At 71.6% G+C, this 115,343-nt stretch carries 93 protein-coding genes and 4 tRNA genes (1 of these 97 running past the window's edge); 26 read left to right on the forward strand and 71 right to left on the reverse strand.

What is annotated here, in order from left to right; genetic code table 11:
• Positions 1–14 precede the first annotated feature (14 nt).
• The 6 genes from QC283_RS00755 (at position 15) to QC283_RS00780 (ending at position 5,277) form a co-directional block, all read left to right on the forward strand.
• Entirely contained in the window at positions 15–1,361 is a 1,347-nt protein-coding gene (locus tag QC283_RS00755; protein ID WP_279559318.1) for a GH1 family beta-glucosidase, read from the forward strand.
• A 278-nt stretch (positions 1,362–1,639) separates the two neighbouring features.
• A complete protein-coding gene (locus QC283_RS00760; protein WP_279559319.1) occupies positions 1,640–2,719 on the forward strand; it encodes a PhoH family protein in 1,080 nt (359 codons plus the stop codon).
• 12 nt (positions 2,720–2,731) lie between these two features.
• Positions 2,732–3,229 carry an rRNA maturation RNase YbeY gene (gene ybeY / locus QC283_RS00765; RefSeq protein WP_279559320.1) on the forward strand — a complete coding sequence of 166 codons (498 nt, stop codon included), beginning with the start codon at positions 2,732–2,734 and terminating at the stop codon, positions 3,227–3,229.
• Positions 3,226–4,530, forward strand: a complete 1,305-nt coding sequence (locus QC283_RS00770) for a hemolysin family protein (protein ID WP_279559321.1) — start codon at positions 3,226–3,228, stop codon at positions 4,528–4,530. Before ybeY ends, QC283_RS00770 begins: the two co-directional genes overlap by 4 nt.
• On the forward strand, positions 4,527–4,886 hold the full coding sequence (locus tag QC283_RS00775; protein WP_279559322.1) for an MmcQ/YjbR family DNA-binding protein: 360 nt from the start codon (positions 4,527–4,529) through the stop codon (positions 4,884–4,886). Before QC283_RS00770 ends, QC283_RS00775 begins: the two co-directional genes overlap by 4 nt.
• Before the next feature lie 37 nt (positions 4,887–4,923).
• Positions 4,924–5,277 carry a cytidine deaminase gene (locus QC283_RS00780; protein WP_279559323.1) on the forward strand — a complete coding sequence of 118 codons (354 nt, stop codon included), beginning with the start codon at positions 4,924–4,926 and terminating at the stop codon, positions 5,275–5,277.
• A gap of 57 nt (positions 5,278–5,334) precedes the next feature.
• Here the strand turns inward: QC283_RS00780 and QC283_RS00785 are convergent, their stop codons facing one another.
• Positions 5,335–5,901: a hypothetical protein gene (locus tag QC283_RS00785; protein WP_279559324.1), complete on the reverse strand. Its 567-nt coding sequence runs from the start codon at positions 5,899–5,901 to the stop codon at positions 5,335–5,337.
• A 134-nt stretch (positions 5,902–6,035) separates the two neighbouring features.
• On the opposite strand from QC283_RS00785, the gene era reads away from it, so the two are divergent.
• Positions 6,036–6,989, forward strand: a complete 954-nt coding sequence (gene era, locus QC283_RS00790; protein WP_279559325.1) for a GTPase Era — start codon at positions 6,036–6,038, stop codon at positions 6,987–6,989.
• 70 nt (positions 6,990–7,059) lie between these two features.
• Here the strand turns inward: era and QC283_RS00795 are convergent, their stop codons facing one another.
• From QC283_RS00795 to QC283_RS00825, 7 genes are all read right to left on the reverse strand, one after another.
• Positions 7,060–8,193: a carbohydrate kinase family protein gene (locus QC283_RS00795; RefSeq protein ID WP_279559757.1), complete on the reverse strand. Its 1,134-nt coding sequence runs from the start codon at positions 8,191–8,193 to the stop codon at positions 7,060–7,062.
• Between the two features lie 212 nt (positions 8,194–8,405).
• Positions 8,406–9,701 (reverse strand): glucarate dehydratase family protein, encoded by a 1,296-nt coding sequence (locus tag QC283_RS00800; RefSeq protein ID WP_279559326.1) that lies wholly within the window; start codon positions 9,699–9,701, stop codon positions 8,406–8,408.
• Positions 9,702–9,994: 293 nt separating this feature from the next.
• Positions 9,995–10,993: an adenosine deaminase gene (locus QC283_RS00805; protein ID WP_279559327.1), complete on the reverse strand. Its 999-nt coding sequence runs from the start codon at positions 10,991–10,993 to the stop codon at positions 9,995–9,997.
• A gap of 20 nt (positions 10,994–11,013) precedes the next feature.
• Complete coding sequence (locus QC283_RS00810) at positions 11,014–11,919, reverse strand: ribonuclease Z (RefSeq protein ID WP_279559328.1); 906 nt, start codon at positions 11,917–11,919, stop codon at positions 11,014–11,016.
• Between the two features lie 7 nt (positions 11,920–11,926).
• Complete coding sequence (locus QC283_RS00815) at positions 11,927–12,280, reverse strand: histidine triad nucleotide-binding protein (protein ID WP_279559329.1); 354 nt, start codon at positions 12,278–12,280, stop codon at positions 11,927–11,929.
• Between the two features lie 112 nt (positions 12,281–12,392).
• Positions 12,393–15,626 carry a S41 family peptidase gene (locus tag QC283_RS00820; protein ID WP_279559330.1) on the reverse strand — a complete coding sequence of 1,078 codons (3,234 nt, stop codon included), beginning with the start codon at positions 15,624–15,626 and terminating at the stop codon, positions 12,393–12,395.
• An 80-nt stretch (positions 15,627–15,706) separates the two neighbouring features.
• Positions 15,707–16,234, reverse strand: coding sequence for a hypothetical protein (locus tag QC283_RS00825; RefSeq protein ID WP_279559331.1), 528 nt, complete (start codon positions 16,232–16,234; stop codon positions 15,707–15,709).
• A gap of 71 nt (positions 16,235–16,305) precedes the next feature.
• Here QC283_RS00825 and QC283_RS00830 point away from each other — a divergent pair, with 71 nt between their 5' ends.
• A complete protein-coding gene (locus QC283_RS00830) occupies positions 16,306–16,662 on the forward strand; it encodes a hypothetical protein (RefSeq protein ID WP_279559332.1) in 357 nt (118 codons plus the stop codon).
• Between the two features lie 30 nt (positions 16,663–16,692).
• Here the strand turns inward: QC283_RS00830 and QC283_RS00835 are convergent, their stop codons facing one another.
• From QC283_RS00835 to hrcA, 4 genes are all read right to left on the reverse strand, one after another.
• Positions 16,693–17,442 carry a 16S rRNA (uracil(1498)-N(3))-methyltransferase gene (locus QC283_RS00835; protein WP_279559333.1) on the reverse strand — a complete coding sequence of 250 codons (750 nt, stop codon included), beginning with the start codon at positions 17,440–17,442 and terminating at the stop codon, positions 16,693–16,695.
• Positions 17,439–18,533 carry a nitronate monooxygenase gene (locus QC283_RS00840; protein WP_279559334.1) on the reverse strand — a complete coding sequence of 365 codons (1,095 nt, stop codon included), beginning with the start codon at positions 18,531–18,533 and terminating at the stop codon, positions 17,439–17,441. The genes QC283_RS00835 and QC283_RS00840 overlap by 4 nt, the downstream gene beginning before the upstream one ends.
• A 291-nt stretch (positions 18,534–18,824) precedes the next feature.
• Positions 18,825–19,961 carry a molecular chaperone DnaJ gene (dnaJ, locus tag QC283_RS00845; RefSeq protein ID WP_279559335.1) on the reverse strand — a complete coding sequence of 379 codons (1,137 nt, stop codon included), beginning with the start codon at positions 19,959–19,961 and terminating at the stop codon, positions 18,825–18,827.
• Positions 19,962–20,978, reverse strand: coding sequence for a heat-inducible transcriptional repressor HrcA (gene hrcA / locus QC283_RS00850; RefSeq protein WP_279559336.1), 1,017 nt, complete (start codon positions 20,976–20,978; stop codon positions 19,962–19,964).
• A gap of 183 nt (positions 20,979–21,161) precedes the next feature.
• Between hrcA and QC283_RS00855 the strand changes: the two genes are divergently transcribed.
• On the forward strand, positions 21,162–21,905 hold the full coding sequence (locus tag QC283_RS00855; protein ID WP_279559337.1) for an MBL fold metallo-hydrolase: 744 nt from the start codon (positions 21,162–21,164) through the stop codon (positions 21,903–21,905).
• Between the two features lie 67 nt (positions 21,906–21,972).
• On the forward strand, positions 21,973–22,788 hold the full coding sequence (locus tag QC283_RS00860; RefSeq protein ID WP_279559338.1) for a DUF3097 domain-containing protein: 816 nt from the start codon (positions 21,973–21,975) through the stop codon (positions 22,786–22,788).
• On the opposite strand, the gene QC283_RS00865 is transcribed toward QC283_RS00860, so the two are convergent.
• The 5 genes from QC283_RS00865 to lepA form a co-directional block, all read right to left on the reverse strand.
• On the reverse strand, positions 22,766–23,344 hold the full coding sequence (locus tag QC283_RS00865) for a Uma2 family endonuclease (protein ID WP_279559339.1): 579 nt from the start codon (positions 23,342–23,344) through the stop codon (positions 22,766–22,768). The genes QC283_RS00860 and QC283_RS00865 overlap by 23 nt on opposite strands.
• A gap of 100 nt (positions 23,345–23,444) precedes the next feature.
• The gene (gene hemW, locus QC283_RS00870) at positions 23,445–24,677 is read right to left on the reverse strand and encodes a radical SAM family heme chaperone HemW (RefSeq protein WP_279559340.1); all 1,233 of its coding nucleotides are present in this window, start codon (positions 24,675–24,677) and stop codon (positions 23,445–23,447) included.
• Positions 24,678–24,704: 27 nt separating this feature from the next.
• Positions 24,705–26,993: a SpoIIE family protein phosphatase gene (locus QC283_RS00875; RefSeq protein ID WP_279559341.1), complete on the reverse strand. Its 2,289-nt coding sequence runs from the start codon at positions 26,991–26,993 to the stop codon at positions 24,705–24,707.
• Between the two features lie 229 nt (positions 26,994–27,222).
• Positions 27,223–29,100 (reverse strand): AMP-dependent synthetase/ligase, encoded by a 1,878-nt coding sequence (locus QC283_RS00880; RefSeq protein WP_279559342.1) that lies wholly within the window; start codon positions 29,098–29,100, stop codon positions 27,223–27,225.
• Positions 29,101–29,446: 346 nt separating this feature from the next.
• Positions 29,447–31,315, reverse strand: coding sequence for a translation elongation factor 4 (gene lepA / locus QC283_RS00885; protein WP_279559343.1), 1,869 nt, complete (start codon positions 31,313–31,315; stop codon positions 29,447–29,449).
• Between the two features lie 438 nt (positions 31,316–31,753).
• Between lepA and rpsT the strand changes: the two genes are divergently transcribed.
• Positions 31,754–32,020, forward strand: coding sequence for a 30S ribosomal protein S20 (gene rpsT / locus QC283_RS00890; protein ID WP_279559344.1), 267 nt, complete (start codon positions 31,754–31,756; stop codon positions 32,018–32,020).
• 271 nt (positions 32,021–32,291) lie between these two features.
• On the opposite strand, the gene holA is transcribed toward rpsT, so the two are convergent.
• From holA to leuS, 8 genes are all read right to left on the reverse strand, one after another.
• Positions 32,292–33,281: a DNA polymerase III subunit delta gene (gene holA / locus QC283_RS00895; RefSeq protein WP_279559345.1), complete on the reverse strand. Its 990-nt coding sequence runs from the start codon at positions 33,279–33,281 to the stop codon at positions 32,292–32,294.
• 172 nt (positions 33,282–33,453) lie between these two features.
• The gene (locus QC283_RS00900) at positions 33,454–33,699 is read right to left on the reverse strand and encodes a hypothetical protein (RefSeq protein WP_279559346.1); all 246 of its coding nucleotides are present in this window, start codon (positions 33,697–33,699) and stop codon (positions 33,454–33,456) included.
• 53 nt (positions 33,700–33,752) lie between these two features.
• On the reverse strand, positions 33,753–34,634 hold the full coding sequence (locus QC283_RS00905) for a YceI family protein (RefSeq protein WP_279559758.1): 882 nt from the start codon (positions 34,632–34,634) through the stop codon (positions 33,753–33,755).
• Between the two features lie 238 nt (positions 34,635–34,872).
• A complete protein-coding gene (locus tag QC283_RS00910; protein WP_279559347.1) occupies positions 34,873–37,584 on the reverse strand; it encodes a ComEC/Rec2 family competence protein in 2,712 nt (903 codons plus the stop codon).
• The gene (locus tag QC283_RS00915) at positions 37,581–38,786 is read right to left on the reverse strand and encodes a ComEA family DNA-binding protein (protein WP_279559348.1); all 1,206 of its coding nucleotides are present in this window, start codon (positions 38,784–38,786) and stop codon (positions 37,581–37,583) included. Before QC283_RS00915 ends, QC283_RS00910 begins: the two co-directional genes overlap by 4 nt.
• A 111-nt stretch (positions 38,787–38,897) precedes the next feature.
• Complete coding sequence (locus tag QC283_RS00920) at positions 38,898–39,743, reverse strand: DegV family protein (RefSeq protein WP_279559349.1); 846 nt, start codon at positions 39,741–39,743, stop codon at positions 38,898–38,900.
• Between the two features lie 73 nt (positions 39,744–39,816).
• Positions 39,817–40,614, reverse strand: coding sequence for a hypothetical protein (locus tag QC283_RS00925; RefSeq protein ID WP_279559350.1), 798 nt, complete (start codon positions 40,612–40,614; stop codon positions 39,817–39,819).
• Positions 40,615–40,908: 294 nt separating this feature from the next.
• A complete protein-coding gene (gene leuS / locus QC283_RS00930) occupies positions 40,909–43,809 on the reverse strand; it encodes a leucine--tRNA ligase (protein WP_279559351.1) in 2,901 nt (966 codons plus the stop codon).
• A gap of 510 nt (positions 43,810–44,319) precedes the next feature.
• Here leuS and QC283_RS00935 point away from each other — a divergent pair.
• Positions 44,320–45,588: a cytochrome b/b6 domain-containing protein gene (locus tag QC283_RS00935; protein WP_279559352.1), complete on the forward strand. Its 1,269-nt coding sequence runs from the start codon at positions 44,320–44,322 to the stop codon at positions 45,586–45,588.
• 320 nt (positions 45,589–45,908) lie between these two features.
• Complete coding sequence (locus tag QC283_RS00940; RefSeq protein WP_279559353.1) at positions 45,909–47,522, forward strand: NADH-quinone oxidoreductase subunit NuoF family protein; 1,614 nt, start codon at positions 45,909–45,911, stop codon at positions 47,520–47,522.
• Between the two features lie 87 nt (positions 47,523–47,609).
• Here the strand turns inward: QC283_RS00940 and QC283_RS00945 are convergent.
• The 10 genes from QC283_RS00945 to QC283_RS00990 all read right to left on the reverse strand — a co-directional run bounded on the left by QC283_RS00945 (position 47,610) and on the right by QC283_RS00990 (position 52,911).
• A tRNA-Ala gene (locus tag QC283_RS00945) sits at positions 47,610–47,682 on the reverse strand.
• A gap of 111 nt (positions 47,683–47,793) precedes the next feature.
• Positions 47,794–48,027, reverse strand: coding sequence for a hypothetical protein (locus QC283_RS00950; protein ID WP_003976229.1), 234 nt, complete (start codon positions 48,025–48,027; stop codon positions 47,794–47,796).
• 3 nt (positions 48,028–48,030) lie between these two features.
• Entirely contained in the window at positions 48,031–48,204 is a 174-nt protein-coding gene (locus tag QC283_RS00955) for a hypothetical protein (RefSeq protein WP_279559354.1), read from the reverse strand.
• Between the two features lie 201 nt (positions 48,205–48,405).
• A tRNA-Ala gene (locus tag QC283_RS00960) sits at positions 48,406–48,478 on the reverse strand.
• Between the two features lie 120 nt (positions 48,479–48,598).
• Positions 48,599–49,270, reverse strand: a complete 672-nt coding sequence (locus QC283_RS00965) for a histidine phosphatase family protein (protein ID WP_279559355.1) — start codon at positions 49,268–49,270, stop codon at positions 48,599–48,601.
• A complete protein-coding gene (gene rsfS / locus QC283_RS00970) occupies positions 49,267–49,713 on the reverse strand; it encodes a ribosome silencing factor (protein WP_279559356.1) in 447 nt (148 codons plus the stop codon). The genes QC283_RS00965 and rsfS overlap by 4 nt, the downstream gene beginning before the upstream one ends.
• 128 nt (positions 49,714–49,841) lie before the next feature.
• On the reverse strand, positions 49,842–51,662 hold the full coding sequence (locus tag QC283_RS00975) for an LCP family protein (RefSeq protein WP_279559357.1): 1,821 nt from the start codon (positions 51,660–51,662) through the stop codon (positions 49,842–49,844).
• Positions 51,663–51,678: 16 nt separating this feature from the next.
• On the reverse strand, positions 51,679–52,401 hold the full coding sequence (gene nadD / locus QC283_RS00980; protein WP_279559358.1) for a nicotinate-nucleotide adenylyltransferase: 723 nt from the start codon (positions 52,399–52,401) through the stop codon (positions 51,679–51,681).
• Positions 52,402–52,459: 58 nt separating this feature from the next.
• A complete protein-coding gene (locus QC283_RS00985; RefSeq protein WP_279559359.1) occupies positions 52,460–52,627 on the reverse strand; it encodes a hypothetical protein in 168 nt (55 codons plus the stop codon).
• A gap of 122 nt (positions 52,628–52,749) precedes the next feature.
• Entirely contained in the window at positions 52,750–52,911 is a 162-nt protein-coding gene (locus tag QC283_RS00990; protein WP_279559360.1) for a hypothetical protein, read from the reverse strand.
• Positions 52,912–53,053: 142 nt separating this feature from the next.
• Between QC283_RS00990 and QC283_RS00995 the strand changes: the two genes are divergently transcribed.
• Complete coding sequence (locus QC283_RS00995; protein ID WP_279559361.1) at positions 53,054–54,196, forward strand: M48 family metallopeptidase; 1,143 nt, start codon at positions 53,054–53,056, stop codon at positions 54,194–54,196.
• Positions 54,197–54,316: 120 nt separating this feature from the next.
• On the opposite strand, the gene QC283_RS01000 is transcribed toward QC283_RS00995, so the two are convergent.
• The 5 genes from QC283_RS01000 to proB all read right to left on the reverse strand — a co-directional run bounded on the left by QC283_RS01000 (position 54,317) and on the right by proB (position 59,414).
• Positions 54,317–55,390, reverse strand: coding sequence for an SCO2583 family membrane protein (locus QC283_RS01000; protein ID WP_279559362.1), 1,074 nt, complete (start codon positions 55,388–55,390; stop codon positions 54,317–54,319).
• Between the two features lie 85 nt (positions 55,391–55,475).
• Entirely contained in the window at positions 55,476–56,051 is a 576-nt protein-coding gene (locus QC283_RS01005; RefSeq protein WP_279559363.1) for an SCO2584 family spore wall biosynthesis protein, read from the reverse strand.
• A gap of 153 nt (positions 56,052–56,204) precedes the next feature.
• Positions 56,205–57,491, reverse strand: a complete 1,287-nt coding sequence (locus QC283_RS01010; protein ID WP_279559364.1) for a glutamate-5-semialdehyde dehydrogenase — start codon at positions 57,489–57,491, stop codon at positions 56,205–56,207.
• A gap of 107 nt (positions 57,492–57,598) precedes the next feature.
• Entirely contained in the window at positions 57,599–58,174 is a 576-nt protein-coding gene (locus tag QC283_RS01015; protein WP_279559365.1) for a hypothetical protein, read from the reverse strand.
• Between the two features lie 115 nt (positions 58,175–58,289).
• Positions 58,290–59,414, reverse strand: a complete 1,125-nt coding sequence (proB, locus tag QC283_RS01020) for a glutamate 5-kinase (protein WP_279559366.1) — start codon at positions 59,412–59,414, stop codon at positions 58,290–58,292.
• A 422-nt stretch (positions 59,415–59,836) separates the two neighbouring features.
• Between proB and QC283_RS01025 the strand changes: the two genes are divergently transcribed.
• Entirely contained in the window at positions 59,837–61,882 is a 2,046-nt protein-coding gene (locus QC283_RS01025) for a hypothetical protein (protein ID WP_279559367.1), read from the forward strand.
• A gap of 106 nt (positions 61,883–61,988) precedes the next feature.
• Here the strand turns inward: QC283_RS01025 and galE are convergent, their stop codons facing one another.
• Entirely contained in the window at positions 61,989–62,960 is a 972-nt protein-coding gene (galE, locus tag QC283_RS01030; protein ID WP_279559368.1) for a UDP-glucose 4-epimerase GalE, read from the reverse strand.
• Positions 62,961–63,292: 332 nt separating this feature from the next.
• On the opposite strand from galE, the gene QC283_RS01035 reads away from it, so the two are divergent.
• From QC283_RS01035 to QC283_RS01050, 4 genes are all read left to right on the forward strand, one after another.
• The gene (locus tag QC283_RS01035; RefSeq protein WP_279559369.1) at positions 63,293–65,539 is read left to right on the forward strand and encodes a bifunctional glycosyltransferase/CDP-glycerol:glycerophosphate glycerophosphotransferase; all 2,247 of its coding nucleotides are present in this window, start codon (positions 63,293–63,295) and stop codon (positions 65,537–65,539) included.
• 19 nt (positions 65,540–65,558) lie between these two features.
• Positions 65,559–68,435, forward strand: a complete 2,877-nt coding sequence (locus QC283_RS01040; RefSeq protein ID WP_279559370.1) for a bifunctional glycosyltransferase/CDP-glycerol:glycerophosphate glycerophosphotransferase — start codon at positions 65,559–65,561, stop codon at positions 68,433–68,435.
• Positions 68,432–69,577 (forward strand): glycosyltransferase family 4 protein, encoded by a 1,146-nt coding sequence (locus QC283_RS01045; RefSeq protein ID WP_279559371.1) that lies wholly within the window; start codon positions 68,432–68,434, stop codon positions 69,575–69,577. The genes QC283_RS01040 and QC283_RS01045 overlap by 4 nt, the downstream gene beginning before the upstream one ends.
• Before the next feature lie 171 nt (positions 69,578–69,748).
• On the forward strand, positions 69,749–70,978 hold the full coding sequence (locus tag QC283_RS01050; protein ID WP_279559372.1) for an acyltransferase family protein: 1,230 nt from the start codon (positions 69,749–69,751) through the stop codon (positions 70,976–70,978).
• A 217-nt stretch (positions 70,979–71,195) separates the two neighbouring features.
• Here the strand turns inward: QC283_RS01050 and obgE are convergent, their stop codons facing one another.
• The 19 genes from obgE to QC283_RS01145 all read right to left on the reverse strand — a co-directional run bounded on the left by obgE (position 71,196) and on the right by QC283_RS01145 (position 96,910).
• Positions 71,196–72,632 (reverse strand): GTPase ObgE, encoded by a 1,437-nt coding sequence (gene obgE / locus QC283_RS01055; RefSeq protein WP_279559373.1) that lies wholly within the window; start codon positions 72,630–72,632, stop codon positions 71,196–71,198.
• A gap of 117 nt (positions 72,633–72,749) precedes the next feature.
• Positions 72,750–73,004 carry a 50S ribosomal protein L27 gene (rpmA, locus tag QC283_RS01060; RefSeq protein ID WP_003976205.1) on the reverse strand — a complete coding sequence of 85 codons (255 nt, stop codon included), beginning with the start codon at positions 73,002–73,004 and terminating at the stop codon, positions 72,750–72,752.
• A gap of 14 nt (positions 73,005–73,018) precedes the next feature.
• Entirely contained in the window at positions 73,019–73,339 is a 321-nt protein-coding gene (gene rplU, locus QC283_RS01065) for a 50S ribosomal protein L21 (RefSeq protein WP_007449531.1), read from the reverse strand.
• Positions 73,340–73,573: 234 nt separating this feature from the next.
• Complete coding sequence (locus QC283_RS01070; RefSeq protein WP_279559374.1) at positions 73,574–74,635, reverse strand: iron-containing alcohol dehydrogenase family protein; 1,062 nt, start codon at positions 74,633–74,635, stop codon at positions 73,574–73,576.
• 157 nt (positions 74,636–74,792) lie between these two features.
• Positions 74,793–79,058, reverse strand: coding sequence for an Rne/Rng family ribonuclease (locus tag QC283_RS01075; protein ID WP_279559375.1), 4,266 nt, complete (start codon positions 79,056–79,058; stop codon positions 74,793–74,795).
• Positions 79,059–79,332: 274 nt separating this feature from the next.
• The gene (locus QC283_RS01080; RefSeq protein WP_279559376.1) at positions 79,333–80,109 is read right to left on the reverse strand and encodes a TIGR03936 family radical SAM-associated protein; all 777 of its coding nucleotides are present in this window, start codon (positions 80,107–80,109) and stop codon (positions 79,333–79,335) included.
• Positions 80,110–80,157: 48 nt separating this feature from the next.
• The gene (locus QC283_RS01085) at positions 80,158–81,243 is read right to left on the reverse strand and encodes a hypothetical protein (RefSeq protein WP_279559377.1); all 1,086 of its coding nucleotides are present in this window, start codon (positions 81,241–81,243) and stop codon (positions 80,158–80,160) included.
• A 133-nt stretch (positions 81,244–81,376) separates the two neighbouring features.
• Entirely contained in the window at positions 81,377–81,685 is a 309-nt protein-coding gene (locus QC283_RS01090) for a hypothetical protein (RefSeq protein WP_279559378.1), read from the reverse strand.
• The gene (locus QC283_RS01095; RefSeq protein WP_279559379.1) at positions 81,660–82,235 is read right to left on the reverse strand and encodes an RNA polymerase sigma factor; all 576 of its coding nucleotides are present in this window, start codon (positions 82,233–82,235) and stop codon (positions 81,660–81,662) included. Before QC283_RS01095 ends, QC283_RS01090 begins: the two co-directional genes overlap by 26 nt.
• Positions 82,236–82,527: 292 nt before the next feature.
• Positions 82,528–84,495 carry a TIGR03960 family B12-binding radical SAM protein gene (locus QC283_RS01100; protein ID WP_279559380.1) on the reverse strand — a complete coding sequence of 656 codons (1,968 nt, stop codon included), beginning with the start codon at positions 84,493–84,495 and terminating at the stop codon, positions 82,528–82,530.
• 102 nt (positions 84,496–84,597) lie between these two features.
• A complete protein-coding gene (rodA, locus tag QC283_RS01105; protein WP_279559381.1) occupies positions 84,598–85,797 on the reverse strand; it encodes a rod shape-determining protein RodA in 1,200 nt (399 codons plus the stop codon).
• The gene (gene mrdA, locus QC283_RS01110) at positions 85,794–88,148 is read right to left on the reverse strand and encodes a penicillin-binding protein 2 (RefSeq protein ID WP_279559382.1); all 2,355 of its coding nucleotides are present in this window, start codon (positions 88,146–88,148) and stop codon (positions 85,794–85,796) included. Before mrdA ends, rodA begins: the two co-directional genes overlap by 4 nt.
• Positions 88,149–88,328: 180 nt before the next feature.
• Positions 88,329–89,000 carry a rod shape-determining protein MreD gene (gene mreD / locus QC283_RS01115; protein ID WP_279559383.1) on the reverse strand — a complete coding sequence of 224 codons (672 nt, stop codon included), beginning with the start codon at positions 88,998–89,000 and terminating at the stop codon, positions 88,329–88,331.
• 13 nt (positions 89,001–89,013) lie between these two features.
• Positions 89,014–90,024, reverse strand: coding sequence for a rod shape-determining protein MreC (gene mreC, locus QC283_RS01120; RefSeq protein WP_279559384.1), 1,011 nt, complete (start codon positions 90,022–90,024; stop codon positions 89,014–89,016).
• A 287-nt stretch (positions 90,025–90,311) separates the two neighbouring features.
• Complete coding sequence (locus QC283_RS01125; protein ID WP_087809356.1) at positions 90,312–91,331, reverse strand: rod shape-determining protein; 1,020 nt, start codon at positions 91,329–91,331, stop codon at positions 90,312–90,314.
• A gap of 319 nt (positions 91,332–91,650) precedes the next feature.
• A complete protein-coding gene (gene ndk, locus QC283_RS01130) occupies positions 91,651–92,064 on the reverse strand; it encodes a nucleoside-diphosphate kinase (RefSeq protein ID WP_164251073.1) in 414 nt (137 codons plus the stop codon).
• 137 nt (positions 92,065–92,201) lie between these two features.
• Entirely contained in the window at positions 92,202–92,558 is a 357-nt protein-coding gene (locus tag QC283_RS01135) for a DUF4233 domain-containing protein (RefSeq protein WP_279559385.1), read from the reverse strand.
• A 5-nt stretch (positions 92,559–92,563) separates the two neighbouring features.
• Positions 92,564–94,087 carry a bifunctional tetrahydrofolate synthase/dihydrofolate synthase gene (gene folC / locus QC283_RS01140; RefSeq protein WP_279559386.1) on the reverse strand — a complete coding sequence of 508 codons (1,524 nt, stop codon included), beginning with the start codon at positions 94,085–94,087 and terminating at the stop codon, positions 92,564–92,566.
• A gap of 198 nt (positions 94,088–94,285) precedes the next feature.
• The gene (locus QC283_RS01145) at positions 94,286–96,910 is read right to left on the reverse strand and encodes a valine--tRNA ligase (protein WP_279559387.1); all 2,625 of its coding nucleotides are present in this window, start codon (positions 96,908–96,910) and stop codon (positions 94,286–94,288) included.
• Positions 96,911–97,047: 137 nt separating this feature from the next.
• Here QC283_RS01145 and QC283_RS01150 point away from each other — a divergent pair, with 137 nt between their 5' ends.
• The gene (locus QC283_RS01150; protein WP_279559388.1) at positions 97,048–98,037 is read left to right on the forward strand and encodes a hypothetical protein; all 990 of its coding nucleotides are present in this window, start codon (positions 97,048–97,050) and stop codon (positions 98,035–98,037) included.
• Positions 98,038–98,109: 72 nt separating this feature from the next.
• Here the strand turns inward: QC283_RS01150 and clpX are convergent, their stop codons facing one another.
• The 5 genes from clpX to QC283_RS01175 all read right to left on the reverse strand — a co-directional run bounded on the left by clpX (position 98,110) and on the right by QC283_RS01175 (position 103,359).
• Positions 98,110–99,396, reverse strand: coding sequence for an ATP-dependent Clp protease ATP-binding subunit ClpX (gene clpX / locus QC283_RS01155; RefSeq protein WP_279559389.1), 1,287 nt, complete (start codon positions 99,394–99,396; stop codon positions 98,110–98,112).
• Positions 99,397–99,577: 181 nt separating this feature from the next.
• Complete coding sequence (locus QC283_RS01160) at positions 99,578–100,258, reverse strand: ATP-dependent Clp protease proteolytic subunit (protein WP_279559390.1); 681 nt, start codon at positions 100,256–100,258, stop codon at positions 99,578–99,580.
• A 125-nt stretch (positions 100,259–100,383) separates the two neighbouring features.
• Positions 100,384–100,989 (reverse strand): ATP-dependent Clp protease proteolytic subunit, encoded by a 606-nt coding sequence (locus tag QC283_RS01165; protein WP_031040345.1) that lies wholly within the window; start codon positions 100,987–100,989, stop codon positions 100,384–100,386.
• A 498-nt stretch (positions 100,990–101,487) separates the two neighbouring features.
• A complete protein-coding gene (gene tig, locus QC283_RS01170) occupies positions 101,488–102,912 on the reverse strand; it encodes a trigger factor (RefSeq protein WP_279559391.1) in 1,425 nt (474 codons plus the stop codon).
• Between the two features lie 370 nt (positions 102,913–103,282).
• Positions 103,283–103,359 (reverse strand) — tRNA-Pro (locus tag QC283_RS01175).
• Positions 103,360–103,521: 162 nt separating this feature from the next.
• Between QC283_RS01175 and QC283_RS01180 the strand changes: the two genes are divergently transcribed.
• Positions 103,522–103,592 (forward strand) — tRNA-Gly (locus QC283_RS01180).
• A gap of 62 nt (positions 103,593–103,654) precedes the next feature.
• Here QC283_RS01180 and QC283_RS01185 read toward each other — a convergent pair.
• On the reverse strand, positions 103,655–103,849 hold the full coding sequence (locus QC283_RS01185; RefSeq protein ID WP_279559392.1) for a hypothetical protein: 195 nt from the start codon (positions 103,847–103,849) through the stop codon (positions 103,655–103,657).
• Between the two features lie 664 nt (positions 103,850–104,513).
• Between QC283_RS01185 and QC283_RS01190 the strand changes: the two genes are divergently transcribed.
• On the forward strand, positions 104,514–105,728 hold the full coding sequence (locus QC283_RS01190) for an acyltransferase family protein (RefSeq protein WP_279559393.1): 1,215 nt from the start codon (positions 104,514–104,516) through the stop codon (positions 105,726–105,728).
• 37 nt (positions 105,729–105,765) lie between these two features.
• Here QC283_RS01190 and QC283_RS01195 read toward each other — a convergent pair whose 3' ends face one another.
• Together QC283_RS01195 and QC283_RS01200 are read right to left on the reverse strand one after the other, a co-directional pair.
• Positions 105,766–106,203: an HD domain-containing protein gene (locus QC283_RS01195; RefSeq protein ID WP_279559759.1), complete on the reverse strand. Its 438-nt coding sequence runs from the start codon at positions 106,201–106,203 to the stop codon at positions 105,766–105,768.
• Positions 106,204–106,345: 142 nt separating this feature from the next.
• Positions 106,346–107,533, reverse strand: coding sequence for a PP2C family protein-serine/threonine phosphatase (locus QC283_RS01200; protein WP_279559394.1), 1,188 nt, complete (start codon positions 107,531–107,533; stop codon positions 106,346–106,348).
• Positions 107,534–107,703: 170 nt separating this feature from the next.
• Between QC283_RS01200 and QC283_RS01205 the strand changes: the two genes are divergently transcribed.
• Positions 107,704–108,966 carry a GNAT family N-acetyltransferase gene (locus QC283_RS01205; RefSeq protein WP_443032529.1) on the forward strand — a complete coding sequence of 421 codons (1,263 nt, stop codon included), beginning with the start codon at positions 107,704–107,706 and terminating at the stop codon, positions 108,964–108,966.
• A 217-nt stretch (positions 108,967–109,183) separates the two neighbouring features.
• Here the strand turns inward: QC283_RS01205 and QC283_RS01210 are convergent, their stop codons facing one another.
• Both QC283_RS01210 and QC283_RS01215 read right to left on the reverse strand, forming a co-directional pair.
• Entirely contained in the window at positions 109,184–109,999 is an 816-nt protein-coding gene (locus QC283_RS01210) for an Fpg/Nei family DNA glycosylase (protein ID WP_279559395.1), read from the reverse strand.
• A 141-nt stretch (positions 110,000–110,140) separates the two neighbouring features.
• Entirely contained in the window at positions 110,141–110,626 is a 486-nt protein-coding gene (locus QC283_RS01215) for a ribose-5-phosphate isomerase (protein WP_279559396.1), read from the reverse strand.
• Positions 110,627–110,831: 205 nt separating this feature from the next.
• Here QC283_RS01215 and QC283_RS01220 point away from each other — a divergent pair, with 205 nt between their 5' ends.
• Complete coding sequence (locus tag QC283_RS01220) at positions 110,832–112,304, forward strand: amino acid permease (protein ID WP_279559397.1); 1,473 nt, start codon at positions 110,832–110,834, stop codon at positions 112,302–112,304.
• A 102-nt stretch (positions 112,305–112,406) separates the two neighbouring features.
• On the opposite strand, the gene QC283_RS01225 is transcribed toward QC283_RS01220, so the two are convergent.
• Positions 112,407–112,988 (reverse strand): biotin transporter BioY, encoded by a 582-nt coding sequence (locus QC283_RS01225; protein WP_279559398.1) that lies wholly within the window; start codon positions 112,986–112,988, stop codon positions 112,407–112,409.
• Between the two features lie 330 nt (positions 112,989–113,318).
• On the opposite strand from QC283_RS01225, the gene QC283_RS01230 reads away from it, so the two are divergent.
• Positions 113,319–114,701, forward strand: a complete 1,383-nt coding sequence (locus tag QC283_RS01230; protein ID WP_279559399.1) for an amino acid permease — start codon at positions 113,319–113,321, stop codon at positions 114,699–114,701.
• A gap of 189 nt (positions 114,702–114,890) precedes the next feature.
• Positions 114,891–115,343, forward strand: the 5' portion of a protein-coding gene (locus QC283_RS01235; RefSeq protein ID WP_279559400.1) for a superoxide dismutase. 189 nt of this gene lie beyond the right edge of the window; only the first 453 of its 642 coding nucleotides appear in the window; its start codon is at positions 114,891–114,893; the stop codon falls past the right edge of the window.

Here is a 115,343-nt window from a genome sequence, read left to right on the forward strand (position 1 = left end):
CGGATGATCCGCGCATGGCGACTGACCCGAGCGCGGCCGACCGGGGCACGGTGACGCACCCGGTACCCCGGTTCCCGGACGGCTTCCTGTGGGGCGTGTCCACCTCGGCGCACCAGATCGAGGGCGCGGCCGGGCTGCGGAAGCCGTCCGTGTGGGACGTCTTCGCGTCCGAGCCGGGACGGATCAAGGACGGCTCGACGGCGGCGGTGGCCTGCGACCACTACCACCGCTACCCCGAGGACGTGGCACTCCTGGCGGGCCTGGGCGTGGACGCGTACCGCTTCTCGGTCTCCTGGCCGCGGGTGGACTCCCCCGGCGGCCTCGGCTTCTACGACCGCCTGGTCGACGAGTTGTGCGCGGCGGGCGTCCGACCGGTGCCGACCCTCTTCCACTGGGACCTGCCGGCGGACCTGGACTGGCTGGACCGGGACACGGCGTCGCGTTTCGCCGAGTACGTGTCGGTGGTCGCGGACCGGCTCGGCGACCGCGTCGGCAAGTGGATCACCCTCAACGAGCCCGCCGAGCACACCCTGCTGGGCCACGCCGTCGGCGCGCACGCCCCCGGCCGGAAGCTGCTGTTCGACGCCCTGCCGGCGGCCCACCACCAACTGCTCGCCCACGGCCTGGCGGTACGGGCCCTGCGGGCGTGCGGCGCCACGGACATCGGAATCGCCAACTCGCACGGGCCGACCTGGCCGGCCTCCGACGACCCGGCCGACCGGGAGGCGGCGGACTTCTACGACCTCCTCCTGAACCGGCTGTTCTCCGACCCCCTGCTGACCGGGCGGTATCCGGACGGCATCGGTGAGCTGATGCCGGGAGGCTCCAGGCGGGCCGACGCCGACCTGGAGGTCATCGCCGAGCCGCTGGACTGGTACGGCGTGAACTACTACGCGCCGGCCCGGGTGGGCGCCCCGCTGGGCACGGAGACCGAGTCCGCGGGTGTGACGCTCCCGGCGGGACTGCCCTTCTCGGTGCGCGAGATCGAGGGGCAGCCGCTGACCGACTTCGGCTGGCCCGTCGTCCCCGAGGGCCTGACTGAGCTGCTCACGGGCCTGCGCGACCGCTACGGCGACCGGCTCCCGCCGATCGTCATCACCGAGAACGGCTGCTCCTACGAGGGGCTCGACGACCGGGACCGCATCGCCTACCTCGACGGACACGTCCGCGCCATGCACCGGGCGGTGGAGGCGGGTGTGGACGTGCGCGGCTACTTCGTGTGGTCGCTGCTGGACAACTTCGAGTGGGCCGAGGGGTACGCGCGCCGGTTCGGGCTGGTGCACGTCGACTTCGAGACGCACCGGCGCACACCCAAGGCGTCGTACGACTGGTTCCGGGACGTGATCCGCGCGCAACGGTGAGTAGCGGCAGGGCGGACGGGAGTGCCGGGCGAGCGCGCGGTGAGTGCCGGGCGGGCAGGCGTGAGCGGCCGGGCGAGTGGGCGGTGAGCGCCGGTCCGACCAGTACCGTGACGCCGGTCCGACCGGTACGGCGGGCGCCGGCCGGTCCCGCGGTGCGCATCGGTCGGATAAAAGGTCTCGGCGCTGTCGGCGGGGAGTCGTACGCTGGAGGCAGCAGACCACACCCGTCACGCGGCGCACGCCGCAGAGGAGGATGTGCAGGCCTAGAGCGCCGGCCCATGACTCAGACACCCTCAGCTCACACCCCCGCGCGGGGACAGGCGAGAGCACAGTTCACCGTCCCCGCCCAGCACCCCATGGTGACGGTGCTGGGATCAGGCGACTCCCTGTTGCGCGTGATCGAGAAGGCCTTCCCGGCGGCCGACATCCACGTCCGGGGAAACGAGATCAGCGCGGTCGGCGACACCCATGACGTCGCCCTCATACAGCGCGTGTTCGACGAGATGATGCTGGTGCTCCGCACGGGGCAGCCGATGACGGAGGACGCAGTGGAACGCTCGATCGCCATGCTCAAGGCGAGCGAGAACGGGGAGAGCGACGGCCAGGAGACCCCGGCCGAGGTGCTCACGCAGAACATCCTGTCCTCGCGCGGCCGCACGATCCGCCCCAAGACGCTGAACCAGAAGCGGTACGTCGACGCGATCGACAAGCACACCATCGTCTTCGGCATCGGCCCCGCGGGCACCGGCAAGACCTATCTGGCGATGGCCAAGGCGGTGCAGGCCCTGCAGTCCAAGCAGGTCAACCGCATCATCCTGACCCGCCCCGCGGTCGAGGCCGGCGAGCGGCTCGGCTTCCTGCCGGGCACGCTCTACGAGAAGATCGACCCGTACCTGCGCCCGCTGTACGACGCGCTGCACGACATGCTCGACCCGGACTCGATCCCGCGGCTGATGGCGGCGGGGACGATCGAGGTCGCGCCGCTGGCGTACATGCGCGGCCGCACGCTCAACGACGCGTTCATCATCCTGGACGAGGCGCAGAACACCAGCCCCGAGCAGATGAAGATGTTCCTGACCCGCCTCGGCTTCGAGTCGAAGATCGTGATCACGGGTGACGTGACGCAGGTCGACCTGCCCGGCGGGACGAAGTCCGGTCTGCGGCAGGTGCAGGAGATCCTGGAGGGCCTGGACGACGTCCATTTCTCCCGGCTGTCGTCCCAGGACGTCGTCCGGCACAAGCTGGTGGGCCGTATCGTCGACGCGTACGAGCAGTACGACAGCAGGAACGGCACCGAGAACGGCGGCCACAACGGCGGCCGTACACCGCGAAACGGTGCCAAAACCAAGGGGAAGTAGACCAGCACGACCATGTCGATCGACGTCAACAACGAGTCCGGAACCGAGGTCGACGAGCAGGCGATCCTCGACATCGCCCGCTACGCGCTCGCGCGCATGCGCATCCACCCGCTCTCCGAGCTCTCGGTGATCGTCGTGGACACCGACGCCATGGAGCAGCTCCACATCCAGTGGATGGACCTGCCGGGTCCGACGGATGTCATGTCCTTCCCGATGGACGAGCTGCGTCCGCCGGCCAAGGACGAGGAGGAGCCGCCGCAGGGGCTGCTCGGCGACATCGTGCTCTGCCCGGAGGTCGCCGCCAAACAGGGCACCGAGGCGCCGACGCGGCACTCCATGGACGAGGAGCTCCAGCTGCTCACCGTCCACGGGGTGCTGCACCTGCTCGGCTACGACCACGAGGAGCCGGACGAGAAGGCCGAGATGTTCGGTCTGCAGGCCGCCATCGTGGACGGCTGGCGTGCGGAGAAGGGCCTGACCGGCCCGTCCCCGGCCCCGACCGTCTCATGAGCCTCCCGCTAATCGCCGGCGCGGTCACCCTGGTCGTGATCGCCTGGCTCGCCGCGTGCGCGGAGGCGGGACTCGCGAGGGTCTCCACCTTCCGCGCGGAGGAGGCCGTACGGTCCGGACGGCGCGGCGCCGGGAAGCTCGCCCAGGTCGCGGCCGACCCGACGCGCTATCTCAACGTGGCGCTGCTGGTCCGCGTGGCCTGCGAGATGGCCGCCGCCGCGCTTGTCACGTACGCCTGTCTGAAGCAGTTCGACGGCACCGGCGAGGCGCTGGTGATCGCCATCGCGGTCATGGTGCTCGTCTCGTACGTCGCCGTCGGGGTGTCCCCGCGCACCATCGGACGCCAGCACCCGCTGAACACCGCGACGGCGGCGGCGTACGTCCTGGTGCCGCTGGACCGGATCATGGGCCCGATCCCGTCGCTGCTCATCCTCATCGGCAACGCCCTCACCCCGGGCAAGGGCTTCCGCCGCGGCCCCTTCGCCTCCGAGGCGGAACTGCGGGCGCTGGTCGACTACGCCGAGAAGGAGTCCCTGATCGAGGCCGAGGAGCGCCGCATGGTGCACTCGGTGTTCGAGCTGGGTGACACGCTGGTGCGGGAGGTCATGGTCCCGCGGACCGACCTCGTCGTCATCGAGCGCTACAAGACCATCCGCCAGGCGCTCACCCTCGCCCTGCGCTCGGGCTTCTCGCGGATCCCGGTCACCGGGGACAGCGAGGACGACATCGTCGGCATCGTGTACCTGAAGGACCTGGTCCGCCGGACGCACATCAGCCGGGAGGCGGAGAGCGACCTGGTCTCCACGGCGATGCGGCCGGCGTCCTTCGTGCCCGACACCAAGAACGCCGGTGACCTGCTGCGCGAGATGCAGAAGGAGCGCAACCACGTCGCCGTCGTGATCGACGAGTACGGCGGCACGGCCGGCATCGTCACCATCGAGGACATCCTGGAGGAGATCGTCGGCGAGATCACCGACGAGTACGACCGGGAGCTCCCGCCCGTCGAGGAACTGGGCGGGGACCGCTTCCGGGTCACCGCCCGCCTCGACATCGGCGACCTGGGCGAGCTGCACGGCCTGGAGGAGTTCGACGACGAGGACGTGGAGACGGTGGGCGGCCTGCTGGCGAAGGCCCTCGGCCGGGTGCCGATCCCCGGTGCCTCGTCGGTCGTGGAGCTGCCCGACGGCCGCGAGCTGCGGCTGACGGCGGAGACCGCGGCGGGCCGCCGGAACAAGATCGTGACGGTGCTGGTGGAGCCGGTGGACGCGGAGAGCCGCGCCAAGGAGGCCTCGTCGTCATGACCCCTGGGGAACTGCGCGACTTCTGTCTGTCCTTCAACGCCGCGGTGGAGGACTTCCCCTTCGGCCCCGAGACCTCGGTCTTCAAGGTGCTGGGGAAGATGTTCGCGCTGTCCTCGCTGGACGGGCGCCCGCTCACGGTCAACCTGAAGTGCGCCCCGGACGACGCGATCCGGCTGCGCGCCGACCAACCGGGGCTGATCGTCCCCGGCTGGCACATGAACAAGCGGCACTGGAACACGGTCACCGTGGACGGCGGGCTCCCGGACCGTGTCGTCAGGGAGCTGGTCGAGGACTCGTACGACCTGGTCGTCGCCGGACTGCCGCGCGCCGAGCGGCTCCGCCTCGACCGTCCCTGAGGGCCGGGCGGGCCGTGGTGCTACGTATGCTCACCTCATGACCGAGACTCCCGCCCTCGATCCCGAGGACCGCAAGATCGTCACCCTGGCCCGCTCGGCCCGGGCCCGCAACGGCGTCCCCGAGGGCGCCGCCGTACGCGACGAGACCGGCCGCACGTACGTCGCCGGCACGGTCGCCCTGGACTCCCTGAAACTCAGCGCGCTGCGCACGGCGGTGGCGATGGCGGTCGCCTCCGGCGCGACGTCGCTGGAGGCGGCGGCGGTGGTGACCGGCGCGGACTCGGCGTCGGACGAGGACCGGGCGGCGGTCCGGGACCTGGGCGGTCCGGAGACGCCGGTGTTGGTCGCCGGACCGGACGGCGTGGTGCGGGGGACGGTCAGCGCGGGCTGACGGCACTTACCGGGCCCGGCACGGTGGACCCGACCGCCGGCCGGTTCCCGGAATCGGTCAGTCCACCGTGTCGTGACCGGGCCCATGCCCCGGACCGGCGAACCGTTGGTAGGCGAGGGCCCACACGTCGGTCTGGCGGCGCAGCCGCCGTAGCACCGGCAGCGGATCCTCGGCCCAGCCCTCGAGCAGCGAGTCGGAAGACGCCTGACAGGACCGTTCGAAGTCCACGGCTCCCGCGGCACCCTCCCGTCCGGCCTCCAGGAAGCCGACGGTCTCGATGGCGCGCGCGGCCGTCTCGGCACGGGACATGACGGTCTCGTCGTGGTACAGCCGCACCAGGGCCGCGGTGGCCAGGTCCCGGTAACCGGTGAGGAACTCCGCGGGCAGCGGCAGTGCCGACGCCCGCTCCCACAGCTCGATGTTCGCCTGCTGGGCGTCCTGGCCCACGCCTGGGTGCGGGGCGGAACCGCGCAGGTGCCGCCAGGCGGCCCTGGCGCCTGCGTCCACGCGGTAGTACAGGGACCGGAGGCGGTCGGACGGGCACGCGCCGAACACCGCGCCGCCGATCCGGAGCACCACCGACGCGTCGCGGGCCAGGTCGGCACCGTGAACCGAACGCTGCACGTGTGTCTCCTCCCGGACAGCCGCTGGTGCGCGCGGCAGAGGAAGCCTAGACGCCGGCTCCCCGCCGCCCTGCCGTCGGCCCCGACCGCGGAGGTGGTACGGCGGGGCTCCGGGGATCAGGGACAATGGGCGCCATGAGCGTTCGTACCCAGTCATCCGAAGAGTCGGCCGAAGCTGTCCACAGGGCCGGTTTCGCCTGCTTCGTGGGCCGCCCCAACGCGGGCAAGTCCACCCTCACGAACGCTCTGGTCGGGCAGAAGGTGGCGATCACCTCGAACCGTCCGCAGACGACCCGGCACACCGTGCGGGGCATCGTGCACCGCCCGGAGGCGCAGCTGATCCTGGTGGACACCCCGGGGCTGCACAAACCGCGCACACTGCTGGGCGAGCGGCTCAACGACGTCGTGCGGACGACGTGGGCCGAGGTGGACGTCATCGGTTTCTGCCTGCCGGCGAACGAGAAGCTGGGCCCCGGTGACCGCTTCATCGCCAAGGAGCTGGCCGGGATCAAGAAGACCCCGAAGGTCGCGATCGTCACCAAGACCGACCTGGTGGACTCCAAGACCCTGGCCGAGCAGCTGATCGCGATCGACCAGCTCGGCCAGGAGCTGGGCATCACCTGGGCGGAGATCGTCCCGGTGTCGGCCACCGGGAACCAGCAGGTGGACCTGCTCGCGGACCTGCTGACCCCGCTGCTGCCCGAGGGCCCCGCGCTCTACCCCGAGGGCGACCTGACCGACGAGCCCGAGCAGGTGATGGTCGCCGAGCTGATCCGGGAGGCCGCGCTGGAAGGCGTACGGGACGAGCTGCCGCACTCCATCGCGGTGGTCGTCGAGGAGATGCTCCCGCGCGAGGACCGCCCCGCCGACAAGCCGCTCCTGGACATCCACGCCAACGTCTACATCGAGCGCCCCAGCCAGAAGGGCATCATTATCGGCCCCAAGGGCAAGCGTCTGAAGGACGTCGGCATCAAGTCCCGCAAGCAGATCGAGGCGCTGCTCGGCACGCCGGTCTTCCTGGACCTGCACGTGAAGGTCGCCAAGGACTGGCAGCGCGACCCGAAGCAGCTGCGGCGGCTCGGGTTCTGATCCTTCCCGGCAGCCGCCCCGGCGGTCTCCCCAGCGGTCTTCTCGGCGGTCTTCTCGGCAGCGTGGCCACTCAGGCCGGGCGGCGGAAGCCGATGGTCGGGACCGCGCGGCGCTGGGGCCAGGAGCCGGGCAGGTCGTCCGGGAGCAGGTCCGCCAGGAAGGCGTAGCGGCGCAGGGCCGTCGGGTCCTGGCCCCGGACCGACTGGACCTTGCGCCACCAGGTGGCGATCTCGCACCAGCCGGGCGCCGACAGGGAGCCGCCGAACTCCTGGACGGAGAGCGCGGCGGTCAGACCGGCGAAGGCGAGACGGTCGGCCAGCGGCCAGCCGGCCAGGGTGCCGGTGACGAAGCCGGCCACGAAGACGTCCCCGGCGCCGGTCGGGTCCAGGGCCGCCACCTCGATGGCCGGGACCTCGGCGCTCTCCCCCGTACGCCGGTCCACCGCGTACGCGCCGTCGGCGCCGAGGGTGACCACGGCGAGCGGCACGTGCTCGGTCAGGGCGTGCGCGGCGGCGCGGGGGCAGGTGGCGCCCGTGTAGCGCATGGCCTCCGCCGCGTTCGGCAGGAAGGCCTCGCAGTGCGCGAGGTCGGGCAGCCCGGCCAGGTCCCAGGCGCCGGTGTCGTCCCAGCCGACGTCGGCGAAGACGCGGGTGCCGCGTGCGGCGGCCTGGGCGATCCAGGGGGCGCGGACGCCAGGTGTGAGGGAGGCGACGGCGGCTCGCGCGCGGGGCGGGCAGTCGGGGGACGGTTCCTCCGGCGGCGGCTCGTGGCCGTGGGAGACCATGGTGCGCTCCCCCTCGTACGCCATCGAGACCGTCACCGGCGAGTGCCAGCCGGGCACGGTGCGCGAGGGGGTCAGGTCGATGCCCTCGCCCTGTGCGAGGGCGTCCCAGCAGTAGTCGCCGTAGTGGTCGTCGCCGAAGGCCGCCGCCAGCGAGGTGCGCATGCCGAGCCGGGCCAGCGCGGTCGCCATGTTCGCCACGCCGCCCGGGCTGGAGCCCATCCCGCGGGCCCAGGACTCGGTGCCGCGCACCGGGGCGGAGTCGAGCCCGGTGAAGATGACGTCGAGGAAGACGGTGCCGGTCAGATACACGTCCCAGGGCGGGTCCTGGGGCGAGCGCAGGGCGGCGAGGGGATCGACCTGGGGGTGGTGGTTCGGCGCCTCGTCCGGGACGTGGCGGTGCGATCTCCCGGCGGCCGGCATGACGGGCATGACGGGCATGGCGGGCATGGCGGACGCGGTGGACGCGGTGGACGCGGTGGACGCGGTGGACGCGGTGGACGCGGTGGACGCGGTGGAGGCTGTCACGGTGCGCTCCCTGGCATGGTGCGGACCCCGCCAGTGTGCACCACGTCACCGACAACGCGGCGGCGTCCGGGCCGGTGGCGCCGCCCGGCCCGGTGCGGTACGGCCGGTCACCAGCGCGGGACGGAAGGGGTCACCCATCCTGGGTCGGCCACCCGCATCGCCGCCGCGTCGTCGCGGTCCCGGAGCGTGCCGTCGTCGTCCAGCCAGCGCTGGTGCAGGAACGCCAGCCGTTCGCGGTCGAGTTCGACGCCGAGGCCGGGCGCGTCGGAGACCGTGATCTCGCCGCCGTCGAAGGTGAGCCGTTCGGTGAGCACGTCCTCGGACTGCCAGGGGTAGTGGGAGTCGCAGGCGTGGTGGAGGTCCGGGACGGTGGCCGCCACGTGGGTCATGGCGGCGAGGCTGATGCCCAGGTGGGTGTTGGAGTGCATGGAGACCCCGACGCCGAAGGTGCGGCAGACGGCGGCGAGTTGCTGGGTGTTGCGCAGCCCGCCCCAGTAGTGGTGGTCCGAGAGAACGACCTGCACGGCGCCCTTGGTGAACGCCTCCTGGATCTCCGCGAACGTCGTCACGCACATGTTGGTCGCCAGCGGCACCCCGGTCCTCGCGGCGACCTCGGCCATGGCCGGGGTGCCAAGCGCGGGATCCTCCAGGTACTCCAGGACGTCCCCGAGTTCCGCGGCCACCTTCAGCGAGGTCTCCACGGACCAGGCACCGTTGGGGTCGAGACGCAGGGGGTGTCCGGGGAAGGCATCGGCGAGGGCCTTGACGGCGGCGATCTCCTCCTCGGGCGGGAAGACGCCGCCCTTGAGCTTGAACGAGGTGAAGCCGTACCGCTCGGTGAAGGCGCGGGCCTGTGCGACGACTCCGGCCGGGTCGACGGCGGCGCCCCAGTCGTCCTTCTCGCTCGCCACGCCCTCGGGGTGGTCGGCCCACTTGTAGAAGAGGTACGCGCTGTACTCCACGGTGTCGCGCACCTTGCCGCCCAGCAGCGCGTGCACGGGCAGGCCGAGCGCCTTGCCGAGGGCGTCGAGGCAGGCGACCTCGAAGCCGGAGACGACGGACAGACGCAGCTTGTCGGCGGTCTGGACGCCGCGCAGCCCGCCGACGTCCACCTGTCCCAGGACCCGTGAGGCGTCGACGGCGACCTCGTCGGCGAGGAGGAACAGGGCGCCCAGGTCACTGACCTGGCGGCCGACGAGTTTCCCGGCGAAGGGGCGGGCCAGTTCGAGGTACTTGGCGTCGCCGTACGTCTCGCCGAGGCCGGTGATCCCGTCGGCGGTCTCCACCTCCACGATCAGGCGGGGGGTGTACGGCTGGTGGACGCCCTGCGTGTTGAGCAGGGGCGGGTCGGCCACCAGGATCGGCGTGAGGCGCACGGCGGCGATGGTGAGGTCGCGGGTCACGGGGCGGCTCCTACGGGGTCGGGTCCGGCCGTGGTCAGCGGGCGGTATCGAGACCCACGCCCCTCACCCTGTCTCCGCACCTGTCTGCGTACCTGCCTGCATACCTGTCTGCGTATGTGGATGTCATCCACGTACAGAGATGGAGGTTAGACAGGCGGACTGAAGGCGTCAATGGCGCGCCCCCCCCCTCGCGACCCGGCGCGGCCCTCTCGCGACCCGGCGGGGCCCCGCGCCACACGGCGGGACCCCGGCAGGCCGCGGCCACACCGGGGTCCGGAACGGGACGGGACGGGTCACGCGGAGGGGAACTCGTACGCCTCCACCTCTGCGAGGTAACGGGCCCGCAGTTCCTCGTCGTCCTCCAGGAAGGAGGCGAGGAAGGAGTTGCGGGCCAGCTCCCGCAGCCGCTCCTCGGTGAGGCCGAGGGACTGGCGTACGGCGTCGAAGTTGTCGCCCGCGTAGCCGCCGAAGTAGGCCGGGTCGTCGGAGTTGACCGTGCAGAGCAGGCCCGCGTCGAGCATGGCGGGCAGCGGGTGGTCGGCGAGGGTGTCGACCGTGCGCAGCCGGACGTTGGACAGCGGGCACACGGTCAGCGGGATACGCTCGCGCACCAGCCGCTCGACCAGCGCCGGGTCCTCCACCGAGCGCAGGCCGTGGTCGATCCGCTCGACTCCCAAGATGTCCAGGGCCTCGGTGACGTACTCCGGCGGCCCCTCCTCGCCCGCGTGCGCGACCCGGCGCAGCCCGAGGGCGGCGGCGGCCTCGTACACCTCGCGGAACTTCACCGGCGGGTGGCCGACCTCGGCCGAGTCCAGGCCTACGCCGGTGATGCGGTCGAGGTGGGGCTTCGCCGCGTCGAGGGTCGCCAGCGCCGACTCGGCGGACTCGTCGCGCAGGAAGCACATGATCAGGCGGGTGGAGACACCGTGGTTCTCCCGGCTGCTGCCGAGCGCCCGCCACAGGCCCTCCACGACCGTGCCCATCTCCACGCCCCGGGCGAGGTGCGCCTGCGGGTCGAAGAAGATCTCCGCGTGCCGCACCCCCTGGGCGGCGGCGCGGGCGAGGTAGGCGTTCGCCAGGTCCTCGAAGTCCCGCTCGGTGCGCAGGACGGCCATGAGCTCGTAGTACAGGTTCAGGAAGGACTGGAGGTCCTCGAACCGGTACGCCTCGCGCAGCGCGTCCGTGTCCGCGTACGGGAGGGACACGCCGTTGCGGGCGGCCAACTCGAAGGCGAGCTCGGGCTCCAGGGTGCCTTCGATGTGGAGGTGCAGTTCAGCTTTGGGCAAGGACATCAGAGAATCGTACGACCGTTTTACCGGCGTTTCGGAACCGGGACTCTCAGTAGGTCGTGGGCCACGGTCAGCTCACCTTCGTAGCCGGCCGCCCGGGCCTGCCGCTCGAACTCCCCGGGGTCCGGGTAGCGCTGGCTGAAGTGGGTCAGGACCAGGTGCCGTACGCCCGCGTCCCGGGCGGCCCGGGCGGCCTGGCCGGCGGTGAGGTGGCCGTGGTCGGTGGCGAGCGCCTCGTCCTCGTCGAGGAACGTGGACTCGATGACCAGCAGGTCGCAGCCCTCGGCGAGCGTGTGCACGCCGTCGCACAGCCGGGTGTCCATGACGAACGCGAACCGCTGGCCGCGCCGGATCTCGCTGACCTCGTCGAGCGGGACCCCGTTCAGCGAGCCCTCGCGCTGGATGCGGCCGACGTCGGGGCCCTTGATGCCGTGCGCGGCGAGGCGTTCGGGCAGCATGCGGCGGCCGTCGGGCTCGGTGAGGCGGTAGCCGTAGGACTCGACGGGGTGGGAGAGCCGGTGGGCGTCGAGGGTGTAGGCGGGGGTGACGGCGAGGACGCCGTCGGTGGCGACCGGGGCCTCGGTCAGGGCGACCGTCTCGCGGTAGGCGGTGGCGTACCGCAGGCGGTCGAAGAAACGCCTGCCGGAGAGCGGGTAGTGGGCGGTGACCTCGTGCGGGACCCGGTCGAGGTTGATCCGCTGGATGACGCCCGCGAGGCCCAGGCTGTGGTCACCGTGGAAGTGCGTGACGCAGATCCGGTTCAGGTCGTGGGCGGCGACCCCGGCGCGCAGCATCTGCCGCTGTGTGCCCTCGCCGGGGTCGAACAGGATGCCCTCGCCGTCCCAGCGCAGCAGGTAGCCGTTGTGGTTGCGGTGCCGGGTCGGGACCTGGCTGGCGGTGCCGAGGACGACCAGTTCGCGTACGGACACGGGATGCCTATCCGGGGGGCCATTCGAGGCCGCGGCCGCCGAGGACGTGGGCGTGGGTGTGCCAGACGGTCTGACCCGCGCCGGTGCCGGTGTTGAAGATGGTGCGGTAGCTGTCCAGCTTCTCCTGGTCCGCGACCGCCTGGGTCTCGCGCAGGACGTCCGCGGCGAGTTCCGGGGCGCCGGCGGCGAGGGCGGCGGCGTCCCGGTAGTGCGCCTTGGGAATCACCAGGACATGGGTGGGCGCCTGGGGGTTTATGTCCCGGAAGGCGACGGTCGTCTCGGTCTCGCGGACGATCGTCGCGGGGATCTGACCTGCGACGATCTTGCAGAACAGACAGTCGTCCTGTGGTTCCCCCGTCATGGGGTCCTCCTCACGCCGGTGATCTTCTACGGCATCGTATCCGCCGGGCCGTGAGGCGGTCGGGCCGTGGGCCGCCCTCGCCCGCCGGTTGCGGCTACGGCTACGGCTACGGCTACGGCAGGCTCGGCGGCGTCTTCGCCGGGGTCTCCTCCAGTGCCGCCAGTGCCAGCCTGATCGCCTCGTCCAGCTGGGGGTCGCGGCCCGCCGCGTGGTCCTGGGGGCGTTGGGGGACCTCGACGTCGGGGTCGACTCCGTGGTTCTCCACGCCCCAGCCGTGGCCCTCCAGCCAGAAGGCGTACTTGGGCTGGGTGATCAGCGTCCCGTCGACCAGCCGGTAGCGGCTGTCGATGCCGATGACGCCGCCCCAGGTGCGGGTGCCGACGACGGGGCCGATGCCGAGCGCCTTGATCGCGGCGTTGACGATGTCGCCGTCGGAGCCGGAGAACTCGTTGGCGACGGCGACGACCGGCCCCCGGGGCGCGTCCAGCGGGTAGCTGGCGGGCCGCATGCCGCGCGGCAGGTCCCAGCCGACGATGCGCCGGGCCAGCTTCTCGACGACCAGCTGGGAGGTGTGGCCGCCGCGGTTCTCGCGGACGTCGACGACCAGGCCCTCCCGGGTCACCTCGACGCGCAGGTCCCGGTGGAGCTGGGCCCAGCCGGCGCCGACCATGTCGGGCACGTGCAGATAGCCGAGCCGGCCGCCGGACTTCTCGTGGACGTAGGCGCGGCGGTCGGCGACCCAGGCGTGGTAGCGCAGGGGCTCCTCGTCGGCGAGGGGGACGACGACGGCGTGCCGCGGTTCGCCGCCTCCGGCCGGGGAGATGGTCAGCTCGACGGGCTTGCCCGCCGTCCCGACCAGCAGCGGGCCGGGCCCGGTGACCGGGTCGACGGACTGTCCGGCGACCGCGACGATCGCGTCGCCGGCGCGCACGGCGACGCCGGGCGCGGCGAGCGGGGAACGGGCGTCGGGGTCGGAGGTCTCCGAGGGCAGGACGCGGTCGATGCGCCAGGCGCCGTCCTCGTGGCGGGAGAGGTCGGCGCCGAGCAGGCCCTGCCGGGCGCCGGAGCCGTGGCCGCCGCGCGGGGTGACGTAGGCGTGCGAGGTGCCCAGTTCGCCGTGCACCTCCCACAGGAGGTCGACCAGGTCGTCGTGGGTGGCGAGGCGGTCGAGGACGGGCCGGTAGCGGTCGAGGACGCCGTCCCAGTCGACGCCGTTCATGTCGGGCCGCCAGAAGTTGTCCCGCATGACGCGGCCGGTCTCGTCGTACATCTGCCGCCACTCGGCGACCGGGTCGACGGTCTGCCGCACGCGGCTGAGGTCGACGGTGATGTTGGTGTCGCTGTCCTCGTCGCCCGAGGCCCGCCGGTCGCTGGGCACGACCTTGAGGCGCCCGTCGGCCCACAGCAGCACCCGCTTGCCGTCGCCGCTGACCTCGAAGTGGTCGGCGTCGGCCGCGAGGTGCTCGACGCGCTGCTGGGCGAGGTCGTAGCGCTCCAGCTCGGTGTGCGGGTCGGGGGCGTCCGGGGTGGCGCGGGAGGCGCCGAGGACGCCGGTCACCGGGTGCCGCAGCCACAGGACGCCGTCCTTGGCGGCGCGCAGCCGGGAGTAGCGGGCGGCCTCGACCGGGAAGGGCACGATGCGGTCGGCGAGGCCCTCGACGTCGATCCGGGTGGTCGGGGTGCCCTCGCTGTCGGGGGTCTCGTCCCGGTCGGGGGTCTCGAAGGGGCGTCCGTGGCGCTGCGGGCCGAAGGGCGACGGGGTGGTCGCGGCCAGCGTGATCAGGTACGGGCGGGCGCCCTCGACGAAGGCCAGGTCGAAGACGTGCTCGTCGTAGACCGGGTCGAAGGAGCGGGTGGAGAGGAAGGCGAGGTGCTTGCCGTCCAGGGTGAAGGCCGGGGAGTAGTCCTTGAAGCGCAGCGGGGTCGCCTCGCTCACCGACAGGTCGGTGGTGCCCGCGAGCTTGAGCTGGCGCAGCGGGCTGGGGCCGGGGTGGGACCAGGCGAGCCAGGCGGAGTCGGGTGAGAAGGCCAGCCCGGAGGCGTCGCCGTCCTCGCTGCGGTCGACCTCGCGGACCTCGCCGGTCTCCCGCTCGACGAGCAGGACGCGGCCGTCGTGCGAGGCGACGGCGGCGCGGCTGCCGTCGGGGGCCATGGCGAGTCCCAGCACGCGGCCGAGCTGTCCGGCGGCGAGGCGGCGCGCGGTGGCACCGGGCGCGAGTCCGGTGGCGGGCGCGAACTCCAGGGCGTCGTCGCCCTCGGCGTCCGTCACCCACACCACCCACTCCTCGCCGTCGGCGCGGAAGGTGCGCGGCAGCCGGGTGCGGACGCCGGGCTGCGCGGCCAGCGCGCGGGCCGGTCCGGAGCGGTGGGTGATCCAGTGCACGCCGCCGCGTACGGCGACGGCGCTGCCCCGCGCGGTGTGGTCGGGTGACGCGGAGCCGAACCAGCGGGCGGCGTTGACCGGGTACGTCTGGAGGTCCACGCGTGTGCCGCCGACGCGGATGTCGAGCCGGCGCGGCTCGGCCGCCTCCAGGTCGTCCAGCGTCCACAGTTCACCGGCGCTGGAGTAGACGACGCGGGTGCCGTCGGTGGCGGCGTGCCGGGCGTAGAAACCTCCCCCACTCTCGGCTCCGCTCGAGCGGGAGGTGCCCCCAAGGGGGGTGTGCCGGCGCAGGTCGGAGCCGTCGGCGAGGGAGGAGTACAGGGCGCCGGTGCCCTCGTGGTCGGAGAGGAACGCGATGCGGTCGCCGACCCAGAAGGGGTACTCGATGTTGCCGTCGAGGTCGGCGTGGAGTCGTACGAACTCGCCGTCGTCCTCGGCGTCGATCCACAGCTTGCCCGCCGTGCCGCCCCGGTAGCGCTTCCACCAGGCGGCCTCGCGGCCCATCGGGGCGGACAGCAGCACGGTGCGCGGCCCGTACGCGACGTCGCCGACGGGCCCGTACGGCAGGGTGGTGGCCGGTCCGCCGTCGAGCGGGACGGCGCGGGCCCAGCTGCGGCGCAGGCTGGCCTGTCCGTAGCTGCTGAGGGCGAGGACCTGGCCCTCGGGGGTCCAGCCGCGTACCTGGGTCTTCAGGCTGCCCCAGTGGGTGAGGCGCTTGGCGGGGCCGCCGTCGGCGGAGGCGATGTGCACCTCGGGGGCGCCGTCGCGGGTGGAGGTCCAGGCGACCGTGGTGCCGTCGGGCGAGATGCGGGGGTGGTTGACCGGCACGTTGTCGGCGCTGACCCGCCAGGCCCGGCCGCCGTCGAGCGGGGCGAGCCACACGTCGTCCTCGGCGGTGAAGGCGACCAACTCGCCGTGCGGGTGCGGAAAGCGGAGGTAGGCAGGCGCTGCGGGCTGTGTCACCCCCTCACCCTATGCAGGGGTGGGGCCCGCCGACAGAGGTTCGGATCACATACCGGCCACCGGGCCGCCGGGCCCCGGGGCTATTTGCCCTCGACCGGTCGGCAGTGCGGGTCGTCCGGGCACCAGATGGTGCGGGTGACGGTCACCGTGGGCCCCGGCTGCTGCTGGGAGGGCCGGTTCGCGGGCGGGGCGCTCGTGGTGTCGCAGTTGCCCAGCCCCTTGACGCGGAACCACTCCTCGCCGTCCACCTTCGCGGTGAGGTCGCCGCGCACACAGGCGCCGTTGACGACCCGGGTCACCTCGCCGTCGACGGTGATGTCCTTCCCGTCGTCGGTCTCCCCCTCGCAGTCGACGGAGGCGACGGTGTCCTCGCCGGCCGAGGCGGTGGCACCGCCGTCACCTCCGTCGTCGCCGACGGAAGCGGTGCAGGTGATCCACCGCACGTCCGCCTTCTGCCGCTCCAGTTCGCGGGTCACGGTCTGGTCGGTCGTGAACGCCACCGACGCGGAACTGAGTCCGCCCGGGTCGCACGCGACGACACCGCCGACGGCGACCACCGAGCCGACGACCACCGGAGCCACACGCCGAATCCGCCTCAATGCCCCCATGGAGGGCAGCCTGCCACCGCTCCGGGGCCCGCGGTAGAGCGCATACGGCCACTCCTCACTACCGTTGGGTCATGAGCGACGGACGGCGGTTGAGAAGGCTCGTCGTGGACGAGGCGGCCACGTACGTGTGGTCGGTACGTCACCGGCACAGCGTCACGGGCTCCTGCGCGGAGGTCCTCACCCTGGCCCGGGACGGGACGAGGACCCGGCTGCTGTTCCAGAGCGGCGAGGGACGGTTCGTCCCCGACGGCTTCCTGCACTCGGGCTGCGTGGCTGTGGGGCACGCGTCGCTCAACCTGCACGAACCCGGTGTCGTACGGGGCTTCGTGGACGAGGCGGCCCGGCGCGGGCTGCTCGACCGGTCCGCGGACCTGGACGGCTGGGAACTGTTCCACGCGGTCACCGCGGCCCGCGCGGCGGACGGCTGAACGGTGCGGTCAGGGGCGGCGGCCGTCGCCTCAGGACCAGCGGCCGGTGCGGGCCAGGAGCACCGCCGTCGCCGCGGTGCCGGCCGTGGAGGTGCGCAGGACGCTGCGCCCCAGGCGGTAGGGTTTCGCGCCGGCCTCGACGAAGAGGGCCAACTCCTCGGGGGAGACGCCGCCTTCGGGGCCGACGACCAGCACGATGTCACCGGTGGCGGGGAGTTCGGCGGCGGCCAGCGGCTCGTCGCCGCTCTCGTGGAGTACGGCGGCGAAGTCGGCGTCGGCCAGAAGTGAGGCAACCCGCTTGCTCGTCGCCGCGTCCGCGACGTCGGGGAAGCGGACCCGGCGGGACTGCTTGCCGGCCTCCCGGGCCGTCGCCCGCCACTTGCCGAGCGCCTTCAGGCCGCGGTCACCCTTCCACTGGGTGATGCAACGGGACGCCGCCCACGGCACGATCGCGTCGACACCGACCTCGGTCATCGTCTCGACGGCCAGCTCACCGCGGTCGCCCTTGGGCAGGGCCTGGACGACGGTGATACGGGGCCGCTCCTCGGGCTCCTCGCGCACGCCGTCCACGACGGTGACGACGAGACGGTCCTTGCCCTCGGCGGTCCTCACCACGCCCTCGGCCCAGTGCCCGCGTCCGTCGGTGAGGACGACGTCCTCGCCGGTGCGCAGCCGCTTCACGGAGACGGCGTGCCGTCCCTCGGGGCCGTCGAGGACGTACTCGCCGCCGGGCAGGTCCCCCGGCTGGAGGGAGTCGACCACGAACACCGGTGCCGTCATCGGCCCGTACCTCCCGTCGCGAAACCCGACAACCCCGACAACGCTGTCCCCGCGGCGGCGAGTTCGGCCGCCAGCACCTCCACCAGCTGACCGGCGGGAAGCTCCCGGGCCATCCGGTGGCCCTGTCCCGCCCACAGCGCCATGCCCTGCGCGTCTCCCGCCCTCGCCGCCGCCTTGCGCAGCGGGGAGGTGAGGTGGTGGACCTCCGGGTAGGCGGCGGGGGCGTAGGGGCCGTGCTCGCGCAGGAAGCGGTTGACCAGGCCGCGGGCGGGGCGGCCGGAGAAGGCGCGGGTCAGTTCGGTGCGGACGAACAGCGGGTTGGTCAGCGCCTGCTTGTGCAGGGCGTGCGCGCCGGACTCGGGGGTGGCGAGGAAGGCGGTGCCGAGCTGGGCCGCGCTCGCGCCGGCCGCGAGGACCGCGGCGATCTGACCGCCGCGCATGATGCCGCCCGCCGCGACGATCGGCAGGCTCACCGCCTCCCGGACCTGGGCGACCAGTGACAGCAGTCCGGTGCCGGCGCGATCCGTCTCCGGGTTGTCCCGGTGGGTGCCCTGGTGCCCGCCGGCCTCGACGCCCTGCGCGATCACCGCGTCGGCGCCGGACAGCTCCACGGCCCGGGCCTCGTCCACGGTGGTCGCGGCGACCAGGGCGAAGGTGCCGACCCGGTGCAGGGAGTCGACGACCTCGCGGCTCGGGACGCCGAAGTGGAACGACACCACCGGCACCGGGTTGTCCAGCAGCACCGCGAGCTTGGTGTCGTAGCCGTCGTCCCGGCCGCACTCGGGATCACCGAGCTCCGTCTCGTACCAGGCGGCCTCACCGGCCAGCTGGTGGGCGTAGACACCGACGGCGGAGGGGTCGGCCGACTCCGGCTGCGGCATGAAGAGGTTGACGCCGAAAGGGCGGGCGGTCAGTCCCCGCAGCTGCTTGATCTCCTGGTACATCCCGTCCGCGGTCTTGTACCCGGCGGCCAGGAATCCCAGCCCGCCCGCCTCGCAGACCGCGGCGGCGAGCCGCGGCACGGAGACGCCGCCCGCCATGGGCGCCTGCACGATCGGGTAGGGGAAGAGATCGGTCAGTGCGGAGGACATGACCGCATGGTGTCACGTCCCGTGGACGCGTCCGAATCCGGGCTTCCGTTGGCATACGCCAGGAGCATCCCCGCCACCGAACCGGCCCATACCCACCGGAAAGCCCCTGGCGCGGTCCTCGCCAGGGGCTTTCGGGAAGCGGGTGTCAGCGCCCGTTGAACGCGTCCTTCAACCGCGAGAACAGCCCTTGCTGCCCAGGCTGACTGCGCTCACCCGGGGGACGACCCCCGGACCCCCGGCAGACCCCTCAGGCGCCCCGCCGACAGACGAGGCCCCCTGACGGCCACCCCGTCAGCGCCCGTTGAACGCGTCCTTCAACCGCGAGAACAAACCCTGCTGCCCAGGCTGGAACTGCCCCTGCGGACGCTCCTCGCCGCGCAGTTTGGCCAGCTCGCGGAGCAGGCGTTCCTGCTCCGGGTCGAGCTTGCTCGGGGTCAGGACCTCGACGTGGACGATGAGGTCGCCCCGGCCGCCGCCGCGCAGGTGGGTGACGCCACGGCCGTGCAGCGGGACCGACTGGCCGGACTGGGTGCCCGGGCGGATGTCGATCTCCTCCATGCCGTCGAGCGTCTCCAGCGGCACCTTCGTGCCCAGGGCCGCCGCCGTCATCGGGATGGTGACCGTGCAGTGCAGGTCGTCGCCGCGGCGCTGGAAGGTCGAGTGGGGCAGTTCGTGGATCTCGACGTACAGGTCACCGGCGGGGCCGCCGCCGGGGCCGACCTCGCCCTCGCCCGCGAGCTGGATCCGGGTGCCGTTGTCGACACCGGCCGGGATCTTCACGGTCAGGGTGCGCCGGGAGCGGACCCGGCCGTCGCCCGCGCACTCGGGGCAGGGGGTCGGGACCACGGTGCCGAAGCCCTGGCACTGCGGGCAGGGGCGGGAGGTCATGACCTGGCCCAGGAAGGACCGCGTGACCTGCGACACCTCACCGCGGCCTCGGCACATGTCGCACGTCTGGGCACTGGTGCCCGGGGCGGCGCCCTCACCGTTGCAGGTGTTGCAGACGACCGCGGTGTCGACCTGGATGTCCTTGGTCGTACCGAAGGCCGCCTCGTCCAGCTCGACCTCGATGCGGATCATCGCGTCCTGGCCGCGGCGGGTGCGCGAGCGCGGCCCGCGCTGCGACGCCGTACCGAAGAACGCGTCCATGATGTCCGAGAAGTTCCCGAAGCCACCCGCGCCGAAGCCGCCCGCGCCACCGCCGCCGGCCTGCGAGAGGGGGTCACCGCCGAGGTCGTAGACCTGCTTCTTCTGCGGGTCCGACAACACCTCGTACGCGGCGTTGATCTCCTTGAACCGCTCCTGGGTCTTCGGATCGGGGTTGACGTCCGGGTGCAGCTCGCGGGCGAGCCTCCGGAACGCCTTCTTGATCTCGTCCTGGGACGCGTCGCGGCGTACGCCGAGTACGGCGTAGTAGTCCGTGGCCACCTACGACTCCGCCAGGATCTGTCCGACGTACCGTGCCACTGCGCGTACCGCTCCCATCGTTCCCGGGTAGTCCATGCGGGTCGGTCCGACCACGCCGAGCTTGGCAACCGCCTCGCCGCCCGAACCGTAGCCCACCGACACGACGGACGTTGAGTTGAGTCCCTCGTGGGCGTTCTCATGACCGATCCGTACGGTCACGCCCGGATCCTTCGCCTCGCCGAGCAGCTTGAGGAGCACGACCTGCTCCTCCAGCGCCTCGAGGACGGGTCGGATCACCAAGGGGAAGTCGTGCCCGAAGCGGGTCAGATTGGCGGTGCCGCCGATCATCAACCGCTCCTCGTTCTCCTCGACCAGCGTCTCCAGGAGAGTGGAGAGCACGGTGGAGACCGTACCCCGGTCCTCGGCCTCGAAGGCCTCCGCCAGATCCTCCACCAGGCTCGGCACGTCCGAGAAGCGGCGCCCGGCGACCCGGCTGTTGAGCCGCGCGCGCAGGTCCGCCAGGGACGCCTCGCCGAACGGCGCCGGGCAGTCGACCATCCGCTGCTCGACCCGGCCGGTGTCCGTGATCAGCACCAGCATCAGCCGCGCGGGCGCCAGGGAGAGCAACTCCACATGCCGCACGGTCGAGCGGGTCAGCGACGGATACTGCACGACGGCGACCTGCCGGGTCAGCTGCGCGAGCAGCCGCACCGTGCGGGCCACCACGTCGTCGAGGTCGACGGCGCCCTCCAGGAAGTTCTGGATGGCACGCCGCTCGGGCGCGGTCATCGGCTTGACGCCGGCCAGCTTGTCGACGAAGAGCCGGTAGCCCTTGTCGGTCGGGATGCGCCCGGCGCTGGTGTGCGGCTGGGCGATGAACCCCTCGTCCTCCAGGGCCGCCATGTCGTTGCGCACGGTGGCCGGGGAGACGCCGAGGTTGTGCCGCTCGGTCAGGGCCTTGGAGCCCACCGGCTCCTCGGTGCCGACGTAGTCCTGGACGATGGCGCGCAGCACCTCGAGCCTGCGTTCACTGAGCACTCGCGCACACCTCCAGAATGTCGTCGTCGCCCGGCGTCTTGCCTGTCCCACTGTCCGCCCTGGCACTCACGGTGCACGAGTGCCAGACTTCCCCGGCCCAGTGTACGGCCGTGGGGTACGCCCCCGGCAAGGCCGGGGCACGCCCGCCGTGCGCGGAGGTCCCGCACCGCTAGCGTCGTCGCCGTGACGGTGACTTGGGAGGACCTGGGATGGGAGCGGCTGACGGCGGGGGTGGGGCGGCGCCGGCTGCCGGTGTGGGACTGCACGGCGGGGCTGGTCGTCGGCTCGGACGCGGCACTGATGGTCGACGCGGGGTCGAGTCTCGGTGAGGGCGCCCGGTTGCGCGCGGGGGCGCGGGAACTCGCCGGTCACCATGTGACACATCTCGCGCTGACGCACCCGCACTTCGACCACGTTTTCGGCGCGGCGGCGTTCGCGGGTCCCCGGGGCGCGGAGGTCTACGGCGCGGTGGGGACGGACGCGGTGTTCGCGCGGGGCGGACAGGGGCGGGAGGCGCTCCGCTCGGACGCGGTGGCGGAGGGGCTGGACGCGCGGGCGGCGCGGGAGGCGGCCGACGCTCTCGTCCGCGTCGGCCACGAGGTCCGCGGCGAGTGCACGCTCGACCTGGGCGGCGGCCGGCGGGTCCTGCTCGCCGACGTGGGCCCGGGGCACACCGCCCACGATCTCGCGGTGCTGGTGCCGGGCGACCCGGCGGTCGTCTTCTGCGGTGACCTGGTCGAGGAGTCGGGGGAGCCGCAGGCGGGCCCGGACGCCGTACCGGCACGCTGGCCGGCCGCGCTGGACCGGCTGCTGGACCTGGGCGGCGAGGACGCACTGTACGTTCCCGGTCACGGAGCGGTGGTGGACGCGGGCTTCGTGCGGGCTCAACGGGACGCGCTGGCTGCCCGGTTCGGCGTGTCGCGCTGACCATGACGGGCCCGGTTCAGCGTGTCGTACCGATCACGACGCGCCCGCTTCTCGTATCGTCATCAGAATGCGCCAGTACTCCGCCGACCTGACCCCTCCGTGGAAGAAGCCGCAGCCGGTTCCGGAGGTCCCGGCCGATCCCGGCCTGGTGGTCGAGGAGCCCGGCACCGGTTTCTGCGGCGCGGTGATCGGCTGCGAGGCGGGCACGGTGACCCTGGAGGACCGCTTCGGCAAGCACCGGGTGTTCCCGATGGAGCCGCGCGGCTTCCTGCTGGAGGGGCGGGTGGTGACGCTGGTCCGACCCTCCTCCTCCGGTCCGGCACGACCCTCCCGTACGGCGTCCGGGTCGGTCGCCGTCCCCGGCGCACGCGCGCGGGTCGCGCGCGCCGGGCGCATCTACGTCGAGGGGCGGCACGACGCCGAGCTGGTCGAGAAGGTGTGGGGCGACGACCTGCGCATCGAGGGTGTCGTCGTGGAGTACCTGGGGGGTGTCGACGACCTGCCGTCGATCGTGGACGACTTCGCGCCGGGTCCGGACGCGCGGCTCGGGGTCCTGGTGGACCACCTGGTGCCGGGTTCGAAGGAGTGGCGGATCGCGGAGGCGGTGACGAGCGAGCACGCGCTGGTCGTGGGGCACCCGTACATCGACATCTGGGAGGCGGTGAAGCCATCGTCCCTGGGGGTTCCCGGCTGGCCGCGGGTGCCGCGCGGCCAGGACTGGAAGACCGGGGTGTGCCGGGCGCTGGGGTGGCCGTCGGAGAACACGGGCGCGGTGTGGCAGGCGATCCTGGCGCGGGTGGGGTCTTACAAGGACCTGGAGCCGCAGCTGCTGGGGCGGGTGGAGGAGCTGATCGATTTCGTCACGGGCGGTGATGGGGCTTGACGCCCTTGTAGGTGCCGAACGTGGTGGTGTCCAGTTCGACGCCCAACTGTTCCAGCGGCAGTGACGCCCCGAACTGAGTGACCCGCTGCACCTGATAGTCGGCCTGCTCGCCCCGTCCGGCCGGCTCCGAGTACAGAACGCACTGGGCCATGATCGGGTCGATGATCAGGTAAGCGGGCACTTCACCGGCGGCGTAGATCAGGCGTTTGACGCCATAGTCCCGGTCCACGCTGGTCTTCGAGACCACTTCCACGACCAACGTGATCACCTGGGACGGCAGAAGACGCCCTGAGTCCGGGCCAACACCCACCTCCATGACGACCAAGTCGGGGACAGGCTCGCTGGCCTCATCGACAACATCGACGTCCTGAGTCTGGAGCCGCTCCCATCGCCGGTGCGGAATCTGGTCCATCAGAGAAGTGACGATCCGGTTGTGCACCAGATCAGGGCTGGCCATCATCACGATTTCCCCCCGGAGTAGCTCCACCTTGAGCCCCTCGGGTGGTTCGAACCCCGCGAAGAACTCCGCGACTCCACGTTCGTCCACAGCTGTCATCTCCGTGGCCCTCCACATCCGCCGCGTACTGTCGGCGGCAGCCTACGAATCAGGTTAGGGGCCGAACCTCCGATCCGCACCGATCCACTCACCCGAGTGATCAGTCCACCAGGTCCCGCACCACCGCGTCCGCCAGCAACCGCCCGCGCAGCGTCAGCACCGCGCGCCCGGCCTCGTAGGGCCCTTCCTGCAGCAGCCCCTCGCGCAGCGCCCGGCGCGACGCCGTGAGCCCCGCCTCCCTCAGCAGCGACAGCGGGACGCCTTCCCTCAGGCGCAGCTCCAGCAGGATGCGCTCGACGCGCCGGTCCTCGTCCGTGAGGATCTCGCGTCCGGCGCCCGGTGACTTCCCGGCCGCCAGCGCTCCCGCGTACGCCCCCGGATGCTTCACGTTCCACCAGCGCACCCCGCCCACGTGGCTGTGCGCGCCCGGTCCCGCGCCCCACCAGTCGGCGCCGCGCCAGTACAGCTCGTTGTGCAGGCAGCGACCCGCGTCGGAGGTGGCCCAGTTCGACACCTCGTACCAGTCGAAGCCCGCCGCCGACAGCGTCTCCTCGGTGATCAGGTACCGGTCGGCGTGGACGTCGTCGTCGGTCATGGGGACCTCGCCGCGCCGGATGCGGCGGGCCAGCTGGGTGCCCTCCTCGACGATCAGCGCGTACGCGGAGACATGGTCGGGGCCGGCGCCGAGGGCCGCGTCGAGGGAGGCGCGCCAGTCGTCGTCGCTCTCGCCGGGGGTGCCGTAGATCAGGTCGAGGTTGACGTGGTCGAAGCCGGCCGCGCGGGCCTCGGCGACGCAGGCCTCGGGGCGGCCCGGGGTGTGGTTGCGGTCGAGCACCTTCAGGACGTGCTGCTTCGCGCTCTGCATACCGAAGGAGATCCGGTTGAAGCCGCCCTCGCGGAGGGTGGCGAGGTAGGCCGGGTCGACGGACTCCGGGTTGGCCTCCGTCGTGATCTCCGCGTCCGCCGCGAGGCCGAACTCGTCGCGGATCGCGTGCAGCATACGCACCAGGTCGCCGGCGGCCAGCAGGGTGGGCGTACCGCCGCCGACGAAGACCGTGCGGACCTCGCGGGGGTCGTCGCCGAGCACCTTGCGGGCCAGGCGGACCTCGTCGACGAGCGTCTCGGCGTAGTTGTCCCGGGAGGCGAGGACGCCACCGGTGCCGCGCAGCTCGGTCGCGGTGTACGTGTTGAAGTCGCAGTAGCCGCAGCGGGTCGCGCAGTACGGCACGTGCAGGTAGAAGCCGAGGGGGCGGTCGGCGGCGCCGGCGAGCGCGGACGCCGGGAGGGCGCCGTCGGCGGGGACGGGTTCGCCGTCGAGGAGTGCGGAGGGCATGCGTTCCATTGTCCCGTACGGCCGTGGTTACTCGGCCTGGAGCACCAGCAGGGCCAGATCGTCCTCCGGGGGCCGGGGCCCGAACTCGTGCACCAGCCGCCTGATCCGTTCGGCGACCAGCCCGGCGTCCAGCCCCGCGCATCCGGCGAGCGCGGCGGCGAGGCCGTCCCCGTCGTCGAGCTGCCGGGAGCCGCTGCGCCGCTCGGTGACCCCGTCCGTGACGCAGAGCAGGGTGTCGCCGGACCGCAGCTCGAAGGTCTCGCTGGTGTACGTCGCGTCCTCGACGACCCCGAGCAGGGTCTGCGGCCGCGCCACCGCGCGCACCGTGCCGTCGGGGCCCAGGAGCAGCGGCAGCGGGTGCCCGGCGGAGGCGAGGGTGCAGCGGACACCGCCGTCGAACGGGACCAGTTCGCCGTAGAGCATGGACAGGAAGCGGGTCTGCGGTCCGTCGCCCGGGGCAACCGGAGGTCCGACGGCGACCAGGGCGCGGGCGGCGGCGTCCGCGGCCTCGGTGGCGTCGTCGAGGAGGAGCTGGTTGAGTCGGTCGAGGACATCGGGGACCTCGTACTCCTCGCGGGCCAGCAGCCGCAGCCAGGGCCGGGCGAGGCCGATGACGACGGCGGCCTCCGGGCCCTTGCCCTGGACGTCGCCGACGGCGAAGCACCAGCGGCCCTCGCCGGCCGGGAAGAGGTCGTAGAAGTCGCCGCTGGGGCCGCCCTTGTCGCACGGTTCGTAGACGAGGGCGCTGCGTACGCCGGGGATCTCGGCGACGGCGCCCGGCAGCAGGCCGCGCTGGAGGACGGCGCTGATGGTGGCCTGCCGGGCGTACTGGCGGGCGGCGCCGATGGCGAGCGCCACCCGGCGGCTGAGGTCCTCGACGAGGCCGGTGATCTCGTCGGGGAAGCCGGCGGGTCCGGCCCGCCCGATGACCAGGGTGCCCAGCGGCCGGCCGCCGGCGACCAGGCGGTAGGCGAGCGCGGTGCCCCGCGCGGCGTCCGGGCCGAGCACCTCGGCGGGCCAGGGGTGGGCAACGGGGCCGGAACGCCACGGGTCGCGCGGGCGGGGCGGGTCCTTCTCAAGGGCCCGGCGCAGTTCCTCGAAGTGGCTCTCGCCGGCGTGCCAGACGCGGGCCAGGCGGGTCCCCACGGACGCGCCCGGGTCGTCGCTCCAGGCCGCCCGGCCCAGGGACTCGTCCTCCAGCCACACGCCGCACCAGTCGGCGAGCCGCGGCACGATCAGCTGGCCGGTGAGGGAGGCGACCAGGTCCTCGTCGAGCTGCCCGGCCAGGAGGTCGGAGGCCTCGGCGAGGAAGGACAGGGCGCCACGGCCCAGCCACTCCCGGTCGCGCACGCCGCGCCCCCGGCCGGTCCCGGGGGTGCCGTCCCGCCAGTCCGGCCAGTCCGGCCAGTCCGGAGGGTCCGAGCGGTCGGGGCCGTTCCCGCGGTCGGGGGCTTCTCGGCGGTCGGGGGCTTCTCGGCGGTCGGGGGACGGGTCGTGGCTGAGTGCCTCGTCGCGGCGGAGAGCCTCGTCGCGGCGGAGAGCCTCGTCGTGGCGGAAGGTTCCGTCGTCGCGGAAGGCTTCCTCGTACCCGGGCTCAGGCTCTCCCCCCACGCGGCCAGGGCCTGCCCCGCGCCCGGGACCCGTCGGAGCGCCCTCGGGGCGTCCCAGGCCGCCGGGAACCCCCAGGTCCGGATCGCCGTGGGCCTCGGGCCCGCACCACCCTCCGGGCCCCTCCCCCGGTGGGTCCACGGCCGGAGACTCGGTGCGCCGCGGGCCTCGGCCCCCGGCGTACGCCTCGATCTGCTCGGCGACCTCGGCGCCCGCGGCCGGCAGCCGCGCCCACACCGTCTTGGCGCCCGGGCGGTATGTGATGCCCCAGGCCTCCGAAAGCGCGGCGACGAGCCGCAGGCCGCGTCCGTACTCCGGGAGCTCGTGCGGTGTCTCGTCGTCGCCGCCCCTCGGTGCGCGGGAGGGGTGGTGGTCCGTGGCCTCGACGACGAGGGTGCCCGTCTCCTCCAGCCGGCAGACCACCTCGACGTCGGTGCCCGCGTGCACGACGGCGTTGGTGACCAGCTCGCTGACGACCACCAGCGCGTCGGCGGCGAGATGCCCGGTCAGCCGTTCCGTACCGGGCAGACCGAGCGCGGCCCAGTCGGCGAGCGCGGCCCGCACCATCTCGCGGGCCGCGCCCGGCGCCAGAGAGCTTCCGAGCAGGGTCACGTGCGCCCGCGCGCACTCCTGGGCGGATGCGTCAGCGGCGTGCGCGAGCACGCCGGCGCGGGAGACGGTCTCCCGTTGCGTCGGAATGACCCCCATGGACGGCTCCCCGGGCAGTTCGTGCGAATACTTCGCAGTCGATGCCGACAGAGTGACAGACCGACCCCGCCCATAAGCGCGGAGTTACCGAAGTGGGCCGCCACGAGTGAGAACCGTGCTAGGCGAACGTTCGAAGACGGCCGCAAGACGGACACTTCCGGGCATCGGCCGGGCGGACAACGACGTCCGCCCCCGTTCCGCGCGTCGCGCGGGCCGTGCCCCGCCCCCGCTACGCCTCCCGCGAGCCGTCGTACATCTCCTCGATCAGGTGCTTGTACTCCCGCTCCACGACCGGTCGCTTCAGTTTCAGGCTCGGGGTGATCTCCCCGTGCTCGACGTCGAGGTCACGCGGCAGCAGGCGGAACTTCTTGATGGTCTGCCAGCGCTGGAGGCCCTCGTTGAGCTGCTTGACGTAGCCGTCGACCATCTCGACGGTCGCGGGCGCCGCGACGATCTCCGCGTACGGCCTGCCCTCCAGGCCGTTCTCCTTCGCCCACGGAGTGAGCGCGATCTCGTCCAGGGCGATGAGCGCGGTGCAGAAGTTCCGGTCGGCGCCGTGCACCAGGATGTTGGAGACGTAGGGGCACACCGCCTTGAACTGGCCCTCGACCTCGGCGGGCGCGATGTACTTGCCGCCCGACGTCTTTATGAGGTCCTTCTTGCGGTCCGTGATGCGCAGGTAGCCGTCGGGCGAGAGCTCGCCGATGTCGCCGGTGTGGAACCAGCCGTCCGACTCCAGGACCTCGGCGGTCTTCTCGGGCAGCTTGTGGTAGCCCTCCATGATGCCGGGGCCGCGCAGCAGGATCTCGCCGTCGTCGGCGATGCGCACCTCGGTGCCGGGCAGCGGCTTGCCGACCGTGCCGGTGCGGTAGGCCTCGCCGGGGTTGACGAAGGAGGCGGCGGAGGACTCCGTGAGGCCGTAGCCCTCCAGGATGTGGATGCCGGCGCCGGCGAAGAAGTAGCCGATGTCGGGGGCGAGGGCCGCCGAACCGGAGACGCAGGCACGCAGGCGGCCGCCGAAGGCCTCGCGGATCTTGGCATAGACGAGCTTGTCGGCGATGCCGTGCTTGGTGGAGAGGCCGAAGGGGGCGCTGGCGGTGCCGGTGCGCTTGAAGTTGTCCTGGGTGACCTTGGCGTACTCGCGGGCGACGCCGGCGGCCCACTGGAAGATCTTGTACTTGGCTCCGCCGCCCGCCCGGGCCTTGGCGGCGACGCCGTTGTAGACCTTCTCGAAGATGCGCGGCACGGCCGCCATGTAGGTCGGCCGGACGACCGGCAGGTTGTCGATGATCTTGTCGACCCGGCCGTCGACGGCGGTGACGTGACCGACCTCGATCTGGCCGGAGGTCAGCACCTTGCCGAAGACGTGCGCGAGCGGCAGCCACAGGTACTGCACGTCGTCGCCGGTGACCAGGCCGGTCGCGGCGATCGCCTTGGCCATGTACGACCAGCAGTCGTGCGGGAGACGGACGCCCTTGGGCCGGCCGGTGGTGCCGGAGGTGTAGATGAGGGTGGCGAGCTGGTCCTTGGTGAGCGCGCCGACGCGCTCCTTGATCAGCTCCGGCTCCTTCTCCAGGCGGGCCGCGCCGAGGGCCTCCAGCGCGCCGAGCGTGAGGACCCAGTCCTCGGTGGTGTCGGCGCCGGTCGCGTCGATCACCACGACGTGGGTGAGGTCGGGCAGCTCCGCCTTCTTCTCCCTGGCCTTGGCCAGCTGTGCGGCGTCCTCCGCGATCAGCACCCGGCTCTCGGAGTCGGAGAGGATGTACGCGGACTCCTCGGTGTTGGTCTGCGGGTAGACGGTGGTCGTCGCCGCGCCCGCGCACATGATGCCGAGGTCGGCGAGGATCCACTCCAGCCGCGTGGACGAGGCCAGTGCCACGCGCTGCTGCGGCCGGATGCCCAGCTCGATCAGGCCGGCCGCGATCGCGTGGACCCGCTCGGACGCCTGCGCCCAGGTCAGCGACTTCCAGTCGTCCGGGCCCTCGCCCGAGGCCGACGGCACCGGGTAGCGGTAGGCCTCGGCGTCCGGCGTGGCCGTCACCCGTTCCAGGAAGAGTCCCGCCACGGAGGGCGGACGGTTCTCGATCAGTGTCTGTGTGTCGCTCACGACATCCTCCGTGGGCCCGCGACGGTGCGGCCTGCTCGATGCGGCCGGATCAGGTGCGGCTGGTTCAAGTGTGACCGGTTCGCAAGTGACCGGTTCAGGTGCGGCTGGGGTCAGGTGTGGCTGGATCGCTCTCGGGCGGTTGTTCAGGCGTTGTTTAACTCGCGAGTAACTAGCGAGCAGGCATCAGAGTAAAGGGCGACCGGCCTGTGCGTAAGTCTCCGCGCCCTGCCACTTCGTACGGAGGCCCACCCGTGACATGGGAAGGGGCCCGCCGCGCTTTCGCACGGCGGGCCCCTTCGTGTCCGTTTCGCCGGGTGGGCGAAAGGCGCCGCGAGGACGGTCGCGGCTACTTCTTGGCCTTGCCCGACCCCGCGTTGTCATCACTGGACAGGACCGCGATGAAGGCCTCCTGCGGAACCTCCACGGAACCCACCATCTTCATCCGCTTCTTGCCTTCCTTCTGCTTCTCCAGCAGCTTCCGCTTACGGGAGATGTCACCGCCGTAGCACTTGGCGAGGACGTCCTTGCGGATGGCGCGGATGGTCTCGCGGGCGATCACCCGGGAGCCGATGGCGGCCTGGATGGGCACCTCGAAGGCCTGGCGCGGGATCAGCTCGCGCAGCTTGGCGACGAGCCGCACGCCGTACGCGTACGCCGCGTCCTTGTGCGTGATCGCCGAGAAGGCGTCCACCTTGTCGCCGTGCAGCAGGATGTCGACCTTGACCAGGCTGGAGGTCTGCTCGCCGGTGGGCTCGTAGTCCAGCGACGCGTAACCGCGCGTCTTCGACTTCAACTGGTCGAAGAAGTCGAAGACGATCTCCGCGAGCGGGAGGGTGTAGCGGATCTCCACCCGGTCCTCGGAGAGGTAGTCCATGCCGAGCAGGGTGCCGCGCCGGGTCTGGCACAGCTCCATGATCGCGCCGATGAACTCGGTCGGCGCCAGGATGGTGGCGCGCACGACCGGCTCGTACACCGCGTCGATCTTGCCCTCGGGGAACTCGCTCGGGTTGGTGACGGTGTGCTCGACGCCGTCCTCCATGATCACGCGGTAGACCACGTTGGGCGCGGTGGCGATCAGGTCGAGGCCGAACTCGCGCTCCAGCCGCTCGCGGATCACGTCGAGGTGCAGCAGGCCCAGGAAACCGACGCGGAAGCCGAAGCCGAGGGCCGCGGAGGTCTCCGGCTCGTAGACCAGGGCGGCGTCGTTGAGCAGGAGCTTGTCCAGCGCGTCGCGCAGCAGGGGGTAGTCCGAGCCGTCCAGCGGATACAGACCGGAGAAGACCATGGGCCTGGGGTCCTTGTAGCCGCCGAGCGCCTCCTCGGCACCCTTGTGCATGCTGGTGACGGTGTCACCGACCTTGGACTGGCGGACGTCCTTCACACCGGTGATCAGATAGCCCACCTCGCCGACGCCGAGGCCGTCGGCGGAGAGCATCTCCGGCGAGTTGGTGCCGATCTCCAGCAGCTCGTGCGTGGCGCCGGTGGACATCATCCGGATCCGCTCGCGCCTGTTGAGCTGGCCGTCGATGACACGGACGTACGTCACGACACCCCGGTAGGAGTCGTAGACGGAGTCGAAGATCATCGCGCGGGCGGGGGCGTCCTTGACGCCGACCGGCGCCGGGACCTCGGCGACGACCTTGTCCAGCAGCGCCTCGACCCCGAGGCCGGTCTTGGCGGAGACCTTGAGCACGTCGGCGGGGTCGCAGCCGATCAGGTTGGCGAGTTCCTCGGCGAACTTCTCGGGCTGCGCGGCCGGCAGGTCGATCTTGTTCAGCACGGGGATGATCGTGAGGTCGTTCTCCATCGCCAGGTAGAGGTTGGCGAGGGTCTGGGCCTCGATGCCCTGGGCGGCGTCGACGAGGAGGATGGTGCCCTCGCACGCGGCCAGCGACCGCGAGACCTCGTAGGTGAAGTCGACGTGCCCCGGCGTGTCGATCATGTTGAGGATGTGCGTACTGCTCTTGTCGTGGGTGGGGGCCCACGGCAATCGCACCGCCTGGGACTTGATCGTGATGCCGCGCTCGCGCTCGATGTCCATGCGGTCGAGGTACTGGGCGCGCATCTGCCGCTGCTCCACCACACCGGTCAGCTGGAGCATCCGGTCGGCGAGCGTGGACTTGCCGTGGTCGATGTGCGCGATGATGCAGAAGTTGCGGATCAGCGCCGGGTCGGTACGGCTCGGCTCGGGCACATGGCTGGGGATCGCGGGCACGCAGGGTCCTGATTCTTGAGGCGTCCGCAGTGTCTGCGGTCTCGGGTCGGATCGATACGTAGCTTCCATCGTCCCACGGGTGGGGAGCTGGGATGGGTTTGGGACGGGTTGAGGGCGGGGGAGCCCGGAATCGGGGCGGGACACCGGTCCGGGGCGGGACACCGGTCCGGGCCCGGTCCGGGGGGGGGTGGGGCCGGTCCGGGGCGGGGCCAGTCCAGGGCGGGGCCGGGGTCAGGCCGGGATCGGGACGGGATCGGGCGGATCAGGCCGGGACCAGGCCGGGATTCGACCGTGACTCGGCCGGGATTGGGCCGCTCGACGGGCCGCTGGTAGTGTGGGGGGCTGTGTCTCTTGCCCTCTCAGCACGAGACGCTCCTTCAAGAAATCATCGGCACGGGACCCTCGCGGCCTCGTGCCTGAACCTGCAAAGGCTCATTCGTGGCGAACATCAAGTCCCAGATCAAGCGGAACAAGACCAACGAGAAGGCCCGGCTGCGCAACAAGGCCGTCAAGTCCTCTCTGAAGACCGCGGTCCGCAAGGCCCGTGAGGCCGCTGCCGCGGGTGACGTGGAGAAGGCCACCGAGTACCAGCGCCTTGCCGCGCGTCAGCTCGACAAGGCCGTCTCCAAGGGCGTCATCCACAAGAACCAGGCCGCCAACAAGAAGTCGGCGCTGTCGCAGAAGGTCGGCGCTCTCAAGGGCTGAACCACTTATCTGGTCTGATCGCCGGAAGGACCCAGGGCGGGCCCTCTCTCATCCGCTCCCGTCCGGCACCCAAGGATCCATGCGCGACCTGCGTTCGCCACGCGGGCATGGATCCCCCGAGCTTGATCCGAAGGCCCCGGTGGCCGTCCTTCCCCAGGACGGACGCCGGGGCCTTCGGTCTGCCCGGCCGCTGTCCGTCCTGGGTACCGCTTCCGGTCGTGTCGGGGCATGTGGTGCGGCTGACCGCCCTGTGCGGCGCTGCCGCTCGCGCCTACGCCCGCCCTCGCGAACGCGCCGCCCGGGCGATGATCACCACGGCCTTCTCCAGGGCGTACTCGGGATCCTCGCCGGCGCCCTTCACCCCGGCGTCCGCCTCGGCCACCGCGCGCAGGGCCACGGAGACGCCGTCCGGTGTCCAGCCGCGCATCTGCTGCCGTACGCGGTCGATCTTCCACGGCGGCATCCCCAGCTCGCGGGCGAGGTCGGCGGGGCGTCCGCCACGGGCGGAGGACAGCTTGCCGATCGCCCGCACGCCCTGTGCCAGCGCGCTGGTGATCAGCACCGGTGCCACTCCGGTCGACAGCGACCAGCGCAGCGCCTCCAGTGCCTCCGCCGCGCGTCCCTCGACCGCCCGGTCGGCGACCGTGAAGCTGGAGGCCTCGGCCCGTCCGGTGTAGTACTGCCCGACGACCGCCTCGTCGATCGTGCCCTCGATGTCCGCGGTCAGCTGGGACACCGCGGAGGCCAGCTCGCGCAGGTCGCTGCCGATCGAGTCGACCAGCGCCTGGCACGCCTCGGGGGTGGCCGACCGCCCGGCGGTACGGAACTCCGTCCGTACGAAGGCCAGTCGGTCGGCGGGCTTCGTCATCTTCGGGCACGCCACCTCGCGCGCGCCCGCCTTGCGGGCGGCGTCCAGCAGACCCTTGCCCTTCGCGCCGCCCGCGTGCAGCAGGACGAGGGTGATCTCCTCGGCGGGTGCGCCGAGGTAGGCCTTCACGTCCTTGACCGTGTCGGCGGACAGGTCCTGCGCGTTGCGTACGACCACGACCTTGCGCTCGGCGAAGAGCGAGGGGCTGGTGAGCTCGGCGAGCGTGCCGGGCTGCAGCTGGTCGGGGGTCAGGTCGCGTACGTCCGTGTCGGCGTCGGCGGCCTTCGCGGCGGCCACCACCTCCTGCACGGCACGGTCGAGCAGGAGGTCCTCCTGGCCCACGGCAAGGGTCACCGGGGCGAGAGGGTCGTCATTCGCAGTCTTCCTGGCCATCGCGACAAGCATCGCACGCACCGCTGACAACGGGCCCCGCCCCGCGTCCCGGCAGAGCCGGAAGGTGTCGTCCGAACCAGGCCGGCTCCGTGGAACGGCGCCCCGCCCGCCCTGCCCTCGGAGCCGAGCGGGGTCCGCCCCCGCGCCCCCGGAAGGGTCCGGACGACACCTCCTACGGCTCCTCGCGCCAGCCTTCCCACTCCCCGGCGAACTCGTCGAGCTCGCCGGGGTCCAGCCGTTCCTTCTCGTCGCGCAGGACGACGAGCCACTGGGCGTCCTCGGCGTCGTCCTCGCCGGCCAGGGCGTCACGGACGAGTCGGGGTTCCTCGTCGAGTCCGAACCGCTCCCCGAGCGCCTGGGCCACCTCCTGGGCGGCATCGCGGTCGGGCAGCACCAGCACATGTCTCACGTCACTCACGGGAGCCATTGTCGGGCACCGCGCGGCAACCGGACCGCCAGGCCGGTGTCGGGTCAGCTCTTGGGCACGATCTGGATGTCGAGGTCGATCCTGATGCTGGGGCCGACCACGGCGATGCCGCGCGCCAGCATCGTCTGCCAGCTCACCGTGAAGTCGTCGCGGTGCAGTTCGGTGGTGGCGCGGCAGGCGGCCCGGGCCTCGCCCTCCATCCCGTTGCCGAGGCCGAGGTACTCGGCGTCCAGGGTGACCGTGCGCGTCACACCGTGCAGCGACAGCGCCCCCGTGACGGCCCACCGGTTGCCGCCCCGGTGCGTGAACCGGTCGCTGTAGAACTCCAGGGTCGGAAACCGCTGCACGTCCAGGAAGTCCCCCGACCGCAGGTGGTCGTCGCGCATCTTCACGTTGGTGTCGATGGATGCCGCGTCGATCACCACGTGCATCGCCGACTGTTCCATGTCGTCGGCGATCCGCACGGCGCCCGCGAAGGAGTTGAACCGGCCGTGGATCCGGGCCAGCCCGATGTGCCGGGCGGTGAACGCGATCGACGAGTGCGCCGGCTCGATCTCCCAGTCGCCCGGTGTGGGCAGCTCCGGGGGCTGGGCCACCTGCAGGGTCACGTCGCCGAGTGAGGCCAGCGTGTCCTCCATGACGGTCGCGGACGCCCGGTACGGCGTGTAGCCCTCGGCGGACACCGCGAGCCGGTACTCCCCCGTGGGCACCGTCGCCACGAACGAGCCGAAGGGATCCGTCCCGCCGCTGACCACCTTGCGGCCCATGGCGTCGCTCACCGTGAACTCCGCGTTGGGCACCGGCTCGTTGACGGGGTCGAGGACCCGGCAGCTCAGCACTCCCGCGTCCGGCGGGGTCCGCACCGCCGCCAGGGGACCCGTCCGTTGCATCCGCTTCGTTCGGCTTCCCAGCCAGCGGCCGATCATCTGCGACACCCTCTGCACGACTTGAGAAACTAGTTGACGAAGAAACATTCGATCACTGATGAGGCTTTCGAGGCAACACAGGACCACATCACGGGAAACCGGCGCATGTGCTGGGAGTACGCACGAGTAGCCCCCTGTCGCCCGAATTGGCCGCTCCGGGCGGAATTTCTGACAGCCAGCGCCGGGTCGCCCCACCGTCACCACCGCGCCGCCCCACGGTGCGGGAGGAATCACGCCCTCAGTCCCCCGCCACCCGCAACGCCCCACCCGTGCCGGTCACCGCCAGGGCGCCGTCCCGGTCCGTCCGCAGCACCATCGCCCCTTCGGCGCGCAGCGCCTCGACGGTGCCGGGGGCGGGGTGGCCGTAGGTGTTGTCCTCTCCGCAGCTGATGAGGGCCAGCCGTGGGGACACCTTCCGCATGAGGCCGGGGTCCTGGTGGGCGGAACCGTGATGGGCCACCTTCAGCACGTCGACCCCTTCCAGCGCCGCTGCCGCCGGTGATCGTGCCAGCTCCTGCTGGGCCGGGGGCTCCAGGTCCCCGAGCAGCAGCAGGCGCAGTCCCGCCGTCCGCACCAGAAGCGTGACGCTGGCGTCGTTGGGTCCTTCCGTGCTTGTCGGCGGGCCCGGCACCATGCCCGCCTGCGCGCCCGGCACCGTGGACGACGTCGGTGGGCCCGGCGGTGGCCACACCACCTGCCAGGACAGTGGGCCGGACCGCCGTCGCTCCCCGGCGGCGGCGTGCCGCAGGGGAATCCGCCGTGCCGCCGCCTGTCTGCGGACGGACTCGGCCTGGTCCTCGGGTTCCTCGAGGGCGGTCGTCTCGATCGCCCCCACCGAACGTCCCCGCAGCACCCCGGACAGCCCCGCCACATGGTCGGCGTGGAAGTGGGTCAGCACCACGAGCGGGACGCGGGTGATGCCGAGCGAGCGCAGACAGTGGTCCACCAGCGCCGGGTCGGGCCCGGCGTCCACGACCACGCCCGCGCCCTCCCCCGCCGCGAGCACCATGGCGTCGCCCTGCCCCACGTCGCACATCACCATCCGCCAGTCCGGCGGAGGCCACCCGGTGACCACCCGGGCCAGCGGCGGCGGACGCACCACCGCGAGCACCAGCAGCACCGCGCAGACTCCACACCACCAGGGGTGTCTCAGCAACCGCCGGCCGACGAGCAGCACGCCCACCGTGACCAGGGCGAGCAGCGCCGCCCCGGTCCAGCTGCCCGGCCAGTCCACTCCCGCGCCGGGCAGCGCGGCGCCGGTGCGGGCGATTCCCGCGATCCACTCGGCCGGCCAGCCTCCGCACCAGGCCAGTCCCTCGGCCACCGGCATCGCCACCGGTGCCGCCGCCAGCGCGGCGAAGCCCAGCACCGTGGCCGGCGCGACCGCGAACTCCGTGAGCAGATTGCACGGCACTCCCACCAGACTCACCCGCGCCGAGAGCACTGCGACGACCGGCGCGCACAGGGCCTGCGCGGCACTCGCGGCGGCCAGCGCCTCGGCGAGCCGGGGCGGCACCCGGTGCCGGCGCAATGCCGTGCTCCACCGTGGAGCGAGCGTCAGCAGCGCCCCCGTGGCCAGCACGGAGAGCAGGAAGCCGTAGCTGCGGGCCAGCCACGGGTCGTACAGCACCAGCAGCAGTACGGCCGTCGCCAGCGCCGGGAGCAGCGATCTGCGGCGTCCGGTGGCCAGGGCGAGCAGGGCGACGGACCCGCAGGCGGCCGCCCGCAGCACGCTCGGGTCGGGCCGGCACACGACGACGAAGCCGAGGGCGAGCGCTCCGCCGAGCAGCGCGGTCGTCCGCAGCGAGAGACCGAGACCGGGTGCCAGCCCTCGGCGTTCGCTGCGCTGGGCCAGTCCGGGGGGCCCGAGCAACAGGGCGAGCACGATCGTGAAGTTGGCACCGGAGACGGCCAGGGTGTGCGCGAGGTCGGTCTCCTTGAAGGCCTCTTCCAGCTCCGGTGTGACGCGCGAGGTGTCCCCGACGACCAACCCCGGCAGCAGCGCCCGCGCGTCCGCCGGCAGTCCGTCGGTGGCCTCCCGCAGCCCGGCCCGCAGCCGCCCGGCCAGCCGCTGCGCGCCCGACGGCTCGGCCACCACCTTCGGTGGCTCCCGACCGCCCTGTACCCGCAGCACGGCCGCGATCCGGTCCCCGCTCGTCCTCGGGGGCGCCGTCCGGGCGGTGACGCCGAGCCGTGTGGTCGGCAGCAGTCCCAGCCAGCGCGCGGCGCCGGGCCCGGCTCCGGAGAGCCGCGAGTCCCCCGGTGAGCGGCCGAAGGCGCGGCTCGGGTCCTGTTCGTTCACGTCGACGAGCAGCAGCACCGGCGTCCGAGTGGTCGCGGCCGCCCCGTCCTTCCCGGTCACCCGTCGGACGTCGGCCTCGATCACCACCGTGGGCGCGACGGCACGGTTGCCCCGGACGCGGGGCCGGGTGAGGCGGGGGTCGGCGGTGACCTCCACTTCCGCGGTGACGGTGGCGTACTGCCGCGCCAGCGCGGGCACGGGCCCACGATGAAGGTCCGCGCCGTGCAGCGCGGCCGAGGTGGCGGAGGCGGCGACGCAGAGGAGCAGAGCGGCGACCGCGACGTGGGGCCGCCCGCGCGCCGTACGCCGTCCGCGCGCCGGCCTCAGCAGCAGTACCCCGGCCAGGACAAGGCTGCCGGTGACGAGGCCCACTGCCCAGTCGGCCGGTGCGTCCAGCACCAGCGCCGCCGTCGCCCAGGCCGCGAGCGCGGGCGGGACCAGCCGCAGATCCGTAGGCTCGTCCTGCCGGGGATGGGCCGCGCCGAGCCGGTGCCCGGAAGCGGCGTGCACGGCCGCGCGCGGGGGCGCCGTCCGGTCGGAGGGCTCCCTGGACGGATCGGAGGGCTCCCCGGGCAGACCGGAGGGCTCCCCGGGCGGACTGTGCCGTCTCGTCCCGGTGCTCGGGTTCGTGCTCGCGTCCGTACTCATGGCCGCACGAGGTTTCGCAGGTCGGCGAAGCGGCGTTCCCCGATGCCGGTCACCTCGCGCAACTCGTCCACCGAGCGGAAACCCCCGTGCTGGGTGCGGTAGTCGATGATGTGCCGGGCCAGCACGGGACCGACGCCCGGCAGCGTGTCGAGCTGATCGGCGGTCGCCGTGTTCAGAGAGACCGGTGCCGCGGGTGCGGCTCCCGCCGCTGGGCCGCCCGGTCCGGCGGGGGCGGTGCCGCCGGGCCCGGACCCCGTGGCCGGCGTGGAGGCACCGACGATCACCTGCTCGCCGTCCACCAGGAAGCGCGCCTGGTTCAGCCCGTCGGTCTTGGTGCCGGACCGCACTCCCCCGGCGGCACGCAGGGCGTCCGCGACACGTGAACCGGTCGGGAGGCGGTGGATCCCGGGCTTTCGGACCTTGCCGCCGACGTCCACCACGATCTCGGCCCCGGCTGTGGCCGTGCCCTTGGCCGTGCCCGTGGCCGTGCCCGTGGGCGCGCCGGTCGCGGGATCTCCTGCGGCCGCCTCGCCCTCTCGCTCCTCGCCGTACGCCGCCGCTTCCCGCACCAACTCGGGTGCCGCCACCGGCTGGGTGCGGCCGGTCCAGAAGTGCTGCGCGGCGAAGACCGCCGCGACGACGAGCAGTACCGTGAGCGCGGCCACGCTGCGCCGCTCCAGCCCGCACCGTGTCTGCAGCCACACCGGCATCCGCTCCCGCAGCGCCTCCCCCGCCCTCTCCCGCCAGGGCGTCATGACGCCGTCCGGTGACGCCCCCTCTGGCCGAGCCCTCTCCTCCCGAGCGCCTGCTCCCCCAGCGCCTTCGTCCTGGGCCCCTTCTTCCCGGGCCCGGTCTTCTCGCGCTGCCTCCTCCGCGCCTCGTGGCGGCGGCCCCGGCGGCCCCTTCCCCGACTCGCCCTGCTGACCGGCGTGTTCGGCGTGTTCACCGCGTCCGAGTCCGGGGTGTTCGCCGCCTCCGAGTTCGGCGGGTTCGCCGCGTCCGTGCTCGGCGAAGAGTGCCTCCGCACGTCGACGGAGCTCCTGCGCCGGTGCGCGACGGCGCCCGTGCCGCGCCCGGTCGAGGGAGCGGGAGTGGGAGTGGGAGCGGGATGAGTGGCGTGGACGGACCCGGCCGTCGGAGGCCGGGGCGCGCCCCGGGCCACTGGTCGCGGTCGCTGTACGTGAGTGTGATCGAAGAGCCATGCGACGAGGATCGGACACCTCGGCACATTCGCGATGATCTTGCTCAGTTCCCGGGGACTACCGCCGGGTTGTGGACAACTCCGCCCCCCACACGAGTGATCCGACGGCCCCTCACCGCGACGAGACCACAACCCCCAGCAGCCCGGGCCCGGTATGCGCCCCGATCACCGCGCCGACTTCGCTCACATGGAGATCGGCCAGTCCAGGCACCCGGCTTCGCAGGCGGTCCGCCAGGGCCGACGCCCGGTCGGGGGCGGCGAGGTGGTGGACGGCGATGTCGACGGGTGCGCCGCCCGCCCGGTCTGCGACGATCTCCTCCAGCCGGGCGATGGCCTTGGACGCCGTCCGGACCTTCTCCAGGGGCTCGATGCGGCCGTCGCCCAGCCGGAGCAGCGGTTTCACCGCGAGCGCGGATCCGAACAGGGCCTGGGCCGCCCCGATCCGGCCGCCGCGCCGCAGATAGTCGAGGGTGTCGACGTAGAAGTAGGCGGAGGTGCCCGCGGCCCGCTTCTCCGCGGCCGTGACGGCTTCGTCCACCGTGCCGCCGGCCTCCGCCGCCCCCGCAGCGGCGAGCGCGCAGAAGCCGAGGGCCATCGCGATCATCCCGGTGTCCACGACGCGCACCGGGACGGCCGCCTGACGCGCGGCGACGACGGCCGCGTCGTGCGTACCGGAGAGTTCGGCGGAGAGGTGGAGGGAGACGATGCCGTCGGCGCCGGACTCGGCGATCCTGCGGTAGGTCTCGGCGAAGAGTTCGGGGCTGGGGCGGGAGGTGGTGACCGGTCGCCGTTTCTGCAGGGCCTGGGCCAGCGAGCGGGTCGAGATCTCGGTGCCCTCCTCCAGCGCCCGGTCGCCCAGGACGACGGTCAGGGGTACCGCGGTGATGCCGTGCCGCTCCATCGTCCGGGCCGGGAGGTAGGCCGTTGAATCCGTGACGATAGCGACATGGCGGGACATGAGCTGGAGGTTACCTGGCGTAGCGCCCAGACGGCAGCCCGGCCTCGACGGCCGGGCGTTCACACGGCTGTGATCAGGTCGTGCTCTCCGGACGGGCCTTCTTCTGCCAGGGGTACACCGGGCTCGGGGCGGGCGGGGTGATGGCGGGCCTCGCGGGCTTCTCCGCCGGCTCCTGCCGCGGGGCCTGTGGGGCCTGTGGGGTCTGCGCGGCCTGTGGGGTCTGGGCGGTCTCGGCGGCCTGTGGGGTCTGCGGCCAACTCTGCCGGGCGGCCGGAGCGTCGGGGGCGGGGGCCTCGGGCCAGGGCGGCGGGGCGGCGGTGGGCTCCGTCTCCATCCAGTGACGCAGGGCGCCCGCCTCGACGTCGATCTGCGCGCTCAGCGAGTCCAGGTCGTCGTCGGCGAAGCGGCGGGCCCGGTCACGGGCTGCCCAGCGCAGGGCCTCCGCCGACCGGGTGATCCGCTCGGTGCGCTCGCGCATCGCGGGAAGGAGCCCGCCGAGCGTCGCGCGGTCCGGTTCCGACTCCAGCCGCCTGAGCTCGGCGTCCAGTTCGTACCCGTGCGCGCTGAGCCGGTCGAAGAGGGCGAGGGACTCCTTGAGGGACTCGTCCTCGGCCACGCTCGCGTGCAGCGCGTCCTGCGTGGCCCGCATCGACGTGCGCAGCGACAGCCGCAGCTGTGCGAGCTCGCCCGCCGGACCGAGCTGGACGAAGGACTTGGCCCGCAGGGTGTGGTCCTCGACCGTGCGGCGGGCCTGGGTGATACCGCGGTCCACGCTGCGCTTGGCGGCGCCGACGGCCTTCACCGTGGCGTAGACGCCCAGGACGACGGCGAGCACGAAGAGCAGGGCGAATACCGTGATCACTGCTTCCACGAAGCTCCTCCTCCGAGCGTCCGGCCCGCGCACCGGCGGGCCACGGCACTCTCCGTGCCGCTCTTCCACGGTAAACGCAGCGGGCAGGCTCAGGGTTCCGACAGAACCCCGAACCTGCCCGTGCTCGACCCTGAACCCGCCCGTACCGGACACGGGCCGTCCCTTACGGGACGCCCCCGAGCCGTTGGCGAACGCCCCCGAACCCGTGGCGAACACCCCGAGCCGTCGGCGAACGCCTCAGAGGACCCGGTCCCGCCGCGCCGGCGTCACGCCGCGCCGGCCGTCACGCCGACGTCACGCCGGGACGATGTTCACCAGCTTCGGTGCCCGCACGATCACCTTGCGGATCCCCGCTCCGTCCAGCGCGGCCACGACCTTCTCGTCGGCCAGCGCCGCCTTCTCCAGGTCCTCCTCGGAGATGGACGGAGCGACCTCCAGCCGCGCCTTGACCTTGCCCTTGATCTGCACGACGCAGGTCACGGTCTCGTCGACGACGTAGGCCGGGTCGGCGACCGGGAAGTCCTGGTGGACGACCGAGTCCGTGTGCCCCAGCTTGCGCCACAGCTCCTCGGCGGCGTGCGGGGCCAGCGGCGCGACCAGCAGCACCAGTCGCTCGGCGACCGTGCGCGGGACCGGGCCGCCCACCTTCGTCAGGTGGTTGTTCAGCTCGGTGACCTTGGCGATGGCGGTGTTGAACCGCATGCCCTCCAGGTCCTGCCGTACGCCGTCGATGGCCTTGTGCAGGGCGCGCAGGGTGTCCGCGTCGATGTCGGTGTCCGCGGCGTCCGCCACCGTCACCTCGCCGGTGTTCTCGTCGACGATGTTGCGCCACAGCCGCTGCAGCAGCCGGAACTGGCCCACCACCGCGCGCGTGTCCCACGGCCGGGAGACGTCCAGCGGGCCCATCGCCATCTCGTACAGGCGCAGGGTGTCGGCGCCGTACTCGGCGCAGATCTCGTCGGGGGTGACCGCGTTCTTCAGGGACTTGCCCATCTTGCCCAGCAGCCGGGAGACCTTCTCGCCCTGGTGGTAGTACGCGCCGTCGCGCTCCTCCACCTCGGCGGCCGGCACCGCGATGCCGCGGCTGTCCCGGTAGACGTAGGCCTGGATCATGCCCTGGTTGAACAGCTTGTGGAACGGCTCGGCCGAGGAGACGTGGCCCAGGTCGAACAGGACCTTGGACCAGAAGCGCGCGTACAGCAGGTGCAGCACGGCGTGCTCGGCGCCGCCGACGTACAGGTCGACGCCGCCGTGCGGCAGGCCCTCGCGCGGGCCCATCCAGTACTGCTCGATCTCGGGGTCGACCAGCCGCTCGCTGTTGTGCGGGTCCAGGTAGCGCAGCTCGTACCAGCAGGAGCCGGCCCAGTTGGGCATGGTGTTGGTCTCGCGCCGGAACCGGCGCGGGCCGCGGCCGTCGCCCAGGTCCAGGGTGACGTTGACCCATTCCTCGTTGCGCGAGAGCGGGGTCTCGGGCCGGGTGTCGGCGTCGTCCGGGTCGAAGGTCCGCGGGGAGTAGTCCTCGACCTCGGGCAGCTCCAGCGGCAGCATCGACTCGGGCAGCGGGTGGGCGATGCCGTCCTCGTCGTAGACGATCGGGAAGGGCTCGCCCCAGTAGCGCTGGCGGCTGAACAGCCAGTCGCGCAGGCGGAAGTTGACGGTTCCCTCACCGGCGCCGGTGCGTTCCAGCCACTCGGTGACGCGCTCCTTGGCCTCGACGACGCCCAGGCCGTCCAGGCTGATCCCGTCGTTCGACGAGTTCATGATCTTCGCGTCGTAGGAGGCGAAGGCGTCCTCCCACGTGGCCGGGTCGGTACCCCGGCCGTCGGTGGGCTCGACGATGCAGCGGATCGGCAGCTCGAAGGCGCGCGCGAACTCGAAGTCGCGCTGGTCGCCCGCCGGGACGGCCATGATCGCGCCGGTGCCGTAGCCCATCAGCACGTAGTCGGCGATGAAGACCGGGACCTGCTCGCCGTTGACCGGGTTGGTCGCGTGGGCGCCGATGAAGACGCCGGTCTTGTCCTTGGCCTCGGCCTGCCGCTCGACGTCGGACTTGGACGCGGCCTGCGCGCGGTACGCCGCGACGGCCTCGGCCGGGGTCGCGTGAGAGCCGGTCCACGCGTCGTGCGTGCCCTCGGGCCAGGCGGCCGGGGTGAACTTGTCGACCAGCGGGTGCTCGGGTGCCAGCACCATGTAGGTGGCGCCGAACAGGGTGTCCGGGCGGGTGGTGAAGACGGTGATGTTCTCCCCGTCGATGGGGAAGTCGACGCGGGCGCCCTCGGAGCGGCCGATCCAGTTGCGCTGCTGCAGCTTGATGGCCTCGGGCCAGTCCAGCGCGTCCAGGTCGTCCAGCAGCCGGTCGGCGTAGGCGGTGATGCGCATGTTCCACTGGCGCAGCTTGGACTTGAAGACGGGGAAGTTGCCGCGCTCGGAGCGGCCGTCGGCGGTGACCTCCTCGTTGGCCAGCACGGTGCCCAGGCCGGGGCACCAGTTGACGGGCGCGTCGGAGGCGTAGGCCAGGCGGTACTCGCCCAGGACGTCGGCGCGCTCGGCCTCGGTCAGCGTGCTCCACACGCGCCCGGCGTGGCCCGGGACCGTCCGCTCACCGGACTCGAACTGCGCGACCAGCTCGGCGATCGGCCGGGCCTTCTTCGCCTCGTCGTCGTACCAGGAGTTGAAGATCTGCAGGAAGATCCACTGGGTCCACTTGTAGTACTCGGGGTCGATCGTGGCGAACGACCGGCGCGTGTCGTGGCCCAGACCCAGCCGGCGCAGCTGGCTCCGCATGTTCTTCATGTTGGCCTCGGTGGACACGCGCGGGTGCGTGCCGGTCTGCACGGCGTACTGCTCGGCGGGCAGGCCGAAGGCGTCGAAGCCCAGGGTGTGCAGGACGTTGTGGCCGGTCATCCGCTGGAAGCGGGCGAAGACGTCGGTGGCGATGTAGCCCAGGGGGTGACCGACGTGCAGGCCCGCACCGGAGGGGTACGGGAACATGTCCATGATGAATTTCTTGGGCCTGGCGACCAGCTCCGGGTCGCCCGCCAGGTCGCCCTTGGGGTTCGGCGCGGCGTACGTCCCCTCGGCGTCCCAGAAGTCCTGCCAGCGTGCCTCGATCTCGGCGGCCATGGCAGCCGTGTAGCGGTGCGGCGCGGCGTCCGCCGACACAGGGGCGGTCGCCGCGGGGTTCGTCTCGCTCATGATCCTCAAAGCTCCATCGATCGTCTCTGCCAGCGGCTGCGACATTCAAGACCAGCGGCTTCGAATGCCGGGAAATGAAAAATCCCCTCGCACAGGAGGGGACGCCGCGCTGATTCCGGCCACCGGATTTCGACCGGGCCGGGACTGATCAGCGCGGCTCGCTAAGCAGAAGGCGTACGGCACGCATGGCGTCAGGGTACCGCAGTCGTCGAGCGGGTCGCGAGGGGCTTCCGGCCACCCGCACCACGCCTTACGTCCGGCCGACCTGAACCACGGTCAAAGGTTACTTCGCGTAACGACCGCTATGGGGCATCAGCACGAGCGCATTGTCATTTGATAACAACGCAATAACTCAAACCTCGTACCCGCGGGTATGGCGCCACTTAGAGTGCGGCAGCGGGACCGCTTTACCGAACCGCTCGGAGTCGCCCCCATGAACCCTCCCCTGATCCACCCCCGCGGCAACACCTCATCCCCTCCCCGCGCGTCCGTGACGTGGGGAGGTCTGCCGTGGTGACGAACGACAGCACGGCGGACGACACCTTCGCGCAGTTCCTCGACTTCGGCGCCGGCGTCCTCTCTCTCGTCTTCCTCAGCTGCTCGGTGATCTGGGGGCTCGTCGCCCAGGACCGGATCGTCCTCGACACCCGCGGGCGGATTCTGGCCCAGGCGGTACACCGGACCACCGCGGCCGCCTCGGTCGTGTTCCTGCTGGTGCACATCGGGGTCAAGCTGGCGCTGGAGCACACCACCTGGGTCGCCGCGGTGATCCCGTTCGGGCTCCTGGCCACGGACGACGAGTCGTTCGGCGGCCGGGGCGTCCTCATCGGCTTCGGCACCCTGGCCAGCATGCTCATGATTTTCGTGGGCGTCACCGGCGCCCTGCGCAACCGCTTCGCGTCCCCGGCTCCCGTGGCCGCCCGCTGGCGGGCCATGCACATGCTGGCCTACCCGGCGTGGTGCCTGGCCCTGCTGCACGGGCTCTACGCGGGTCGCGCGGCGAAGCCGGTCTTCCTGATCCTGTACGGCCTGTCCCTGCTCGGCGTCATGGCCGCCCTGGCACTGCGTGCGGCGCCCCACCCGGTCAAGCGCCGGGTCGCCGACCGGATCGCCGGGTTCCTCGGGACCGGGGAGCGGATGGCCCGTGAGGAACTGGAGGAGAGCCGGGCCCGGACGACGGCCGGCTCGGCGCTGCCGGGCTACGAGGGCACCGGGGTGTCGCGGCCACGCGCGGCGGGCCCGTCCACCCCGTTGTACGAGCCCGCGGAGCGCCTCACTCCCCCGGAGCCGGCGAGCGGCTTCGCGGCGGCCTACCGTGCCGTGTCCGGGCCCTCGGGCGCACGACGGCAACCGCTGACGGCCGACGCGACGGCGTCCACCCGGCTGCCGCCGGACATGCGGCCCACCGAGGCGATGCCCCTCGTGGACGGCGTCGGCAGCGCCCCGGGCAACTGGCCCGTCCCGTCGCCGCCGCCGGTCGGCGAGGCGCCCCCGTCGGCGTACGACCCGCTCAACGACACGGGACACACCATCCCGGTCTACGGCACACCGGGCGCGCCGGACCACGGCTCGAGTGACGTGTACGACACCGGTGAGACGAACACGGTCCACGACACGTACTACCCGAACGACACGTACAACAGCGGTCCCGCCACTGAACCGACCCCCGCCGGTACGTCCCCCGGCCCGTCCCCCGGTCCGTCGTCCCACGACGCGTCCTACGACTTCGACGCGCCGGGTTCGGGCGAACCCTGGAACACGCCTACCGGAGGCTACTGATTGAGTCCTCCCCCAGCTGAAGCAGAGGGATTCCTGGCTCACGCCGCCTGCGGGTCAGCGACCCGACAGGTCTTCCACGATCAACACCAGCCGGGTCGAAACCAGCCCGGTTTGTCACAGCAAAGCTCGGAGGTGCATGTGCTGTCCTGGCTCTCGATCAGCACGACGTACGCCCTTGGTTCTCGCAACGCACGGCGCTCAGCCTACCCGGTCAGGCGGACGGTGTTCCGTCCCGGAGGCGAGATCCCGTTCCCTGCCCTGCTCCGCAGGAGTCCTGTTCCTCCCCGGCCTGAAGGCCGGGGCATCCTCAGAGGAACCCGGTGAACGAGGCCCTGCCCGACGTACCCGAAGTCCGTGTGGTCGGTCTTCCCCAGCTCACGTCGGGTTTCGACCTTGTCGAGCGGCTGGACCTGGCCATGCACCTCAAGGTGCACGGACCGCTCGAACCGCTGGGCGGCGAACAGCTCGCCCAGCTCTCCGAACGCATCAACCTGAGGGGCCGCGGCGGCGCGGGCTTCCCCTTCCACAAGAAGCTGCGCTCGGTCGCGGAGGCCGCGATCAAGCGTGGCGTACGGCCGGTCGTGGTCGTCAACGGCAGCGAGGACGAGCCGGCCTGCCGCAAGGACACGGTGCTCATCAACCGTGCCCCGCACCTGATCCTGGACGGCGCGCTGCTGTGCGCCGAGGCCATGGGCGCCCGCACCCTCGTCATCGGCGTCACCCGTGAGTCCACCCAGCGCTCCATGGAGGCCGCCCTCGCCGAGCGGGGTCTGAGCAACGGGCGCCGGTCCGCCCTCCGCGCGCGCGTGCAGCGCAATCCGGTCCGTATGGTCACCGGCGCGGCGGCCTCGCTGGTCCGCTCCATCGACGGTGGCCCGGCGATCCCGCCCGGCCGCAAGGTCAGCGCTTCGAGGAGCGGCGTCGGCGGCGCGCCGACCCTGCTGTCCAACGCGGAGACGTTCGCCCAGCTGGCGATCGCCGCCCGCATCGGCCCTGAGCGCTACGGCAACACCGGCCTGTACGACGAGCCGGGCACCGTCATGCTCACCGTCTCCGGCGCGGTGGCCCGCCCGATGGTGATCGAGGTGCCGACGGGTGTGCCGCTGCGCTACGTCCTCCAGCTGGCCGGCGCCCCGCCGGTGCCGCAGGGTGTGCTGACCGGCGGCTACCACGGCAAGTGGATCGACGCGGCGACCGTCGACGAGGCGATCGTCTCCCGCGACTCCCTGCGGCGGGTGGGCGGCTCGCTGGGCGCGGGCGCGATCCTGCCGATCGGTCAGGGCACCTGCCCGCTGGGCGAGTCGCTGCGGGTGGCGCAGTGGCTGGCCCAGGAGAGCGCGGGCCAGTGCGGCCCCTGCTACCTGGGCCTGCCGGCCGCCGCGCGCGGCCTGGAGGACATTCTGAACGGCGGCGGTCCGGCCGCCCTGGAGGCGGTCAAGCAGGTCGCGAGGAACGTGAAACGGCGCGGCGCCTGCTCGCACCCGGACGGCTCGGCGATGTTCATCGAGTCGACCCTCGACGCGTTCACGGACGACCTCGCCGCCCATGTCCTCGGCAACGGCTGCGGACGGCCGGTGGAGGGCGTACTGCCGCTCCTCGAGGGTGGCGGGACCCCTACGGGCATCCCGGGCGGCGGCGGGGAGGAGAACGGCCCCAGCCGGCAGAAGATCTACGTCGACTGGACGTTGTGCCGGGGGCACGGACTGTGCGCGGACATCCTCCCGGAGGTCTTCCAGCTCGGCGCCGACGGCTTCCCGACCGTGGCGCAGGCCGACGTGCCGCGCTTCGCGGAGGCCAAGGCGGTCCGCGCGGTGCGCCGCTGTCCGGCGCTCGCCCTGCGCATCGAGGAGGACACCCGCGGGCAGGCCCCGTCCTCGCGCACCAACCTGCCGGTCCTGTCCCAGGGGCGCGGCCGCCGGGCGCTCGGCCGCTGAGGCAGCGGCGAAGACCTGGGCCCTGGGGCCGCGGCGAAGACGGGAACGAACAAACCCCCCGGATCGAAGATCCGGGGGGTTTCTCTGTGGAGCTAAGGAGAATTGAACTCCTGACCTCCTGCATGCCATGCAGGCGCTCTACCAACTGAGCTATAGCCCCTTGCTGTCCGCCGCCCGGTTTCCCCGGCGGCGACGCCAACATTACACGGTCGACCGGGGACAACACCAAATCGTTTCCAGTTTGCCCGTTTTGCCCCCTTGTGGGGGCTCGCTACGCCGTGACGAACGAATAGAACCGCTTGAGCGTGCAGTGCTCCTCGAGGAGCCGGCCGTAGATCGGCTCACCCTCGAGTTCGCGGTACGTCTCGATCGGGTCGCCTTTTATGATCAGCGCCCGCGCGCACTCCTCGCACCAGTACTGGTAGTCCGGATTGACCGGCTCCATGTCCCGCACGATCGGGGTGCCGCTGCCGCACCAGTCGCACTTTCGCCTGTGTGCACCCATCGATCAGCTCCAGCTGTGGCCGCAGGCCGTGCACACGTACGAGATTCCGCCGTTGTCGCCGAGGACTTGGGCCACGTGCCCGGAACCGCAGGAAGGGCAGTTGAGACGGGTGGACGTGTGCCGCGCCACCGCTGGGCCGAGGAGGTGACCGACCTCCTCGCGGATGCTCGCAGGCATCGCCCCTCCCTCCCGTCGGGTCGCGGTCCCCTTCCGGCCGTTTGATTCTGCCACGACCGGGCCAATACGGTCAGCGACGCCTCAGTACCAGTCCGGACACGGAGTCCCACAGGGGTATACGCCCGTGGGACGCCCGTTGCTCAAGCGGGCGGATGCGAAAAATCCCGCCCCCCGAGGGGGACGGGATTCGTCCGTGGGCTGTGGAGCTAAGGAGAATTGAACTCCTGACCTCCTGCATGCCATGCAGGCGCTCTACCAACTGAGCTATAGCCCCTGGTGCCACGCGGCTGGGCCGCATGGTCTTTCGCTCCGCTCGGCGGGGCGAACAAGAAGAACTTTAGCCTGCGACCTGCCGGAAAGTGAAATCCGGGTACCGGGCCCGGCCGGCCGCTCCTCAGTCGTCGTCGCCGAGCACCGGTTCCGGCAGCGTGCCGGCGTTGTGCTCGAGCAGACGCCAGCCTCGGACGCCTTCGCCCAGGACGGACCAGCAGCAGTTGGTCAGGCCGCCGAGGCTCTCCCAGCTGTGCGGTTCCAGACCGAGCAGGCGGCCGATGGTGGTGCGGATCGTGCCGCCGTGGCTGACCACGACGAGGGTGCCGTCCTCGGAGAGCTTCTCGGCGTGCCGGAGCACCACGGGGGCCGCGCGGTCGGCCACCTCGGTCTCCAGCTCGCCGCCGCCGCGACGGACCGGCTCGCCGCGCTTCCACGCCGCGTACTCCTCGCCGTGCCGCGCGATGATCTCGTCGTGCGTCAGCCCCTGCCAGACGCCCGCGTAGGTCTCCCGCAGGCCCTCCTCGAGCGTCACGTCCAGGCCGGTCAGGGCGGCGAGCTCGGCGGCCGTGCTCGCGGCCCGCCGGAGGTCGGAGGCGACGATCGCGTCGGGCCTCAGACCGACCAGCAGCCGGGCGGCACGGCGGGCCTGGGCCACGCCGGTCTCGGTGAGGCCGACGTCCGTGGTGCCCTGGAAGCGGCGCTCCACGTTCCACGAGGTCTGGCCGTGCCGCCAGAGGATGACGCGCCGGCCGCGGCCCGGCTGTCCGGCCGTCACCTCGCCGGTGGCGCTCATCGCCAGTCCCCGTCGGTCTCCGTCGCCTCCTCGGCGGCCCGGAGCCTGGCGTGCTCCTCCGCCTTGCCGCGGGTCTCCTTGGCGTCGGCGGGCAGCTCCAGCTCGGGGCAGTCCTTCCACAGCCGCTCGAGGGCGTAGAAGACGCGCTCCTCGCTGTGCTGGACGTGGACGACGATGTCGACGTAGTCGAGCAGGACCCAGCGGGCCTCGCGGTCGCCCTCGCGGCGCACCGGCTTGACGCCGAGTTCCTTGCTGAGCCGTTCCTCGATCTCGTCGACGATCGACTTGACCTGGCGGTCGTTGGGCGCGGAGGCCAGCAGGAAGGCGTCCGTGATCGACAGCACGTCGCTGACGTCGTAGGCGATGATGTCGTGCGCGAGCTTGTCGGCCGCCGCCTGCGCGGCGGTGTTGATGAGTTCGGTGGAGCGGTCGGTCGCGGTCACTGCCTGGCTTTCGGGTCGGCGGTCGGTTGACCTCAAGGGTCTCACGACCGCCGACGACGGCCCACGTGACAATCACCCGCCCGCCAGGAGGCCGGTCTCCAGGGAGCCGCTCTCCAGGGAGCCGTTCTCTAGGAGGCCGGTTCGTAGTCCTGGCCGAGCACCACCGAGACCCTCGCGTTCGCGGAGACCTCACCTTGGGTGACGGAGTCGGTGGGCAGGCCCAGGGTCTTGGCCACCTGGACGGCGTTCTCCTTGTCGGCGGCCTCGGCGTAGACGACCTCGGACGTCGCCGCGGTGCCGGAGGCGGTGCCGCCCTCCAGGAAGGTGAAGCCGCCGTTGAGGAGCACCACGCGGGCCTGGCCGGCGCGGTCCTCGACACCGGTGGCGTCGCGTACGGAGACGCTGACGGCCGCGTCCTTGTCGGGGCTCTTGGCGGTGCCGCCGAGGACGTCCTTGACGACGCCCGCACCGGCTTCGGCGCTGAGCCTGCCGTCGTCCCGCACGGGCAGCAGCGTGGTCTTGAAGTCGCCGCCCTTGGCGAGGTCGGAGAGCCCGGCGAGGAAGGAGCCGAGGTCCTTCTCGGTCAGGGGCGGGTCGAGGATCAGCCCGAGGGTCTGGACGGTGGTCGTCGCGGCCGCGGGATCCGAGGACAGCTTGCGCAGCACCCCCTGCATGACCTGCCCGAACCGCTTCAGTTGCGCGTCCGCCTCCTCACCGGAGCCGCGGTGGGTGGCGTAGGCGACGGCCGTCTTGCCGCTGAGGGTCTGGCCGTCGCCCTTGCGTACGAGGGGTGCGGCGCCCTTTTCCTTGGCCTCCGGGTCGGGGACGTCGGTGTCGGTGTCGACCTCGATGTTGCCGACCAGGTCGACGAGGATCTGGAGGTACGGCGTGTCCAGGCGCCAGGTGCCCTCGATGTCGGTGCCGAGGGCCGAGTCGAGCGCGGTGCGGGTCGCGTCGGGGCCCTCGTCGTCGACGGACTTGGCGAGCGTGGTGGTGGTGCCGTCGTCGCCGGTCAGGGAGAGGGAGTTGGGCACCAGCACGGCCGTGCCCTGCTTGGTGGTGGTGTTGTCGACGAGGAGTGCGGTGGAGGTGCCGCCGCCGTCGGTGTCGTGCAGGTGGACGGCGATCACGTCGCGCTTCTGGGCGCCGGCCGCCGTCGAACCGCCCGTCGTGTCGTCCGAGGAGGACAGTCCGGGCAGCTTTCCGGCGTACCAGAGGTAGCCGACGCCGCCGACCGCGACCAGCGCGAGGACGACGGCCAGGGCGACGACACGCGTGCGTGCGCGCCGCCGGGCCTCCTCGCGGCGCTCGGTGCGGTTCTCCGTGAACTTCATCCAGTCGATGACGTCCTCGGAGTCGTCGGCCGGCTCCTCGACGAAGGCGAACTGCTCGGTGTGGTACTCCCGGTCGGGTTCGGCGGCCTCCTCGGGGGCCCGCGCTTCCGGTCGCCCGGGCGGGTCCGGTTCTCCCGCCTGCTGCGGGATGTGGGCGGTCTGCTCGGCGACCTGAGGCTGCCGGCCGCTGGTGGCGGCCTGCCCGTACGGGTCGTAGGACGGCTGCGTGTGCGTACCGGAGGCGTAGCCGTCGTAGGAGTCGTAACCGGGTGTGGGCGGCTGCTGCCCGGTGTCGTAGCCGGTCTGGGCGCCGTAGGTGTCGTAGGGGGCGTAGCCGGTGGTGGGCGGCTGCTGCCCGCCCGCGGCGTACGGGTCGTAGCCGTAGCCCTGCTGCCCGTACGGCTGACCCTGGTCCGGTTGGTGCTGCGGGGTCTGCTGTACGTGCTGCCCCTGCTGTCCCTGCTGTTGCGCGTACGCGTCGTACGGCTGCTGCCCGGCGGGGTGGGCCGGGGCCCGGCCCTGGGCCTGGCGGTACACCGGCCGGCCGTACTCGTCATAGCCGACGAGTTCGTACTGGTCGCCGCCGTCGTACCCCGCGTCGTATCCGTCGTTCACCGGTGCCCCTCTCGGCTCACTCGCCGCGGTACAGCTCGCGCTTGTCGATGTAGCGCACGACTCCGTCCGGCACCAGGTACCAGACGGGATCGCCCTTGGCGACTCTCGCACGGCAGTCCGTGGAGGAGATGGCGAGGGCGGGGACCTCGACGAGCGAGACGCCGCCCTTGGGGAGTCCGGCGTCCGTCAGGTGGTGGCCCGGCCGGGTGACGCCGATGAAGTGCGCGAGGGAGAACAGTTCCTCGCTGTCGCGCCAGGTGAGGATCTGGGCGAGGGCGTCGGCGCCGGTGATGAAGAACAGGTCCGCTTCCGGGTTGAGCTCGCTCAGGTCGCGCAGGGTGTCCACGGTGTAGGTGGGGCCGCCGCGGTCGATGTCGATGCGGCTCACCGAGAACTGCGGGTTCTCGACGGTGGCGACGACCGTCATCAGATAGCGGTCCTCGGCCGCGGAGACCGTGCGGTGGCTCTTCTGCCACGGCTGGCCGGTGGGCACGAACACCACCTCGTCGAGATGGAACTGCGCGGCGACCTCGCTGGCCGCCACGAGGTGCCCGTGGTGGATCGGGTCGAAGGTGCCGCCCATGACGCCGAGTCGGCGCCTGCCCGACGGCGACGGGCCGCTGCCCCGGCCGGTGGCGCGGGCGGGCACCGCGCGGCTGTGCGTGTCACGCGCCGGTGTGCGCTCCGCGTCGTACGTCGCCTCGTGCGCCGGACCGGTAGGCATGTCCTGCTCTCCCATGCGTGCAGACCCTACCGGCCCGGCCCGCGAGCTCCCGCCTCCCCCACAGCCCTCGCGCTCAGCGGTCGCGGTTGAACCGGGTGGTGATCCACAGCAGAAGCATCAGGGCGAGGAACGCGCCGATGCCGGTGACGTAGGGGCTGAGGCTCTGGTGGTTGCCGCTGTGCTCCGCGCCGCCCTCGGAGGCGAGGGTGACAAACTGGGCAGCGGTGCTGTGGAAGCTCATCTTCGGCAGGACCTATCCGGTGTGGGCGGGATAAAGACGTCCGCTCATCGTATGCGGGCGCCTCACGGACGATCACGCCGACTCCGCCGTTGGGGACCGGACCGGGGAACCTTCGGATCGCCTCAGTCGTCCTTCTGCTTGTACCCCCGCAGCAGGAACCACGCGGTCAGCACACAGCCCACCACCATCACGATCAGCACGATCCGGAGCAGATTCCCCGGTCCTTGCTGCCCGGCCGCGCCCATCGCCGCGGCGAGCCAGTCGGTGTGGGGGGTGTGTGCCATGACGTGGACTCCTTCGTTGCACTGCCCGTCCACGGTATCTCCGCCTAGGCTGGGCTCGGCTTCGGGGGAGCAAAGGGCCATACAAGGGTTCGTAAAGGGCCAGACATACGCGCAGGCCTCACACACGCACATGGGGGAAGACATGTCCGACGGCCACCAGCACAACGGGCACGAGAACGTGCCGAGCAGGCAGCGCAGGCGCTTCCCCGGAATCTCCTCGCGTGCGTACGAGCATCCGGCCGACCGCAGCGCCCTGGTGGCACTGCGCAAGCTGAGCGGTTTCGACACGGTCTTCAAGGCGCTGAGCGGCCTGCTGCCCGAGCGGAGTCTGAGGCTGCTGTTCCTGTCCGACTCGGTGCGGGTGTCGGACCGCCAGTTCGCCCATCTGAACGTCATGCTGCGCGACGCCTGTTACATCCTGGACCTGGAGAAGGTCCCCCCGATGTACGTCAACCAGGACCCGACTCCGAACGCGATGTGCATCGGCCTGGACGAGCCGATCATCGTCGTCACCACGGGCCTCGTCGAGCTGCTGGACGAGGAGGAGATGCGGGCGGTCGTCGGGCACGAGGTCGGGCACGCGCTGTCCGGGCACGCGGTCTACCGGACCGTCCTGCTCTTCCTGACGTCCCTCGCGGTCCGGGTCGCCTGGATCCCGCTGGGCAATCTGGCGATCATGGCGATCGTGACCGCGCTGCGCGAGTGGTTCCGCAAGTCGGAGCTGTCGGCGGACCGCGCGGGTCTGCTGGTCGGTCAGGACCTGCAGGCCTCCATGCGGGGCCTGATGAAGATCGCGGGCGGTAATCACCTGCACGAGATGAACGTGGACGCGTTCCTGGAGCAGGCCGACGAGTACGAGGCCGGGGGCGACCTGCGCGACTCCGTACTGAAGATCCTGAACGTGCTGCCCCGCTCCCACCCCTTCACCACGGTGCGTGCCGCCGAGCTGAAGAAGTGGGCGGCGTCCCGGGAGTACCAGCGGATCATGGACGGCCACTACCCGCGGCGCGACGAGGACAAGGACACTTCGGTCCGGGACTCCTTCCGCCAGTCGGCGTCCAGCTACGCCACGGATGTACGCGGCTCCAAGGACCCGCTGATGAAGCTGGTGAACGACATCGCGGGGGGCGCCGGTGACCTCGGTGACCGGATGCGCCGGGGATTCGGCGGCTTCACGGGCTCCCAGCAGGGGTCGCCCAAGGACACGGACGCGCCGTCCGACGGCCCGGAGGGGACCGGCGGCCCAAAGACCCCGGACGACCGTCCGCCGCGCGACGGCGCCTGAAGCAGAGACGCGGGCGGGGCCGGCCGCCCCGGCCCCGACGCCCTCGGCCGGGCACCCACCGCCGGCGGGTCACGCCCTCGGCCGGATGCCTGCCCCGGCCGGATGCCTGCCCCCGGTCGGTCACGCCCTCGGCTGTGCGCCCGCCGCGAGGGTGCCGCACAGGGCCGTGGGGTTGTCCGTGGTGTACGGGTCGGTGCCGGCGGGGGCACCCGTCGTGGCCGTCTGGCCCGCGAGCAGCGGGCGGAGGTGGCTCGCCGGGTTCTCGGCGCAGGAGTGCGGACCGGCCTGGACGTAGGACTCGACGAGCTGCGTCTGGTGCAGCCGCAGGTCGTCCCGGTCGAAACGGAAGCGCAGCTCGCGCCGGACGGTGAACAGCGACGTCTCGGCCCGGGCGTCGTCCGCGGGCCGCAGCGGGTACACCATGGTGTGGTCGGCGCTGACCTCCAGGGTGGACGCGTCGCTCTCCGTCACCCGCAGGCTGCCGTTCACCCGGATCGCGGCGTCGGCCAGCTCGGCACGGGCCGGGTCGAAGCGCACCAGCCATCCGGTGGGCGCGTGCCGGCCGTCCGCGGTGGGCTTCTCGAAGCTCTCGTCGAACTGGTCGAACTGCTCCGGGTCCAGCAGCACCCGCACCGAACGGACCTCCCCGCCGCCGACCACGTCCGGGTCGAGCGCCGAGCGGACGATGTAGTTCTTGGCGGTGGTGAGCGCGTTCAGCACCTGGTCGTCGGAGAAGTGCGCGGTGCGCCCGGCGCCGTCCGGCAACCGGACGCCCTTCGCCGAGGGCCGGAAGTCCGCGGCGGGGCTGCGCTCGTACAGGTACGCGGCGTCGTCGGCGCCGGGCACCCGGCCCCGCGGTGCGAGCGGGACGACGGTCATCCGCGCCGGTTCCGCGACCCGCTGCGCGGCGGGGCTCTGGTACGGGTGCCGTACGCCCATGTAGATGGCGGTGCCGAAGGCGACGGCGATCAGCACGACGAGGACCAGCGCCTGCCGGGACAGGCCGGCCCGGCGCAGCGCCGTACGGCGGCGGACGGCGGGCGCGTGGTCGGACAGGCGCTCCTGGGCGGAGAACTCCTGGAGCCGGGCAGCGCGGACGAACGACTCGTCGAAGACGACCGATCGGTACTCGTCCTCTCCGCCTCCGGGGGCGCCCTCGGGCGTCCCTCCGGGCGGGTCGCCAAGTCCTGCCATACCTTCAGGGTAGGTTCCCGGAAGGTCGCGTAAACGCGTCGGCGCAAGGGAAGTCGGGGCAGGTTCCGGCCGCCGGACGGCCTGGTCAGGGGGTGCGCGGGATGACCGACACGGCCGGCTGGGAGTAGTCGGCGGAGGCGGAGGGCGTCACGGCCCGGCCCTGCTCGGGACCGGTAGAGACGGGGGGCGGCGGCACCACCTGCTGCGTGCCGCCGCCCGAGGACGCGCCCCGGTAGACGGCCACGAAGGCCAGCGCGACCATGCCCACGCCCATCACGAGGGCGAGTACCCAGGCGACGGGCCGGTGCCAGCGGACCTGCTTGCCGGACGCCGCGGGAGCGCCGTACGGGCGGTCGAGGAGGTCGCGGTCGTCGTCCGGGTCGTCGAGGTCGGGATCATGGCCGAAATCGCCGTACCCGTCGTCGTAGCGCTCGCCTCCGGTGCGGCCGCGGCGGGCCGCTTCCGCCTCGGTGGCCTCGGCTCTGGCCTGCGCGGCCGCCAGGAGGCGCTCGACGGCGGTCGGCTCGTGCACCGCTGCCGCCCGCACGAAGGCCTCGTCGAATACCACGGAGGCGAACTCTTCGTCCGACACCCCGCGGTCGTGTTCGTCGTCGGGCTCCCAGCCGTCAGGGAACGGCCTACCCCCCACGTCCTCCGGCACGGGTCCAGAGTAGACCTGGGTGGTCGATTTGGGCAGACGGCGGGGAAATTCAACCGGTGGGTGAGATGCCCCGATCGGATCACGGGCGCGACCGCGGGCGCGTGCCCCGCACGCGCGCCCACGCGTGTGCGCTTCGGCGCGGAATCCGCCCCCTCAGCGCCGCACGTGCCCGTCACCAGTGACGATGTACTTGGTGCTGGTCAGCTCCGGCAGCCCCATCGGGCCCCGGGCGTGCAGCTTCTGCGTGGAGATGCCGATCTCGGCGCCGAAGCCGAACTGGCCGCCGTCGGTGAAACGGGTGGAGGTGTTCACCGCGACGGTGGTGGAGTCGACCAGCTGGGTGAAGCGGCGGGCGGCCTGCTGCGAGGTCGTCACGATGGCCTCGGTGTGGCCGGAGGTCCACAGCCGGATGTGCTCCACGGCCTTGTCGAGGGAGTCGACGACCGCCGCGGCGATGTCGTAGGACAGGTACTCGGTCTCCCAGTCCTCCGGGGTGGCCTCGACGGCCGTCACCTTGGAGTCCTCGGCGTACGCCATCACCCGCTCGTCGGCGTGCACGGTGACCCCGGCCTCGGCGAGGGCGTCCAGCGCGCGGGGCAGGAAGTCGGCGGCGATGTCCTGGTGGACCAGGAGGGTCTCGGCGGCGTTGCAGACGCTCACGCGCTGCGCCTTGGAGTTGATCAGGATGTCGACGGCCATGTCGAGGTCGGCCTGCGCGTCGACGTAGACGTGGCAGTTGCCGGTGCCCGTCTCGATGACGGGGACGGTGGACTCCTGGACGACCGTGTTGATCAGCGAGGCGCCGCCGCGCGGGATGAGTACGTCGACCAGGCCGCGGGCGCGCATCAGCTCGCGCACGCTCTCCCTGCTCTCGCCGGGCACCAGCTGCACGGCGTCGGCGGGCAGCCCGGCCCCGCCCACGGCGTCGCGGACGACCCGGACGAGGGCGGTGTTGGACTGGTAGGCCGAGGAGGAGCCGCGCAGCAGCACCGCGTTGCCGGACTTCAGGCACAGGGCGGCGGCGTCGACCGTCACGTTGGGCCGGCCCTCGTAGATGATGCCGACCACGCCGAGCGGCACCCGGACCTGGCGCAGGTCGATGCCGTTGGGGAGGGTGTTGCCGCGCACGACCTCGCCGACGGGGTCGGGCAGGGCGACGACGTCGCGCACGTCGGAGGCGATGGCCCGGACCCGCTCCGGGGTCAGGGTCAGCCGGTCGACGATGGCCTCGCTGGTCCCGGCGGCACGGGCCTTGGCCACGTCCTGGGCGTTGGCCTCGACGATCTCGCTCGTGCGGACCTCCAGCGCGTCCGCCACGGCGAGCAGCGCGTCGTCCTTGGCGGCCCGCGGCAGCGGCGCGAGGTCGGCCGCGGCGGACTTGGCCCGGTAGGCGGCCCGGGTGACCGGGGACATCGAGTCGTACGGCGAGAGCGTGGTCATGGGGGAAGCGTAGTTGGCCGCGCAGCACCCCATACCGGCCGTTCCACACCCCGAGACGTGTGCCGCACGGGCCCGGAGGCCTTCGCAGCCGCCCCGAGGAAGGCGGACTAGAAGGGGTGGACTCCGACCGGTGTCGCCGGTGCCGGTCCGTACCCCGCCGCGATGCGCTGGTGGTAGGTCGCCCGGTCGATGACCTCCAGGCCGACGATCTCCCAGGGCGGCAGTCCCGCGGTCTGCCGGTGCTCGCCCCACAGGCGCAGGGCGACGGCGGCGGCGTCGTGCAGGTCTCGGGCCTCCTCCCAGTACCGGATCTCCGCGTGGTCCTCGGCGTACCGGCTGGTCAGCAGGAAGGGATGGTCGTGCGCGAGCTGCTCCAAGGCGCGCCGGACCTCGGTGAGCGGGGCCCTGGCGCCGGAGACGCTGAGGGTGACGTGCCACAGGCGCGGGGTGTGTTCGGGCTCCTCCCCCCGGAAACGGTCGCCGGCCGCGACGCTGGTCAGGGCGCGCTCCTCGCCGGCCGTGCGGGATCCTCCGGCGCGGGCCGCGCCGCCGGGACGGGCGCCGGTACCGCCACGGGCGCCCGTGCCACCGCGGGTGCCGGTGACACCCCGGGTGCCCGTACCACCGCGGGACGCCGCCGTTCCAGGGCGCACTCCGCTCACGACGGCCTCCTTCACGCACACGGCTCGGCCCGGTGGTCGGCCGGGCTGGTCCCTGAGGAGAGTTGAGCAGGCCATGCAAGATCGCGGGGCGGTTTTTGCGGAACGTCCACCGCCGATTCGGGGACGTTTCGACCCATTACGGGTGCAGGATCACCAGATCGTCCCTGTGTACGACCTCACGTTCGTACGAGGGTCCGAGTTCGCGCGCCAGCTCCCGGGTGGAGCGGCCGAGCAGCCGGGGGATCTCCCTGGCGTCGAAGTTGACGAGCCCCCGGGCGACCGCGCGCCCCGCGCCGTCCCGCAGCTCCACGGGCTCGCCCGCGGCGAACTCGCCCTCGACGCCGGCGATCCCGGCCGGCAGCAGCGACTTGCGGCCCTCGACGACCGCGCGCACCGCCCCGTCGTCGAGGACCAGCGCCCCCTGCGGGGTGGAGGCGTGCTGGAGCCACAGCAGCCGGTCGGCGCTGCGCCTGCCGGTGGCGTGGAAGTAGGTGCCGGTGTCACCGCCGGCCAGGGCGTCGGCCGCGCTGGCCGCGCTGGTCAGCACCACGGGGATACCGGCGGCGGCGGCGATCCGGGCCGCCTCGACCTTGGTGACCATGCCGCCGGTGCCGACGCCCGCCTTGCCCGCGCTGCCGATCTCGATGTCCGCGAGGTCGGCCGCCTCGCGCACCTCGGCGATCCGCGCGGTGTCCGGCCGGCTCGGGTCGCCGTCGTACACGCCGTCCACGTCGGAGAGCAGCACCAGCAGGTCGGCGCGGACCAGGTGGGCGACGAGGGCGGCGAGCCGGTCGTTGTCGCCGAAGCGGATCTCGTCGGTGGCGACGGTGTCGTTCTCGTTGACGATCGGGAAGGCGCCCATCGCCAGCAGCTTGTCGAGGGTGCGCGAGGCGTTGCGGTGGTGGGCGCGGCGGCTCATGTCGTCGCTGGTCAGCAGCACCTGGCCGACCCGGACGCCGTAGCGGGCGAAGGAGGCGGTGTAGCGGGCGACCAGCAGGCCCTGGCCCACGCTGGCGGCGGCCTGCTGACGGGCCAGGTCGCTCGGGCGGCGGCGCAGGCCCAGCGGCGCGAGGCCGGCGGCGATGGCGCCGGAGGAGACGAGGACGATCTCCTTGTCCGTCCCCCGCACCTTGGCCAGCACGTCGACGAGCGCGTCGACCCGGTCGGCGTCCAGGCCGCCCGCCGCGGTGGTCAGCGAGGAGGAACCGACCTTCACGACGATCCTGCGGGCCTCGCCCACGGCCTGCCTCGCCCCTGCCACTGCTGCTGTCCGCCCAGCCACTGCCGCCGTCCGCCCTCTCCCGTCGACACGCGCCGATCCCCGCGCTCGCCAGGCAATCTACGCGAAGGCGGACGCGCCCCGCGCCACGGTCCAGGCTGCGGACAGGGGCCACGGCGCCCCCGCGTCGGGCCGGAGCGGCCCCCGCCTCGGGGCCACCGCCGCCACCGCGTCAAGGCCGCGGTCAACACGGGCGTGTCGTCAGGAGGTCGCCTGGCGTTAACCCGGATGTCCGATGCGCGACGAGCAAGCCTGGAGCGACCGCAGTGCCCCTATCCCTGCCCCGCCGCGGTCCTGCCCGCCGCGGTCCGTCCCGCCGCCGCCTTCCTCGTCCCGGCCTCCCCCGCCGCGGTCCGTCCCGCCGCCGCTTCCTCCGCCTCGGACTCCCCCGACGGCAGACCGCGGTGAAGCTGCTCGTCCTCGGCGTACTGGCGGCCGCCTTCGTCGCGCAGGCCGTGGGCGCGCTGCTGCCGCACGTGCCGCTGCTGCTCGCCGCGACCGCCGGTTCGCTGGCCGCCGAGGGAATGCTGTACCGGTGGCAGCGGGGCATGGTGTCGCTGTTCGCCAAGTCGCACGCCGACGTCACGGTCCGGCACGTGCTGCGCGACCTGCTGCTCGTGGTGGGCCTGCTGCGGCTCGGCGAGCAGCACCGGGAGACGGTGTACGCCCCGCTCGTCGCCGGTCTGCTCGCGTTCTACGGACTGCACTGGGCGATCCAGGCGGTCTCCGTCCTGGTCCGGCGCACCCGGACCCTGCCCGTGGTGACCCGCAACATCGACGCGTCGGCGCTGCGCCTGACCCCGGCGCCCCCGCTCCTGCTGCGCCGCCCGGGCCACCGGCTGGCGGCCTTCGGGCTGCCGGCGACGGCCGGGCTGTTGGCCACGGCGGCCACCGACGCGCCGGTGTACGGCGCGGCGGGCCTCGCGCTGTCCCTGACGGCCGCGCTGGCCGGCCTGGTCGCGCTGCTGCTCCGGTTGCCGCCGGGACGGCGGCCCGCGGGCGAGCGGGAGGTGCTCGACTGGTTCGAGGGGTGGCTGGCGGAGTACCGGCCCACCGTCGGCCTGTACTTCTCGGGCGGGGCGTCCTCGGCGTACCAGGCCAACATGTGGCTGGAGCCCCTCGCCCGGCTGGACGGACGGCCGCTGATCGTGCTGCGGGAGCGCTTCATGGTGCAGCGGATCGGGGCGACCGACATCCCCGTCGTGTGCCTGCCGAAGGTGTCCACGCTGATGTCGCTGGAGCACTCCACGCTCCGCGTCCTGCTCCACCCGTCGAACTCCGGGAAGACCTCGCAGGTCCTGCGCATCCCCACGATCAAGCACGCCTTCGTCAACCACGGGGAGAGCGACAAGCTGTCCTCGTGCAACCCGTACGCGAAGGCGTACGACGAGGTGTGGGTGGCCGGTCCGGCGGCGCGCGAGCGGTACGCGCTGGCGGAGGTCGGCGTCGAGGACAAGGACGTGGTGGAGATCGGCCGCCCGCAGCTGGAGGCCGTACGGCCGTACGCGGGGCCGCCCGCTCCCGGTGCGTTCACGACCGTCCTGTACGCGCCGACCTGGGAGGGCTGGGACGGCAACCCGGGGAACACGTCGGTGGTCGAGGCCGGCGAGAACCTCGTACGGGCGCTGCTCGCGGACCCGGGCGTACGGCTGCTGTACAAGCCGCATCCGCTGACGGGGTCGGTGGATCCGCGGGCCGGGGCCGCCGATCTGCGCATCCGGGAGCTGGTGCGGGCGGCGAACCGGGAGCGGGTCGGGCCCCGGCCGGGGGCGTCGGCGGCCGCCGAGCCGGCCCGGCGGGCGGCGGAGCTGGACCGGCTCACCGCGGCCGGTTTCCGCTCCGCCGCCGACCAGGTGGAGCGGATGCTGCGCGGGTCGGCGCCTCAGCCCGGGCGGGCCGGGGCGGTGGCGCGGGCGACGGCCGCCTGGGAGGAGGCGTACTGGGCCTCGCTGCCCGAGTGGGAGCACCAGGTCGTCACGGACGCCCGGCCGCCCCTCTACGCCTGCTTCAACCGGGCCGACCTGCTGATCAGCGACGTGTCGAGCGTGATCAGCGACTTCCTGGCGAGCGGCAAGCCGTACGCGGTGGCCAACACCAGTGGGCTGGCGGAGGACGGGTTCCGCAAGTCGTTCCCGACGGTGGCGGCGGCGACGGTGCTGACGCCGGACGCGGCCGGGGTGCCCGAACTGCTGGACATGGTCCGGCATCCGGAGCGGGACACACTCGCCGGGGAGCGCGCGGCGCTGGCCCTGCGTCTGCTGGGCCCGGCCGAGCCGCCGTCCCAGGAGCGCTTCGCCGGTGCCGTACGGGCGCTGTGCGCGGCGGCCGGGGAACACCGGGCGCGGATGGAGCGGCGGCTGGCCGCGGAACTCCCCCTGCCCGGACCACGACGGGGACAGACCGCACCCCGGCCGGCCACCTCGACCTCGGAGCGGCCGGGACGGGGCTGACCGCGGGCACGGCGCCACCGGCGGTACCCACGCCGGGTCGGCGTCCCGCGCCGCGTCGGCGTCCCGCGCCGCGTCGTCCCCCGCTGCCCGCGTCCCGCGGGCCGGTTCAGCCGCGTCGGTGGCGCCAGCCCTGCCAGGCGGACTCGATCATGTCGTCCAGGTCGTGGCGGGCGGACCAGCCGAGCTCCTCGTGAGCGCGGCCGGCGGAGGCGACGACGCGGGCCGGGTCGCCGGGGCGCCGTGCGGTCACCCGCGGGGCGAGGTCCTGCCTGCCGGTGACCTCGAGGATCCGGTCCACCGTCTCCCGTACCGAGCTGCCCTCACCCCGTCCGATGTTGAGGGTGAGTGACGTGCCCTCGGGGGCGTCCTTCAGGCGCCGGGCCGCCGCGAGGTGGGCGGAGGCGATGTCCTGGACGTGGACGTAGTCCCGGACACAGGTGCCGTCCGGGGTGGCGTAGTCGTCGCCGAAGACGCGCGGGGCGTCGCCCGCCTCGAGGCGCTCGAAGACCATGGGGATCAGGTTGAAGGCGCCGGAGTCGGACAGCTCGGGGGCGGCCGCGCCCGCGACGTTGAAGTAACGCAGGGCGGCGGCGCGGATGCCGTGGGCCCGGGCGGCGGCGTTGATCAGCCACTCGCCGACCAGCTTGGTCTCGCCGTAGGGGCTCATCGGCAGGCAGGGGGTGTCCTCCGTGACGAGGTCCACGTCGGGCATGCCGTAGACGGCGGCGGAGGAGGAGAAGACGAGGCGGGCCACGCCTGCCGACGTCATGGCCTCCAGGAGGGTCCGCAGACCCGTGACGTTCTCCCGGTAGTAGTGGAGCGGCCGCTCCACCGACTCCCCGACCTGCTTCTTGGCCGCGATGTGCACCACACCTGTCACAGCATGGTCACGAATCGCGCCCTCCAGGAGGGACCCGTCCAGCACGCTGCCGACGACCAGCGGCACCGAGTCGGGCAGGCGGTCGGCGGCGCCGGTGGACAGGTCGTCGTAGACGACCACGCGTTCACCGCCGTCGACCAGGGCACGCACCACATGCGCGCCGATGTACCCGGCTCCACCCGTGACCAGCCAGCTCATCCTCTTGCCTCCCGCATTTCCGTCGCTGGGTGCAGACTCGTCCGTACGCCCCGGAAAATCGAGTCGGGCACACAGGGGCAGAAGTGAGGAATGGGGCACTGCGGCCGAACGCGCGGAAGTCCCTCTTACCGCCTCAACCGAACGATCGGACCCTTACCGCCGCGTATTCCGGTCGATACCCGGCCTCCACCCGCCGGGCCACCTTGGCCACGGAAACTTCGCATGAATCCTTTACGCTGATGCGGCGGCGCGCTCAGGCTCACCGACGCTCCGAGCGCGTTCCGGCCCCAGCCCGGCGCTCCAGTGGTCCAGTCTCGGAACAGGTTGTAAGGATGCCCAAGCTCTCTCTCGTCGTCCCCGTGTACAACGTGCGGGCATACCTGTCCGAGTGTATTGACTCCGTACTCGGACAGGATTACGCGGATTTCGAGCTGATCGCGGTGAACGACTGTTCGCCGGACGGGTCGGGCGCCATTCTCGACGAGTACGCCCGGCACGACCCCCGTATGCGTGTGATTCATCTCACGGAGAACGTCGGGCTGGGGCGCGCGCGAAACGCGGGACTGGAAAAGGCACAGGGTGAGTACGTGCTCTTCCTGGACAGCGACGACACGCTGTCCGACGGAGCGCTGGCGGCGATAGCCGGCCGTCTGGAGGCCACCGGGAACCCGGAGGTACTCGTCTACGACTACGCGCGCACCTACTGGGACGGCCGGGTCAGCCGCAACATGCGGTCCGACCTCCTCAGCGCCGAGGGCCCGGACGTCTTCTCCCTCGCCGAGCGTCCGAAGCTGCTCGACCTGCTCCAGATCGTCTGGAACAAGGCCTACCGGCGCGACTTCGTCCTCGAGAACGGGCTGACCTTCCCGCCCGGGTACTACGAGGACGCCCCCTGGACGTTCTGCTCCATGATCAGCGCCGAGCGGATCACCGTACTGGACCGTGTCTGCGTGCTCTACCGGCAGCGCCGCGAGGGCGGCAACATCCTCAAGACGGTCAGCCGCAAGCACTTCGACGTCTTCGACCAGTACCGCCGTGTCTTCGACTTCCTCGACCAGCACGAGAAGCTCGACCAGTGGCGCGGTCCGCTGTTCCGCAAGATGATCGACCACTACCTGACCATCCTGGAGCGTCCCGGCCGGCTGCCGCGCGACGCCCGTGCGGAGTTCTTCCACCGCGCCGCGGCCGACTACCGCGCGCGCCTGCCCGAGGGCTTCCAGCTGCCGGCCGGCAACCGCCGCCACAAGTACTCGATGCTGCAGCGCGACGCGTACCCGGCCATGATGGGCGCGCTGGCCACGGTGAAGGCCCGTCAGCAGGTCAAGACCCGTACCCGCCGCGTGCTCAACCGGTCCAAGCGCAGCGCGATGGGCGTCTTCTACCGGTCGCAGCTGAAGCTGCCGCTGGACGAGAACCTCGCGGTCTTCTCCGCCTACTGGAGCCGCAGCGTCTCCTGCAACCCCGCGGCCATCGACGCCGAGCTGGGCCGGCTGGCACCGCACATACGCCGGGTGTGGGCGGTCCGGCCGGAAGCGGTGAAGAACGTGCCCGCGGGCGTGGAGTTCGTCCGCGTGGGTTCACGGGAGTACTGGGCGGCCGTGGCGCGCGCCAAGTACCTCGTCAACAACGTGAACTACGGGGACTCCGTGGTGAAGCGGGAGGGGCAGGTCTACCTGCAGACCCACCACGGCACCCCGCTGAAGACGATGGGCCTGGACCAGCAGAAGTACCCGGCGTCCACCAACATGAACTTCCGCAAGCTCCTCGAGCGCTGCGACCGGTGGGACGTCAGCCTCAGCTCCAACCGGTTCTCCACGGGGGTGTGGGAGCGGGTGTACCCCTGCTCGTACACCTCGCTGGAGAGCGGTTACCCGCGCAACGACGTCCTGGTCACCGCGACGGCCGAGGACGTGCGCGCGGCCCGCGAGGACCTGGGGCTGCGCGAGGGCACCACGGCCTTCCTCTACACGCCCACGCACCGCGAGTACCAGAGCGGGTTCGTGCCCCGCCTCGACTTGGAGCGGGTCGCCGAACGGCTGGGTCCCGACGTCACCCTGCTGGTGCGGGGCCACTACTTCTACGGCGGTTCCTCACGCCTCGCCGAGTTCCAGTCCGCCGGGCGCATCGTCGACGTCTCGGCCCACCCGTCGGTGGAGCGGCTGTACCTCGCCGCCGACGGCCTGATCACGGACTACTCGTCGGCCATGTTCGACTACGCCAACCTCGACCGCCCGATCGTGATCTTCGCCGACGACTGGGACACTTACTCCGTCGTCCGAGGAACCTACTTCGACGTGCTGCGGGAGGCACCGGGGGCCGTCGCCACCACACAGGAGGAGCTGATCGACCTGCTCACTTCCGGCCAGTGGCGCGATGACCGGGCAGCCGAGGCCCGGGACCGGTTCCGGCGGCGTTTCTGTGATTTCGACGACGGTCACGCATCCGAACGGGTCGTTCGACACGTCTTCCTGGGTGAGCCGCTCGCGGAGCTGCCGCCGATCGTGCCGTTGGACCAGCGGGTGCCCGCTCCGCCTCCCGGCCCGGGCGTCGCCACGTCCGACCCGATATCCGTCCTTTGAGCCAGAGGTAGCTGCAGCTGTGTCCCAGCACCACGACAGAACGCCCGACATCAGCGTCGTCGTCATCGTCTACAACGACGCCGATCGTCTTCCGACGGCGGTGCGGTCGGTTCTCGACCAGACCCTGCAGAACGTCGAGGTGATCGTCGCCGACGACCACTCCACCGACGGCTCCTTCGAGGTCGCCCAGCAGCTGGCGGCCACCTCCGACCGGGTACGGGCCATCCAGCTGGCCGAGAACAGCGGTGGCTGCGGCGAGCCGCGCAACCAGGGCATAGCCATCGCCCGCGGCCGCTACGTGATGTTCCTCGACAGTGACGACACCCTCGAGGTCAACGCCTGCCGCAACATGCTGGAGGCGGCCGAGCGCACCGGGGCCGACCTCGTGTCCGGCCTCTGCCTGCGCGTCCACACCGACAGCCGGTCGGGCAAGACGGCCAAGTGGTACCAGTGGCTCTACCGGCAGACCCGCACCTTCGACTCGGTCGCCGAGATACCGGACCTCCTGGTCTTCGACACCCTGTCGACGAACAAGTGCTACCGGCGCGAGTTCCTCGTCGACAGCGGTCTGACCTTCCCGCGCGGCATCCACTACGAGGACCTGCTCTTCTCCGCCCAGGCGTACCTGGCCGCGTCCCGGATCACGCTGATCCCGAACACGGTCTACCACTGGAACGTCGTCGAGAAGACCGAAGAGAAGTCGATCAGCAACCGCCGGCACGAGATCAACAACTTCGCCGACCGGCTGGAGATCCACCGCCGGATCGACCGCATCCTCGCCGACGAGGGCCACGACGAGCTGAAGCTGCACAAGGACATCAAGTTCCTCAAGCACGACCTCGTCCTCTACCTCCGGGAGCTGCCCTTCCTGGACGACGAGTACCGGCACCACTTCGCGGAGATGGCCCGCGGCTACATCCAGGACTTCCCCGACGAGGCCTACGCGGAGCTGTCCCCGATCCACCGGCTCTGCGCCTACCTGCTGCTGCGTGAGGACTGGGAACACCTCATGCCGGCCATCGACACGCTCATCAACAAGAAGAAGGTCTCCAGCCCGCTGCTGGAGCGCGACGGCCGGGTCTACTGGTGTGCGGAGCACCTGGACGACCCGATGGGCCGCACCGTGCTCGACGTGACCGACCTGGGCTACCACGCCAGGCCGGTGCAGCGTCTCAACCTGCGCAACGCGGTGACCCGGTACGCGGAGAAGCCCGCGGGGGTGTCCCTCGCCGGCTCCCTGGTCAACCCGCTCGGGGTGATCTCCCCCGACGCCCGGCTGGAGGGCGAACTGGAGTTCCGCGCCCGGCGCAAGAGCCTGCAGTCGTTCCGTTTCCCGGTGTCGGAGCTCCGGCACGAGGGGGAGGCCGTGACCTGGCAGGCCACGGTCCCGCTGGCGAGCAAGCTGCGCCCGGTGGGCCTGGTCGACGACGTGTGGGACGTACGCCTGCACCTCACGGTCGACGGCGAGCGCACCACCAGCCGGCTCACCGTCGGCCGCACCGACCTGGAGGGCGCGGGCGAGGTCCGCGTCCGGCCCCGGCTGGGCCGGATGATGGCCGACCGGATCACGCCGCACGCCTCGGCCAACGGACACCTCGCCTTCCGGCTGACCCAGCACGGCAGGCTGGCGCAGCGCACGTCGACGCTGGTCCAGCGCAACATCCAGAGCCCGCCCGCCCGCATGGCGAAGAAGATGGTCCGCAAGGTCGTCTCGGTGCGCAAGGACCTGCACTCCGGGCCGCGCAAGATCGAGACGTTCGAGCGCATGATCCGGCTGCTGCCCGTGCGCAAGGGCACCGTCGTCTTCGAGAGCCACCTCGGCAAGCAGTACAGCGACAGCCCCCGCGCGATCTACGAGGAGCTGCGCCGGCGCGGTGTGCCGGTCAAGGTCTTCTGGTCGTACGCCGGCAGCCGCCCCACCGGGTTCCCCGAGGGCGTGGAGCTGGTGCGCCGCTGGTCCTGGCCGTACCTCAGGGCGCTGGCACAGGCCGAGTTCTGGATCGACAACCAGGGGTTCCCCCTGAAGCTGCCCAAGCGTCCGGAGACCACCTACATCCAGACCTGGCACGGCTCCGCGCTCAAGCGCATGGGCTTCGACGAGCCGCACTACCGGATCATGCCCGAGCACGAGCAGCAGGCCTACCAGCGCTCCATCGACCGCTTCGACCACTTCGTGGTACGCGGCGAGCACGACGAGAGGACGCTGGCCAGGGCCTACCGGATACCGCCGGAGAAGCTGCTGCGCACCGGCTACCCGCGCAACGACGCCCTGGTGCGGGCCCGCGACTCGGCGGCCACCGACCCGGCGGCGCGGGAGCTGGCCGAGCGGCTGGGCATCCGGCGGGACCTCCCCGTCGTCCTGTACGCCCCGACGTTCCGGGCGCAGGAGAACGGGAAGGTCCGCAAGTTCGAGTTCCCCTTCGACGTCGAGGAGTTCGCGGACCGTTTCGGCGACCGGTTCACGCTGCTGATCCGTACGCACTACCTCAACAACGTCACGCTGCCGCCGTCGGTCGCCGGCCGTGTCGTCAACGTCAGTGAGGAACCCGACATCACGCCGGTCCTCCTGCTCTCCGACGTGCTGGTCACCGACTACTCCTCCGTGATGTTCGACTACTCCCTGCTCCAGCGGCCGATGGTCTTCTTCACCTACGACTGGGACGAGTACGCGCGCAACAGCCGCGGCACCTACTTCGACCTGTCCGAACAGGCCCCCGGGCCGGTGGCCGGGACGGCGGAGGAGCTCTTCGAGGTGCTGTCGGACCTGGACGCCCTCGCGTCCGGCTGCGAGGGACGGATCAAGGAATTCATGACGCAGTACGGCGAGTACGACCGCGGTGACGCGGCCGCCCGGATCGTCGACCGCTTCTTCGGCGCCGAGGGAGAAGCCCGATGACACAGCGCGACATCATCTTCGTGGCGAACGAGGTCAACGAACTCGGCGGCGTCGCCCGCTGGCAGGCGCTGATGGCCCGGCTGTTCGCCGAGCGCGGCCACCGCGTGACCATCGTGGGCATCGCACCGCCCGAAGTACCGATGGACCTCGGCGACGAGCCGCCCTTCACCACCGTGACGCTCTACGATCGGCGTCCCCCCGGCCCCTGGCAGGCCCGCAACCTCCGCGACCGCGCCAACCTCGCGGCCCGGCGGCGCGAAGCCGCCCGGGAGACGGGCATGCGGGAGGCCGCGGAGCGGCTGTCGGGCCTCTTCCGGGCCGCCCGCCCGGGCGCCATGATCGTCGTGACCCAGGTGTGGGCCATGGAGTGGGTGGCCGCCGCCGACACGGCCGGGCACCCGGTCATCGGCATGAGCCACGAGTCCTACGAGTACTCCAAGGGCTCCTCGCGCTTCCATCGCGTCCGGCGGTACTACCAGGACATCGACCGGCTCCTCCTGCTGACCCAGGAGGACGCGGACCTCTGGGTGGGCCGAGGTCTCAACAACGTGGGGTTCATGCCGAACCCGCTGCCGATGATGCCGGAGGTCCCGTCCGCGCGTACCGAGAAGGTCGTCGCGAGCATCGGCCGGCTCGGTCACCAGAAGGGCATCGACATGCTGCTCGACACCTGGGCCGAGACAGCGCCGAAGCACCCCGGATGGCGGCTGCGCGTCTACGGCTCCGGCCCCGACGAGGCCGCGCTCAAGCAGCAGTGCACCCGGCTGGGACTGGACGACTCGGTGGAGTGGGCCGGCCAGACCGACGACGTCGTGGGCGCGCTGCACGGTGCCTCGGTGTTCGTCCAGTCCTCCCGCGGCGAGGGCTTCCCGCTGGCCCTGCTCGAGGCGATGGCCTGTGCCGTGCCCTGCGCGGCCTTCGACTGCGCTCCGGGCGTCCGCCAGATCGTCCAGGACGAGGAGGACGGCCTCCTCGCCCGTCCGGGCAACACCATGGAGCTGGCGCGTCAGCTGGGCCGGCTCATGGCGGACGACGAGCTCCGGGACTCGATGGGTGAGAAGGCACGCGCCAACGTGCAGCGCTACTCCCCGTCGGCCATCACGGACCAGTGGGAAGAGCTGTTCAACTTCCTGGAGCGCTGACGTCCGGGCGCGCTGTGATGGTGTGGGCCGGTCGCCGAGCGGCCGGTCCACGCCTGCCTCACCGGCCACCCCGGTACGGGAGTGCCCTACAACCATTCCCTCTGCTTGTCGGTCATGATCTCGCGGCCCCGAGGGGCCTCATGAGCAGGAATGTCAGTGAAAGGCAGTTGGATGAGCCAGACGGACCACCACGTACCAGCCGGCCGCTCCCTGGGGCAGGTGAGCGAGGGCGCGGCCGCACCGAAGGAGCCGTCACCACACCCCACCACCGGGGCGGCGGTGCCCGGGGCCGCGGTGCCCGGGGCCGGGCCGGTCGTCCGCAAGGACCGCCTCGCCGCGCTGGACGGACTGCGGTTCCTGGCGGCGCTGGCGGTGGTGCTCTTCCACTTCGTCGGCCAGACCCCGGGGGCCATGCAGTTCGTCTGGGGCCGCCCCTACCAGGAGCTGTTCCCCGAGGCGCACGGCTACTTCGCCTTCGGCCGGCTGGGCGTCGACCTGTTCTTCCTGATCAGCGGCTTCGTCATCTGCATGAGCGCGTGGGGACGCTCCCCGCGTGACTTCTTCATCTCGCGGGTCACCCGGCTGTACCCGATGTACTGGGTGGCGATCGTGGTGTCGGCCAGCGTGATCTACCTCGTGAACACCCCGTTCGGGCACCCCAACCCGCGGGTGCTCTTCGCGAACTTCACGATGCTGCAGACCCCGCTCGGCGTCGACAACCTCGACTCGGTCTACTGGACGCTCTGGCCCGAGCTCTGCTTCTACCTCACCTTCGCGGTCGTGGTGTGGAAGGGCCTCACCTACCAGCGGGTGGTCATCTTCTGCGGGCTGTGGACGGTCGCCGCGGTGCTCGCGCCCAGTGCCGACATCCCGCTGCTCACGCTGCTGGTCAACCCGACGTCCGCGCCGTTCTTCATCGCGGGCATGGCCTTCTACCTCATGCACCGCTACCGGCCCACGCCGCTGCTGTGGGGCATCGTCGCCATGTCGTGGCTGCTGGCCATGCACTTCATGCTGGCCCCGCACGGCGGACGGAACAACTGGGACACCTGGGCGCCGTGGCGCGGCTGGCTGGTCCTGTCGACCACGGTGTTCTTCCTGCTGATCGCCGCGATCGCGCTCGGCTGGACCCGCTGGATCCGCGGGCGCTGGCTGACCGTCGCGGGAACGCTGACCTTCCCGCTGTACCTGCTGCACGACATCATCGGCGTGACCGTCCTGCACCACTACGCCGACCGGGTCGACCCCTGGGTCCTGGTCGGGGTCACCACCGGCGGCCTGATCGTCCTGTCGTACTTCGTGCAACGGTTCGTGGAGCGTCCGATCGCTAAGGCCATGGGGCGGCGGCTGCGCAGTGCCGCGTTCGACCTGAAGCCGCCGAAGCCGCGCCGCCGCGGCTGACGGCCGGTAACGCCTCGCGGGCCGGCGACGCCCTGCGGTCCGCGACGCCCCGCCGGTCCGCGACGCCCCGCCGGTCCGCGACGCCCCGCCGGTCCGCCGCCGGGGCCTTACGGCCGCCGGCTCCGTACCGTCACGTCCCACGGCCGGCCGGGCACTGCCCGGCCGGCCGTGGGACGTCGTCGCGTGGTCGTCCGACGCGCGCGGGTCGGACCAGGGATCAGAACGGCTCGAAGCCGTCGAACTCCCGCTCCGCCTCGTCGCGTTCGGCGTCCCGGTCCCGGCGGCGCTGGGCGGCCGGGCGGGGCGCCTCGAAGCGGTGGTCCTCACCGCGGCGGCCGAGCATCTCGGCGCCGGCCGTCACCGACGGCTCCCAGTCGAAGACGACCGCGTTGTCCTCGGGGCCGATGGCCACGCCGTCGCCGCCCCGGGCTCCCGCCTTCATCAGCCGGTCCTCGACACCGAGGCGGTTGAGCCGGTCGGAGAGGTAGCCGACGGCCTCGTCGTTGTTGAAGTCGGTCTGGCGCACCCAGCGTTCGGGCTTCTCGCCGCGTACCCGGAACAGGCCGTCCTCCTCGCGGGTGACGGTGAAGCCGGCCTCGTCCACGGCCTTGGGCCGGATGACGATCCGCGTGGCCTCGTCCTTGGGCCGCGCGGCACGCGCCGTGCCCACCAGCTCGGCCAGCGCGAAGGACAGCTCCTTCAGCCCCATGTGGGCCACCGCCGACACCTCGAAGACCCGGTAGCCGCGCGCCTCCAGGTCCGGCCGGACCATCTCGGCGAGGTCCTTGCCGTCCGGCACGTCGATCTTGTTGAGGACGACGATCCGGGGCCGGTTGTCCAGCCCGCCGTACTCCCGCAGCTCCGCCTCGATGATGTCCAGGTCGGAGATCGGGTCGCGCTCGGACTCCAGCGTCGCCGTGTCCAGCACGTGCACCAGCACGCTGCACCGCTCCACGTGCCGCAGGAACTCCAGGCCGAGGCCCTTGCCCTGGCTGGCGCCGGGGATCAGACCGGGGACGTCCGCGACGGTGTAGACGGTCGAGCCCGCCGTCACCACGCCCAGGTTCGGGACGAGAGTCGTGAACGGGTAGTCGGCGATCTTCGGCTTGGCCGCGCTCAGCACGGAGATCAGCGAGGACTTGCCGGCACTCGGGTAGCCGACCAGCGCCACGTCGGCGACGGTCTTCAGCTCCAGGTGGATGTCCCGGAGGTCGCCGGGCACGCCGAGCAGCGCGAAGCCGGGCGCCTTGCGCCGCGCGGAGGCCAGCGCCGCGTTGCCGAGGCCGCCCCGGCCGCCCTGCGCGACGACGTAGGAGGTGCCCTGGCCGACCAGGTCGGCGAGGACGTTGCCCTCCTTGTCGAGGACCACGGTGCCGTCGGGCACGGGCAGGACCAGGTCCTGGCCGTCCTTGCCGGAGCGGTTGCCGCCCTCGCCGGGCTTGCCGGCGGTGGCCTTGCGGTGCGGGGAGTGGTGGTAGTCGAGGAGCGTGGTCACCGACTGGTCGACGGTGAGGATCACGTCGCCGCCATGGCCGCCGTTGCCGCCGTCCGGGCCGCCGAGCGGCTTGAACTTCTCACGGTGGACGGAGGCACAGCCGTGGCCTCCGTTACCCGCGGCGACATGCAGCTCGACGCGGTCCACGAAGGTGGTCATGGGATGTGCCTCCAGTTACCGGTTACTACTTACTGCGGGAATGTCTCTTGGGTAACACGCGAAAGGCGGACCCGCTTCCCTTGAGGGAAGTGAGGTCCGCCTCGCGAAAGTTTCCGATCAGGCGACCGGAACGATGTTCACGACCTTGCGGCCACGGTGGGTGCCGAACTGCACCGCACCGGCCTGCAGGGCGAACAGCGTGTCGTCGCCGCCACGGCCGACGCCGGCGCCCGGGTGGAAGTGGGTGCCGCGCTGGCGGACCAGGATCTCACCCGCGTTGACGGCCTGACCGCCGAAGCGCTTCACGCCGAGCCGCTGGGCATTGGAGTCGCGACCGTTCCGAGTGGACGATGCGCCCTTCTTGTGTGCCATCTGTTCTCAGTCCCTTACTTCGCGGCCGCGGGGATCTCAGTGACCTTGATCGCCGTGTACTGCTGGCGGTGGCCCTGACGACGGCGGTAGCCGGTCTTGTTCTTGTAGCGCAGAATGTCGATCTTCTGGCCCTTGTGGTGGTCCACGACCTCGGCCTGGACCTTGATGCCGGCCAGCACCCACGGGTCGCTGGTCACAGCGTCGCCGTCGACGACGAGCAGGGTCGAGAGCTCGACCGTGTCGCCGACCTGGGCGGTGGAAATCTTGTCAACCTCAACGATGTCGCCGACAGCAACCTTGTGCTGGCGACCACCGCTGCGCACGATGGCGTACAAGCGGATCTCACTCTCTCGCTCTGGAACGGCACCCCCGCAGTCCAGCCGCCCGGTGACACACGCGAACGGCCTCTCCCGGCCGGGGCCCGTCAGGGCCCGCACACGGAAGGAAGAAAGGTTTACGGGGATGTGACGCGTCAGTCGACACGCCGACAGCCAAGATTACGGGGCCGTACGACAGGGGTCAAACCGATCCTCCGGGGCCCCGGCGCCCGGGCGCCCCGGGCCGCGTCCTCAGTCCGCGACCGACGCCACGTACGCGGCGTACGCCGCCTCGACCCGCGTCCGCGACAGGTCGAGGTGCTCCAGGATCGTGTACCGGCCGGGCCGGGTCTGCGGCGCGAACTCCACGGCCCGCACGAACTCGTCGTCGTCGAACCCGATCTCCCGGGCCACCACCGGCAGCCCGTGCCGGCGCAGCGTCCGGGCCATCAGCAGGGAGGCCTCGTGGTCGCCGCGCAGATACGTCGCGAAGGCCGCGCCGATGCCCACCTGCTCGCCGTGGCTGGCGGCGCGCCTCGGGTACAGCAGGTCGAGCGCGTGGCTGATCTCGTGGCAGGCGCCGGACGAGGGCCGGGTGTGCCCGGCGATCGACATGGCGATGCCGGAGAGCACCAGCCCCTCGGTCAGCACGGTCAGGAACCCGTCGTCGCCGCAGCCGCCGGGGTGGCGCAGCACGGCCTCGCCGGCCTGCCGGGCCAGGGCCGCGGCGAGGCCGTCGACCTTCTCGCCGTTGACCCGGTGGGCCAGCTCCCAGTCGGCGACCGCGGAGATGTTGGAGACGGCGTCACCGATCCCGGAGCGCACGAAACGGATCGGCGCCTCGCGGATCACCGCCAGGTCGACGACGAGGGCGATGGGCGTCGGCACACCGTACGAACCACGGCCGGCGTCGTTGTCCAGTATCGACACCGGTGAGCAGATGCCGTCGTGGGAGAGGTTGGTGGCGACGGCGACCATGGGCAGACCGACGCGGGCCGCGGCGAACTTGGCGCAGTCGATGACCTTGCCCCCGCCGAGACCGACGACCGCGTCGTAGCGGCCCGACTTCATCCCGTCGGCCAGCCGCACGGCGTCGTCGATCGTGCCGCCGCCGACCTCGAACCAGTCGGCGCCGGGCAGGGACGGCGCCAGCCGCCGGCGCAGCCGCGCGCCCGAGCCGTCGCTGATCGCCACCGCGAGTTTCCCGGACTGGGAGATCCGCTGGTCCGCGAGGACACTCGCCAGGTCGTCGAGTGCGCCCGGGCGGATGTCCACGACGAGCGGCGAGGGGATGAGCCTCGTCAGTACCGGCACGTGATCTTCTCTCCTCGCGGGGGCGGCGGGTCGGTGACGCACGGTTTTCCGGTGATGATGCGCCCCGGAGGGTCCGGGGAAACGTGTGGTCCCGGCCGAACGGACTCCGAGCGGATTCCGAGCGGACGGGACCACACGTACTGCGACAGGTGCCGGATCAGCCCTCGTCGGTGGCGGCCGTGACCGAGGACGGCGTCTGCTGGGCAGCCGCCGCGGTCTTCTTCGACGCCGTCTTCTTGGCCGTGGCCTTCTTGGCGGTCGTCGTCTTGGCCGCCTTCTTGGCCGTGGCCTTCTTCGCGGTCGTCGTCTTCTTGGCCGCCGTCTTCTCGGTGGCGGTCTTCTCGGTGGCGGCCTTCTTCGCCGTCGCCTTCTTCGCCGTGGCCTTCTTGGCCGTCTTGCGGGCCGCCGCCTTCTTGGCCGGAGCGGCCTCCTCGGCGGTCTCCGCCTCGGGTGCCGTCACGGCCGCGGCCTGCTCGGCCCCCGCCTGCCCGCCCGTGTCCTCCGCGGGGGCCGACGGGACGACCATGACGGCCGCCTCCTCGGACGCGGTGGACGTGGTGGGCTTGCGCACGGCCCGGCGCCGCGGACGGGCCGGGGCGGCGCTCTCGGCGGCCGCACCGGACGGCTCCGGGGACACCTCGGCGGCAGCCGGTGCCTGAGTCGCCTGCTCGGGCTGCGCGGCCTCCGGGACCGTCAGCACGGCGGCCTCGGCGCCCGCGGGGGAACCGGCCGGTGCGGACACCTTCCGGGTGGCCCGGCGGCGGGTACGGCCCTTGGGCGCGGCCTCGTCGGCAGCCGGCGCCTCGACGGCGGCCGGAGCCTCGACGGCGGCCGGAGCCTGCGTGGTGGCCGGAGCCGTGGCGGCCGGGGCGGGGGCGCCGGAGACGGCGTCCTCGACGGCGGCGGGCTCGGCCAGCACCTCGGCGGCGGGCTCCCGCAGCACGGGACGCTCGACCTCCTCCTCGACCGTGACGTCCTGCGCGGTCGGGGCCTCGGCGCGCGCGGCCTCGCCCTTCGCGGACCTGGCGGCCTTCGGGGCGCCCGCCGGGGACGACGCCCGCCGGCTCGTACGGCGCCGGCCGCGACCGCGCGTGGCGGCGGCCTCGGCCTCGGCGGCGCTGCTGTACAGCTCCTCGTCCGCGCTGAAGTCGGGCGCCGGCAGGGCGACCGGCTCGGCCACCTCGGCGGCGACCTCGGACTCGGACTCGGTGTCCGCCTCCTGCTCCGCCGTCACACCGGTCTCGACACCGGCCACGGCCTCGTGCTCGTGCGGCTGCTCGCCGCCGGCCCGGGCACGCTTGCGGCGCTTGCCACCGCCACCGCCGCCGCCACCGGCCGCGGTCGGCTGGTCCAGGTGCACGATGACGCCACGGCCGTTGCAGTGGACGCAGGTCTCGGAGAACGACTCCAGCAGCCCCTGCCCGACCCGCTTCCGCGTCATCTGCACGAGCCCCAGCGAGGTCACCTCGGCGACCTGGTGCTTCGTACGGTCACGGCCCAGGCACTCCAGCAGGCGCCGCAGGACCAGGTCGCGGTTGGACTCCAGCACCATGTCGATGAAGTCGATGACGATGATGCCGCCGAGGTCGCGCAGCCGCAGCTGGCGCACGATCTCCTCGGCCGCCTCCAGGTTGTTCCTGGTGACGGTCTCCTCGAGGTTGCCGCCCTGACCGGTGAACTTGCCGGTGTTGACGTCGACGACGACCATCGCCTCGGTCCGGTCGATCACCAGCGAACCGCCGCTGGGCAGCCAGACCTTGCGGTCCAGCGCCTTGGCGAGCTGCTCGTCGATCCGGTACGTGGCGAAGACGTCGACCTCGCTGGTCCACCGGGACAGCCGGTCGGCGAGGTCCGGCGCCACGTGGGACACGTAGCCGTGGATGGTCTGCCAGGCGTCGTCACCGCTGACGACGACCTTGGTGAAGTCCTCGTTGAAGATGTCGCGCACGACCCGGACGGTCATGTCCGGCTCGCCGTAGAGCAGCGTCGGCGCGTTCGAGCTGCCGCCGCTCTTCGCCTTCTTCTGGATCTCCTCCCACTGCCCCTGGAGCCGCTCGACGTCACGGCGCAGCTCGTCCTCGCTCGCGCCCTCGGCGGCGGTGCGCACGATGACGCCCGCGTCCTCGGGGACGATCCGCTTGAGGATGGTCTTCAGACGGGAGCGCTCGGTGTCGGGCAGCTTGCGGCTGATACCGGTCATCGAGCCCTCGGGCACGTAGACCAGGTAGCGGCCGGGCAGCGAGATCTGGCTGGTCAGACGGGCGCCCTTGTGACCGATCGGATCCTTGGTGACCTGCACCAGGACCGACTGGCCGGACTTGAGGGCGGACTCGATACGACGCGGACCGCCCGACATGCCGAGCGCCTCGAAGTTGACCTCACCGGCGTACAGGACGGCGTTGCGGCCCTTGCCGATGTCGATGAAGGCGGCCTCCATCGACGGCAGCACGTTCTGCACCTTGCCGAGGTACACGTTGCCGACGTACGAGGTGGCCTGCTCCTTGTTGACGTAGTGCTCGACGAGCACGCCGTCCTCCAGGACGCCGATCTGGGTGCGCTCGCCGTGCTGGCGTACGACCATGACGCGCTCGACGGCCTCGCGGCGTGCCAGGAACTCGGCCTCGGTGATGATCGGGACGCGCCGGCGCCCCTGCTCACGGCCTTCTCGGCGGCGCTGCTTCTTGGCCTCCAGGCGGGTCGAGCCCTTGATGGACTGCACCTCGTCGGACGGCTCGCCCTTCTCCCGCGGGGGACGGGGCTCGCGGACCTTGACGACGGTGCGCTCGGGGTCGTCGGCGGACGACGACTCGGCCTCACCGGAACCGTCCGCGGCACGGCGACGACGGCGCCGGCGGCGACGGCTGCTGCTGGAGCCGCCGCCCTCGCCCGAGGCGTCGTCGTTCTCCTCGGCGTCCTCCTCGGCCTGCTCGGCGCTGTCCTCGGCGTCCTGATCGGCCCGGTCGGCCTGCTCGGAGGCGTTGGGCTCGTCGCCGTCGGCCGAGTCGCCGTCGGCGGCATCGCCCCGGCGACGGCGACGGCCGCCCCGGCGACGGCGACGGCGCGACCCGGAATCCTCGGACCCCTCGGCGTCGTCGTGGTCCTCGCCCGAATCGTCGGAGTCGGCGTCGGCGTCCGTGTCGGCCTCGGTCTCGGCCTCCGGCTCGTCCTGCGTGACGGCGGCGGCCCGCTCCTCGGCGGCCTCATCCGCGGCGGCACCCCGGCGCTTGCGGCGGCGGCGCGACCCTGCGGGCTGCTCCTCCGGGGCCTCCTCGGGCTCCTCGTGCGCCTTCGCCGGCTCGGGCCCGGCCGCCTCCGCGGCGGCCTCGGCCGCGGCCCGCTCGGGCGTCTGGAACTGGGGCTCGGTGAACACGGGCGCCTGGAACACGGCGACCGCGGGACGCGAGGGACGCTTGGGAGCGTCGGCCTCGTCGGACGCGGAGGCGGTGCGCGGCGGTGCGGCGAAGCCGGTGGCGGCCTTGCGGGTGGACCGGCGGCGCGCACGACGCGGAGCGGCGTCCTCGACGGGCTCGGCGGGCGCGGCGGTCTCCGCGGCCTCGGCCGTGGTCTCAGCGGCCTCGGGGGCCGGCGCCGCCTCGATCACGTCGGCGGCGGTGTCCGCGGGCGCGTCGGCCGGGGCGGACACGCGTCGCGTGGCACGGCGACGGGAACGCCGGGGAGCGGCGTCCTCGGCCACTTCGGCCGTTTCGGCGGGGGCGGACGCCTCCACGGTCTCGGCGGGCTCGGCGGCGGCAGCGGGCTCAGCAGGCTCAGCGGCGACGGCCGGCTCGGCCGGCGAGGTCACACTGCGCGTGGCACGACGACGCGAACGGCGCGGAGCGGCCTCCTCGACGGGCGCGGGGGCGGACGCCTCCACGGTCTCGGCGGGCTCGGCGGCGACAGTGGGCTCAGCAGGCTCAGCGGCGACGGCCGGCTCGGCCGGCGAGGTCACACTGCGCGTGGCACGACGACGCGAACGGCGCGGAGCCGCGTCCTCGACGGGCGCGGAGGCCGGCTCGGCCACGGCGGCCGGCTCGGGCTGGGCGGGCGTCTCGGCGGCGGAGGACGCCGGAAGGACGGTCTCGGCCGTCTCCGCCGACGCCGGAGTTCCGACGGGCGCGGAGGCGCGGCGCACCGCGCGGCGACGCGGGCGACCCGCGGACACCGGCTCCGAAGCCGCCTCGGGCACCGCCGTGGCGGAGGCCGCGGCTGCCGTCTCTTCCGTCTCCTCGGCCTCGTCGGCCTCGGCGGTCACCTCGGCGGGCGCGACGGTCTTGGCCGACGCCTCGGAGGCACCGGACGGCGGACCCGCCGGCCGGGACGCGGCCCTGCGCCGACGACGCGGCGGCAGGGTGTCGCTGGGGGTGTTCGATTCGGCGTCCGTCGAGGTGGTCGAGGACCCTGTGGGTTCGGTCGGTTCGAGCATGCGGGGGTTTCTCCCGTCAGGCTCCCGGGCGCCGCGCCTGGTCCGGCGTCGACCAGGTCGACCGCCAGTGACGTCCGCGGCTCGCGCGATGCGCGGTCGCCGCCGTCCGGGGCGCGGGCGCCGCTCGGAAGCTCTCCGTGTCTTGTCTCGCCGGTTCCGTACCCCTTGTCGTGCACGGCCTGGCGAAAGTCTTGTGGTCGGTGCGCTGCCCGACCCAGGTGGCTCCCGAGTTCGAGGGCGGCGCTACGACGTCCGTCCCTACGCGGAACCTTCCTTACGCCGACACCTTCGCGGCGGCGGAAGCGGCGGCCGGTTGCGGCTCGGGCGCTTCTGCCTCGCGGTCGGGCGCGAGCGGGTCGGTCACCGCACCGGTCTCTTCATCGAACAGCCCCTGCGCCAGCCTGGTCACCGCTGCGGGGACCGGCGGCGCCAGGTCGGCCACGGCGCGAAGACCGGACAGGACGTCGTCGGGTCGTACGGCAGGCGTCACGTGCCGAACAACCAGCCGCAGTATCGCACAGGGCCGGTCGGTCGGCCTATCAGCCGGCGAACCAGGTGTGGTGACGCTCTCGAGACGCACGACGGCGGAGCGGGCGTCGAAGGTACGGACGCCGTTCTTCGTCCTGCGCTGAACCTCCACGGCCGGGGCCGCGTTGAAGGCCTCCACGGCGCGGTCCGCGTCCGCGGAGTCCACACCGTCCAGCCGCAGCTCCCACACGGAAGCCGTCAGCCGGTCCGCGAGCCCGGAGGTCCGGGCCTCGACCGCCTCGACGATGTCGAGCCCGGCGGGCAGCGACTCGTCGAGGAGCAGCCTGAGCCGCTCCGGGTCACGCGCCTCGGTGAGCGCGATCTCCAGGTACTCCGCCTCACTGCCCGTGCCGGTGGGTGCGGCATTGGCGTACGACACCTTCGGGTGCGGTGTGAACCCCGCCGAGTACGCCATGGGCACCTCGGCACGGCGCAGCGCACGCTCGAAGGCGCGCTGGAAGTCACGGTGGCTGGTGAACCGAAGGCGGCCGCGCTTGGTGTAGCGCAGTCGGATGCGCTGCACCGCGGGTACGGCCGGCGGGCCTTCGGGCTGTCGCTTGCCCAGTGTCGTTCAGTCCTTCGTGAGAGCGGTCGTACTGCTACCAAGAGTACGTGCCTCGGCGGCGGATGGTTCCCGCCGGGCCACCGCGGGCGCCTTCGCGGGCTCCCCGAAAAGCATCCGGCGCACGTCCGCGCGGGCCTCCCGCACCGTCCGCCGGGCGGCGGCGAGCGCCTGCCGGGCCGCCCGCCCGGCACCGCGCGCGGCCTCGGCGACAGGCCGCAGGACGGTGTCCCGCACGGCGTGCCCCACCGGCGTCAGGACGCTCCGGTACACCCAGCGCGCCGGCTCGGCGACGGTCCACCGCAAGAGGGTGCCGAGGAACCGCCCGACGGCGCGCGAGACGTACCCCGCGACCCGCCAGGCGTGTCCGAGGGCGTCCAGGATTTCCCTCCCGATGACGGCGAGCACCCGGCCGACCGGCGTGAGCACCCACCGCCACAGCGCGAGGGCCGGCAGCACCAGCAGCACCCGGACGGTCCAGTACAGGACCATGCCGACACCGGTGACGACCAGACCGAGGCCCCTCAGCAGTCCCCTGCCGCACCAGACCAGCCCCTTGCCGCACCAGGCGAGCGCGTGCCCGACCGGAGTGAGGACCCAGGCGTAGAGCCACCCGGCGGGTACGACGACGAGATACCGCGCGAGCCAGGCCAGACCGGCGTACAGCCCCCGCCCGACCGCGGCGAACACGGCACCCACGCCCCTGCCGCACCAGGCGAGCGCGTGCCCCACCGGCGTCAGCACCCACCGGTACACCCACACCGCCGGCACCACGAGCAGCACGTCGCCGAGCCAGGCCACGCCCTTGGCCAGCGGCACGACGACATACCGCCACGCCCCGACCAGCGGCCACACGAAGACGGCGCGCCCGAGCCACGCCAGCGCCCGCCCCACCGGCCGCAGCACCGTGTCCCGCAGGAACCGCCCGCCCACGACCAGCGCGTCCCACACCATCCGCACCGGCACGACCAGCACCAGGACGACGATCCGCACCGGAATCCGGACCGCCACGGCGAGGCACCCCTCGGCCTCCGCCCTCCGGCGCGGCTCCCGCGGATCCCCACCGGACGTCTTCTCAAGCTCCACCATGCCCATAGGGACGCCGCCGGACCCGGTCCGGATCCCGCGGCGTCACACCCCCCGTCTCCCCCGCCGTCGAACAGGACGCGCACGAGGCGTCGAACGGGTCGCCGCCGTACCGGTCGATCCGTCGAGAGCCGCCGCTCCGCTACGACGGGACCGGTTCGGCCGGACGATCCTCGCGGTCCCGATCCGTGACGGTCGCCTTGCACCGGCCGTCCTCGCAGGTGCGCCGCAGGCGTCCCCGCGAGATCGTCTGGGCCAGACCGATCGCCCAGCACATCGGGCAGCCGCGCAGCGCCAGTACACCGACCGGGAGGAGCAGCAGACTGATCGGGCCGACGGTCGAAACGAACGCGACCGAACCGATCACGCCGCCGAAGCCGATCACGCCCCGGACCAGGTGACGGGGCAGGGACGAACTCGCGAAGTCAGGGCCGTCGGGCTTCGTCGTCATGGGCGTCTCCAGGCGCGGGTTCGGGTGTGGCACGGAGGGAGCGCTGAACCGCGGTGCGAGCGCGGTGCAGACGCGACTTCATCGCGGCGGTACTGAGGCCGAGCGCCTCGGCGACCACGCGTCCGCTGTGGCCCTGTACGTCCCGCATGATCAGCACGCGGCGCTGCTCGGCCGGCAGAGCGGCGATGACGGCCGCCAGCTCCCCCGCCTCGATGCGCTGCAGAGCCACTTCCTCGGCGGAGCGCACGGCGGCGTCCGGCACCGGCGCGTGGGCCCGCATCGTCCGCGCGCGCCGCAGGCACTCGTTGCGGACGATGCGGAACATCCACGACGCCAGCGCGCCGGACGCCCGCAGCATCCCGATCCTGCGGTAGAGGATGATCAGGGCTTCCTGGGCCGCGTCCTCGGCGTCCTCGGGAGTGGCGCAGAGCGAGCGGGCGAATCGCCGCACGTTCGGGTGCGAACCCGACACCAGCGCGGCGATCGCGTCGACGTCGCCACGCTGGGCGGCGACGACCAGCTGTTCTCCGGGCCAGGACGAGTCAGCCACGGTCCTGCTTCCGCCCGCGAGTGAAGAAGTAGCCGCACGTGCAGAGCAGCACGGCTCCGGCGGCGATGGCGATACCTGTGATCACGAAGACCTCCTATACCTGTCCCGACGTCTGTCGGCACAGGTATAGGAGGCTCGGACCCACCGGAAGGATTCGGCCCCGGCCCGGAAAAGTCGAGCGCCCCGCGCGCCACTGGCTTCACCGAGGGGCCCGGGCCCGCGACCGCCCGCTCACCGCCGCCGACCCGAAAGCCCTCGCGCGGGCCCACGCCGGCCCACGCCCCTCACCGCGTCAGTGAGCGTGTCCACTGGTCGCGGGCTTCTTGACCGAGAGCGGCAGCAGCTTCTGGCCGGTCGGGCCGACCTGGATCTCGGTCTGCATCGCCGGGCACACGCCGCAGTCGAAGCACGGTGTCCAGCGGCAGTCGTCGACCTCGGTCTCGTCGAGGGCGTCCTGCCAGTCCTCCCAGAGCCACTCCTTGTCGAGGCCGGAGTCGAGGTGGTCCCAGGGGAGGACCTCCTCGTAGCCGCGCTCGCGAGTGGTGTACCAGTCGACGTCCACGCCGAAGGGCTCCAGGGCCTTGTCGGCCGAGGCCATCCAGCGGTCGTAGGAGAAGTGCTCGCGCCAGCCGTCGAAGCGACCGCCGTCCTCGTAGACGGCGCGGATGACGGCGCCGGTGCGGCGGTCGCCGCGGGAGAGGAGGCCCTCGACGATGCCGGGCTTGCCGTCGTGGTAGCGGAAGCCGATGGAGCGGCCGTACTTCTTGTCGCCGCGGATCTTGTCGCGCAGTTTCTGCAGCCGGGCGTCGGTCTCCTCGGCGGAGAGCTGCGGCGACCACTGGAAGGGGGTGTGGGGCTTGGGGACGAAGCCGCCGATGGAGACCGTGCAGCGGATGTCGCCGGAGCCGGAGACCTCGCGGCCCTTCTGGATGACGCGGGTGGCCATGTCGGCGATCTGGAGGACGTCGTCGTCGGTCTCGGTGGGCAGGCCGCACATGAAGTACAGCTTCACCTGGCGCCAGCCGTTGCCGTAAGCGGTGGCGACGGTGCGGATCAGGTCCTCTTCCGAGACCATCTTGTTGATGACCTTGCGGATGCGCTCGGAGCCGCCCTCGGGGGCGAAGGTGAGGCCGGAGCGGCGGCCGTTGCGGGTCAGCTCGTTGGCGAGGTCGATGTTGAAGGCGTCGACGCGGGTGGAGGGGAGGGACAGGCCGATCTTGTCCTCCTCGTACCGGTCGGCGAGGCCCTTGGCGACGTCGCCGATCTCCGAGTGGTCGGCGGAGGAGAGGGAGAGCAGGCCGACCTCTTCGAAGCCGGTGGCCTTCAGGCCCTTCTCGACCATGTCGCCGATGCCGGTGATGGAGCGCTCGCGCACCGGGCGGGTGATCATGCCGGCCTGGCAGAAGCGGCAGCCGCGGGTGCAGCCGCGGAAGATCTCGACCGACATGCGCTCGTGGACGGTCTCGGCGAGGGGGACGAGGGGCTGCTTGGGGTAGGGCCACTCGTCGAGGTCCATGACGGTGTGCTTGGAGACGCGCCACGGGACGCCGGAGCGGTTGGGGACGACGCGGGCGATACGGCCGTCGGGGAGGTACTCGACGTCGTAGAAGCCGGGGACGTAGACCCCGCCGGTCTTCGCCAGGCGGAGGAGGAGTTCCTCGCGGCCGCCGGGGCGGCCCTCGGCCTTCCAGGCGCGGACGATCGCGGTGATCTCCAGGACGGCCTGCTCGCCGTCGCCGATGACCGCGCAGTCGATGAAGTCGGCGATCGGCTCGGGGTTGAAGGCCGCGTGTCCGCCGGCCAGGACGACCGGGTCGTCGATGCCGCGGTCCTTGGACTCCAGCGGAATACCGGCCAGGTCCAGGGCGGTCAGCATGTTCGTGTAGCCGAGCTCCGTGGAGAAGGAGAGGCCGAACACGTCGAAGGCGCCCACCGGGCGGTGTCCGTCGACGGTGAACTGCGGGACGGAGTGCTCCCGCATCAGCTCCTCCAGGTCCGGCCAGACGCTGTAGGTGCGCTCGGCGAGGACGCCCTGCTGCTCGTTGAGTACCTCGTAGAGGATCATGACGCCCTGGTTGGGCAGACCGACCTCGTAGGCGTCGGGGTACATCAGGGCCCAGCGGACGTCGCAGGATTCCCAGTCCTTGACCGTGGAGTTGAGCTCTCCGCCGACGTACTGGATCGGCTTCTGCACATGCGGGAGCAGAGCTTCGAGCTGTGGGAACACGGAGGACACAGACTCGGCGGCTTCGGCAGGCATCTCACGGAACCTTCGTTGCTGACAAGGGGGACCATCCAGCCTAACCCGGCGTGGATGGTCCCCCGTACCGCCAGTCCCCCGGAGCGCGGGGGCCGGTCCCGGTTACGCCGACAACGGTCTCTGCACCGTGATCGACTGGAGCAGGCCTACCGCTATCCACACGGCGAACATGGAGGAGCCGCCGTACGAGACGAAGGGCAGGGGCAGACCGGTGACCGGCATGATGCCGAGCGTCATGCCGATGTTCTCGAAGGTCTGGAAGGCGAACCAGGCGACGACCCCGGCGGCGACGACCGTCCCGTACAGGTCGGTGGTCTCGCGGGCGATCTTGCAGGCGCGCCAGAGCACCACGCCGAGCAGGGCGATGATGAGGCCGGCGCCGAGGAAGCCCAGTTCCTCGCCGGCGACCGTGAAGACGAAGTCGGTCTGCTGCTCCGGCACGAACTGCCCGGTGGTCTGCGAGCCGTTGAAGAGGCCGGAGCCGGTCAGGCCGCCGGAGCCGATCGCGATGCGCGCCTGGTTGGTGTTGTAGCCGACGCCCGCCGGGTCGAGTTCCGGGTTGGCGAAGGCGGCGAAGCGGGCGATCTGGTAGTCGTCGAGGATGCCGAGCTGCCAGACGGCGAGGGCACCGGCGGTCCCTGCGCCGATCAGGCCGAACACCCACCGGTTGGAGGCTCCGGAGGCGAGCAGCACGCCCAGCACGATGATGACCATGACCATGACCGAGCCGAGGTCGGGCATGAGCATCACGATCAGCATCGGCACGGTGGCCAGGCCCAGGGCCTGGAGCACGGTCCGGTGGTCCGGGTTCGGCCGGTCTCCCGCGTCGACGCGTGCGGCCAGCAGCATCGCCATGCCGAGGATGATCGTGATCTTCACGAACTCCGAGGGCTGCAGGGAGAAGCCGCCGGGGAGTTTGATCCAGGAGTGCGCGCCGTTGATGGTCGAGCCGAGCGGGGTGAGCACCAGCAGGATCAGGAACACGGAGAAGCCGTACAGGACCGGCACGGCCGTGCGCAGGGTGCGGTGGCCGAGCCAGACGGTGGCGATCATCAGGGCGAGCCCGATGCCGGTGTTCAGCAGGTGCCGGGTCAGGAAGTAGTACGGGTCGCCCTGGTTGAGCTCGGTGCGGTTGCGGGTCGCGGAGTAGACGAGCAGGGAGCCCATCAGCGAGAGCGCGACGGCGGCCAGCAGTATCGGCCAGTCGAGGCGCCGTGCCATCGAGTCCCGGGCGAAGAGCCTGGTCCACCCGGCTTTCTCGGGTCCGTACCCGGAGACCTGGAAGCTGTTGGCTCCGGTCATGCGCGCGTCCTCCGGTTTCCGCTTCTGCCCGCGCCGCGGCTTCCGCTGCCGCGGCTTTCGCTGCCGCCGCTTCCGATGCCACGGGTTCCGCTGCCGCGCCGGCCTCCGCCGCCGCGTCGCCGTTGTCGGCGGGTGTCGCGGTTCTCGCCGTTCTGGGCCGGCGTGGTCGCGCCCTGTTCCTGTCCGTCGACGGGGGCGTACTCGTCCTCCGGGGAGGCCTTCTTTGTCGGGAGGAGTTCCTTGACGACGTCCTTGGGCATCTTCGGCGCGGGGATGGTCCCGTCGGGCTTGATCGTCGGCAGCTTCGCCTGCGGCTTGGGCAGCAGCGCCTTCTTGCTGTCGATCTCCCCGTCGTCCGCGACGCCGTACAGCGCGTCGTAGATGTTGCGGACGGCGGGGCCGGAGGCGCCGGAGCCCGTACCGCCCTGGGAGATCGTCATGACGATCGCGTACTCGTCGGTGTAGGTGGCGAACCAGGAGGTGGTCTGCTTGCCGTGGACCTCGGCCGTACCGGTCTTGGCGTGCATCGGGATCTCGTCCTGGGGCCAACCGTCCTGTGCGAAGCGCCAGGCGGCGGTTCCGCGGGTGGCGACGCCCTCCAGGGCGCCGTCCATCTTGGCCAGGGTGGTCTTGCTTATCGGCAGCTTGCCGTGCGCCTCGGGCTCGATCGGGCGGATCTCCTTGCCGTCGGGGCTGATGATCGCCTTGCCGATGCTGGGGTCGTACATGGTGCCGCCGTTGGAGATGGCCGCGTAGATGGTGGCCATCTGGATGGGGGTGGTGAGGGTGTCGCCCTGGCCGATGGAGTAGTTGATGGCGTCACCGGCGCGCATCTTGTTGCCCTCGAGGCAGCCCTCGTACGCGAGTTTCTCGACGTAGGTGCCGTCCTTCTTGCCGGACTTGCACCAGGCGTCCTTGTTGGCCTCCCAGTAGTCCTGCTTCCAGTCCCGGTCGGGGACGCGGCCGGAGACCTCGTTGGGGAGGTCGATGCCGGTCTTCTTGCCGAGGCCGAAGTCGTGGGCGGCCTTGTAGAAGTAGTCGTTGGGGTTCTTCGGGTTGTTGCCGCCGTCCTTCTTCCACTCCTGGTGGGCCAGGCGGTAGTAGACGGTGTCGCAGGAGAGTTCCAGGGCGCGGCCGAGGTCGATCGAGCCGTAGCTGGCGGACTCGTAGTTCTTGAAGACCTGGCCGCCGACGGAGTAGGAGCTGGAGCAGTCGTAGCCGCCGTCGAAGTCGTAGCCGGCCTCCACGGCGGCGGAGGTGGAGATCACCTTGAAGATGGAGCCGGGGGCCGCCTGGCCCTGGGTGGCCCGGTTGAGCAGCGGGTAGTTGGACTCCTTGCCGGTGAGCTTCTTGTAGTCGGCGGCGGAGATGCCGCCCACCCAGGCGTTGGGGTCGTAGGCCGGGTTGGAGGCCATGGCGACGACGCGGCCGGTCTTGGCCTCCATCACCACGACCGCGCCGGCGTCGGCCTTGTAGTTCTCGCCGGTGTTGTCGTCGTACTGCTTGCGGGCTTCCTTCATCGCCGCGTTCAGCTCGTACTCGGCGACCCGCTGGACGCGGGCGTCGATGCTGGTGACGAGGTTGGAGCCGGGCACGCCGGGGTCCGACTCGGCCTCTCCGATGACGCGGCCGAGGTTGTCGACCTCGTAGCGGGTCACGCCGGCCTTCCCGCGCAGCGCCTTGTCGTACTGGCGTTCCAGGCCGGAGCGGCCGACCTGGTCCGAGCGCAGGAAGGGCGAGTCGGTGTCCTCGGCCTTCTTGATCTCCTCGTCGGTGACCGGCGAGAGGTAGCCGAGGACCTGGGCGGTCCGGGACCCGCCGGGGGCGGCGTAGCGGCGCATGGCCTCGGGCTCGGCGGTGATGCCGGGGAAGTCCTCGGCGCGTTCGCGGATCTGGAGGGCCTGCTTGGGGGTGGCCTCGTCGGTGACGGGGATCGGCTGGTAGGGCGAGCCGTTCCAGCAGGGCTGGGGGGTCTCGGCGTCGCACAGCCGGACCTTGTCCATGACGTCCTGGGGCTTCATGCCGAGGACACCGGCGAGCTTGGTGAGGACGGCCTTGCCGTCGTCCTTCATCTTCAGCAGGTCGGTGCGGGAGGCGGAGACGACGAGCCGGGTCTCGTTGTCGGCGAGCGCCACGCCGCGGGCGTCCAGGATCGAGCCGCGGGGTGCGGGCTGGACGACCTGCTGGACGTGGTTGCCCGACGCCTCCGCGGCGTACTCGTCGCCCTGGCGGATCTGGAGGTACCAGAGCCGGCCACCGAGGGTGGCGAGGAGGGAGAGGACGAGGATCTGGATGACGACGAGCCGGGTCTGGACGCGGGTGCTGCGGCCGGTCTCCGGAATGTTACTCATGGGCGCAGCCCATTCCGTTGAGGGTGGTGGTGGGCGACGGGTGGGAGTTGGTCACTGCGGCTGCCTCCCCCGCTCAGTGCGTGTACGTGTACGTGTCGAGGCGGTCGGACTTGTCACGGTGGTCGTACGTGTCATGGCGGTCGTACGTGTCATGGCGGTCGTACGGCCGGCAGGGCGTCGTCACAGCCGCTTGACCCCCTTGATGCGTCCGGCCCGGGCGACCCGCGCACGCGCCGCCTTGGCCCGCAGTCCGTTGCGCTGGCCGCCGATGCGCAGCCCGGTGCCGCCGGAGAGCCAGCCGGAGGCGATGTCGGTCTTCTGGCCCGCGGAGTTGGTCTCGGCCAGCGGGTCGTTGTCGGCGCGTCTGGCCAGGGCCATGATGCCGGGGACGACGAAGGGCGCGAGCAGCAGGTCGTACAGGGAGGCCGTGAACAGCAGGCTGGGCAGGCCGACATGGCGGGCGGCGGTGTCTCCGACGAGGGCGCCCACGCCGGCGTACAGCAGGGTGGTGCCGATGGCGGCGACGACCACGACGGCCATGGGGCCGGTGGCCGACCTGAGCCGGCCGTTCTCCGGTTTGGCGAGGCCGGCGAGGTATCCGACGACGCAGAGCACGAGGGCGTAGCGGCCGGCGGCGTGGTCGGCGGGCGGGGCGAGGTCGGCGAGCAGTCCGGCACCGAAGCCGACGAGGGCGCCGCCGACGTGGCCGTAGACCAGGGCGAGGCCGAGGACGGTGAGGAGCAGCAGGTCGGGGACGGCGCCGGGCAGGTGGAGGCGGGCGAGGACGCTCACCTGGATGACCAGGGCGACGACGACCAGGGAGACGGACAGCAGGATCCGGTTGACGCGCATGGGGTGAAAGCTCCTACGGCTCGGTCTGCTGGTTCTGTTGGTCCTGCTGCCCCTGCTGCCCCTGCTGCCCCTGCTCGTTCGCCTCGTTCTGCGGCTGGCCGTCGACGGGGGCCCCGGGGGACGGGGTCACCGTCACCGTCACGGTCGGCCTGGGTTCCGGCTTCGGCTTGTCCGGGAGCACGGTGTCCCGCGGGTCCTTCTGCGGGGCCTGGACGACGACGCCGACGATGTCGAGCTTGGTGAAGCTGACGAACGGTGTGACGTCGAGCGTGCGGGTCAGGTCGCCGCCGGAGGGGTCGACGCGGGAGACGTAGCCGACCGGGACGCCGGGCACGAACGGCTTGTCGGCCTGGGAGCCGAAGGTGACCAGGCGGTCGCCCTTCTTGACGTCGGCCTTGCCGTTGAGGAGTTCGACGCGCAGCGGCCGGCCGCCCTGGCCGGAGGCGAAGCCGAGTTCGTCGCCGGCCTCCATCCGGGTGCCGACGGTGAAGTCGGGGTCGTTGGCGAGCAGCACGGTGGCGGTGTTCGGGCCGACGGTGGTCACGCGGCCGACGAGGCCGTCGCCGTTGAGGACGGTCATGTCGCGCTTGATGCCGTCGCCCGCACCGGCGTCGATGGTGATGGTCCAGGAGAAGCCCTGCGCGGCTCCTATGGCGATGACCTGGGCGCCCTTGATGCCGTACTGGCCGGCGCCGGCGAGCCCGAGCATCTTGTCGAACTGCTTCAGGCGGCTGCGGCCGCGCTCGTCGCTGCCGAGCTTCGCCTTCAGGGCCGCGTTCTGCGTCTCCAGTTCGGCGAGGCGGTCGTGCCGGTCGCCGGAGTCGCGGATCGCGGAGACCGCGTTGCCGACCGGGTCGACCGCGGACGACACCCCGTTCTCGATCGGGCCGAAGACGGTGGCCGCGGCCTGCCGGGCACCGTCGACCGGTGAGTCCTCCCCGCCGCGGATGTCCACCGTGATCAGCGCGAACGCGATGGCGATCAGCAGCACCAGGAGCAGCCGGCTCTCTTTCGTGTCCCTCACGTGCGGCGGCCGTGCCTTCCTCGTCGAATTCGGGAATTACGTGGCGGTGTTCAGGAATTCAGGTGATTCGGTACCTGAGGTACATACGCGGTACCCCGGTGGTCGCGGTGGTTCCCGCGATGCGGTCGTGATGGTTCCCGCGATGCGGTCGCGGTGGTTCGCGCGGTTGTCGCGGTGGTTCCCGCGGTCGTCTCGGCGGTTGCGGCGGTCGTCTTACTGAAGTCTCTATATCAACGATCCGCCGCACGAGAGGAGATCGTCTCGTACGGCGGAACCGAAGTGTTACGTCATCTGCGGGGCGAGGCGTCCAGCACCTGCTGGAGCGCCTCGAACTCCTCGACGCACTTGCCGGAGCCGAGTGCCACGCTGTCCAGCGGGTCCTCGGCGATATGGATCGGCATTCCGGTCTCCCGGCGCAGCCGTTCGTCGAGCCCGCGCAGCAGCGCGCCGCCGCCGGTCAGGACGATGCCCCGGTCCATGATGTCGCCGGACAGCTCCGGCGGACACTTGTCCAGGGTCGTCTTGACCGCGTCGACGATCGCGTTGACCGGCTCCTCGATCGCCTTGCGTACTTCGCCGGCGGAGATGACGACGGTCTTGGGCAGCCCGGAGACGAGGTCCCGGCCACGGATTTCGGTGTGCTCGTCGGCGTCGAGGTCGTACGCCGAACCGATCGTGATCTTGATCTGTTCGGCCGTGCGCTCACCCAGCAGAAGGCTGTACTCCTTCTTCACGTGCTGGATGATCGCGTTGTCCAGCTCGTCACCCGCGACGCGGATGGACTGGGCGGTGACGATGCCGCCGAGCGAGATGACCGCGACCTCCGTGGTGCCGCCGCCGATGTCCACCACCATGTTGCCCGTGGCCTCGTGGACCGGCAGGCCGGAGCCGATGGCCGCGGCCATGGGCTCCTCGATGATGTGCACCTGACGGGCGCCGGCCTGGGACGACGCCTCGATGACGGCACGGCGCTCGACGCCGGTGATGCCCGAGGGCACACAGACGACGACCCGCGGACGAGCCAGATAACGCCGCTTGTGGATCTTCAGAATGAAGTAGCGGAGCATCCGCTCGGTGATCTCGAAGTCGGCGATGACGCCGTCCTTCAGAGGGCGCACGGCAACGATGTTGCCGGGCGTGCGCCCGATCATCTTCTTCGCTTCGGCGCCGACCGCGAGGATGCCACCGGTGTTGGTGTTGATCGCGACGACGGACGGCTCGTTGAGTACGATCCCGCGACCCCTGACGTACACCAGCGTGTTGGCGGTCCCGAGGTCGACAGCCATGTCACGGCCGATGAACGACATTGAGTTCCCCATCAGGATTCGACTGGCCTTCCCGGGAGCTTTTGAGGGCTTTTCAGGTAGGCGAGGTGGGCGCAGTGACGCGTGGAGGCTTCCATCGTAGACGCGCTTTCGCGAACACTGCGCGAGGGTCTTCGCCATTGTCAGCAGATGGCGCATCGCCTCGCTTGTGGAGACGGGCCAACGGAGGCATCCGTTCCCCCGATCAGGCGCGCATATGCCACAGGGCGGTCGCTTTTACGCGACCGCCCCGGTCTGCTGCGGGCCATTCGACTGACGCGGCGTCAGAAAAAAGACGCGTCCGGCGTGTCCGGAGGGAGGATCAGACCCGGCCCGGGAAGAAGATCTTCAGCTCGCGCTCGGCGGACTCCTCGGAGTCGGAGGCGTGGATCAGGTTCTCCCGGACGATCACGCCGAAGTCCCCGCGGATGGATCCGGGAGCGGCTGCGATCGGGTCGGTCGGACCGGCCAGCGCGCGCACGCCCTCGATGACCCGCTCACCCTCGACGACCATGGCGACGACCGGACCGGACGCCATGAACTCGACCAGCGGCTCGTAGAAGGGCTTGCCCTTGTGCTCGCCGTAGTGCTGCTCCAGTGTCTCGGAGTCCAGGGTGCGCAGTTCCAGTGCGGTGATCTGCCAGCCGGCCTTGCGCTCGATACGGCTGATGATCTCGCCGGTCAGGCCACGACGGACGGCGTCGGGCTTGAGGAGGACGAGGCTGCGCTGGGTCACGACGGGCTCCTTGGAATATGCGGGTGTGCTGTTGTGCGAACGTGCGGTGGCACGGCGTCACGAGCGTGCGGTGGTGCGAAGTGATGACTGAGGTTACCGGGCGTGTCGCAGCGCCTGTCACGCAGCGTCGACCGGGATCAGGCGGCCTCGGGCGCGGAGGCGTCCGCCTGGGCCGCGAACCTCGCCTTCGCCTCGTCGATCTTCCGCCCGTAGTGCACGGAGGCCCACCAGAGGGCGGCGAAGATCGCCCCCAGGAAGAACATGGTCGGCACGACGAACCCGGAGGCGATCAGGGCGATCTGCAGGGCCCAGCCGAAGGCGATGCCGCCGGGCCGGGTCACGAAGCCGCACAGCGCCACGCACAGGAACATCGCGATGCCGCTGACCGTCCACACCGTCCCCATGGACAGGTCGGGGTCCTTCATGGCGACCAGACCGGCGAAGCCGATCACGAAGACCTCGCCGATCAGAGTAGAAGCACAGAGCGTACGCACGGTTCTCAGCCCCTCCCGAGGAGCAGTCGGGCCTCGCCGACGGTGTAGATGGAGCCGGTGACGAGCACCCCGCCGCCCGAGAACTCGCCCTCCTCCTCGGCCAGCGTGATCGCGGCCTCCAGGGCGTCCGGCAGCCGCGGCTCGACCTGGACGCGGTCCTCGCCGAACACCTCGACGGCGATGGACGCCAGCGCGTCGGCGTCCATCGCGCGCAGGCCGGAGTTCTGGGTGACGACGATCTCGGCGAAGACCGGCTCGAAGGCCTCCAGCAGCCCCCGCACGTCCTTGTCGCCGCTCGCGCCGACCACGCCGATGAGCCGGCTGAACTGGAAGGCCTCGCCGACCGCCTCGGCGGTGACCCGCGCGCCCGCCGGATTGTGGGCGGCGTCCAGGACCACGGTCGGCGAGCGCCGCACCACCTCCATCCGCCCCGGTGAGGCGACGGCGGCGAAGGCCTTGCGCACGGTGTCGATGTCCAGTGGCTCGGGACGCTGCGCCCCGACGCCGAAGAACGCCTCGACGGCGGCGAGGGCGACGGCCGCGTTGTGCGCCTGGTGGGCGCCGTGCAGCGGCAGGTAGACCTCGGTGTACTCGCCGCCGAGCCCGCGCAGGGTCATCAGCTGTCCGCCGACGGCGACCTGCCGGTCGACGACGCCGAACTCCAGCCCTTCGCGCGCCACGGTGGCGTTCACGTCCACGGCCTTCTTCAGCAGCACCTGCGCCGCGTCCACCGGCTGCTGGGCCAGGATCACGGTGGCGTCCTGCTTGACGATGCCGGCCTTCTCGGTCGCGATCTCGCCGGGCGTCGAGCCGAGCCGGTCGGTGTGGTCCAGGTCGATGGGGGTGACGACGGCGACGTCCCCGTCGATGACGTTGGTGGCGTCCCAGGAGCCGCCCATCCCGACCTCGACGACCGCCACGTCGACGGGCGCGTCGGCGAAGGCGGCGTACGCCATGCCGGTCAGCACCTCGAAGAAGGACAGCCGGTACTCCTGCCGGGCGTCGACCATCTCGACGTACGGCTTGATGTCCTGGTACGTCTCGATGAACCGCTCGGCGGAGATCGGCGCCCCGTCCAGGCTGACGCGCTCGGTGATCGACTGCACGTGCGGCGAGGTGTACCGGCCGGTGCGCAGCTCGAAGGCGCCGAGCAGGGCCTCGATCATGCGGGCGGTGGTGGTCTTGCCGTTGGTCCCCGTGATGTGGATGGAGGGGTACGCGCGCTGCGGCTCGCCCAGCACGTCCATCAGCGCGGCGATCCGGGCGACGGACGGCTCGAGCTTGGTCTCGCCCCAGCGGGTCGAGAGCTCGGCCTCCACCTCGCGCAGGGCCTTGTCCACCTCGGGATCCTCGGGGCGCGCGGGCACGTCGGCCTCCGGCGGGCCGCCCTGGGTGCGCAAGGTACGGCTGCCGGCCTCGATGACGGCGAGGTCGGGGTCGCGGGTGGTCTCCGCGTCGATGATCTCGTCGAAGGAGTCGAGGGGGTCGGAGGGGTCGGGCTGGTCGTTCTCGCCGGGGATGTCGCTCACGGGGACCAGTCTACGGAGAGTGTCCGACGGTCGGGCCGGGGAGTGGGGCGGCTGAGGTTCCGTGGCGTGTGCGGCGCCGTCGTGGCTGGTCGCGCCCGCGCGGCGGAGCCGCACATCGATAGGGTCCCGCGCCCCTGACGGACGTGAAGGCTCCCGGCGCCCCTCGGGGCGCCGGGAGCCTTCACCGACGTACGGGCGTTACGCCTGCGGCAGCTTCTCCAGCTGGGCCCGGAGTCGCGCGATGTCCTCGTCGGCCTTGGCCAGCCGGCCTCGGATCTTGTCCACCACGTTGTCCGGCGCCTTCGCCAGGAACGCCTCGTTGCCCAGCTTGGCGGTGGCCTGGGCCTTCTCCTTCTCGGCGGCGGCGAGGTCCTTGGCGAGGCGCTTGCGCTCCGCCGCGACGTCGATCACGCCGGAGAGGTCGAGGGCGACCTCGACGCCCGCCACCGGCAGGGTCGCCGTGGCCGTGAAGGCGTCGCCCTCCGGCTGGAGGCGCAGCAGCTGCCGGACGGCCGCCTCGTGTGCGGCCAGCGCCGTGCCGTCGAGGGTCAGCCGGGCCGGGACCCGCTGGCCGGGCTGCAGACCCTGTTCGTGACGGAAGCGGCGGACCTCGGTGACGACGGACTGGACGGTCTCGATCTCCCGCTCGGCGTCGGCGTCCCGGAAGCCCGAGTCGGACGGCCACTCGGCGATGACGACCGACTCACCGCCGGTGAGTGTGGTCCACAGCGTGTCGGCGACGAACGGGACGACCGGGTGCAGCAGCCTCAGCGTCACGTCGAGGACCTCGCCCAGGACGCGCTTGCTGACCTCGGCGGCCTCGCCGCCCGCCTGGAACGTCGTCTTGGACAGCTCGACGTACCAGTCGAAGACCTCGTCCCAGGCGAAGTGGAACAGGGCGTCGGAGAGCTTCGCGAACTGGTAGTCCTCGTAGTACGCGTCGACCTCGGCGACCACGGAGTTGAGCCGGGAGAGGATCCAGCGGTCGGTCGAGGACATCCTCGACGCGTCCGGCAGCGGTCCCTCGACCGTCGCGCCGTTCATCAGCGCGAAGCGGGTGGCGTTCCAGATCTTGTTGGTGAAGTTCCGGGAGCCCTGGACCCAGTCCTCGCCGATCGGGACGTCGACGCCCGGGTTGGCGCCGCGCGCGAGGGTGAAGCGGAGCGCGTCGGAGCCGTACTTGTCCATCCAGTCGAGCGGGTTCACGACGTTCCCGAACGACTTGGACATCTTCTTGCCGTTCTGGTCACGGACCATGCCGTGCAGGGCGATGGTGTGGAACGGCGGGGTGCCGTCCATCGCGTAGAGGCCGAACATCATCATCCGGGCGACCCAGAAGAAGAGGATGTCGTAGCCGGTGACCAGGACGGAGTTCGGGTAGAACTTCGCGAGCGAGTCGGTCTGCTCCGGCCAGCCCAGCGTGGAGAACGGCCACAGGCCGGAGGAGAACCAGGTGTCGAGGACGTCGGAGTCCTGACGCCAGCCCTCACCGGTCGGCGGCTCCTCGTCCGGTCCGACGCAGACGACCTCACCCTGAGGGCCGTACCAGACGGGGATGCGGTGGCCCCACCACAGCTGGCGCGAGATGCACCAGTCGTGGAGGTTGTCGACCCAGTCGAAGTACCGCTTCTCCATCTCCTGCGGGTGGATCCTGACGCGGCCGTCGCGGACGGCGTCACCGGCGGCCTTCGCCAGCGGGCCGACCTTGACCCACCACTGCATCGACAGACGCGGCTCGACGGTGGTCTTGCAGCGCGAGCAGTGGCCGACGGAGTGGACGTAGGGGCGCTTCTCGGCGACGATCCGGCCCTCGGCGCGCAGCGCGGCGACGATGGCGGAGCGGGCCTCCAGCCGGTCCAGGCCCTGGAAGGGGCCGTGGGCGGTGATGACGGCGTGCTCGTCCATGACCGTGATGGCGGGCAGGTCGTGGCGCCGGCCGATCTCGAAGTCGTTCGGGTCGTGGGCGGGCGTCACCTTGACGGCGCCGGTGCCGAACTCGGGGTCGACGTGCGTGTCGGCGACGACCGGGATGGAGCGGTCGGTCAGCGGCAGCTTGATGAGCTTGCCGATGAGGTGCTTGTACCGCTCGTCGTCGGGGTGGACGGCGACGGCCGTGTCGCCGAGCATCGTCTCGGCACGGGTGGTGGCGACGACGATGGTGTCGTCCCCGTCCCCGTACTTCATGGAGACGAGCTCGCCGTCGTCGTCCTGGTACTCGACCTCGATGTCCGAGATGGCCGTCAGACACCTGGGGCACCAGTTGATGATGCGCTCGGCGCGGTAGATCAGCTCGTCGTCGTAGAGCCGCTTGAAGATGGTCTGGACGGCCTGGGACAGGCCCTCGTCCATGGTGAACCGCTCACGCGACCAGGCGACGCCGTCGCCGAGGCGGCGCATCTGCCCGCTGATCTGCCCGCCGGACTCGGCCTTCCACTGCCAGACCCGCTCGACGAACGCCTCACGGCCGAGGTCGTGCCGGGACTTGCCCTCCTTGGCCAGCTCCCGCTCGACGACGTTCTGCGTGGCGATACCGGCGTGGTCCATGCCGGGCTGCCACAGCGTCTCGTACCCCTGCATCCGCTTGCGGCGGGTCAGGGCGTCGATGAGCGTGTGCTCGAAGGCGTGCCCGAGGTGCAGGCTGCCCGTGACGTTCGGCGGCGGGATGACGACGGTGTACGGCGGCTTGTCGCTGCCCGCGTCCGCCTCGAAGTAACCCCGTTCCACCCAGCGCTCGTACAGCTTCCCCTCTACCTCGGCCGGCGTGTACTGGGTCGGCAGTTCGGTGGTGGGCGCGGGCTGCGGCTGCTGAGAGTTCTCGGTCACGGGGGTCAGTTTACGGCCGTCACGGCCCTGTCCCGAAACTCGTTTCCTTTGTAACGGTGCGGCCCCCGGTGACCTGCGCACGCCAGGTCTGGGTCAGGATGTCAGCATCACGTAAGCATCTGGAGGGGAACCCAGGAATGAGTCACAACCAGCCGGGCCCGTACGGCGGGCAGCCCCAGCAGCCCGGACCGTACGGCCAGCCGGGGCCGTACGGCCAGCAGCCGCCGCAGGCTCCCCAGCCCGGCTATGGCTACCCCCAGCAGACGCCCCCGCCCGCGCAGCCGGGCTACGGCTACCCGCAGCAGCCGCAGCAGGGCGGCGTCCCGCCGCAGAGTCCCCCGTACGGCCAGCCGCAGGCTCCCTACGGCCAGCAGCCCCCGTACGGGCAGCAGCCGCCCGGGCAGCCCCCGTACGGCATGCCCCAGCCCCCGGCTCCGGGTGGCGGCAAGAAGAAGACGGGTCTGATCATCGGCGCGGTCGCCGTCGTGGCGGCGATCGGCGTGGGCGCGTACTTCGTGATCGGCGGCGGCGGGGGCGCCGGCGGCTCGGGCATCGCCGACGACGGCCCGCACAAGCTGACCGCTCCGGCGACGGTACTCACCGAGTACACGAAGGCCGAGGGCGGCGGCGGCACCATGGACGAGAGCGACATGAAGGACGCCGAGTCCTGGGGGGTGAAGGACGCCACGGACGTCAGCGCCGCCTACGAGGCGAAGAACGAGGAGAACCCGCTGGCGTCCAAGCAGTTGGTGTTCGCCGGCGTCTACGGCACCATCGACGACCCGGAGAAGACCATCGACGCGATGTTCGCCCACATGAAGAAGGAGAGCGAGAAGGGCGGCAGCGACGAGGACGTCACGCTGAAGGGCGCCCCGAAGGAGTACAAGCCGGACTCCCTGGAGGGCGCGATCATCAAGTGCCAGCAGGCCGAGGTCGACAACTCCACCGGCGGCGAGAACGAACCGAAGAAGATGTCGATGACGTACTGCATCTGGGGTGACCACAGCACGCTCGGCTGGGTCATGCCGATGGACATCCTCGACATCGCGGCGGGCAAGGGCGGCGACCCGGAGAAGGCCGCCGACATCACCGCCAAGCTCCGCAAGGAAGTCCGCGTCAAGGCCTGACGCCGGAACGGCAACGCGGAAGGGGCCCGGTCGGTCGACCGGGCCCCTTCCGCGTTCCTACGGTGACTGCGGCTACGCCGTCTTCTGCTCGCCCGAGCCGCGCCCCCGCGAATCGCGCGGGATCAGCGTCGGGTTGACGTTGGAGAGGACCACGTCGGCCGTGACGACGACGCGGGCGACGTCCTTGCGGGACGGGACCTCGTACATCACACCCTGGAGGACTTCCTCCATGATGGCGCGCAGGCCGCGGGCGCCGGTCTGGCGGAGGATGGCCTGGTCGGCGATGGCCTCCAGGGCCTCGCGCTCGAAGTCCAGCTCGACGCCGTCGAGTTCGAAGAGGCGCTCGTACTGCTTGACGAGCGCGTTGCGCGGCTCGACCAGGATCTGGAGCAGGGCCTCGCGGTCGAGGTTGTGGACCGAGGTGATGACGGGGAGCCGGCCGATGAACTCGGGGATCATGCCGAACTTGACCAGGTCCTCGGGCATGACGGCCTGGAACTGGTCCGTGGACTCCAGCTCCCGCTTGGAGCGGATCGTCGCGCCGAAGCCGATGCCCTTGGCGCCGGCCCGGCCTTCGATGATCTTCTCCAGGCCGGAGAAGGCACCGCCCACGATGAACAGCACGTTCGTCGTGTCGATCTGGATGAACTCCTGGTGCGGGTGCTTGCGGCCGCCCTGCGGCGGGACCGAGGCCGTGGTGCCCTCGAGGATCTTCAGCAGGGCCTGCTGGACGCCTTCGCCGCTGACGTCGCGCGTGATCGACGGGTTCTCGCTCTTCCGCGCGACCTTGTCGATCTCGTCGATGTAGATGATCCCGGTCTCGGCCTTCTTGACGTCGTAGTCGGCCGCCTGGATCAGCTTGAGCAGGATGTTCTCGACGTCCTCGCCGACGTACCCCGCCTCGGTGAGCGCCGTGGCGTCGGCGATCGCGAACGGGACGTTCAGCATGCGCGCCAGGGTCTGGGCGAGGAGGGTCTTGCCGGAGCCGGTGGGGCCCAGCAGCAGGATGTTGGACTTCGCCAACTCGATGGCGTCCTCGCGGCCTTGGGCGCCGCCGTTCTCACCGGCCTGGACCCGCTTGTAGTGGTTGTACACCGCTACCGAGAGCGCCTTCTTGGCCGCTTCCTGGCCGACGACGTAGCCGTCGAGGAACTCGTAGATCTCGCGGGGCTTGGGGAGCTCCTCCCAGCGCACCTCGCTGGTCTCCGCCAGCTCCTCCTCGATGATCTCGTTGCAGAGGTCGATGCACTCGTCGCAGATGTACACACCGGGCCCTGCGATGAGCTTCTTGACCTGCTTCTGGCTCTTGCCGCAGAACGAGCACTTGAGCAGATCGCCGCCGTCACCGATGCGTGCCACGGTGTGCTTCCCCTTCGCCTGGGAGACTCCCGGCCGTCGACGTCACGTCAACGGCCGGCGGACTCCTGGTGCTGCCTTATGTCCGACGGTACCTTGCCGGGCCCCCCGTCCGGGCCCCCCTTGGCACGGTTCACTTTGACGTGGACCGTGCCAAGGAGCAGCAGACGATACCCGCTCCGTGTCAGCGAACCGACTCGTTGTTCATCTTCCGGGTGGAGATGATCTGGTCGACCAGGCCGTAGGCCAGGGCGTCCTCGGCCGTGAGGATCTTGTCGCGCTCGATGTCCTCGCGGATCTTCTCGACCGGCGTGGTGGAGTGCCTGGCCAGCATGTCCTCGAGCTGCGCGCGCATCCGGAGGATCTCGTTGGCGGCGATCTCCAGGTCGGAGACCTGACCGCGGCCCGTCTCGCTGTAGGGCTGGTGGATCAGGACACGGGCGTTGGGCAGCGCCATGCGCTTGCCCGGCGTGCCCGCGGCCAGCAGGATCGCGGCGGCGGAGGCCGCCTGGCCCATGCAGACCGTCTGGATGTCCGGCTTCACGAACTGCATCGTGTCGTAGATGGCCGTGAGCGCCGTGAAGGAGCCGCCGGGGCTGTTGATGTAGATCGAGATGTCCCGGTCGGGGTCCATCGACTCCAGGCACAGCAGCTGCGCCATGACGTCGTTGGCGGAGGCGTCGTCGATCTGGACGCCCAGGAAGATCACACGCTCTTCGAAGAGCTTCGCGTACGGGTCGTACTCGCGCACACCCTGGGAGGTGCGCTCGACGAAGCGCGGGATCACGTAGCGGGACTCGGCGGAGGGGCCGGTGTACTCGGCACGCATGCGGTCGTGCGGGCCGCTGCCGGGGAAGTCGTTCACAGTGTCTCCTGGAAGAAGCTGAGGCGGTCGGCTCGGGGCCGGCTGGGCGGGCGTGCTGGGCCCGCGGAGGGCTGGGCTCGGCTCCGCGGGGGCCCGGGAGACCCGGGAGGCCCGCGGGGAGCGGCTCAGGCCCCGGTGCCGCCGCCGCCCGGCATGCCGGCGGCCGTGGTGATGACGTCGTCGACGAGGCCGTACTCCTTGGCCTCGAAGGCGTCGAACCAGCGGTCACGGTCCGAGTCGCGGGTGATCTGCTCGATCGTCTGACCGGTGTGCTGGGACGTGAGCTCCGCCATGCGCTTCTTGGTGTGCAGCAGCCGCTCGGCGTGGATCTTGATGTCCGAGGCGGAGCCGGCCAGGCCGGCGGAGGGCTGGTGGATCAGGATCTCGGCGTTCGGGAGCGCGAAGCGCTTGCCCGGGGTGCCGGCGCTGAGCAGGAACTGTCCCATCGAGGCCGCCAGGCCCATCGCGATCGTCACCACGTCGTTCTTGATGTACTGCATGGTGTCGTAGATCGCCATGCCGGCGGTGATCGAGCCGCCGGGGCTGTTGATGTACAGGAAGATGTCCTTGTCCGGGTCGGCGGCAAGGAGCAGCAGCTGAGCGGTGATCTTGTTGGCAATGTCGTCGTCGACCGGCTGGCCGAGGAAGATGATCCGCTCGCCGAGCAGCCGGTTGTAGACCTGGTCGCCGAGGCCACCACCGATGGAGGGCTCGCCGGCGGCGGAGGGCATCAGATTCGTCACGTATCCACCTGCTCGTCTTACGACGGCGCCGGGCCGTCTCACGTGTTCTGCCGGGGCTTGGGGCCGTCCGGCCGGTTTCGGGGACTCCCCTGCCCTCGTATTCATGGACCCTAACGCGCAGGCCCTGCGGTGCCATCCCGGTTCCGCGAGTGTTCGCTGTGAGCGCATGTCGCTGCGCTGGGTGAGCGGGGTGCGGCGGGCCCGTGGTGACGCCGGTCGTGGGCGGCCCCGGGTGCTCCGGGGCCGAGCGCGTCCACGGCGGCGGAGCGGGCCCGGCAGGCCTCTTGGCGCGCATGCCGGTGGCACCCCCGGGGCGCGTGCCGACGGCTCTCTCGGGGCGCATGCCGACGGCACCCCCGGGGCGCATGCCGACGGCTCTCTCGGGGCGCATGCCGACGGCTCTCTCGGGGCGTATGCCGACGGGCCCCGAGAAGCGAGTGCGTCTCGGGGCCCGTCGTTACGGCGTCACAGGTGCCGGGTGGGGGCTCAGCCCTCGGTCTTCTCGTCGGCCTTGGCGTCGGCCTTCTCGTCACCGGACTCGGTGGCCTCGGCGGCGTCGGTGGGCTCGGCGGCGGCCTCCGTGGTCTCCGCCTCGTCCTCCTCGTCCTCCAGGTCGACGACCTCGCCGTTGGTGTCCTTGACCGTGGCCTTCTCGACCACGACGGCCAGGGCCTTGCCGCGGGCGACCTCGCCGACGAGGAGCGGGACCTGGCCCTGCTCGACGACGGCCTGGGCGAACTGGTCGGGGGACATGCCGGAGGAGGCGGCGCGGCGCATGAGGTGCTCGGTGAGCTCCTCCTGGCTGACGTTGAGCTTCTCCTGCTTGACCAGCTCGTCGAGGACGAACTGGGTCTTGATGCCCTTGACCGCGGCCTCGCGGGTCTCGGTCTCGAACTCCTCGGCGGACTTGCCCTGGAGCTCCAGGTACTTCTCGAGGTCCAGGCCCATCTGGCCGAGCTGGTGGTGCTCCAGGTTGTGCTTGCGGGTGTTGACCTCGTCCTCGAGGAGCTTCTCGGGGACGGGGACCTCGACCAGCTCGAGGAGCTTGTCGAGCACGCGCTCCTGGGCCTGCGTGGCCTGGTCGTACTGCTTGGTGTTGGCCAGGCGCTTGCGGCTGTCGGCCTGCAGCTCCTCCAGCGTGTCGAACTCCGACGCGAGCTGCGCGAAGTCGTCGTCCAGCTCGGGCAGCTCGCGCTTGGCGACCTGGGTGACCTTGACGGTGACCTCGGCCTCCTGGCCGGCCGCCGAGCCGCCCTTGAGCTCGGAGGTGAAGGTGGCCTCGCCACCGGCCTCCACGCCCTTCACGGCGTCGTCGATGCCTTCCAGCAGCTCACCGGAGCCGATGGTGTAGGAGACGCCGTCGGCGACGCCGTCCTCGAGGACCTCGCCGTCGACCTTGGCCTGCAGGTCGAGGGTGACGACGTCGCCGTCCTCGGCGGCACGCTCGACCGGGGAGGTGGAGGCGAAGCGCTCGCGCAGCTGCTCCACCGCCTTCTCGACGTCCTCGTCGCTGACCTCGATGGCGTCGACCTCGACCTCGATGCCGGAGTAGTCCGGGATCTCGATGGCCGGGCGGATGTCGACCTCGGCGGTGAAGTTCAGCGTCTCGCCGTCCTTCAGCTCCGTGATGTCGACCTCGGGCTGGCCGAGCGGGTTCAGCTCGGCCTCGTTGACCGCGTCGGTGTAGAACTTCGGAAGCGCGTCGTTGACCGCCTCCTCCAGCACCGCACCGCGGCCGAACCGCTGGTCGATGACCCGGGCCGGGATCTTGCCCTTGCGGAAGCCCTTCACCGTGACCTGCTGGTTGATCTTCTTGTACGCCGCGTCGAGGCTGTCCTTGAGCTCCTCGAAGGGCACCTCGACAGTGAGCCGAACCCGGGTCGGGTTCAGGGTCTCCACGGCGCTCTTCACGGTTCGGTCTCCTTGGTGGCTGACTTCTTGGGTTCTGCCGGAGCCAGAGAGGCGTCCGGCAGGTTTCGCCGCCCGGAGACTTCAGACCTGATGACGCACGGGCGTGCAGCTTGCATAGTAACGGCAGCGACTACACGGCCCAAAAGGCGATCACCGGAACCACCGGTCGATCACCCGAGGCCGCCGGACGGACGGACCGGCCGGGGGCCGGATGTCGCCGGTGCGGGGCCGGGCCGGAGCCACTGAGGGGCCAGGACCGCGGTGACCCGTGAGTCGGGACTCTCGGGTGACCGGTGAGTCGGGACCCGCGGTGACCGGTGAGTAGCGACCCGCGGGTGACCGGTGAGTCACGACCGCGGTGGCCGGCGATTGGTCGGGGTGGCGGGATTTGAACCCACGGCCTTCCGCTCCCAAAGCGGACGCGCTACCAAGCTGCGCCACACCCCGTCTGGTGCGAGACGTAGGGTACATGCCGCCGGGCACCGGGGCCGCCGGGTTTCCCGAGCGTCGGTGACGGAGCGGCGCGGACCGGAAGGGGTGTGCGGCGAGGGGGGACGACCCGCTAAGATGCCTGCAGTGCCGCGGTCACCGACCCGTGGCGCGCACCGTGCGGGCGTAGCTCAATGGTAGAGCCCTAGTCTTCCAAACTAGCTACGCGGGTTCGATTCCCGTCGCCCGCTCCGAGAGGCCTCCGGCCCGGTCCCGCCAAGGGACCGGGCCGGAGGCCTTTGTGCGGCCCGGGCTAGAACTGGATCGAGTTGAGCGTGTCCGCTATCGAGTCCAGGAACCGCTGGATGTCGTCGGCCATGCCGGTCGAGGCCAGGAAGAAGCCGAAGAGGACCGCGACGACCGCCGGGCCCGCCTTGATGGAGCCTCCTCGCAGCAGCACCACCAGGATGATTGCCAACAGCAGCACCACTGACAGTGAAATGGCCACAACTGATCACACCCTCGATCGGTCCGCTCTCCCGGCCCGGAGGTGCAGCGCCGCACACCCCCGCCAGGACCATCGTGCCACCAACCGGGCCCCGCTATGCGGCTGGTGACACATCATCCGGCCGGATCCCGGGTGGCGCGCTTCCCCGCACACGCGGACGTACCCCTCCATCACGCCCCGCACAGAAATTCGACACGACGCCCGCCCGGGGAATTCCAGCCGCTTCGTTTCGATGTCCACACAACGCGTTCGTAGATATTTCGAATTGTCGCGGGACACACACCCTCGGTACATCACAGGGAGGTCACAGGGTCGCCCCACAAACCCCGTGAGCACATTGAAGCGGACATTGCAGCGGAGTCGCCCACCGGCCTTATGCGCAGCTTAGTCATGATGAGTCATGACAAGTCGGATGGCCCAGCAGCCGCTAGGACGCCCGGCCACACCTGGCAATGTGGGGGCCGTCACCCGGCCGGAGAGGCCGGGTTCCCCGAAATGCGGGGCACTCGAAAGGCAATCGGGGCCCGAATACGGGAATGACTTCGAAGGTTTTACGGAATCCCACGGAGAACGCTAGGGTGCCTCAGATGTTCTACGCTGCCTCGTCCCCCACCAGAGCAGTGAGGTCCTGCGACGTCCCGCCGATTATGTGGCGGGGGGTCGCATGACGAGCTCGCTGCGACCGCACGGCGACCGGAAGACGCCGTCCCCACCGGACCAGCAGACACCGGACCAGCAGACTCCCCCCCAGCAGACGCGGACCGGTCGGCGGACCCCGCCGGGCCGACAGCGCGACGCCTTCTTCGACAACGCCAAGTACCTGGCGATCGTGCTGGTCGGTGTAGGTCACGCCTGGGGACAGATCCTGGACGGGAACCGGACCGTGGAGACCCTGTACCGGGTCCTGTACACGTTCCACATGCCGGCCTTCATCATCATCTCCGGCTACTTCTCGCGCAGCTTCGATCTGAGCCCCAAGCGCGTCAAACGGCTGATTACCGGCGTCGCCGTCCCCTATGTCGTCTTCGAGGTCGCCTACGCGCTGCACCGCCGCTTCAGCGAGGACCCCTCCAACGAGATCAGCCTGCTGGACCCCACCTACCTTCTGTGGTTCCTGTGCGCGCTGTTCATCTGGCGGCTGACCACGCCGATCTGGCAGACCGTCCGCTGGCCGCTGCCGATCGCCCTGGGCATCGCCGCGCTGGCCTCCGTGACCCCCACGATCGGGAACGACCTGAACATGCAGCGGGTGCTGCAGTTCCTGCCGTGCTTCGTGCTGGGCCTGGTGCTGCGCCCCGAGCACTTCCAGCTGGTCCGGCGCCGCTCGGTGCGGATCCTGTCCGTACCGGTGGTCGCGGCGGCCGTGGTCATCGGCTGGTGGTCGGTGCCGCGCATGGAGACCGGCTGGTTCTACCGCAACGCCGCCGTGCAGGACGCGGGCGCCCCCTGGTGGTCCGGTCCGGTCCTGACGCTCGCGCTCTTCGGCTGCTCGCTGGTGCTGACCGCGTGCTTCTTCGCCTGGGTGCCGGGCCGGCGCATGTGGTTCACCGCGCTCGGCGCGGGCACGATCTACGGCTACCTGCTGCACGGCTTCCTGTCGAAGGAAGGCACCTTCGCGGGCTGGTTCCACGACCCCGCGTGGGACAAGCCGCTCGGTGCGGTGCTACTGACCGTCCTCGCGGCCGCCGTCATCACCCTGCTGTGCACCAAGCCCGTCCAGCGGGTGCTGCGGTGCGTGGTGGAGCCGAGGATGGACTGGGCCTTCAAGCGGGATCCGGGCCAGGACGCCCGGGACCGCGAGCGGCGGGAGAAGACCGAGGCGCGTGAGGCCCACGAGGCACGAGCGCCGAGCGAGACGGGCGAGAAGGTCTCCGTCTAGCCAGGCCCTGGGTTCCGTCCGCTGCGAGCGCCTCGCCTCAGGTGTCCGTTCCTCGATCCACCAGGCCGAGAAGTGCGCGCATCCGCGCGTACTTCTCGGTCAGTCGTGTGCGGGTGGCCTCGTCGAGGACCGCGAGTCGTACGGGGTCGGCGTTGTGCGCCAGGTCCGCCTCCTTGACCAGCGGCGCGCCGGGCGTTTCGAGGACGCGTGCGGCGTACGCCTCGGGCGGCTCCCCGGCCCGCTTGGTGAGGGCGAGGACGATGTCCTTGGTACGAGGGCTCAGCGCGGCCTCCCGCAGCCACCGTTCGGACAGCGCGTCGTCCTCGACCGCGTCGTGCAGCCAGCCCGCCGCGATCTGCTCGTCGTCACCACCACGCCGTCGCACGCCCTCGGCGACGGCCCGCAGGTGCTCGGCGTACGGCCGGCCCGCCTTGTCGGTCTGACCGGCGTGGGCGGCGCGGGCGGCGGCCTCCACTTCGGCGAGGGAGAGCCACCGGGCGGGCTCGGGGGCGGACCCGGCAGCGGGCTCGAAGGCAGAGTCCGCAGTGGGCCCCGGGGCAGAGTCCGAAGCGGGCTCGGGCGTGTGGGAAGGGGTGTGGGACACGCGGTCCAGTGTGTCAGTCCGCCGCCGTCCGGGACTGGGCCGTCGGGCCCTCCCGGCAGATCAGCAGCAGGGCCCGGTCGTCGTTGACGTCCTTGGCCACCGCCTCGATCAGATGCCAGGCGGCGCCGTGGAAGCCGCCCGCGACATAGCGGTCGGCCTCGCCGGTGAGGCGGTCGATGCCCTCGGTGATGTCACGCTCGGAGGTCTCCACCAGGCCGTCCGTGAACAGCAACAACACGTCTCCGGGTCGGAGCGAGCCCTTCACCGGGTCGAACTGTGCCCCGTCGTACACACCCAGCAGCGGTCCCTCGGTCGACTTCTCCTCCCAACGGCCCGTGCCCGCGCTGAGCTGGAGGCCCGGCGGGTGTCCGGCGGAGTACAGCTCGTAGTCCCCGGAGTCGAGTTCCAGGACGAGGTGGATGGAGGTGGCGAAGCCCTCGTCCCAGTCCTGGCGGAGCAGGTAGCCGTTGGCCGCCGGCAGGAACGCGTGCGGGGGCAGGCTGCCCAGCAGCCCCCCGAACGCCCCCGACAGCAGCAGGGCGCGCGAGCCCGCGTCCATGCCCTTGCCGGAGACGTCGGTGAGGACGACCTCGAGCGTCCGGCCGCCGTTGGTGCGTGCGGCGACGACGAAGTCCCCCGAGAAGGACTGCCCGCCGGCCGGCCGCAGCGCCATCTCCCGGTGCCAGCCCGGCGGCAGCTGGGGCAACTTGCTCTGGACGCGGATGCGTTCGCGCAGGTCGAAGAGCATGGTGCCGCCGCGCCGCCAGGGCACGCCGACCCGGCTGCGGAACTGGGCGACCAGCAGCCCGAAGAAACCGCAGGCCGCGACGACCAGGACCACGCCGGGAGTGACCCGGGAGGGGCCCTCGGTGTAGGGGCCCAGTTGCACCGACTCCACGATCAGCGCCGTGGCCGCCGCCGCGTACAGGCCGAGCAGGCTCGCCGGGCGCAGCAGCAGGCCGCCCGCGACGATCGGCAGGACCAGCGCGGCCGGTGAGCACCACACGGAGTTCGCCATCGTGGTGGCCGCGATGACCGGGATCATGAGCAGCAGTCCGGCCAGGGCGATCCAGTCCGAGCCGTCGCCGCGGAAGTAGTCGACGGCGGATCTGCGCACGCCGACGCGGGCCCGGTGCCATTGCTTCTTCCACCGGGCCGTGAACGTGTCGGCTTCCGCGCGCCGCTGTCGTCCTGCTGCCATTAGTTCGGGACCCTATCCATCGGACCGGGCGCTTGGCACGGGAGGTCCTACTTGTCCCCCGTCCGAGACCCATGACTTCACAGTGAACTTCACGAACGGCCGTCGCGCCGCCACCTGCCGGAAATTCCCTCGCCCGCTCCCCGGGACCCTGATACGCATGGCCCATGAGCATGGGCACTGGCATGGGTGACGGCGACGGCGGCATGAGGACCGAGCTGCGGGTACTGGCGCGGGACGAGTGGGACAAGTGGTACGCGACGCTGATCCGTGCCTTCAGCGGGGTCCCGGAGTCGGCCGAGGAATTGGAGTTGTACAACACTCTGACCGAGGTCGACCGCTCGCTCGGCGCCTGGGAGGGCGACGAGTGCGTCGGGACGGCCGGGGCGTTCGGCTTCCGGATGACCGTGCCGGGCGGTGCTCAGGTGCCCGCGGCGGGCGTGACGATGGTGTCCGTCGCCGGCACTCACCGGCGTCGGGGTGTGCTGACGTCGATGATGCGACGGCAGTTGGACGACGTACGGTCCTGGGGTGAGCCGTTGGCCGTACTGACGGCCTCCGAACCGGCGATCTACGGCAGGTTCGGGTACGGCGCCGCGACCTTCCAGGTCAACGCCGAGATCGATACGGACCGGGTACGTCTGTCGGTGCCGGACGGCACGGATGACGTACGGCTGCGGTACGCGGAGCCCGCGGACGTCCTCGACGCGTGCGAGGCCGTGTACGCGCGACTGGTGCCCGGCCGGCCCGGGATGCTGGCCCGCCGGCCCGGCTGGGAGCGGGTGGGGCTGCTGGACCCGGAGAGCAAACGGGAGGGAGCCTCGCCGTTGCAGTGCGTGGTCGCCCGGCGGGACGGTGAGGTCACGGGGTACGCGCGGTTCCGGGTGCGGCCGGGCTGGGGGGCCGAGGGGCCGGCCGGCACGGTGGTGCTGGAGGATCTGGCCGGGCTGGACCCGGCGACCGACGCGGCGCTGTGGCGCTTCCTGTTCGGCGTCGACCTGACGACGACGCTGGCCGTGCGCGGGCGGCCGGTCGACGAGGCGTGGCAGCACCAGGTGTCGGACATCCGGCGGTGCCGGCCGGGGCTGCGGGACGCGCTGTACGTACGGCTGGTGGACGTGGGGGCCGCGCTCGCGGCGCGGACCTACCAGGCGCCGGTGGACGTCGTGTTCGAGGTGGAGGACGCCTTCTGCCCCTGGAACGCGGGGCGTTGGCGGCTGTCCGGGGACGCGAAGGGGGCGTCCTGCGAGCGTACGACCGACGCGGCGGATCTCACCCTGTCCGTACGGGAGTTGGGGGCGGCGTATCTCGGCGGCGTGAGCCTGGCTTCGCTGGGCGCGGCCGGGCGGGTGCGGGAGGTGCGGCGCGGGGCGCTGGCGGAGGCGTCGGTGGGGTTCGGGTCGGACGTCGCGCCGTGGTTGCCGCACGGCTTCTGACGGTCTTCTGACGGTCGTGGCGCGGTTCGCCTAGGGGGTGTCGTTTGGATCAGGTCGGCTCCAGAAGACGGCGCCTTGCAGTCGGAGCCGAGCGGGGTCTGGTGCGTGCGGCTGCAAGGCGGAGGAGGGCGACAGGGCGGAGCCCTGGCAACCGACGACAACGCCGCAGATGTGCGTGCCAGACCCCGCGACCCCGGCAAGATCCAAACGACACCCCCTAGTCCTGCTTCCGCTGGCAGGACGGGCACCAGAAGAGGTTGCGGGCGGCGAGGCCGGCGGTGCGGACGGTCTCGCCGCAGAGGTGGCAGGGCTGGTCGGCCCGGCGGTAGACGTAGACCTCGCCGCCGTGGTCGTCGACGCGGGGCGGGCGGCCCATGGCCTCGGGGGTGTGTTCGGGGCGGACGGTGTCGATGCGGTTGTTCCGGACGCCCTCGCTCATCAGTTCCGTGAGGTCCCGCCAGATCGCGTCCCACTCGGTGGGAGTGATGTCCCGGCCGGGGCGGTACGGGTCGATGCCGTGGCGGAAGAGGACCTCGGCGCGGTAGACGTTGCCGACGCCGGCGATGACCTTCTGGTCCATGAGCAGGGCGGCGACGGTGGTGCGGCTGCGGGAGACGCGGCGGTAGGCGGCCTGTGGGTCGGCGTCCGGGCGCAGGGGGTCGGGGCCGAGGCGGTCGTGTATCGCCTGCTTCTCGGGCTCCGTGATCAGGGCGCAGGTGGTGGGGCCGCGGAGGTCGACGTAGGCGGTGTCGCCCGCGAGGCGGAGGCGGACGGTGTCCGTGGGGGGCGGCGCGGGGGTGCCTCCGAAGGTGACCTTGCCGAAGAGGCCGAGGTGGATGTGGATCCACTCGGCGTCCCGGAAGCCCAGGAAGAGGTGTTTGCCGTGGGCCTCGGTGCGGGTGAGGGGGGTGCCGGTGAGGAGGGCGGCGGCGTCGGAGAACTTGCCCTGGGGGCTGGACGCGTGCACCGGCCGGCCGGCGAAGGCGGTGGCGTAGTCCTTGGCCAGTCTGTGGATCGTGTGCCCTTCTGGCACGGGGTCGTCCTTCCTGCGTTCTGCCCGCCCGCCCGGCTCGGCCGGCCCTCCGAGCGCCCGGGCCGCGCCCCGGGTGTCGTCTCTCGCCCTCCCCGGCGCTCACGCACCGGGGAGGGAAGGGGGGAGCGCCGGGTGGCAGACCTACTGCTGCGGGTGGTGCGGCGGGACGGGGGGAAGGTCGCCCGTCGTCTCGTAGGAGGTGAGCATGTCGATGCGGCGGATGTGGCGTTCGTCGCCGGAGAACGGGGTGGCGAGGAAGGTCTCGACGAACTTCGTCGCCTCCTCCCGCGTGTGCATGCGGGCGCCGACGGCGACGACGTTGGCGTCGTTGTGCTGCCGGCCGAGGGACGCCGTCTCCTCGCTCCAGGCCAGCGCCGCGCGCACGCCCTTCACCTTGTTCGCCGCGATCTGCTCACCGTTGCCGGAGCCGCCGATCACGATGCCGAGGGCGCCCTGGTCCGCGGCCGTACGCTCGGCGGCGCGCAGGCAGAAGGGCGGGTAGTCGTCCTGGGCGTCGTAGATGTGCGGGCCGCAGTCGACGGGCTCGTGGCCCGCCGCCTTGAGCCACTCGACGAGGTGGTTCTTGAGTTCGTAGCCCGCATGGTCGGAGCCGAGATACACGCGCATGGGTCGAGTGTGACACGCGGGTCCGGGGGCGGCAGCGTCGGGTGGCGGGTCTGAGAAGAGCGAGTGAAGGTATAGAACCTCAGGGAAAGCTCAAGTAACGATCCGGAATCAAAGGTTCCTGAATCCGTTCACCTCCGTTTCACTGGTCCGGCTCGTACACCGCTCGTACGGGAGACTCCTCGACCGGCGCAAAGGAAAACCCCCCATGACTTCGCAGCCGACCCTGTCGAAGCCCGAGAACGGGCCCGAAGGTCCCACGGAACCCGGGTCCGGGCTCCAGGCCGGACTCAAGAACCGCCATCTTTCGATGATCGCCATCGGCGGCGTCATCGGAGCCGGGCTGTTCGTGGGTTCCAGTACGGGAATCGCCACCGCCGGGCCCGGCATCCTTCTCTCGTACGCCCTCGTCGGCACGCTCGTGGTGCTGGTGATGCGGATGCTCGGGGAGATGTCCGCCGCCAACCCGACCTCGGGTTCCTTCTCCGCGCACGCCGACCGGGCGCTCGGGCCCTGGGCCGGGTTCTCCATCGGCTGGCTGTACTGGTTCTTCTGGGTCGTGGTGCTCGCGGTGGAGGCGACCGCGGGGGCCAAGATCCTCGAAGGGTGGATACCGGCCGTCCCGCAGTGGGGCTGGGCCCTGATCGTGATGGTCGTGCTGACCGCCACCAACCTGGCGTCGGTCGGCTCCTACGGCGAGTTCGAGTTCTGGTTCGCCGGGATCAAGGTCGTCGCGATCGCCGCGTTCATCGTCGTCGGCGGGCTGGCCGTCTTCGGGGTGCTGCCCGGCGTCGACAGCGAGCAGGCGGGGCTGGCCAATCTGACGGAGCACGGCGGATTCCTGCCGAACGGGGCGGGGGCGATCCTGACCGGTGTGCTGCTGGTCGTCTTCTCGTTCATGGGCAGTGAGATCCCCACCCTGGCCGCCGGCGAGTCCGAGGACCCGCAGCGGGCCGTCACCAAGGCGACCAACAGCATCATCTGGCGGATCGCCGTCTTCTACCTCGGCTCGATCTTCGTCGTCGTCGCGCTGCTGCCCTGGGACTCCCAGTCGATCATCGACCAGGGCTCCTACGTGGCCGCCCTCGACTCGCTCGGCATCGCGAACGCCGGTCAGATCATGAACTTCATCGTGCTGACGTCCGTGCTGTCCTGCCTCAACTCCGGGCTCTACACCGCCTCCCGCATGGCCTTCTCGCTGGGTGAGCGCGGTGACGCGCCGAAGGCCTTCGCCCGGACCACCCGGCGGGGTGTGCCGCGGACGGCGATCCTCGTGTCCGTGGTGTTCGGTTTCGTCGCCGTCTTCTTCAACTACGAGTTCCCCGACTCCGTCTTCCTCTTCCTCGTCAACTCCTCCGGCGCCGTGGCCCTCTTCGTGTGGCTGGTGATCTGCTTCTCGCAGCTGCGGATGCGGAAGATCATCCAGGCCCAGGCGCCGGAGAAGCTGGTGGTACGGATGTGGCTGTTCCCGTATCTGACCTGGGCGGCGGCCGGTGTCATCGTCTTCGTGCTGGGCTACATGCTGACCGACACGGAGCACAACGGGCGTACGACCGTGCTGCTGTCGTTGCTCGTCGCGGCGCTCGTCCTCGCCGTCGCCTTCGTCAAGCAGAAGGTCGTCAGGCAGAAGGCCGCCGGCCGGAAGGCCGTCAGTCAGCAGGCCGCCGCCGGTAAGGACTGACGGCCGCCGGGACGCGAAAGAGGCTCGCCGGGTCGCTGCTGCGATCCGGCGAGCCTCTTTCGGTGGCACTGCCGCGGCACCACCGCGGCACGGGGCGCGGTGCTACCGCTTGCCGACCAGCTTCCAGGCCGTGGGCAGTACGCCCATCGCCAGGGCGGCCTTCAGCGCGTCCCCGATCAGGAAGGGGGTGAGGCCGGCCGCGATCGCGGCGGTGAGGGACATGTCGGCGGCGAGGGCGAGGTACGGGACGCCGACGGCGTAGATGACCGCCTCGCCCAGCAGGATCGTTCCGGCCGTGCGCAGCATCGAGCGGTCGGCGCCGCGGCGGGCCAGGGCGCCCACGACGGTGACGGCGAGCAGCATGCCGAAGACGTAACCCAGCGACGGGGCGCCGGTGCCGGAGCCGCCCTCCGCGAACCACGGCACGCCGGCCATGCCGACCAGCGCGTACAGCGCGAGCGAGAGCAGGCCGCGGCGGGCGCCGAGCGAGGTGCCGACGAGCAGCGCGGCGAAGGTCTGGCCGGTCACCGGCACCGGGGAGCCGGGCACGGGCAGCGCGATCTGGGCCGCGAGGCCGGTGAGAACGGCACCGCCGGCCACCAGCGCGACGTCCCGGACTCGGGAGGAGGGGATGAGGTCGGCGAGGACCTGCCCGGATCGGGCGGGGACGGCAGCGGTGCTCATGGGGACTCCGCGGTGGTGTGGACATGTCGGAACACCGCGACGCTATCCCAGCGGACCGGGCCCGATCACCAGCAGCGCTCGACAAAGGCGCGATCGACGCCTTGGTGGGCTCCCGACAAAGGACGCGGGATACACGCGATCGCGCGTGACACCGGTCACCGAGGCGGGGAGGCGGACCTCACCCGAAACGGAATCCCGCATTCGGACGATCACGTTCCGTATCGAGAGTGTCCGTATCGTGGGCAGCCGCTGTCGCCCACCCTCGCGACCCCGGAGACTGTGGGCGTTTTTGCCCTGCCCCCGCCCCCCACGCATCGGACGAGTCGCTCCATGTCCAACAGCACCGCCACCGGTAAGCCACCGCAGTCGGACGACGCCTCCCTCTCCCACGGCCTCAAGCAGCGCCACCTGTCGATGATCGCCCTCGGCGGTGTGATCGGCGCCGGGCTGTTCGTCGGCTCCGGGGCCGGTATCGCCGCCGCCGGTCCGTCGATCGTCATCGCCTACACCCTCTCCGGCCTCCTCGTGATGCTGGTGATGCGGATGCTGGGCGAGATGTCGGCCGCGTATCCGTCGTCGGGTTCCTTCTCCGCGCACGCCGAGCGGGCCATCGGCCCCTGGGCCGGCTTCACCGCGGGCTGGGCCTTCTGGGTGCTGCTGTGCACGGCCGTCGGCCTGGAGGGCATCGGTGCCGCGCAGATCGTCCACGGCTGGCTGCCCGGCACGCCGGAGTGGGCCTGGGTGGCGCTGTTCATGGTGGTGTTCTGCGGGACGAACCTGGCCGCCGTGAAGAACTTCGGTGAGTTCGAGTTCTGGTTCGCCGCCCTCAAGGTCGGCGCGATCTCGCTGTTCCTCGTGCTGGGCGTGCTGGCGATCACCGGCGTCCTGCCGGGCACCGACTCCCCCGGCACCTCGCACCTGAGCGACTTCCTGCCGAACGGCGGCAACGGTCTGATCATCGGCCTGCTCGCCTCGGTGTTCGCCTACGGCGGCCTGGAGACGGTGACCATCGCGGCGGCCGAGTCGGAGAACCCGGTCAAGGGCGTGGCGAGCGCCGTGCGGACGGCGATGTGGCGGATCGCGCTGTTCTACATCGGCTCGATGGCGGTCATCGTCACCCTGGTGCCCTGGGACTCCCCGGAAGTCGTGGAGAAGGGCCCGTACGTCGCCGCCCTGGACGAACTCGGCATCCCGGGCGCCGGCGAGCTCATGAACGTCGTCGTGCTGGTCGCGCTGCTGAGCGCCATGAACGCCAACATCTACGGCGCCTCGCGCATCGGCTACTCGCTGGTGGAGCGCGGCCAGGGCCCGAAGGCGCTGGGCCGGGTCTCGGGCGGGGTGCCGCGGATCGCGGTGCTGGTCTCCTCCCTCTTCGGCTTCGGCTGTGTGCTGCTCAGCTACTGGCGGCCGGACGACGTCTTCTCCTGGCTGCTGAACATGATCGGCGCGGTCATCCTGGTCGTCTGGATCTTCATCGCCGTCTCCCAGCTGCGGCTGCGGCGCCGGCTGGAGCGGGAGGCGCCCGAGAAGCTGGTCGTGCGCATGTGGGGCTTCCCGTGGCTGACGTGGGTCGCGCTGGCGGCCATGGCCACGGTCTTCGTGCTGATGGCCCGCGAGCCGGACACCCGGGTGCAGCTGTACTCCACGGGCGGGATGACGCTGGCCCTGGCGGCCGTCGGCTACGCGTGGCAGCGGCGGCGGGCGCGCGGCTAGCCACCGCCCGGACACGCCCCGAGGGCCCCCGCACGGACACGGATCCGTGCGGGGGCCCTCTCTCATGCCCTCGCGTGCCCTTCCGGGCGTGCCCCGGCACGCCCGCCCGCCCTTCGGCCCCTCGGAGGCCTCTTGCTGCTAGCGTGCACTTGCAAGCCTTTTGCAATAAGAGGTCGGAGGGGATCCGCCATGTCCGTCTACACGCTTCCTGAACTGCCGTACGACTACTCCGCGCTGGCCCCCGTGATCAGCCCCGAGATCATCGAGCTGCACCACGACAAGCACCACGCCGCCTACGTGAAGGGCGCCAACGACACGTTGGAGCAGCTCGCCGAGGCGCGGGACAAGGAGACGTGGGGCTCGATCAACGGCCTGGAGAAGAACCTCGCCTTCCACCTCTCCGGGCACATCCTGCACTCGATCTACTGGCACAACATGACCGGCGACGGTGGCGGCGAGCCGCTGGAGGCGGACGGCGTGGGCGAGCTGGCCGACGCGATCGCCGAGTCGTTCGGCTCCTTCGCGGGCTTCAAGGCGCAGCTCACCAAGGCCGCCGCGACCACGCAGGGCTCCGGCTGGGGCGTGCTGGCGTACGAGCCGCTGAGCGGGCGGCTGATCGTCGAGCAGGTCTACGACCACCAG

Origin of the sequence: Streptomyces sp. DH41 (assembly GCF_029813785.1) — a bacterium.
Taxonomy (GTDB): Bacteria; Actinomycetota; Actinomycetes; order Streptomycetales; family Streptomycetaceae; genus Streptomyces.

Excerpts from the sequence above, each read along its gene's own strand:
- QC283_RS00755 (WP_279559318.1), top strand. The coding sequence starts at position 15 with ATGGCGACTGACCCGAGCGCGGCCGACCGGGGCACGGTGACGCACCCG.
- QC283_RS00760 (WP_279559319.1), top strand. The coding sequence starts at position 1,640 with ATGACTCAGACACCCTCAGCTCACACCCCCGCGCGGGGACAGGCGAGA.
- ybeY (WP_279559320.1), top strand. The coding sequence starts at position 2,732 with ATGTCGATCGACGTCAACAACGAGTCCGGAACCGAGGTCGACGAGCAG.
- QC283_RS00770 (WP_279559321.1), top strand. The coding sequence starts at position 3,226 with ATGAGCCTCCCGCTAATCGCCGGCGCGGTCACCCTGGTCGTGATCGCC.
- QC283_RS00775 (WP_279559322.1), top strand. The coding sequence starts at position 4,527 with ATGACCCCTGGGGAACTGCGCGACTTCTGTCTGTCCTTCAACGCCGCG.
- QC283_RS00780 (WP_279559323.1), top strand. The coding sequence starts at position 4,924 with ATGACCGAGACTCCCGCCCTCGATCCCGAGGACCGCAAGATCGTCACC.
- era (WP_279559325.1), top strand. The coding sequence starts at position 6,036 with ATGAGCGTTCGTACCCAGTCATCCGAAGAGTCGGCCGAAGCTGTCCAC.
- QC283_RS00795 (WP_279559757.1), bottom strand. The coding sequence starts at position 8,193 with ATGCCGGCCGCCGGGAGATCGCACCGCCACGTCCCGGACGAGGCGCCG.
- QC283_RS00805 (WP_279559327.1), bottom strand. The coding sequence starts at position 10,993 with ATGTCCTTGCCCAAAGCTGAACTGCACCTCCACATCGAAGGCACCCTG.
- QC283_RS00815 (WP_279559329.1), bottom strand. The coding sequence starts at position 12,280 with ATGACGGGGGAACCACAGGACGACTGTCTGTTCTGCAAGATCGTCGCA.
- QC283_RS00825 (WP_279559331.1), bottom strand. The coding sequence starts at position 16,234 with ATGGGGGCATTGAGGCGGATTCGGCGTGTGGCTCCGGTGGTCGTCGGC.
- QC283_RS00830 (WP_279559332.1), top strand. The coding sequence starts at position 16,306 with ATGAGCGACGGACGGCGGTTGAGAAGGCTCGTCGTGGACGAGGCGGCC.
- QC283_RS00835 (WP_279559333.1), bottom strand. The coding sequence starts at position 17,442 with ATGACGGCACCGGTGTTCGTGGTCGACTCCCTCCAGCCGGGGGACCTG.
- QC283_RS00840 (WP_279559334.1), bottom strand. The coding sequence starts at position 18,533 with ATGTCCTCCGCACTGACCGATCTCTTCCCCTACCCGATCGTGCAGGCG.
- QC283_RS00860 (WP_279559338.1), top strand. The coding sequence starts at position 21,973 with ATGCGCCAGTACTCCGCCGACCTGACCCCTCCGTGGAAGAAGCCGCAG.
- QC283_RS00865 (WP_279559339.1), bottom strand. The coding sequence starts at position 23,344 with ATGACAGCTGTGGACGAACGTGGAGTCGCGGAGTTCTTCGCGGGGTTC.
- hemW (WP_279559340.1), bottom strand. The coding sequence starts at position 24,677 with ATGCCCTCCGCACTCCTCGACGGCGAACCCGTCCCCGCCGACGGCGCC.
- QC283_RS00875 (WP_279559341.1), bottom strand. The coding sequence starts at position 26,993 with ATGGGGGTCATTCCGACGCAACGGGAGACCGTCTCCCGCGCCGGCGTG.
- holA (WP_279559345.1), bottom strand. The coding sequence starts at position 33,281 with ATGGCCAGGAAGACTGCGAATGACGACCCTCTCGCCCCGGTGACCCTT.
- QC283_RS00905 (WP_279559758.1), bottom strand. The coding sequence starts at position 34,634 with ATGATCGGCCGCTGGCTGGGAAGCCGAACGAAGCGGATGCAACGGACG.
- QC283_RS00910 (WP_279559347.1), bottom strand. The coding sequence starts at position 37,584 with ATGAGTACGGACGCGAGCACGAACCCGAGCACCGGGACGAGACGGCAC.
- QC283_RS00915 (WP_279559348.1), bottom strand. The coding sequence starts at position 38,786 with ATGGCTCTTCGATCACACTCACGTACAGCGACCGCGACCAGTGGCCCG.
- QC283_RS00920 (WP_279559349.1), bottom strand. The coding sequence starts at position 39,743 with ATGTCCCGCCATGTCGCTATCGTCACGGATTCAACGGCCTACCTCCCG.
- leuS (WP_279559351.1), bottom strand. The coding sequence starts at position 43,809 with ATGAGCGAGACGAACCCCGCGGCGACCGCCCCTGTGTCGGCGGACGCC.
- QC283_RS00950 (WP_003976229.1), bottom strand. The coding sequence starts at position 48,027 with ATGGGTGCACACAGGCGAAAGTGCGACTGGTGCGGCAGCGGCACCCCG.
- QC283_RS00955 (WP_279559354.1), bottom strand. The coding sequence starts at position 48,204 with ATGCCTGCGAGCATCCGCGAGGAGGTCGGTCACCTCCTCGGCCCAGCG.
- QC283_RS00965 (WP_279559355.1), bottom strand. The coding sequence starts at position 49,270 with ATGAGCGCCACCGGCGAGGTGACGGCCGGACAGCCGGGCCGCGGCCGG.
- nadD (WP_279559358.1), bottom strand. The coding sequence starts at position 52,401 with ATGGGAGAGCAGGACATGCCTACCGGTCCGGCGCACGAGGCGACGTAC.
- QC283_RS00985 (WP_279559359.1), bottom strand. The coding sequence starts at position 52,627 with ATGAGCTTCCACAGCACCGCTGCCCAGTTTGTCACCCTCGCCTCCGAG.
- QC283_RS00990 (WP_279559360.1), bottom strand. The coding sequence starts at position 52,911 with ATGGCACACACCCCCCACACCGACTGGCTCGCCGCGGCGATGGGCGCG.
- QC283_RS00995 (WP_279559361.1), top strand. The coding sequence starts at position 53,054 with ATGTCCGACGGCCACCAGCACAACGGGCACGAGAACGTGCCGAGCAGG.
- QC283_RS01000 (WP_279559362.1), bottom strand. The coding sequence starts at position 55,390 with ATGGCAGGACTTGGCGACCCGCCCGGAGGGACGCCCGAGGGCGCCCCC.
- QC283_RS01010 (WP_279559364.1), bottom strand. The coding sequence starts at position 57,491 with ATGACCACGCTCTCGCCGTACGACTCGATGTCCCCGGTCACCCGGGCC.
- galE (WP_279559368.1), bottom strand. The coding sequence starts at position 62,960 with ATGAGCTGGCTGGTCACGGGTGGAGCCGGGTACATCGGCGCGCATGTG.
- QC283_RS01035 (WP_279559369.1), top strand. The coding sequence starts at position 63,293 with ATGCCCAAGCTCTCTCTCGTCGTCCCCGTGTACAACGTGCGGGCATAC.
- QC283_RS01045 (WP_279559371.1), top strand. The coding sequence starts at position 68,432 with ATGACACAGCGCGACATCATCTTCGTGGCGAACGAGGTCAACGAACTC.
- QC283_RS01050 (WP_279559372.1), top strand. The coding sequence starts at position 69,749 with ATGAGCCAGACGGACCACCACGTACCAGCCGGCCGCTCCCTGGGGCAG.
- obgE (WP_279559373.1), bottom strand. The coding sequence starts at position 72,632 with ATGACCACCTTCGTGGACCGCGTCGAGCTGCATGTCGCCGCGGGTAAC.
- rpmA (WP_003976205.1), bottom strand. The coding sequence starts at position 73,004 with ATGGCACACAAGAAGGGCGCATCGTCCACTCGGAACGGTCGCGACTCC.
- QC283_RS01075 (WP_279559375.1), bottom strand. The coding sequence starts at position 79,058 with ATGCTCGAACCGACCGAACCCACAGGGTCCTCGACCACCTCGACGGAC.
- QC283_RS01085 (WP_279559377.1), bottom strand. The coding sequence starts at position 81,243 with ATGGGCATGGTGGAGCTTGAGAAGACGTCCGGTGGGGATCCGCGGGAG.
- QC283_RS01090 (WP_279559378.1), bottom strand. The coding sequence starts at position 81,685 with ATGACGACGAAGCCCGACGGCCCTGACTTCGCGAGTTCGTCCCTGCCC.
- QC283_RS01100 (WP_279559380.1), bottom strand. The coding sequence starts at position 84,495 with ATGCCTGCCGAAGCCGCCGAGTCTGTGTCCTCCGTGTTCCCACAGCTC.
- rodA (WP_279559381.1), bottom strand. The coding sequence starts at position 85,797 with ATGACCGGAGCCAACAGCTTCCAGGTCTCCGGGTACGGACCCGAGAAA.
- mrdA (WP_279559382.1), bottom strand. The coding sequence starts at position 88,148 with ATGAGTAACATTCCGGAGACCGGCCGCAGCACCCGCGTCCAGACCCGG.
- mreD (WP_279559383.1), bottom strand. The coding sequence starts at position 89,000 with ATGCGCGTCAACCGGATCCTGCTGTCCGTCTCCCTGGTCGTCGTCGCC.
- QC283_RS01125 (WP_087809356.1), bottom strand. The coding sequence starts at position 91,331 with ATGTCGTTCATCGGCCGTGACATGGCTGTCGACCTCGGGACCGCCAAC.
- QC283_RS01150 (WP_279559388.1), top strand. The coding sequence starts at position 97,048 with ATGAGTCACAACCAGCCGGGCCCGTACGGCGGGCAGCCCCAGCAGCCC.
- QC283_RS01165 (WP_031040345.1), bottom strand. The coding sequence starts at position 100,989 with ATGCCCTCCGCCGCCGGCGAGCCCTCCATCGGTGGTGGCCTCGGCGAC.
- QC283_RS01190 (WP_279559393.1), top strand. The coding sequence starts at position 104,514 with ATGACGAGCTCGCTGCGACCGCACGGCGACCGGAAGACGCCGTCCCCA.
- QC283_RS01200 (WP_279559394.1), bottom strand. The coding sequence starts at position 107,533 with ATGGCAGCAGGACGACAGCGGCGCGCGGAAGCCGACACGTTCACGGCC.
- QC283_RS01205 (WP_443032529.1), top strand. The coding sequence starts at position 107,704 with ATGGGCACTGGCATGGGTGACGGCGACGGCGGCATGAGGACCGAGCTG.
- QC283_RS01215 (WP_279559396.1), bottom strand. The coding sequence starts at position 110,626 with ATGCGCGTGTATCTCGGCTCCGACCATGCGGGCTACGAACTCAAGAAC.
- QC283_RS01220 (WP_279559397.1), top strand. The coding sequence starts at position 110,832 with ATGACTTCGCAGCCGACCCTGTCGAAGCCCGAGAACGGGCCCGAAGGT.
- QC283_RS01225 (WP_279559398.1), bottom strand. The coding sequence starts at position 112,988 with ATGAGCACCGCTGCCGTCCCCGCCCGATCCGGGCAGGTCCTCGCCGAC.
- QC283_RS01230 (WP_279559399.1), top strand. The coding sequence starts at position 113,319 with ATGTCCAACAGCACCGCCACCGGTAAGCCACCGCAGTCGGACGACGCC.